The following is a 115,343-nucleotide window of genomic DNA, read 5'->3' as shown; positions in this document are numbered from 1 at the left end:
GGGATCGAACAGCCCGGCATCGGGGATGGTCGCGGCCACGGCCTGCGGCTGCTCGAATATTTCCTTCTGCATGAAGTGCCGGTAGGGTCCGAGCTCGACCGCACCCTGCGTGGACGACACGGTCTGGATCGCGCGTTCGATCGGCGCACCCGTGCGATCGAGCACCCGCACGCCGCCCGGCGTCAGCTCGACGATGTCGCCTTCCTCGAGAAAGATGAAGCGATCGGTGATGCCGGCGAGCGCGAGCGCGTCGGACGCGAGAAAGCATTCGCCGTCCTTCACGCCGACCACGAGCGGCGAGCCGGCCCGCGCGCCGATCAGCCGCTGCGGCTCGTGCTTGCTGAACACCGCGATCGCGTAGGCGCCGTGCAGTTGCGAGGTTGCATCGCGTACGGCGGCGAGGAGGTCGCCGCGATACTTGCTGTGGATCAGGTGCGCGACCACCTCGGTGTCGGTCTGTCCGTCGAACTCGTAGTGTGCGTCCGACAGTTGCTTGCGCAACGTTTCGTGGTTCTCGATGATGCCGTTGTGCACCAGCGCGATTTCGTCGCGCGAGAAGATCGGATGCGCGTTGCAGGTTGCCGGCGCGCCGTGGGTCGCCCAGCGTGTGTGCGCGATGCCGGTGCTGCCGGTCAGGCCGGCGCTGCGCACGTGGGCGTCGAGATCGGCGACGCGCGACATGCTGCGCTCGCGGCGTGCCTGGCCGTCGACGACGGTCGCCACGCCGCACGAATCGTAGCCGCGATATTCGAGGCGGCGCAAACCTTCGATCAGAATCGGGACGATGTCCCGTTGCGCGACCGCGCCGACGATGCCACACATGACACGTCTCCTTCCCTGTAGATGTCCCCGGACCGGGCGCACGCGTGGATCAGCGTGACGCGGTCTCCGTTGTCGCCGCCGTCGTGAAGCCGCATTGCGCGGGCGCGACCGGGTCGGCCATCCGGCTTTCGAATGCCAGATAAAGCGCTTCCTCCAGTACGTTCCAGTGTGCGCCGTGCCGGTACGGGCCCGATCGCGCATGCCAGCACGCAACCGTGCTCCAGTCGTTCATCTTGAATGCGACCAGTGCGATCAAGCCCCACGGATAGTCCGAGCCGGCGAGTTGCAGCCAGGTCTTGCCGTATTTCTGCATCCACTGCGCGTAGATCGTCTCGTTCGATTGTTGGGGAACCTGAATACCCGACAGAAGCGGAAAGATCTGCGCGACTTTCGCCGGATAGAACGTCGTATCGCTGATGCGCTGCGTGCTCGCGCGAAAGCCGGTCTGCGTGCCGCGCCAGAACACCTTCAGGATCGCGGACGCGAGCCGGTCGGCGCGCTGGCTCCACGGGCCGGCGCGCGCGTAGTCGGCGTGCCGGGCGTAATAGGCCGCGAGCGCCTGGAACGCGCTGTGTACCTCGACGTTGTCCATCAGCAGCGCGACGTGCAGCGTCGACGAGATCTGATAAACGCCCGCAGGCTTGCTGAGCAAGGTGTCGAGATGCGCACCCGCGCGATTGAGGCTGAGTTCCCATGCGGCGGGCAGGCCCTCGGGCGGTGCGAAGCGGGCGAGCAGTTCGATCCAGGTCGCCATCATCGCGTCGTCGGCGTCGGCTTCGGCGCAGGCGCTGTACTGGCCGCTCTTCACGCAGTAGCGATCGAAGCCGCCGTCCGGGCGCTGGCGGGGCAACAGCCACGCGATCCATGCGAGCGCGGCCTGATGGGCGTCGAGCCCGGCGTCTGCGGCGCCGAGCAGCGCCTTCGCCGCGAAATAAGGATCGATGCCGGCGCCGTTCAGGCGCACGGTGATCGCACCGTCGGGGCGTTGGTAGAGCCCATTGAGCTGAAGGTCGGCGGCGCACGCGGGCAGCGCCACGCCGCACCATGCGACACAGCAGGCGACGCACCACCGGCGGCATAGCCGGGCGGTGGCTGCCACGCGGGTGCGTGCAGCCGGGAAAAGCGCGGGCCGGTTCATGATCGGGGGCTCCTGCGCGGTGGTCCTGCGCAAATCCGCCGGGCGCGGCGTTGGCCGCGTCGCGCGCCGGCGGGTGTGTCGATGTCGCGGCTCAGTGCACCTTGGCGCTGGTGAACTTGAGACTGGTGCCGCTGTTCGCGGTCACGAGCCAGTATGTCGAGTCGGTGATGCCGACGCTGCCGAAGCCTTGCGTGATGATCGGCATGGCGAAGCCCTTCTTCGGCAGCAGCCACGTCATGTTCGCGAGGCTGGTCGGGTGGCTGGCGGCGAAAGCCCAGCCGCTGCCCGTATCGGTAGCCGACCACGTGACGTTCAGGCGTGCACGATCGAAGATCGTGATGTCGCTCATCGTGTACCACCTGAATTGACCTGTGAGTTTCAGCATATTGGCCTGCGAGAAGATCGCGGACAGTGTCGACGTATAGGACGACGCGCCGAGCGGGTGCGCGTAGATCAGCCGGCTCGTGCGGTTCGCGACGACGAAGTTCATCAGGGATGCGTACCAGTTGTTCACGTCGCTGGTCGGCACCGCGTACTGCTGGAACTCCTCGAACGTCGCGTACTTGCCGAACGGCATCACGGGGTAAGCCCACAGGCCCGGGTTCAGCAGCGCGCCGTTGCGGTACGCGCGAGTCGGTGGGGAGCCGGTGTGGCCGGTGAAGTAATAGCCGTTGAAGCCGTTGGCCTCGAGCCAGTTCACCGACCAGGTCGGCGTGTTGCCTTCCGGCGCCGCGTACTCGACGTCCGGCTGGCCTGTGGCGGCCTGGACGGCCTGGTGGTTCATCACCAGGTATTGCGTGAACGTGCTCGCGTTCGTTTCGCTCGCATTCGCGCCCCAGTAGTCGTGAATCCAGCCGCCGTGGCTGCCGACGTGCTGGCCCTTGGTCAGGAAATACTTGACGAGATTCTGCGCGGTCGGGTTGTTGGCGAGGTTGATGCCGTTGCCGTCGCCGAAGGTCGCTTCATCGGGGCCCGCGGTGATCACGAGCGAGAACGGCCCGTTGTTTCACACGCCGAGGCTCTTCAACTGAAGCGCCGGCTGGATCTGGTCGCCCGCGCAGAAGTGCCAGTTGAACACGAGCCCGGCCATCGCCTTCGGCAGCGGCGACAGCGACGGCAGGTTCAGCATCTGCGTGCCGAAATAATGCAGGTAGCCGTGAATCAGCATGCCGTCGGTCTGGCCGTCGAGGTAGGCGAGCGGCAGGTTGACGAACAGCACGCCGCCGTTGCCGTACGTGTTGTAGCCGGACACCAGCCCGAAGCTCGGCGAGGTCAGGATCGTCGTGCCGGTGTACGTGCCCTGCGTGACGAAGCTCGGATAGGTGAGGAAGCCGTACACGTAGCCTGAGATGCCTTCGAGCGTGTCGGTCGTGGTGGCCAGCGTCGACGCGAGCGTGCTGGCCGTCTTGCCGGTCGACGTGCTCAGGAGCGAATTGGCGGCGTACGTCGTGGTCTTCTTCAGCTTGCCGGTGACGGTGCCGGTCAGCTTCGGGGCCGCCTGGTTCAGCACGCCGCTGCCCGTGGGCGACGTCGTGTACTGGAACCATGCACCGTGGTTGTAATTGGCGAGGCCGCCCGGGTTCGACGGGCTGGCAGCCAGAAACTGCGCGGTGCCCGACGTCGAATTCGTCGACGTACTCGTGCTGTTCGTCGACGCGAGCGCAGTCGCGGTCGTGGTGCTCGACGACGTCGTGGTCCACGCCATCGACTTGCCGGGAGGCACCTGGAGCGTGCGCAGCCAGCTGCTCATGCCGGTCACGTTGCCGAGGCCGATCATGTTGCCGCCGTATTGGTCATACAGCACGTAGTCCACACCGACCATGCTGCTGAAGCGCGATTTCGGGCTGACGTAGAAGCCGGCGGAATTCAGCACGCCGAAATCGTAGACGAGCATCACCTTGCCGCCGTTCAGCGCATAGTTCTGGATCGCGGTGACCAACGTGTCGGCCGCCGTCGTATGCACCTGATCGGGCAGGATCAGGCCCGGATACTGCGACAGCGAAGCGCCGGCCGCCATGAACTGACTGTCGGTCATCACCGTGATCTGCAGCCCTTCCTCCTGCGCAGTGTCGAGCCATGCGGACACGCGCGGATCGGGCAGCGTCAGCGTGTCGGGCACCAGCAGAAGGAGCTGGTTGGTGGCCGCCTGAACACCGCCCGGACTGAATGCGAACGCGAGCGCGAACAGCGCGAACAGGGTCCGCAAGAACTTGCCTGACTTTGCCAACATGGTGTGCTCCTCGCTCAAGGAATGGGGGCGTGCGGCAGCCGTGATGCGCGTGCCGCCAGGTCGACCAATCCAGCCCCGCAGGTGTGTGCGGCTGCCCGGTTCGTCGGCGATCGAGCGGCGCGCGTCGACGGCGGCCGGACTGCGCAAATGCGCCGGGTGCCGCGCTGCCTTCGCCGATGAGAGGACTCGATGCGACACGTCGAAAGAAGCGAACAACGTGCCATTGGCGCAGGAGGCCCGGTCCTGCTGGCTTCCTGCTACGCGGGCCGGGCGGCAGGTCCGGAAACACGGCGGATTCGTTTCATCGCTGATACGGCGCGTCCGGACGCGCTATCAGCAGACGGAATCGCGATCGCGCGTCAGCGCGCCGGGCCAGCTTGCGCAGTAGGTGTAGAGCGTGACCAGCAGGCCGATCAGCAGCGGCCCGCCGAGCAGGAAATAGCAGAACGGCAGAAACAGCAACGAGCCGTGATGGACGATCGCCGCGTGCAGCAGCAGCACGAACGGCAGCGCGAACACGAAGTAGCCGAGCACCAGCAGCGACGCGGCGGCCTTTTGCAGCAGCGAGAAATCGAGCGGGTAGTACAGCGCGGCCATGACCAGCGGAATCAGCGCGATCGCCGCGCCGTGCAACACGAACATGTCGCGCAGATGCAGGTGCGGGACATACGGGAACGTGCCGGGCGCGAGCCAGAAGTACACGCAAATCAGCAGCTGGGTGAAGCTCGCGATACGTAACAGATATGCAACAGGCAGCCAGCTCGTCCGCCGGATGAAAGACGCGGCGAAGCCGATCGCACAGAGCGTGGCGGTGATGGCCAGCAGCACGTCGCCCGGCATGCGGGCCGCAACGTCGATCGACAGCAGCGGTACGCGCGGCGCGTCGGGCGGATAACCGATCACGATCACGTGAAGCGCCGGATCGATCTGGTGCGCGCCCCACGCCATGACCGCGCGCCAGTAGCGCCACGCCAGCGGCAGTCCGAACCATAGCGACGCGTAAAGCGCGGGCGTCAGCAGCGCAATCGACGACAGCCAGCGCTGCGGGTGCGCGTGCGTGCGCAGCGAACGGTCGACGGGAGGACCGACGGGATGCGTGTGCATGGCGTCCGCCCGGTTACCAGCGATAGAAGACGCTGAGCTCGCCGCCGATCCGTGAGTAATACGGGTTGTGGTAATAGCTGAATTCGAGTTGCGTGCCCCACTTGCGCGTGAACCAGTAGCGCCATTTCGCGGTGATCTCGTGGCTGCGGAAATCCGCGATCTGCGTGCCGGAGCCTGTCACTTGATAGGCCTCGCGGCCGACGCCGCCGCGCAGCACGATCACGCTCTTGCCGACTTCGCCGTAGGTGACGGCGCCGTAGTAGGCGGGCGCCTTCACCGCTCCGGGCGAATCGACCGTATAGTTCGCGCCCGCCTCGAAAATCCACTTCGGCAACGCATACCAGATCACGCCGGCGTGATACAGCTGATCGCGGTGGCCGCTGCGGTTCCATGCGTAGCCGGCGCCGAGCGACACGACGAGCGAACGATCGGACAATAGCTTGCGGTTGATCGACACGTCGACGCGTGCACTCGGCAGGATCGTGCCCGACGTGGTGCCGGAAAAGCCGATCCCGCCGAACCAGTCGGGGCCGAGGTTCTGTACGTAGGTCAGCGCGCCGAGCTGCGTGTTCTCGCCGAAGCGGTGCAGTTGCGCGAGTTCGCCGAGCACGGTACGACCGCCGTCCTGGTAGACGCCGCGCAGATGCACGCCGTACCAGTCGCCGTAGCCGTGCGTCAGGTGCGCGCTCGAATAGCCGAGCGACAGTTCGGTATGCGATTCCTGCGGCGCTTGCACATGTGTGACGATTGCATCGGGCAGCGGCGGCCGGTTCGTATCCTCCGGCGTGAACTCGGCGAGTGGCACGCCGTCCGGCAGGCCTTCGGCGTCGACGCGCACGAACATCGACTCGTCGCGCATCCGTGGCGTGATGACGGTCGCGGGGGCCGGGGGCTGCAGGGCCGGCGTGGCGTCGGCGTCGTCCGGCTGCTCCGCCAGCGCCGCGGGCGCGCCGAAGGCGATGCCGCACAGCATCGCGAGGGTGGCAACCGGCACGCGCGGGCCGCGATGGCTGGGGCGATCGGACATGACGCGCTCCTTAACGGGATGTGTGGAACCAGCCGCTGCGCCACGCGACGAGATCGCCATGCACGCAGGCGTGATTGACGATCGACACGTCTCGCGCGCATGCGCTGACCGGATGACCGGCGACTCCGATGCGCGCCCCCGTGAGCCGCAGCAGCCCGCCGGCCGACACGACGCCGTCGATGCAGCTGCCGCTCGCGAGCAACACGTCGTCGCGCGCGAACGCCGCGCCGTGCAGCAACGCGTGGCGTTCGAGTTCGACGCGATGCGCCTTGACGCTGCCGCGCAGCACGCAGCCTTCGCCGAGCACGAGCGTGCCTTCGACGATCAGGTTGCCTTGCACGACCGTGTGCGCGGGCAGGCGAACGTCGCACGACAACAGGTAGCGACCGTGCAGGAAGCGATGCGGCAGCGACGCGAAGTGGCGGGTCAGCGAGATCGCGCGGCGCGGGGCGGCCGGTGTGTCCGCCGGACGCGCGCCGGGCGCCGCGCCGAAGACGATCGGCTCGCCGTACAGGCACGCGAAGCCGCCGGCGCCGCGCATACGCACCGTGTCGCCCACCACGACACCGCGCAGCACCGCACCGTCGACGTCGATCAGCGGCGCATGCGCGAGCGTGCCGACCGTCGCGCCCGCGCGGATGTCGATGCGCTCGTCGGCGAACGCGTACGCTGCCCGCGCGCCGTCGTCGAGCGTGATCGTGCGATCGGCGTAGAGCACGTCGTCGCGATGCGTGTCGCGTGCGACGTGGATCGCGTCGGCGTGCTGCACGGCGAGACCGAGCGCTTGCCATGGCGGCGCGGCGGGCACATCCGCCGGCGGCGTGCCGGCCACATCCGCCGGCGGCGTGCCGGCCACGTGCGCGCGCAGCGCGTCGTGCCAGCGCGCGGCGAGCAACGCCTGATCGACGAACGGCCCGTCGCCGATCGGCAGCGCCGCGACGTCGCTGCGCCGGATCAGCTCATGCAGCATCGGCAGGAACGGCAGGGTGAGCACGCCGGCCACCGGCACCATCACGTCGAAGGTCGTCATCGCTCATCGCTCCGGTTTCAACTGCCGGCGAAAACGCTCGGTCTTGTCCCACTTCAGTTCGCGGCGCAACGCGGCGTCGAGCGCGAGGCCCCAGAGCGCGGAGACGACCGCCGCAATCGTCACGCAAAAGCCGACGACGTTGACCGGCACGAGCCGCAGGCGCGTCGCGCGGCCGTCGAGTCGCGCGGCGACGACGATCTCGAAGAACACGCCGAAGTTGCCGAAGGTGCTGAACGAGAACAGCGCGAACAGCGACAGGAGCAGGCCGAGCGCGGTCGAGTTGACGCCGTTGAACAGGTAGAGCGCGAGCGCGGCGCTCCACGCGATCGCGAGCAGCGCGGGCATCGCGAACACGCCGAGCAACAGTGCGCCGTCGAGCCGGCAGCGCCGCGAGATCAGCGGATTGCGCAGCACCGGCACCAGATGGCGCAGCATTGCCTGGTTGTGACCCTTCGCCCAGCGTGTCAGCTGCCGGGCGCGGACGGCCCAGCGCTCCGGCACTTCCTCATAACATTCGGCGTGGTTCAGATAGACCGTGCGCCAGTCGCTCAGCAGCAGGCGGTAGGTCATGTCGGTATCTTCGGCGAGCGTGTCGTCGCACCAGCCGCCCACGGCATCGAGCGCGCCCTTGCGGATGCCGCCGACCGTGCCGCCGTACTGCGGCACGAGATCGAGATTGTTGCGGGCTTGCTGATTGACCTGATAGCCGCCCGCGCGCTCGAGATCGAGCAGCCGCGCGAGCAGGTTGCTGTCGGCGTTCTGCGGCACGACGCGGCCCATCACCGCGCCGACTTCCGGATCGAAGAACGGCGCGACGAGTTCCTTCAGCAGCCCCGGACGCGGCAGGTAGTCGGCGTCGAACACCACCATGATGTCGCCGCGGATGAAGCGCAGCGCATCCTTCAGCGCGGCGGCCTTGCCCGGCTTGCCGGTCTCGCGGTGAAACGGCCGGATGAGTTCGGGCGCGAGTGCCCGGACTTCGTCGATCAGCGCGCGCGTGTTGTCGGTCGAGCGGTCGTTGACCGGGATGATCGTCAGCCGGTCGCGCGGGTAGGTCGTGGCCAGCAGCGCCATCAGGCAATCGACGATGACGGTTTCCTCGTTGTGAGCGGCGACGAACACCGTGAGCCGCGGCCAATCGCCGTGGGTCATCGTCCGGTAGGGCGCATGCTGCGGCTTGAACAGGCGGTCGAGGCTGAATACGTAATGCCGGGCGGCATACGCGCACGTCAGCAGCGTGAATAGCCACAGATACGCCACGCACGGCATCAGCAGCCACTCGGGATCGAACGCGATGCCCGGCGTGGTGGCGAGCGGCGGCTCGAGCGAGGCGTCCGCATCGGGCGAGGCCCGCGCGGCGATCGAGCGTGTCACGCCGTCGAGCGCGGTACGCTCCATCGCGATCGCGATGTCTGCAGCGTTCGTGGCGGTTACGGCAGCCACGCTGAACCGGGCCGGTTCGGCGTTTGCCTGCGAGGCGGTGTCGCGCACGATCAGCGCGCAGGCGAGCACGAGCAGCAGCAGGATGCCATGCTCGCAGAGTGACGCCGTCCGCGTGTGCTTCATGTCCTGGTCCCCGTGCCCGCGACGACGACCGACGCGCGCTGAAGGCGCTCCGTGGATCGCGCGGATGTCAAAGGGAAGCGGTAGCGCATTCGTCGTGGCGGGGCGATTGTCGGTTGCCCCGGACGGACGCGTCACGTCGCCTCCCGGCTTCGTTGCTTTGGCGTCCCTGTCCGTTTGCTGCCGTGCGTGTGCCGCGGGACGCACCTGTCCGACATCAAGCAAGGCCTGAGCCATCTGCCGGGATGCCCCGCGCAGCAAGGGGCCGAGCGCGGGAGGCCGATGCGGCACGCGCGCGGGCGGCGTGTTTTGATTCACTGACGAATCAGCGTGCGCGCATCGCATCGGACCCTGCCGCAGGCGGTTGCGCGCGACGAGCCGTTCGCACGGCGACGGGTCGTCGCGTCGATCGGTGGTGCGTTGACCGACGCCGCTGTGCGCGACTGGAGATCGTGCCGGGTTCGTCGTTCGCGCGTCGATTCGGCGGTCGAAACGAGCGCGGTTTTCATATGAGACAAATGGACCGGACTCCGATGTATTTGACGCGCCCGGATCGACGTTACACATCCGCAACATTTCCCGCGACCGGATTCGTGCGATGCAAGGACTGCCGGATGTCGAGGGAATCCAGTGCGCGCGACGGCGGCCGACGCTCGCGTGCGCGCCGCGCGCTGTGCAGACGAAAGCGGCGAATCGAGACGACGCAACGCGCATCGAAAGATGCGCGCGATTCACGGTGCCACGGGCGCCCGACATGCATGCACGATTCCTCGGACGACGTCGTCAGACGGATCGCATGAGCGTCCTGCTGTTTATCGTTGTCGTGTCGACCGGTCATGTGCATGCCCGTAGCAGTTGTGAAACATTCCGTCACGCACCGTCCGCACGCGGCGGCCAGGGCGTGACGCGGGCCGGGATGCGGGCCGGCTGGTTTGAATATTGCTGTAGTGGGAGGACGTGATGCTCGACACGGCGAGGAACGGCTCATGACTGATCGATCCAGCGCAACGGGACGCCGGTAGTACGACGATTCGCGCGGCCCGGACCGCGCGGACGAGGCGGCGCGCTCGCCCCGCAACACCGCCGCGTGTTGATCGTGCGAGTACGGGATGCGCCGCCCGAATGCATGCTTCGCGCCACGTGCAGGTTCGCCAGGCGCGAAGGGCTAAACGAGGACAACGATGAAGAAGATCTTGCTTGTGTTCGGGACTCGGCCGGAGGCCATCAAGATGGCGCCGCTGGTGCGCGCGCTGAAGGCGCAAGCGGATGTCGACGCCCGGGTATGCGTGACCGCGCAGCATCGGGAAATGCTCGACCAGGTGCTGACGCTGTTCGACATCAAGCCCGACTACGATCTCAACCTGATGCGGCAGGGCCAGACGCTGACCGACGTGACGACCGGCATTCTCCAGTCGATCGGCATGGTCTTCGACGATTTGCGGCCGGACGTCGTGCTCGTGCACGGCGATACGACGACCACGCTCGCGGTGAGCCTGGCGGCGTTCTATCGCTATCTGCCGGTCGGTCACGTGGAAGCCGGCTTGCGCAGCGGCGACATCTGGTCGCCCTGGCCGGAAGAGCTGAATCGCCGCGTGACCGATGCGGTGTCGTCGTGGCACTTCGCGCCGACCGGGCAGGCACGCGACAACCTGCTGAGCGAGGGCGTGCCGGGCGGGGCGGTTTCGCTGACCGGCAATACCGTGATCGATGCGTTGCACGAGGTCAAGCGCATGCTGGATCGCACGGCCGCGCTGTCGGAGAGGATCGCCGCCTGCTTCCCGTTTCTCGAGCCGTCGCGGCGCGTCGTGCTGATCACCGGCCATCGCCGCGAAAGTTTCGGCGAGCCGTTCCGGCATTTCTGCGATGCGCTGTGCACGCTGGCGAACCGCTATCGCGACGCGCAATTCGTCTATCCGCTGCACCTGAACCCGAACGTGCGGGAACCGGCGCGCGCGCGGCTCGGCGGCATCGAGAACATCTACCTGATCGAGCCTCAGGAATATCTGTCGTTCGTATTCCTGATGTCGCGCGCGCATTTCATCATCACGGATTCGGGCGGCATTCAGGAGGAGGGGCCCGCGCTCGGCAAGCCGGTGCTCGTCACGCGCGAGACGACCGAGCGGCCCGAGGCGATTCAGGCCGGCACCGCGCGGCTCGTCGGTACCGACCAGGACAGGATCGTGTGGGAGGCGTCGCGGCTCTTCGACAGCGAGAGCGCCTACGAGGAAATGTCGCGTGCGAGCAATCCGTACGGCGACGGTCATGCGAGCGAGCGGATCGTTCATGCGCTGATGCGCACGCCCGGCGTGCCCACGAAGACGACGAGTTTCTCGATGGGCGCCGTGGAAATGCCGTTCAACGCCCTCACGCTGGGGTTACAGACATTGCGGTCGCCGTGAGGAAGACCGAGCTGTAGCGCGTTTCGACGCGTTCGGCGCATCCATCGAGCATCCGGTTCGGCCGCGAGGCTGGCCGGATGCTTGCATGTGGGCGGCCCCGGAACGCATCGTCCCGATTCATTCGAAAGCCACGGCCCCGACGCGTCCCGTTCCCGGCCGCGCATTCTCCCCACTTGCCTAAAACTCCCGAATCGTCGCGATCCGACGTCAAATCGGAAATGGTTCGATAATGCGGGCGGCAATCCATGCGAACGAGCGGCCGGCCGCAACGAGGTTGAAAGGTTGCGCAGGCAACCGGCCGACAGCATCGTTCGCGGCCTCTGCCCGGCCGTGCGTGCACGCGACACGGTCGACGACACGGCGCCACGCCTGCCTGATCGTTCGGAATGTGCGCCGCGCCGTTCGAATCCCCACTCGATGCCTGCCCGGCGGGCGTCGCAACCAGGAGGTGAACGATGATCACGCTGACCGTCAACGGTAGCGAGCAGCACTTCGACGGCAATCCCGACATGCCGTTGCTCTGGTATCTGCGCGATGTTCTCGGCCACACCGGCACCAAGTTCGGCTGCGGCATGGCGCTGTGCGGTGCGTGCACCGTGCATCTCGACGGCGTGGCGATTCGGGCGTGCATCACGCCGGTCGCGTCGGCGTCCGGCAAACGCGTGACGACGATCGAGGGGCTGTCGACGGACCTCACGCATCCGCTGCAGCAGGCGTGGCAGGAACTGAACGTCGCGCAATGCGGCTACTGCCAGTCCGGGCAGATCATGCAGGCCGCGTCGCTGCTGAAGACGAACCCTCATCCGACCGACGCCGACATCGACGATGCGATGTCCGGCAACATCTGCCGCTGCGGCACCTATACGCGCATTCGCGCGGCGATCCGGCTGGCCGTGCGCCGTGGAGGTGCCGCATGAGCGCGCCCGCACTCGCTGTCCACAACGAAAGCCGTCGCGCGCTGCTGCTCGGCTTCGCGTCCGGCGGGTTGCTGCTCGCGTTCGGCGTGCCGTCGCTCGCGCACGCGGCCGTGCCGGTGCAGCCGCCCGTCAGCGCGAATCCGCAGTATGGCGGCGCGGGAATGCCGCACGGCTTGCGCGACGATCCGAACCTGTTCGTGGCGATCGCGCCGGACGGCACCGTCACGGTGACCTGCATCCGCTCCGAGATGGGGCAGGGCGTGCGCACGAGCGTCGCGCTCGTGGTGGCCGACGAACTCGGCGCGGACTGGGCGCGCGTGAAGGTCGCGCAAGCGGTCGGCGACGAGCCGCGTTACGGCAACCAGAACACCGATGGGTCGCGCAGCCTGCGCCAGAGCTTCGCCGCGCTGCGCCGCGCCGGGGCGGCCGCGCGTACGATGCTCGCGCAGGCGGCCGCTGCCGCGTGGGGCGTCGACGTGCGACAGGTGAAGGTGACGGTGCACGAAGTCGTCGACACGAAGAGCGGGCGCACGCTCGGCTTCGGCGAGCTGGCGGCGAAAGCGGCCGCGCTGCCGGTACCGGATACGAACACACTCGTGCTGAAGGCACCGGCCGAATTCCGCTATATCGGCAAGGGCAAAACGGCGTTGATCGACGGGCGCGACATCGTCGGCGGCCGTGCGCAGTACGGAATCGATACGCGGCTCGACGGCATGTTGTATGCGGTCGTCGCGCGACCGCCGGCGTACGGCGACACGGTGGCATCGTTCGATGCGTCGGCCGCCGAGAAGCTGCCGGGCGTCGTCAAGGTCGTGCAACTGGCGTCGACGCCGCTGCCGTCCGGCTTCCAGCCGCTCGGCGGCGTGGCCGTGATCGCGCGCGATACATGGACGGCCATCCAGGCACGCGCGCAGTTGAAGATCGACTGGAAGCACGGGCCGCACGCGGGCTACGACTCCGCCGCGTATCGCAAGACGCTCGAAGCAGCCGCCGCGCAACCGGGCGACGTGATCCGCAACGACGGCGACGCGGCAGCCGCGCTTGCCGGCGCCGCGAAGCGCGTGCGGGCGACGTACTACATCCCGCATCTCGCGCATGCGACGATGGAGCCGCCCGCGGCCGTCGCGCGGGTGGTCGACGGCCGCTGCGAAGTGTGGACCTGCACGCAGGCGCCGCAGACCACGCGCGACGAGGTCGCGAAGGCGCTCGGCTTGCCGACCGAGCACGTGACGGTCAACGTGACGCTGCTCGGCGGCGGTTTCGGCCGCAAGTCCAAGCCCGATTACGTGGTGGAAGCCGCACTGCTGTCGAAGGCGGTCGGCACGCCCGTGAAGCTGACCTTCACGCGCGAAGACGACATCGCGCACGACTACTTCCATGCGGTGTCGCTCGAAGCGTTCGAAGGCGGCATCGATGCGTCGGGCAAGGTGGTCGCGTGGCAGCATCGCACGGTCGCGCCGTCGATCCAGTCGACGTTCAGGGCCGGCGTCGTGCATGAGCAGCCGGGCGAGCTCGCGCAAGGCATCGCGGATCTGCCGTTCGCGATTCCGAACGTGCGGATCGAGAATCCGGCCGCCGAAGCGCACACGCGGATCGGCTGGTTCCGCTCGGTGTACAACATCCCGCATGCGTTCGGCATCCAGAGTTTCGTAGCGGAGCTCGCGCATGCGGCCGGCCGCGATCCGAAGGATTTCCTGCTCGACCTGATCGGGCCCGCGCGGCGTTTCGAGCCGCACATCACGGTGAAAAACACGAACTACGGCGAGGATCCCGCGCTGTATCCGGTCGACACCGGGCGGCTGCGGCGCGTGGTCGAGACGGTCGCGCGCGAAGCCGGCTGGGGGCGCAAGCTGCCGAAGGGGCACGGGCTCGGGATCGCCGCGCATCGCAGCTTCGTGTCGTACACCGCCGCGGTGTGCGAGGTGCAGGTGGGCGCGGACGGCAGGATCTCGGTGCCGCGCGTCGACATCGCGATCGACTGCGGGCCGCAGGTCAATCCCGAGCGGGTGCGCTCGCAGCTCGAGGGCGCGGTGGTGATGGGGCTCGGCATCGCGCTGCACGGCGAGATCACGTTCAAGGACGGCCGTCCGGAGCAAAGCAACTTCAACGGCTTCCAGGTGCTGAGGATGAACGAGGCGCCGCGTGAGATCCGCGTGCATCTGGTCGCCCCCGACGACTACGCGACGCCGCTCGGCGGTGTCGGCGAACCGGGCCTGCCGCCCGTTGCGCCGGCGCTGACCAACGCGATCTTCGCGGCGACCGGTACGCGCATCCGCAGCCTGCCCGTCGCGGATCAACTCGCGAAGCCGAACGCGGCGTAATGGCCGCCGGTGCGCCGGGCCGCCTGCATGGCCCGGCGCGCATCCGTCCGTTCCGCACCGTCGTCGCCCGTCCGAACATGACGGTTGCCTGCGAGCGCGGCGGATTTCACCCGGCGGCCCGATCGCGAGGACACGCGCTTGACAGAATCAACTGCGGGCATTCAATCGCGGCATTCAAGTCCGCCATTCTCAATAAAAAACAAGTAAAACCGATCGAAATACCGGGTTAGCCCGATGGTGCGGTATCGTACAAAGACAGCCGTGAAAGTGTCGGATGATTGGGCCGTCGAATTCAGGGCTGTAAGAATTTCAGAGGGGAGATTGGGTGCCGGTCAGTCCATTCAGCGGCGTTTAGCTGATTTGCCGGGCGACATTTGAAGTGAAATCGTTTTCGATCGATTCTAGGTCGGCTATTCGTTCTCGTTTTGATTTTCATGTTTCATGACGTGCGGATGTTGCGGCATCCATGCGCGGCGGCGCCTGCACGCCCATTGCCCGGCACGCTCGCGCCGCGGCGGCGGGCGCGGTGAGGAATATTCGCTGCCGCAAGCGAATTACTGTCAGGCCTGCCGATTATGGCGAAAGATCGATTAATTTTAATAGGCGGCATATTGCGCGGAATTCTAAATGGAATGGTTTCATTGTTTTAATTCAGTTCGGGCGATGTAATCGCGCCGTTCGAAAGTTTAAATGAATTTAACGTATTGACCTGCGTCGCAATTGCGGCGTTGTTCGATGCCCCGCTAGATGGGTTATCTAGCATTTTCAAACTGGAGAAATGCAATGCAAGAGCTGAATCAGCAGGAAATCGCCCAGGTTGCCGGTGGCTACTACAGCGGCCCGGGCATCCCGTCCGCGCTGGGCAACATCATCGAATGGGGCGGCAGCACCGCGGAGAGCATCGGCAATGCACTGACGTTCGGCATCTTCGCCGCACCGGTCAAGCAGGCATACAACATCGGCGAGACGATCACGACCGCCGCCGTGAACCTGCTCGACGGCCTGTTCGGCGGCCCGATCTACTGAGTTGCCGCACTCGAGGCGACGCGGTAGCCGCCGCGTTTCCCGATGATGGAACCGACGATCCGGTATGCACGGGTCTTCTTTGTATACCGGATCGCTTTGGCCGGCCGCGGCGCGCGGCGGGGCGGCAACCGATTCCGACATTTGGCGATACGTTGGTGAAAATGGAGTTCGGTCTCTTTCGTTCTGAAGCGGCACAGGCCCAACGGATGCGCGTGCAGGGCGACATCGTGCTCGTGCACCCGATGTCCATGACGCTGCTGACGGCCGTCGCGCTGGTCATGGCCACCAGCGTGGTGCTGTTTTTCGCGTTCGGCATCTATACGCGGCGCACGACGGTCGCCGGCGTGGTGATGCCGGATGCGGGGCTGGTCAAGGTCTACGCACTGCAGCCGGGCATCGTCGTCGGGCGTGACGTGAAGGAAGGGCAGCGCGTGACGCGCGGGCAGACGCTCTATACGGTGTCGACCGACCTGCAAAGCGCGGCGCAAGGTGCAACGCAAGCGGCGCTGATCGCGCAGGCGCGGCAGCGCAAGGCGTCGCTGCTTGCGGAAATCGACAAGACGCGCAGCCTGCAGCAGGACGAGCGCGACACGCTGCGCGCGAAGATCGCGAACCTGAAAGGCACGCTCGCGCAAATCGACGACCAGCTCGCAGCCCAGCGGTTGCGCACGTCGATCGCGGCCGACGGCGCGAAGCGCTATCGTGGCCTGCTCGCGCAGGATTACATCTCGAAGGACCAGGCGCAGCAGCGCGAGGCCGATCTGCTCGACCAGCAGTCGAAGCTGAACGGGCTGCTGCGCGACCGCGCCTCGACGCTGCAATCGCTCACCGAGGCGAGCAACGAACTGGCGGGGCTCGGCTTCAAGCAGCAGAACCAGCTCGCGCAGATCGACCGCAACGTGATCGACGTCGACCAGAACCTGATCGAAAGCGAGGCGAAGCGCCGGATCGTCGTCACCGCGCCGGAGACGGGCACCGTGACGGCCGCGATCGCCGATGTCGGCCAGTCGGTCGACCCGTCGCGGCCGCTTGCGAGCGTCGTGCCGGGCGGCGCGCGCTGGCAGGCGCACCTGTTCGTGCCGAGCACGGCGATCGGCTTCGTGCGGGTCGGCGAACCGGTGCTGATCCGCTATCAGGCATTTCCTTACCAGAAGTTCGGCCAGTACCGCGCGATGGTCGTGTCGATCGCGCGCACGGCGCTGTCGGCGGCCGAACTCGCGAACGACGGCGGGCCGGCGGCGACGCCGGGCGAAGGGCGCGACGCGACCTTCTACCGCGTGATCGTCGCACTCGATGCGCAGCACGTGACCGCGTATGGCGCTCGGCAACCGTTGCAGGCAGGCATGACGTTGCAGGCGGACATCCTGCAGGAACGCAGGCGTCTGTACGAGTGGGTGCTCGAGCCGCTCTACAGCCTGACCGGCAAACTCTGACGAGGCCGCGCATGGCATTGCTCGATCGACTTTCGTTCGGCCTCGGCCGCCGGCTGCCGATGATCCTGCAGACCGAAGCCGCGGAATGCGGGCTCGCGTGTGTCGCGATGGTGGCCGGCTATCACGGCCATCACATGGATCTCGCGACGCTGCGCGGACAATTCCCCGTCTCGCTGAAGGGGGCGGGCCTCGGTCGCGTGATCGAGGTCGCGCAGCGCCTCGCGCTCGGCACGCGTGCCGTGAAGCTCGACCTCGCGCAGCTCGGGCAGCTTCGGCTGCCGTGCCTGTTGCACTGGAATTTCAACCACTTCGTCGTGCTGAAGGAGGTGAACGGCAAGACGGCGACGATTCACGATCCGTCGCACGGCATCCGCAAGGTGCCGCTCGCCGACGTGTCGCGCGCATTTACCGGCGTCGCGCTCGAGTTGTGGCCGGCCGCCGGCTTCGCGCCGCGCGCGGCGCGCCCGGCCGTCAAGCTGCGCGAACTGCTGGGCCCGGTGTCGGGACTGTCGCGCTCGCTCGCGCAGATCCTCGGGCTGGCGATCGCGCTCGAAGTGTTCATGCTCGTGCAGCCGTTTTTCCTGCAGTGGGTGATCGACGAGGTGATCGTCAGCGCCGATCGCGACCTGCTGACGGTGCTGGCGCTCGGGTTCGGGCTGCTGCTGCTGATGCAGCAGGCGACTGGCGCGATGCGCGCGTGGGCGCTGATGTATGTCGGCGTCACGCTCAACATCCAGTGGCGCGCGAACGTGTTTACGCATCTGCTGAGCCTGCCGGTGCGCTATTACGAGCGACGCCATCTCGGCGACGTCGTGTCGCGCTTCGGTTCGATCGACACGATTCAGCAGACGCTGACCACGTCGTTTCTCGGCGCGGTGATCGACGGCCTGATGACGATCGTCACGCTCGCGATGATGTTCGTGTACAGCCGCGTGCTCGGCGTCGTCGCGCTGGCGACGATGACGCTGTACGCGCTCGTCCGATGGTTGTGGTACGCGCCGCTGCGGCGCGCGACCGAGGATCAGATCGTGCACGCGGCCAAGCAGCAGAGCCATTTCCTCGAGACGGTGCGCGGCGTGAAGACGATCAAGCTGTTCAACCGGCAGGCGGAGCGCCGTGCGAGCTGGATCACGCTGCTGGTCGAGCAGGTCAATGCGGGCCTGCACGTGCAGAAGCTGCAGATCTTCTACCAGCAGCTCAACGGCCTGCTGTTCGGCATCGAGAACGTGCTGATCATCTGGCTCGGCGCGCGGATGGTGATGGACGGTCAATTCACGGTCGGCGTGCTGATGGCGTTCAACGCGTACAAGAGCCAGTTCGACAGCCGGGTCGGCAGCCTGATCGACAAGTATTTCGAAGTCCGGATGCTGCAGTTGCAGGGCGAGCGGCTGGCCGACATCGTGTTCGCGCAGGCGGAGCCGGACGCGAGCCTGCGCAACGTGCCGGGCGAGGCCGAGGCGCTCGACGCGAGCATCGAGATCGACGCGCTGTCGTTCCGTTACGCGGACGGCGAGCCGCTGGTGCTGGACGGCGTCAGCACGACGATCGCAGCCGGCGAATCGGTCGCGATCGTCGGGCCGTCGGGTTGCGGCAAGACGACGCTGATCGGCGTGCTGCTCGGGATTCACGAACCGACGGGCGGCACCGTGCGGATCGGCGGCCTCGACGTCGCGCGGCTCGGCATCGACCGCTTGCGCGGGCTCGTCGGCACGGTGCTGCAGGACGACGTGCTGTTCGCGGGCTCGATCGCGGACAACATCAGCTTCTTCGACCCGGATGCGGACCCGCAGTGGGTGGCCGAATGCGCGCGCATCGCGGCCGTGCACGACGACATCGCCGCGATGCCGATGGGCTACAACACGCTCGTCGGCGACATGGGCACCGTGTTGTCCGGCGGCCAGAAGCAGCGCGTGCTGCTGGCGCGCGCGCTGTACAAGCGGCCGGCCATCCTGGTGCTCGACGAGGCGACGAGCCATCTCGACATTCAACGCGAGAAGCAGGTCAACGCGGCCGTCACGCAGCTCGCGATGACGCGGCTCATCGTCGCGCACAGGCCGGAGACGATCGCGTCGGCGCAGCGCGTCATCATGCTGCAGGGCGGCAAGATCGTGCTGGACCAGTCGACCGCGGCCATGCGCGCGGCCGCTGCGGCGAAGTCGTCCGGCGGCGCGCCGGCCGCGCCGCAGCATGCGACGCACGATGCGGGTTCGACCCAGCCGGTCGCGGGGCGCTAGACGATGGCACGTCCACTTGCCATCGTGCTGGCCGCCGTTGCATGCGCGGCGTCCGCGTCGCAGGCATGCGCGCAGATGCTCGACGTCTATCGCACCCGCGACGATGTCGCGGCGACGCAGGCCGGGTCGATGGCGTCGGCGACCGCGTGTGGCGCACAGCACGTCGACGGCCGCGCGCTCGCGCTTGAGGATGCGATTCTGCAGGCGATCTGTTCGCATCCGCAGTTGACCCGCACGTGGTCGGACGCGCGTGCGGCGGCGGCCGAGGTCGGCGTGTCGAAGGCTGCGTACTGGCCGACGCTGAACGCGACGGCCGGCATCCAGCGCGACAACCTGACGACGGACTACAGCGGCGGCTTCTCGCAGAACCAGCGCAGCAGCAGCCGCTACGGCATGCTCAACCTGAGCTGGGTGCTGTTCGATTTCGGCAAGCGCGGCGCGAATCTCGATCGTGCGCGCGCGCTGCTGCGCGCGGCCAACGCCACGCACGACGACACGTTGCAGAGCGTCTTCTACGACGCGGCGCAGGCGTTCTATGCGTTGCGCGACGCGCAGGCGGCGCTCGAGGCGGCGCAGGCCGTCGAGCGCGCGGCGCAGGAGAGTCTCGCCGAAGCGACCGCGCGTCACGACGGCGGCGCGGGCACGCTCGGCGACGCGTTGCAGGCCCAGACGACCTATCGCAAGGCGCTGCTCGATCGCGTGAGCGCGGAAGGCGACCTGCAGAACGCGATCGGCACGCTCGCGACGACGCTCGGCGTCGATGCCGACACGCCGTTGCGCATCGCCGACGCGGAGGCGTCGCCCGATCGCGAGGACTTCACGCGCGGCGTCGCCGACCTGATCGCCGAAGCGAAGCGCCATCACCCGAAGCTGATCGCCGCGCGCGAGAAGCTCGAGGCGGCACGCGACCAGATCCGCGCGGTGCGGGCGCAGACGCTGCCGACGATTTCACTGACCGGCAGCCTGACGCGCAACAACCCGTCGTACCAGCAGCAGCCGTCGCTGTTCCAGATCCAGAGCAGTCACGGCAATTCGATCGGCATTCAGGTCTCGATTCCGCTGTTCGAAGGGTTCGCGTCCGGTTATCGCGTCGCGGAGGCGAAGGCGCAGGCCGATGCGCAGGAAGCCGACGTGCGCAGTACCGAGCTCAAGGTGTCGCTCGACGTGTGGAAGAGCTATCAGAGCCTGCAGACCGACACGACGAACCTCGACAACTCGCAGCATCTGCTCGACACCGCGCTGCATTCGCTCGACATCGCACGCGGTCGCTACAAGGCCGGCGTGGGCACGTTCACGGAACTGTTGAATGCGCAGTCGGCGCTCGCGGATGCGCGCCGGCAGCGTGTGCTCGCGGTGTCGAAGTGGCGCACCGCGAGACTGAAGCTGGCCGAGAGCCTCGGGAGGTTGGGATTATGGAACGACGCGAGTTGATCGACGCAGGGGTGGGCGCGGGCGGTGCGCAAGCACGCGGCTGTGCGTTCCTGTTCCCCGGGCAGGGCGCGTTCTACGCGGGTGCGCTGCGGCAACTCGGCCGCGAGCACCGCAGCGTGCGGCACACGCTCGACACGATCGACGCGATCGCGAGCGAACGGCTCGGCCGGCCGCTGACCGGTGCGCTGTGGCGCGACGACGCGGGGCTCGACACGTGGCTGCGCGATGCGCCCGATTTGCTGCAGCTCGGGATCTTCGGTGCGTCTGTCGGGATGTTCGGCGTGCTGCATGCGCACGGCGTCGTGCCCGACGTGTTGATCGGACACAGCTTCGGCGAGATCGCGGCGCTCGTGTGCGGTGGCATGTATTCGATCGAGCAGGGCGCGCGGATCGTCTGCGACCGGATTGCGTCGTTGCAGGCGGCCGCGCCGGCAGACGGGATGATGGCCGCGATTTCCGCGGGCGCCGACGCGACGCGCGAGCTGATCGACGCGAGCGCCGTCACGCATGCGGTGCGCAACGTGTGCGTCGCGGTCGAAAACCATCCGTCGCAGACGGTCGTGTCGGGCCCGCGCGATGCACTGGAACGTTTCGTCGCGGCCTGCGCGGCGCGCGGTGTGAGCGCGCAGACGCTCAGGTCTCCCTATGGCTTTCATCATCCCGACCTCGCGGGCGCGCGCGAACAGTTTGCCGCGCGGCTGGCCGCCTATCCGCATCGCCCGCTCGCGATTCCAGTGTATTCGCCGATCCTCGGCCGCCGCTACAGCGTCGCCGACGATCCCGGCGCGCGGCTCGCGTCGCATTTCGTGTTGCCGGTTCGGTTCGCGAATGCGATTCGCGCCGCGCGCGCGGACGGCATCGTGCGCTATGTCGAATGCGGCGCGCTCAACGCGCTGGCGCGCATCGTCGTGCGCATCGCGGGGCCCGGCACGGTCAGGACGTTCGGCGGCCCGTCGAACGCGGCAGAGGAATCGAGCGTCGTCACGACGATCACCCGTTATTTTCAGGAGGACAGCTTCATGAAAGACGATATTCGCATCGGCAACGCCGGCTTCGGTTTCGACGCGTTCTGGCATGCGCGCGGGCCGCACATCGTCGACTGGCTCAAGGGCGAACTGCGTCACGCATTCGACGCCGCGAGCGCGGCATCGGCAGGCGCCGCACCGGGCGCGACGCCGTTCGCGCCGCAGCCGGAGCCGACCGTCACGGCCGCGCCGCGGTTGGCCGCCGTGAGCGGGCCGGCATTGGCGGCAGTACCCGCACCCTCGGTTGCCCATGAACCGTTCGCGACGGCCGGGGGGGTGGCCGCCGCGGCGGCACGGCCGGCGCATGTGCCGCGCGAGCGGCTGTTCGCGGAGCTCGTCGATATCTACGCGCAGGCGATGGAGTATCCGGCCGAGGTGTTCTCCGAATCGATCGAACTCGAGGCCGAGCTCGGCATCGATTCGGTCAAGCAGACCGAGATCATCCAGCGCATCACGGCACGCTACGCGTTGCCGCCGCTGCCCGCGAATTTCCGCAGCGGCGATTTCAAGGCGATGGGACAGATCGTCGATTTCGTCTACGAGAACCAGGGGAAGGCCGCCGCCTGACGGCGGCGCGACGAAATGGAGGTCGGCAGGGGGGGCCCTGCCCGTAATGACACGTTCTCGATAGGCAGGCGATCCATGTCGAATACCAGCATGCGCGGCAAGCTCGTTCTCGTGACGGGCGGTGCGAAAAACGTGGGCAAGGCGATCTGCAGGCGTTTCGCCGAGCAGGGCGCGCACGTGATCCTGAATTTCTTTCACTCGCTCGACGCGTCGAAGCAGACCGCCGACGAGTTGCGCGCACTCGGTGCGACCGTCGACGTGATCCGCGCGTCGGTCGCGCAGCAGGCGCAGGTCGACCGGATGTTCGACGAGATCGAACGGCGCTTCGGCCGCCTCGACGTGCTCGTCAACAACGCCGCGTCGGGTGCGTTGCTCGGCGTCGACGAGATCGGCGCCGAGCATTTCGATCGCGCGCTCGACACCAACCTGAAGGGTGCGTTCTGGTGCGCGCGCCGCGCCGCGGCGTTGATGGCGCGTTCGGGCGGTGGTGCGATCGTCAACGTGTCGTCGGTGGGCGCGACGCTCGTGCCGGCCAACTATCTGGTCGTCGGTACCGCGAAGGCGGCGCTCGAGTCGCTCACGCGCTATCTCGCCGTCGAGTACGCGGGCCGCGACATTCGCGTGAACGGCGCATCGTCGACGCTGATCGACGGCGACGTCGCCGCGCAGTTTCCGGACCCCGAGAACACCAAGCGCTCGAGTATCGCGGCGACGCCGTTGAAACGGCTCGCGCGCGCGGAAGACCTCGCGGATCTCGTCGTGTTCCTCGCGTCGGACGCCGCGCGCTGGATCACCGGGCAGGTGGTCGTCGCGGACGGCGGGCTGTCGCTGTGCAGCGAAGGATTGTCGCCGCGCGCCGAATGGGCGACGGAGAAGCCCGCCGCGAACGCGCCCGACACGGTGGCCGCCGCCGCGCCGCCGGGCGACGCATCGGCCGGCCGCACGGCGGCGCCGGCCGACGATGCACCCGACAGCGACGACATCGCCGTGGTCGGCATGGGGCTGGCGCTGCCCGGCGCGAGCGATCCGGATGCCTTCTGGCGGGCGCTGATGGACGGCCCCGAACTGTTCGGCGACGTGCCGCCGGACCGGTGGGACTACCGCTCGTTCTACTCGCCCGATACGTCGGCCGAGGACAAGAGCTATCAGTCGCGCTCGGTCTTCATCGAACGCTTCGAGCCATGCCCGACGGTGCGCGCGGAGCTCGATGCAGGCACCGCGCCGCGCGAGCTGACGACGTTGTGGCTGCGGCACGCGCTGTGCCAGTCGCTCGACGGCGTGACGCTGCGCGACGCCGATCGCGTCGCGTTCCTCGTCGGCTATACGGCGGACGGCAGCCAGCATCTCGAGGAGGGCATGGTGCTGGCCGCCGCCCGCGAGCGCCTGAACGCGGTGCTGGTCGACGCGGGCGTCGACGCGGCCGAGCGCGCGCGCCGCGTGGCCGCGATCGATGCGGTGCTGAGCGCGCGCTACGCGCGCGGCGCCGGCGATCTCGCGTCGTTCTTCCCGCACCGCGTCGGCCTGAACGCGATGAAGGGCGTGCTGCCGGACGACGCGCAAACCATGATGGTCGATACCGCGTGTTCGTCGTCGCTGTATTCGATCGACCTCGGGATCAAGGCGCTGCTGCTCGGCCAGCAGGACGTGGTCGCGTGCGGCGGGGCATTCGCGCTCGCGCCGCGCGGCTCGATCCTGTTCTCGAAACTGCACGGGCTGTCGCGCAGCGGGGAGGTGCGCCCGCTCGATCGCAACTGCGACGGCGTGCTGTTCGCGGACGGCGCGGGCGTCGTGATCCTGAAGCGTCTGCACCGCGCGCGCGCGGACGGCGACCGCATTCTCGGCGTGCTCAAATCGTTCGGCTCGTCGTCGGACGGCAAAGGCAAGGCGATCTATGCGCCGAATTCGGCCGGCCAGCGCATCGCGATCGACCGCGCGTACGCACGCACCGAGACGGTGCCCGGCGACGTCGACTGGGTCGTTGCGCACGCAACCGGTACGCCGGCTGGCGATCTCGCCGAATTCCAGAGCCTGCGCGATGCGATCCGGCGCGACCGGCCGGTGCAGGTGACGTCGAACAAGTCGCTGGTCGGCCATACCGGCTGGGCGGCGGGCGTCGTGTCGGTGATCCAGGTGCTGCTCGGCTTGCGGCATCAGGTGATTCCGCCGCAGCATCGCTTCGGCGAGCCGCCGCCCGAGTTCGACATCGGCGCCACCAGCCTGCGGATTCCGGTCGCGCCGGTACCGTGGCCGGCCCGGCGCGACGCGGCGCGCGTCGCGGCGGTGTCCGGGTTCGGCTTCGGCGGGACGAACGGGCACCTGATCGTGTCTGAATACCGCGACGATTTGCCCGCCGGCCCGACAAGCGGCCGCTTCAAGCGCGAGCCGCTCGCGATCGTCGGATGGTCGGCGAAATTCCCCGGCCTCGACGGCGACGCGCAGGTCGCGGCCTGGTTGCGCGGCGAAGGCCGCGCGCCGGACGCGAGCTTCGGAATCGGCTATCCGCTGCCGAGTTTCGCGCGCGTGAAGATGCCGCCGGCCGTGCTGCGCGCGCTCGACCGCTGCCAGCTGTTGGCGCTCGACGCCGCGCACGACCTGCGCGAACGCCTCGGCGCGTTCTGGGCCGCGCATGCGGATACGATCGGGCTCGTGATGGGACACATGGGGCCGACGCGCAATGCGGCGCTTTACGCGAGCCGTTGCTATCTCGACGACATCGCGGCCGCGGTGCTCGACGCGGCGCGGCCGGACGAGCGCGCGGCGACCGAACGCGTGCTGAATGGCCTGCGCGAGGCGACGAAACAGCTGGTCGCGCCCACGACCGAGAATTCGTTCCCGGGGATGATGCCGAACGTGATCCCGGCGCGCGTCGCGAACTATCACGACTTGCACGGGATGAACATGACGGTCGACGCGGGGCATGCGTCGACGCTGGCCGCGTTCGAGGCGGCCGAGCGCTTTCTGTGCAGCGGCGAGCTCGACATGGCGATCGTCGGCGGGATCAACGGCAACTCGGCGGAGGAAGTGCGCCCGGCATTCGATCTGCCGCTCGCGGAGGGCATCGTGCTGTTCGCGGTGACGACCGTACGGCGCGCGCAAGTCGAAGGGCTGCCGGTGCTGGCGGTGGTCGGCGGCGGCGACGCGCAGGCGGCCGTCCAACCGGCCGCGCCGCGCGATGCAACGGGCCGGGCGGTGACCTATGCCGGCGCCGATTCGGCGATCGACGTGCTGCGCGCGGTCGTCGCGCGTGAGGCCGGCACGACGCTTACGCGCGACAGCGGCGGAGATCGTGCGCGCTATGCGCTGCACGTCGCCTGCGAAGGCGTGGGCGCGCAAGCGGCTGCGTCGGGCGAACCGGACGGCGAGGCGACGTCGACGCCGATGCCCGAGCCGTCTGCCCGTCGAGCCGCGCCGGCCGCTGCTTCGGTGGCGCCGGCTACCCCGACTGCCGCATCGGCCGCACCCGTTTCCCCCGGCACCTTGCTGCCCGGCACGCTGCGCCGGACCGGCGTCGCGGCCGACGGCGAACCGCTCGGCGTCGCGCGTTACCGGATCGAATGGCGTGACGCGCCGTGGCGGCCTGCGGGGCAGTCAACGCCGTTCATCACGCCGCGCTGCGTGATCGTGACCGACATGCCGGAAGTCCTGGCCGCGCACGCCGAGCCGGGGCCCGGCTGCGTGGTGCTGTCGACCCGGCCGCTCGCCACCCGCAGGCCCGGCTGGCACTGGATCGAGCATATCGACGCAGCGGCGCTCGACATATTCCCCGACGACATCGGCCACGTGCGCGTGCTGACGTCGCTCGACGCCAGCGCGCTCGCACCGGGCGTCGCCGCGCCGGCCGCACCCGCGCGGCTCGCGTTGCACGACCTCGCGTTCCTCGCGATCAAGCGCTGCCACGACGCACTCGAGCGCGACGGCACGTTCGTCGCGCTGCTGCTCGACGCGCTCGCGGGCGACGTGCCGCATCCGGATGCCGGCCTGTTCACGGGCCTCGTGAAGGCGCTTGCGATCGAGATGCCGCAAGCGCATCCGGTCGCCGTGCTGACCGACGCCCGCGCGCTGCCCGATGCGCTGCGCGATGCCGAGCGCGAAAGCGGCGCACGCCACTGGCTGCCGGTCGTCGCATTGGGCGCAGGGCGGCGCCGCACGCCGCGCGTGATCGCGGAGGCGGGCGAACTGCGCGCGGACGAGCGGCTGTCGCTCGGCCAGGACTCGGTCGTCGTGGCGGTCGGCGGAGCGCGCGGGATCACCGGCGAGCTGATGAAGACACTCGCCGCGTACGTGCGGCCGACGCTGTACCTGATCGGCAGCAGCGCGCTCGACGCGGTCGATGCCGAGCTCCTGACGATGGACGACGAAACGTTCTCGAAGAGTCGTCCCGACTACATCCGCCAGCAAAAGGCGTTGCATCCGGCGCGACCGTTGCCGGAGATCATTCACGCGTTCGAGCGGCGTGCCGACGCGCGCACGGCGTGCCTGAACATCGAGGCAATGCGCGCATTCAGCGGCGCGCATCGCGTGACCTACGTGCGTGCCGACGTGCTCGACCCTGACAGCGTGAAGACGGCCATCGACGCGATCCTCGCGCGCGAGCCGCGCATCGACCTGCTGGTCAACGCGGCCGGACTGAATCGTTCGGCGTCGGTGCGCGTGAAGTCGCTCGACGATTTCGTCGCGGTGCGCGACATCAAGGTGCGCGGCTACTGGAACCTGCGGCGCGCGTTCGGTGCGCGGCAGCCGCGCCTGTGGTGCAACTTCGGATCGTTCATCGGCCTGACGGGGCAGGCGGGCGAAACCGACTACGCGTCGGGTAACGACTTCCTGAACACGCAGGCGTCGTATCACCGCGCGACGCTCGGCCACGACGAATTCACGATCGGCTGGACCCTGTGGCGCTCGGTCGGGCTCGGCGCGAATCCGGTCACACGCGCATTTCTCGAGAAAAGCGGGCTGTTTACGAGCATGCGCACCGCGGAAGGGCAGCATCACTTCATGCGCGAGCTCGGTCTCGCCGAGCGGGCGGCGATGTCCGTGCATCTCGGCGATGCCGAGCGGCGCGCGATCGAAACGCACCTGCCCGGGTATTTCGACCTCGACGAACCGGCGCCTGGCGCCGTGCGCGCGCCCGATTTCTATCTCGGCCGCGAACTCGCGCGCACCGACGACAGCGTGACGGTCGAGCGTGTGTTCGATCTCGAGCGTGACGCGTACCTGCAGCATCACGTCGTCAACGGCTTCCCGACGCTGCCCGGCACCTTCGTGCCCGAAGTGGCCGCCGAGGCCGCGCTGCGGCTCGTGCCGGGGCTCAAGGTGGTCGGGTTCGCGGACGCGACCTTCCTGCACTTCCTGCGCGTCTACGATGCGAAACGGCCGAGCATGAAGCGCATCCATGCGCGGATCGCATCGCGCGATGGCGACGCCGTACTCGTGCACGTGAGGATCGCCGGTGACGTGCTCGCGCCGGGCGGCCAGTTGCTCGTGCGCGACAAGCCGCACTTCGAGATCACCGTGCGTCTGGCCGAGACCTACGCGCCGGCGCCGGTGTGGAGCGAAGCGGCGGCCGGCACGTTCACGCCGGTCGCCGATCCGTATCACTTCGACGCGGCGCCGGTGCGGCTGACCGGCCCGTTCGTGTCGACGACCGACACCGGCATGAGCGACGCGGGCAAGCACGCACGGTTCCGGCTGAACGTGCCGGACGGCGATCCGGTGTTCTTGCGGTTCGTGGTGCCGAGCATCCTGCTCGACGGGCTCGCGCGCGTGGCGGCGCTCGATCATGTCGCCGGCGACTACATCCCGCTCGCGGCGCCGATGTCGATCGGGCGCATCGACCTGTACGAAACCGGCAACGACTGCGAGCTGTCGGCCCGTCACGCATCGATCGCGCTGCACGTGACGCCGCGCGCGTTCGCGCTCGAGGGGCCTGCGAGCAGCGGCAACCGGTTCGTCGCTGTGCGCCCGGACGGCAGGGTCCTGATGCAAATGCGCGACGTGACGGGCATCGTGATCGGCTACGTGCATCGCGTGACCGGCGCGTTCGCCGCACGTGGCGAGGTCGACGCGCAACGCGCGGCGCAGGCGGCTGCCGAACAGGTGTCCGCATGAGCACGAAGCGTCTCGCGCCGGGCCCGCGCGGCAGCGTCGTGATGGGCAACCTGGCGGAATACAAGCGCAACCCCGTCAGGATGCTGCTGAAGCTGCAGCAGCAGTACGGCGATATCGCCCGCAACCGCCTGGGGCCGTTCCTCACGCACGCGCTCGCGCATCCGGACGGCATCCAGCACGTGCTGCAGGACAATCACCGCAACTACGTGCGCGGCCGCTTCTACGACAACTTCAAGATGTTCTTCGGCGACGGGCTGCTGACGACCGACGGCGAATTCTGGCGGCGTCACCGGCGCGTCGTGCAGCCGCTCTTTCACCGCAAGCAGGTGGACGCGCACACGGCCGCGGTGGGCGACGCGGCGCTCGCGCTCGTCGAGCGCTGGTCGAAGCGGCCCGCGCACGCGCCGTTCGACGTCGTCGAGGAGATGATGCGCGTGAGTCTGCGCATGCTCGGGCTGATGCTGTTCAACGCGGACATCTCGCGGCACGCGGACGACGTCGGGCCGGCCGTGCGCTTCGGCATCGAGGCGATGATGCCGCAGGGCAACCTGAACGATTTCGTGCCGCGCTGGATGCCGACGCCGTTCAATCGCCGGATCGCGCACGCGCGCCGCGGCATCGACACGATCGTCGACGCGATCGTCGCGGAGCATCGCGCGGGACGCAGCGAGCCGAGCGACGTGATCTCGCTGCTGCTCGCCGCGCGCGACCCCGACACGGGCGCGCCGCTGACCGAGCGCGAGGTGCACGACGAGGTGATGACGGTGTTTCTCGCGGGCCACGAAACCACCGGCAGCGGCATGGCGTGGGGGCTCTATGCGCTCGCGCAGCATCCGCACGTGCTGCGCCGGCTGCGCGAGGAGCTCGACGCCGTGCTCGGCGGTCGGGCGCCCGACGCGCGCGACATCGAGCGCCTGCCGTATCTGGTGCAGACCGTCGACGAGATCCTGCGCGTGTATCCGCCGATCTGGGGCTTCACGCGCGATCTGGTCGACGACGACGAAATCGGCGGCTATCACGTGCCGGCCGGCACGTCGGTGTTCATGTCGCCGTACGTCACGCATCGTCATCCGGCGCTGTGGGCGAACCCCGACGCATTCGATCCGGAAAACTTCGGATCGCACGCGCCGGCGCGGCATAAGTATGCGTATTTCCCGTTCGGCGGCGGCATGCGCAAGTGCATCGGCTATCAGACCGCGCTGCTGCAGATGCGCGTGCTGATCGCGGTGGTCGCGCAGCACATCGACCTGAGCGCGGTGCCGGGGCATTCGCTCGAGACCGGTGCGACGATCTCGCTGCGTCCGCGCGACGGCATCCGGTTGATCGCGAAGCCGCGCTCGCGCGAACGGGGGCCGACGATGCAGGCGGCACGCGACACGAGCGCGCGGGCCGAGCGCGCAGCGGCGTGTCCGTTCACGGGCACGCAAGCGCGGCTGCCCCAGTCGTCGTCGCAGGGGCCCGAAGCGGCGCAGCCGGCGAGCGCGGCTGCACCCGCATCCACGCCCGCCGGCCCCACGCTGGCACCCGACGTGCTGGCCTTTCTCCGGCGCGACGTCACGACGAACGACACGCGGCTGCACACCGACGCCGCGCCGACACACCGCTTCACATGGCGGCCGGTCGAAATCGAACCGCTGCCCGACGCGCCCGCGGCTGAACTGAGCGGCAAGCGGATCGCGATCGTCAACGGGCGCGGCCGCACGGTCGAACGCGTGGTGGCGGCGCTGCTGCGCGCGTGCGCGAAGCCGAGCGTATTCGCGCCGGCCGACGGCGTCGATCCGGCGAGCGCCGCGAGCACCTTCGTCGTGCAGTCGGGGCCGTTCGACGGCATCGTCGATCTCGGCGTCGAAGCGCCGTTCTCGCTCGACGGACACGACCAGTGGGACGCGCCGCTGCGCCGCACGGTCGCGTTGCTGCAGGCGTGCTATGGCGACTGGGTGCAGGAGGAGTCGACGTCGCGGCTGTTTTATCTCGCGATCACGTGGCAGGACGGGCTGATGGGCTACGGCGACGACACGCTCGTGCAGCCGCTCGGCGGCTTGTGGGCGGGCCTCGCGAAGACGCTGCCCCAGGAATTGCCGAACTGCAACGTGCGCGTGCTCGACATCGCACCCGACGAGACGGGGCGCGTCGACGGATTGCTCGTGCGCGAACTGTATCGCTGGGGGCGCTTCGAGGTCGGCCATCGCGGCGGATGCCGCCATACGCTCGTCGCGCGTCGCGAGGACCTGCCGGCGCACGCGGCGCCCGACTGGGGGCCGGACGACGTCGTACTGTTTTCGGGCGGCGCGCGCGGAATCGGCTTCCTGGCCGCCTGCGAGATCGCGAAACGTCATCGCTGCGCGGTGATCGTCACAGGCCGCGACGCGTTGCCGGCCGGCGACGAGCCGTGGCTCGCCCTCGACGACGCGGGGTTCAAGCGCTACGGGCTCGACCTGCTGCGTCAGGCGACGCCGCAGCGGCCGCCGAAGGCGATCCGGCATACGCTGCGGCAGCTCGAACGGCGCCGTGAACTGAAGGCGTCGCTCGACGCGGTGGCCGCGCTCGGTCTGCCCGTGCACTACCGCGTGTGCGACGTGACCGATGCCACCGCGGTGCGCGCACTGTGCGACGAATTCGGCGAGCGTTTGCGCGGGGTCGTCCACAACGCCGGCATCGATCGGCCGGTGCGGCTGCCGCGCAAGACCGCCGACGAATTCGTCGACACCGTGCGCGTGAAGGTGCTCGGCTTCATGAATCTCTACGCGGCGGTGCGCGAGCGGCCGCGCGTCGACTGCTTCGTCAACGTCGGCTCGCTGACCGGCCGCTGGGGCGGCATGACGGGCGAGACCGACTATGCGGCCGCGAACGAGGCGCTCGCGCGGCTCGGCTGGTGGGCGCGACGCGACGCCGGCACGTGCCGCGTGAAGACGCTCGTGTGGCCGACGTGGAACGGTGTCGGGATGATCACGAACCTGGCCGTCACGCGGCGCTACGTGACGCCGATGCGCATCGACGACGGCGTGCGCCACTGGCTCGCCGAGCTCGCGGCTTCCGATAGCGGCGAACCGATGTACATGGGTGCTGTCGGCCGTGCACTGACGCCGATCCAGCTGCGCGGCTTCGATGCGGTCGACGGCCTGCCGAATCTCGGCGAACTCGCGACGCGCCGGCACCACGCGGGCGAGCCGACACGATTCCGGCCGTTCGCGTTCTTCTCGACGCGCTATCGCACGGCCGGCGCACCCTATACACGTGCATTTCGCTTTAGCGGTCGCGCGGCGATGCCTGCGTCGCTGCTGCTCGAGCATGCGCGCGTGGTGGCCGACTGGGTCGCGCCGCCCGACGGCGAGCCCGCTTACCTGCACGAAGCCGTCGACGTGACGATCGCGCTCGATGCGCTCGCCGACGCGCTCGACGCGCGCGGCGACGTCGCGCTCGACACCGACGTAGCGGGCCGCACGATGGACGACGGCTGGCGCGTGACGGTCCGCTGTGCAACGCTCGCCGGCCGCGCGCTGCTCGATGCGTCGTTCCTGTATCGCAGCCGTCCGCCCGCAGGCTCGACGGTATCGCTGCCGCGCGATGCGCACGACGATGCGCCGCGGCCGGTCGCGCGTGCGAGCTGGCGCGGCGACCTGCTGCCCGACGCGTGCTGGCGCGACGGCATCGCGCAGGCGCGGGCCGCCGACGCCGAGACGTTGTGGCGCGCGCCGACCGACGGAGGCGGCCCGGGCGACGGCGGCGACGCGCCGTGCCCGCAGCTGTGGCTGCCGGTCAACCATCTCGAAAACGTGTTGCGCGTGCTGCTCGGCGCGTGGCCCGAGGACGGCGAGCCGCCGAGCGCGTGGCGCATCGGGCGCATCGTGTTCGGCGCGGCGCAGGCCGGCGACGCCGAGATGCTGCTGCGCTATTCGCACGGCGGCTTCGCGATCGCGGATCGCGCGGGCGCATCGATCGCCGATCTGCACGACGCGCGGCTCGCGGGCGCGACCGAGATGCAGGCCGCGGCCGCGTCGGTTCTTTGAACGGAAAGAGGAGATCCACCATGACGGAGCGCAACGACGGCGCGCGGTACTGCATCATCGGTGCGGGCGCGGCGGGGATCGCCGCCGCGAAGAACCTGCTCGCGGCCGGCATCGGCTTCGACGTGATCGAGCGCGAGGACGATGTCGGCGGCAACTGGTACTACGGCCGGCCGAGCGGGGCCGTGTATCGGTCGATTCACATGATCAGCTCGAAGCGGTTTTCCGAGTACACCGACTTTCCGATTCCCGACGACTATCCGACCTACGCGCGCGGCGACCAGGCGCTCGCGTATCTGCGTGCGTACGCGCGGCGCTTCGGCGTGTACGACCGGATCGAGTTCGGCCGCTCGGTGCTCGAGATCGCGCCGGTTGCCGACGGCACGCAGTGGCGCGTCGAACTGGATCGCGGCGAAGTGCGCACCTATCGCGGCGTGATCGTCTGCAACGGCCATCTGTCGCATCCGCAACTGCCCGACTATCCGGGGCGCTTCGACGGGCTGCAACTGCATTCGTCCCAGTACCGCACGCCGGAGATCTTCAGCGGCAAGCGCGTGCTGGTGGTGGGCGCCGGCAACTCGGGCTGCGACATCGCCGTCGAGGCGTCCCATCATGCACGCGCGGTGTTCCACAGCACGCGGCGCGGCTACTACTACTGGCCGAAATTCCTGTTCGGGATGCCGGCCGACGAGTGGGCCGAGTGGCCGCTGCGGCTGCGCATGCCGCTGTGGGCGCGCCGCTTCTTCGGCGAGCGGCTGCTGCGCCTGACGACGGCCGGGCAACCGGAACACTACGGGCTGCGCAAGCCCGACCACAAGCTGTTCGAATCGCATTTCATCATCAACTCGACGCTGTTCTATCACCTCGGCCACGGCGACCTCGCCGCGCGGCCCGACGTGCGCGAACTGCGGGGCGATCGCGTCGTGTTCGTCGACGGCGGCGAGGAACCGGTCGACGTGATCGTGTACGCGACCGGCTACCGGCCGAGCTTTCCGTTCATCGACCAGGCGCATCTGCAATGGCCCAAGGCGCAGCCGGCGCTGTATCTCAACATGTTCGACGCGCAGCACCGCGACCTGTTCTTCATCGGGCTGTTCCAGACGTCGACCGGCAACTGGCCGCTGATGGACTATCAGGCGCAATTGCTCGCGCGCTATCTGCATGCACGCGACGCGGCGCCGCGCAAGGCCGCGCGCGTCGACCGGCTGATCCGGCGCGGCCGCTCGGACTGGCGCGGCGGCATCGCGTTCCATCGCACGCCGCGGCACGTGATCGAGGTCGAGCATTTCGCGTACCGGCTGCATTTGCGGCGGCTGATCCGCGGGTTGCCGGCCGTGCCCGGCGCCAATGCCAGCGTCAGCGCGAGCGCGTCGCAAGCGGCGGCGGTGCGGCGCGTGCGCGCGGGAGGTGCGTCGTGAGTCTCGTGAGCGTCGAACACCTGTCGAAGACTTACCTGCTCGACAGCGTGCGCGTGACCGGGCTCGCCGACGTGTCGGCGACGCTCGATGCGGGCCGCTTCACCGTGCTGAGCGGCCCGTCGGGCAGCGGCAAGACGACACTACTGAACATGATCGGCTGCATCGACCGCCCCGACAGCGGGCGTGTGACGATCGCGGGCCAGGACACTGCGTCGCTGTCCGACGATGCGTTGTCGGATTTTCGTGCGCGCCACGTCGGCCACGTGTTCCAGACCTTCAACCTGCTGCCGGTGCTGTCCGCATACGAGAACGTCGAGTACCCGCTGCTGATGGCGGGCTGGGCGGCCGCGCGGCGCGCGGCGCGGGTGCGCGATCTGCTCGACGCGGTTGGGCTCGCCGACAAGGCGGGGCACCGGCCGAGCCAGTTGTCCGGCGGCCAGCGCCAGCGGGTCGCGATTGCACGCGCGCTCGCGGCCGAACCGGCGATGGTCCTCGCGGACGAACCGACCGCGAACCTCGACAGCGCGACCGGGCACGCGATCATCGAGCTGATGCGCGCGATTCAGCGCGAGCGCGACGTGTCGATCGTCGTGTCGTCGCACGATCCGCAGGTCGTGCGCGTCGCCGACGAGGTGATCCGGATCCTCGACGGCCGCATCGTCGGCCGCGAACGCGGCGGCGCCGGCGCGGCGACGCAGGAGGGGGGCCGATGACCCATACGCTGATGCTCGCGCTGCGCAACCTGCAGCGCAACCGCCGGCGCTCGCTGACCACGCTGCTCGCGATGATCGTCGGCGTCAGCGCGATCCTGCTGTTCGGCGGCTTCAGCCGCGACATCACGCTCGGCCTGCAGACCGACTTCGTGCAGCGCAGCGGCCATCTGCAGATTCAGCGGCAGGGCTATTTCCTGTACGGCACCGGCGACCCGGCCGCGTACGGCATTCGCGACTACCCGGCGCTGATCGAGCGACTGCGGCGCGATCCGCAGCTCGCGCCGCTGCTGCAGGTCGTCACGCCGACGCTGCAGTTCGGCGGGATCGCCGGCAACTTCTCGGCCGGCGTGTCGCGCACGGTGATGGGCTTCGGCGCGGTGCCGGACGATCAGTACCGGATGCAGCAATGGAATGCGTACGGCTTTCCGCTGCGGCCGCGCGAATTCGCGTTGCGCGGCAGCGCCGACGACGCGGCGATCGTCGGCCTCGGCGTCGCGCGCGTACTGCATCTGTGCGGGCCGCTGCACGTGCCGGATTGCCAGGATGCGCCGGCCGGCCCGGCCGAACCGGCGGCCGACGGCCCGGCCGCGACCGCGCCGCCCGACGTGCTGGCGCTCGCGCAGGGCGAGGCCGGCGCGGGCCCGGCCGATGGCGGCGCGGCGCATATCGAAGTGCTGACCGCGAGCGCGGGCGGCGCGCCGAACGTCGGCCGCTTCTCGGTCGTGAAGGCCGAGCAGCAGGGCGTGAAGGAGCTCGACGACGTGTATCTCGCGGTGCGTTTGCCGCAGGCGCAGCGGCTCGTCTACGGCGGCGCCGAACCGCGCGCGACCGCGATCGAGATCCAGCTCGCGCGCACGGCCGATCTGCCGGCGGCGCGCGCGCGCATCGCGCAGTTGCTGCACGGCGGCTTCGACGGCCAGCCGCTCGACGTCGTCGACTTCGCGGCGCTGAACCCGTTCTACGACCAGACCAACCGGATGTTCTCGGTGATCTTCGGGTTCGTGTTCGTGCTGATCAGCGCGATCGTGCTGTTCGTGATCAGCAACACGATGAGCACCGCGATCATCGAGCGCACGGTCGAGATCGGCACGCTGCGCGCGATGGGGATGCGGCGCGGCGGCATCCAGGCGCTGTTCGTGTGCGAAGGCGCGCTGCTCGGCGTGGCCGGCGCGTCGCTCGGCGTGCTCGTTGCGCTCGCGATCGCCGCGGCCGTCAACCACAGCGGGCTCGCGTGGACGCCGCCCGCGCGGATCGACGCCGTCGCGCTGACGGTGCGCGTGTGGGGCGAGTGGCGCTCCATCGCCGTCACGTTCGTCGGGCTCGCGTGCGTGGCCGGGCTCTCCGCGTGGCTGCCGGCTCGGCATGCGGCGCGGCTGTCGATCGTCGATGCGCTGCGGCATGCGTGAGGCCGCTCGTGTGCCGCATTTTTCGTTCATTTCACTTTCGGGAGAGCGCACGTGCGTCGCCTGTTCGTTTCATGCTGTCTGAGTTTTTCGTTGCTGGCCGGCGTCGCGCATGCGCAGCCGGCGCCCGATCCGCAGAAGGTGCTTGCCGCGAGCGATGCGATCCGCACGCCGGAGAAGTCGTTCGTGCTGACCGCGACGCTCGTCGAGTACCGGTCCGGCAAGCAGGTCGACGGCAACACGCTGTCGATCTACTCGAAACCCGACGCACCCGGCGGCGCGTTCCGCACGCTGGTGCGCTTCGTCGCGCCGGCGCGCGACACGGGCAAGCTGATGCTGAAGAATGGCAACGACCTGTGGTTCTACGATCCGGCGAACCAGGCGAGCGTGCGGATCTCGCCGGACCAGCGGCTGCTCGGGCAGGCCGCGAACGGCGACGTCGTGACGGTCAATCTCGCGCACGACTACACGGCCGAGCTGAAGGGCATCGAGGACATCGCCGACGGCGACCGGCAGACGCGCCGCGCGTACCGGCTCGCGCTCACCGGCCACGGCGACGGGCTGACCTACCGCCGCATCGAGATCTGGATCGACGCGGCGAACAACCGGCCGCTGAAGGCGCGCTTCTATTCGGAAAGCGACCGGCTGCTGAAGACCGCGTTCTACCGGCGCTACACGATGCAGCTCGGCGTCGAGCGGCCGACCGAGACGGTCATCATCGACGGGCTCGACAGCAACTGGGTCACGGTCATGCGCTTTTCCGACTACGCATGGCGCGACATTCCCGATGGCTGGCTGCAGCGCGACTACCTGTCCCGCTTCCAGGCGCAATGACGGTGCGGCGTCGAGGCCGGATCGCGGCGATCGCGTGTTGTGTGCTGTTGCCGGCGCTCGCGCGAGCGGCCGAGGCGGGGGGCGTCGATGCGGCCGATGCGGCCGACGCCGCGGCGCTCACGCTGGCCGACCAGTCGCCCGCGCCGCCGGCCGATACCGCGAAGCCGTGGAAGCTGAACGTGCAGGACGCGCTGCGCGCGAGCCGCTATCGCGACGGCGGCGAGGCGGGCCGCAACCAGCTGTCGATCGAATTCGAATACGGGCAGTGGCTGACGCCGACCTTCGCTGCGCACTTCTCGATGCGCTTCGACCGCTTCGATCCGCTCGGGACGTCGCGCACGTCGTCGCGCGACGTGACGCTCGTGAAGGAAGCGTATGCGAGCTGGCGCGCGTCGCCGGCGTTCGTCGTCGACGCGGGGCGCGTGAACCAGCGGCTCGGCGCGGCGATCGGCTACAACCCGACCGACTTCTTTCGCGCGGGCGCGGTGAGCCTCGACGTACCGCCCGACCCCGACAGCCGCCACACGAACCGGCTCGGTACCGTCGCGCTGCGCGCGCAGCAGGTGTGGAACACGGGCTCCGTCGCGGCGCTGTTGTCGCCGCGGCTCGAACGCCGCAGCCTGCCGGGCGATCCGGCTGCATCGTCCGACCTGCAGCGCACCAACGGCGTCGATCGCTGGATGCTCGTCGCGAGCCAGCGGCTCACGGCGACGCTCCAGCCGCAATGGATCGTCTACGGCGAAAGCGGGCAGGCGCCGCAGTTCGGCCAGAATCTGAGCGTGCTGCTCGGCAACTCGGTGGTCGCGTACGTCGAATGGGCGGGCGGCTACCGGCGCTCGCTGATCGCGCGCGCAACCGGCGCGGGCAACGACAGCGCGTTTCGCGCCAGTTCGTCGGTGGGCGCGACGTGGACGCTGCCGGTCGACCTGTCGCTCACCGCCGAATTCCAGAGCAACGGCGGCGGCGCGGAGGCCGCGCAATGGCGCGCGCTGCAGCGCGCGAACCCCTATGCGTGGGGCAGCGCGGTGCGCACGTCGATTGCCGCGCAGGAACTGCAGACCCGTCACGGCGTGTTCCTGATGGCGGCGTGGCGCAATATCGGCGTGCGCCGGCTCGACCTGTCGGGTTTCATGCAGGCCGATCTCGGCGGCGGCCGGCAATACTGGGTCGAGCTGCGGCGCCGCTTCGACCGGTTCGACGTCGCGCTGCAGTGGCTGCATCAGCGCGGGCCGTCGTGGAGCCGCTTCGGTGCGATGCCGGAGTCGAGCAGCGTGCAGGTGCTGGGCATTTTCTATCGATGACGAGGCAAGGAGAGTTCGAATGAGCAAACGCGCGCTTCAGGCGGCGACCGCCGTGCTCGCGCTGGTTCCGACGGTGACCGGGGTGCTCGGCATGATGGGCATCCACGATCCGCTGTATGCGTCGCTCGGCATCGCGCTGCCCGCCGACGCGACGCTGGACGGCAACCTGCGCTTCTACGCGGGTGTCTGGTTCGGGCTCGGGCTCGCGGCGTTTTCCGTGATCCCGGGGATCGAGCGGCAGGGGCGATTGTTCGCGACGCTATGGGCGATGATCTTTCTCGGCGGCATCGGACGGCTGATTTCACTCGCGTCGCTCGGGTTGCCGTGGCCGCCGTTCGTCGGCTTCACGGCGCTCGAAGTCGTCGGCGCGCCGTTGTTCATCGCGTGGCAACGGCGCGTGGCTGCTCGCGCAACCTGGGAGCACACACATGCATGACATCGACAGCCTCATCGGCCGGCGCGCAGCGATCGCGCGACATCTTGTGCGACGCGTGGCGCGATCGTTCACGCGTTTCTTGTCCTGCACCGCGCTGCTCGCATGCGTCGCACTTGCCGCACCGTCAGCCGGCGCACAAACGGCGGCCGGCGCCGCGCTCGACGACTACGCGGCCACCCGCTATCCGATCATCCTCGTGCACGGCCTGACCGGCACCGACGATTATTTAGGCGTCGTGCCGTACTGGTACGGCATGCAGGCCGACCTGCAACGGCATGGCGCGACCGTCTATGTTGCCGACCTGTCCGGCTTCCAGAGCGATCTCGGCCCGAACGGGCGCGGCGAGCAGTTGCTCGCGTACGTGAAGCAGGTGCTCGCGGTCACGGGCGCGGCCAAGGTCAACCTGATCGGGCACAGCCAGGGCGGGCTGACGTCGCGCTACGTGGCGTCGGTCGCGCCCGCGCTGGTCGCATCGGTCACGACGATCGCGACGCCGCATCGCGGCTCGCAGTTCGCCGATTTCGTGCTCGGCGCGCTCAGGCTCGACCCGACGGGCCTGTCGACGCCGGTGTTCGGCGCGCTGCTGAACCTGTTCGGGATCCTGACCAGCGACAGACACAATACGAACCAGGATGCGATTGCCGCGCTCAACGCGCTCGGTACGACGTATGCCGCGCAGTTCAACCGGTTGTTCCCAAGCCCCGGCCTCGGCAGCGGGGCGTGCAGCACCGGCGCCCCGGCCGAGACGATCGGCGGCAACGTGCATCTGCTGTATTCGTGGAGCGGAGCCGCTTACCAGCCCGTGTCGCTGCTGGGCATCGTGACGGGAGCCGTCGACACCAGCGTGCTTCCCGTCATCGATCCGGCCAACGTGCTGGATCCGTCGACGCTCATGTTCTTGACGGCCGGGAACGTCATGGCGCTGGCCGGCGCGGGTTCGAACGACGGCTTCACGTCGACCTGCAGTTCGCTGTTCGGCACGGTGATCTCGACGCGTTATCGCTGGAATCACTTCGACGCGATCAACCAGTTGCTCGGCATTCGCGGCGCGTATGCGGAAGATCCGGTCGCGGCACTGCGCGTGCATGCGAACCGGCTGAAGCTGCAGGGCGTGTGAGCGATGAAGGGCGGGACGATGCTGTTGCGTGCTGCGCTTTATGGCGCGACCGGTACGCTCGCGGCGGCCGCGGTATGGCATGCGCTCGGCCCGCCGGACGTGCCGACGGCTATCGCGGGCGTTGCACCCGTCGTGGACGCCGCGGTACCCGGCGAGGCGACGGTGCGGCCACCCGCGGGTGCCGCGTCCGAGGTCGCGCTGCCGGCGGCGCTCGCGGGGTCGAGCGCGCCGCGCCTGCCGGTGGGGTCGGACGGGCATCTCGCGAAGCGGCACGCGGTGCGGGAATTCTTCGACTACTATCTGCTGGCGCAGCACGAGCTGGCGCCGGCCGCGCTCGATGCACTGGTTGCGCGCGCCCTGGCCGCGCAGCCGATCGGCGCGGCGGCGCAGCGCGACGCGCTCGACCTGTGGCCGCGCTATCGCGCGTGTGTCGCGGCGTTCGATGCGCGCCCCGGGGCCGCGCCGTCCGGTGCGGGCCTCGATCCGGATGCGATCGCGCTCGCGCTCGAGCAGCGCGTGTCGCTCGCGAGCCGTTGGCTCGGCGACTGGAGCGCGCCGTTCTTCGGCGACGAATTCCGGCAGCAGCGCGATGATCTCGAGCGGATCCGGATCGCGCGCGATCCGTCGCTCGGCGAGGCACGCAAGCGCGAACGTCTTGCCGCCCTCGACCAGTCGCTGCCGCCCGGCATGCGCGACGCACGCGAGCGGCTCGCGCGGCAGCGCGATGCGATCGCGGCGGTCGCACGACTCGACGCGCAGCGCGCGACGCCCGATGTGCTGCGTGTGCAGCTCGGTGCCGACGTCGCCGAGCGGGTCGTGCAGATGCAGCAGCGCGACGATGCGTGGCAGGCGCGTTATCGCGACTACACGGCCGAACGCGAGCGGCTCGACACGCAGCTGCTGGCGCCGGACGCGCACGATGCACAGCTCGCGCAACTGCGACAACGCATCTTTCCGGATCGCGCGGACGCGCTGCGCGCCGCGTCGCTCGATGCGGGCAGCACGTCCGGCCCCGCAGCCGCGCACTAGCGCGACCTCACCCCGTGCCGTCATCGCGGGCCGGCGCGATCCCGCCCGCTCCTCGCACGTTCGTCGTCCGGACAGTGTGGGCCATGCCACTCAACCCGCATTATTTCGCAAGATGAATTATTTTCATTGGCGGACTTAATCGAATTGGAACGGATTGAATTGCGTTGAGTATTATCAATGATTAATCGTGGAGTCGCATTTATTAAATCGATGTTTAAGTCTGCAATACATGATTGACAATGCAAGAAAACTTCATGGAATCGAATAAATTGTCAAATTACTTCATGTAACAAAGGCGGAGTGGCGCGAATGGTGGGCCTGCGTGATACCTTTTTGCTCAATGCAAGCGGGATGAGAACGTCAGAACTGGAAAGACAGAGAAAAGATCCCGTTTAAAAAGCATGAAGTTCGGTGGCCGGGCAGGGATACAACGTACGAGGTGCGCCGTGATACACGAGGCAAACAACGTCATCGAGTTGCCGCATGCGCTGGGGGCCAATCATTTCCTGTCTGCGCTCGACGGAATGGATCTCGCGGAATGGGCGCCTCATCTGCAGCTGGCGAATCTCAGGACCGGCGAGGTGCTGTGCGACGCGGGCGAGAACCTGGGCGCCGTCTATTTTCCCGTGACGGCGGGCATTTCGCTGCAGTACACGGCAGGCGGCAAGGCGACGCTCGGCGTCACGGAAATCGGCCGCGAGGGTGTCGTATGCGACGACATCATCGGCAGCGCGATGCAGCGGCGCGTCGTCGTCTATCGCGGCGGCTTTGCCTACCGGCTGCCTGCATACCGGTTCGCGCACGCGTGCGACGCATCGGCCGCGGTGCGGCGGCAGGTATTCGTGCGCATGCAGCTGGCGCTCTCCCAGGCGTCGCAGGTGATGTTCTGCGGCCGCCATCACGTGATGCGGCATCAGCTCGGCCGATGGCTGCTGGTTGCGTACGAGCGCTCGCGCAGCATCGAGATCCCGGTCACGCACGGCATGCTCGGCCAGTTGCTGGGGGTGCGGCGCGAGACGGTCTCCGACACCACGCGGCAACTCCACGAACTGGGCCTGATCCATCAGCACCGCGGCGCGATCGTGCTGACGGATCTCGCGAATCTCGAACGACAGGGCTGCGACTGCCATCGCATCATCCGGGACGAGACGCGCCGCATCCTGACGGTCGATGCGGTGGCGAATGCGGGTGACGTGTCGTCATGCCGCGTCAGGACGATCTAGCCGCCTCGGGGCGCGGCGAGCCAGACGGGACCGAAGCAGGGGGGGCATCGATGCCGGACGTCCGGCCGATGCCGGGCCGGTGGCGTCGAGAATAATCAGAAAAGCAGTCATTCAGTATGGAAAACATGTCGAAGCGCCAGAGTCAGCGCAGCTCGTTTTACGTGTGGCCGTGGAGTCCGGCGCTCGGCATCCTGCCGATCGTCGTCGTGATCGTCGCGCTGGCCGGATTCGTCGCCGTCAGCCTGATCGTGATCATGTCGCTGCGCGTGTACGTCGGCGGCGAAAGCAGCTGGTCGAAGGCACAGAAAGACGAGGTGATCCTGCTGACCCGCTATGGCCAGACGGGCGACGAGAAGCTGTTCGACGACTACCTGGCGGTCGACCGGACCCTCACGTTTCTCGGCGTCGCGCGTCGCGCGATGGTCGGCGTGCCCGCGGATTCCAGCATCGCGCGGGCCGCGATGATCGCGGCCGGCATCAATCCCGTCGATGCGGCGGCGGTGGTGTGGTTCTATCCGGTTCTGAGCAGCTTCGCGAGCCTGAACGTCGCGCTGCGGTACTGGGAGGATGCGGATCGGCAACTGGTCGGCCTGCGCCAGCTTGCCGATGCGCTGCGCGAGTCCGTGCGGGCGGGCGACGCGCATCGCACGCGTCGTCTGAACCGCGAGATCTGGGATCTGAATTCGCGCATCGAGCCATTGCCGAAGCGCTTTTCCGACGAACTGAGCGCCGAATTCCGCTCGGCCGTGATCCAGCTGTTCCTGTCGTACCTCGTCGCGTCGCTGCTAATCATGCTGCTGTCGGTGCGCTGGGCAAATCGCGCGCAACGCCAGCAACTGTCGATGCAGACCGAACTCGACCGGAGCCAGGCGTTCGCGGAAGCCGCGCTGCGCTCGGTGGCCGATGCGATTGTCACGATCGGTCTCACGCGCAGCATCGAGACGCTCAATCCGGCGGCCGAACAACTGCTTGGCGCGTCTTCGGACCGGTGCGTCGGCAAGCCGATCAACGATGTGCTGGACCTGATCGATACGTCGACCGGCATGTCGATCAAGCTGCTCGCATCGTTCAGCAACAGCGGCGATCACACCTTTACACGCGATCTCGACCTGATCCGCGGATGCCGTTCCGCGGTGGCCGTACGTGCGTCGCTGTCGAAGATGAACAACGCGGCGGGCCGTTGCGTCGGATACGTGCTGATCCTGCGCGACATGACGCGCGAATACCAACTGATCGAGAAGCTGACCTGGCAGGCATCGCACGATGCGTTGACCGGCCTCGTCAACCGGTCCGAGTTCGAGCGGCGTCTGGGCGAAGCGCTGGCGCGGCGCGCGGGAGGGATGCTGATGGTGCTCGACCTGGACGGCTTCAAGGAAATCAACGACGTATGCGGCCACGCGGCCGGCGACGCGCTGCTGCGCGACGCGACGGCGATATTCCGGCGCGGTCTCGACGACGCCGACGTGGTCGGCCGGCTCGGCGGCGACGAGTTCGGCATCCTGCTGCCTGCCGGCGGCGACGGTATGCCGGACGGCGGCAAGGCCGAGCGCATCCGCGCGTGCGTGGAGGATTTCACGTTCCGGTGGGAAGGCGAGCCGTTCAAGATCAGCGTCAGCATCGGCGTGCTGGATCTTGCATGCCGGCCCGCCAACGTCGAGGCGGCGATGCAGATGGCCGATATCGCCTGTTATGTCGCGAAGGACCGCGGCCGCAATCGCGTGCACGTCGCCGATTCGCGCGACATGAATTCGGGCCGCCAGGCGTACCACCTGCAATGGAGCCGGCGCGTGAAGACGGCGCTCGAGACGAATTCGTTCCAGTTGTATGCGCAACGCATCGTGCCGATCCAGTCGGGAAGCGGCGCGCAGGAGCGCGCGGAGATCCTGCTGCGCATCCCGGACGCCGACGGCAAGCTGATCTCGCCGGTGTTCCTGCCGGCCGCGGAGCGCTACGGCCACATGACGATGATCGACCGCTGGGTCGTGCGCACCGTGATCCAGCGCCTCGCGCGGCTCGAGCGGCGCCAGTACGTCGAATACAACGTGAACCTGTCGGCGATGTCGATCACCGACGAGCGCTTCGTCGAGTTCGTGATCGCCGAGCTGTCGGCGTCGGGGCTCGATCCGTCGTGGCTGTGCTTCGAGATTACGGAGACGAGCGCGGTGCGCAATCTCGAAGTCGCATCGCGCTTCATGTGCGAGCTGCGCGATCTCGGCTGCCGGTTCGCGCTCGACGATTTCGGTGCGGGCATGTCGTCGTTCTCGTATCTGCGCCAGTTGCCGATCGACTATCTGAAGATCGACGGCGGCCTCGTATCGGACATGACGTCCGACCGTGTCAAGCACGGCATCGCGTGCGCGATCAACGATATCGCGCACGTGATGCAGTACCGCACCGTCGCCGAGCACGTCGAGGATACGACGACGGCCGACATGCTGCGCGCGCTCGGTGTCGACTATTGCCAGGGGTATTACTTCGGCCGCCCCGCGCCCTGGCAGGAAGGGGGCTTCCATTGAACGAGCGAGGATCGAACGCATGAGTGTTCCATTTGAACTGACCGGCGACCTGACGGACCTGGCCAGCTATCCCGGCTGGCTGCGCGACGTGGTCGGCGCGACCAACGAGCTGAAGGCCCGTGTCCTGGCGCATCCGTTGTTCGCGGCAATGAGCGCGGGGACCTTGCGCGCGCCGCAGTTGCACGCGTTCTTCGTGACCGGCTGGGCGGTGGTCAGCCAGTTTCCCGAATACATGGCGATGAACCTGGTGAAGACCGCCGCGTACCGGTCGCGCGGCGACGAGAAGGCGCGGCGCTACCTGATCCGCAACATCCGCGTCGAGCAGAATCACGTCGATCACTGGGTCAACTGGGCCGTCGAGTCCGGCGTGACGCTCGACATGATGCTGCGCGGCGATGCGCCGCCGGAAGGATTCGCGCTGAGCCACTGGTGCTGGAAGAGCGGCAGCGCCGATGCGCTCGCGCCGAGCATCGCGGCGACCAACTATGCGATCGAAGGCGTGACGGGCGAGTGGAGCGCGCTGCTGTGCGCGTCGTCGTACGCGGTGCAGTTCGATCCGGCGGTGCGGCATCGCGCGATGCGATGGCTCAAGCTGCACGCCGATTACGACGACCGGCATCCGTGGGAAGCGCTCGACATCGTCGCGACGCTGCTCGGCCGGTCGCCGGCAGCGCGCGACGTGCGGGACGTCGAGACGTCGATTCGCAAGAGCCTCGGCTATTTCGCGACGAGTCTCGATTGCTGCATGCACGCGTAGGAGCCGGCACCGCGCGATCGCGAGCCGGCATGATCGGCAGGACGCCGGCGTGTGTCGTCCAGGTTGTCGTGTCGGGCAATTTTTCATGGCCACTCACGTTCTCGTCCTAGAACCGACGCCGTGCATGCGCGACATGATTCGCGCATTGCTGCGCAGTGCCCAGATCGATACGGCGGCGCTCGACGACGTGTCGATGCTGCCGACCTGCGTGGCGGCGGCGCCGCCGGCGCTGATCGTGCTGCGCGTCGAGCGGCCGGCGACACCCGCGTATACCGCGCTCGGCGCGTTGCGCCGCGCCGGCTGCGACATTCCGGTGATCGTGCTCAGCCGCAGCGCGCACGTGGTCGACAAGGTCGTCGCGCTCGAGATCGGTGCGGACGACTACGTCGTCGAGCCGTTCGAGCCGATGGAGTTCGTCGCGCGTGTGCGCAGCGCGATGCGCCGCCACGCGCCGGACCGGCGTCAACGGCCGCGCGCGTCCGGCATGGCGGAACCCTACGCCTTCGGCGACATCGAGGTGGACTTCGCGAACCGGCGCGCGACCCGCGCCGGGCACGATCTCGGGTTGCGCATGAGCGAGTTCGCGCTGCTCGAGCTGTTCATCTCGCAGCCGATGCGCGTGCTGTCGCGCACGGAGATCCTCGCGCTGCTCGGGCTGAACGCGGCCGGGCGTTCCGAGCGCGGGCTGGACGTGCTGATCTTTCGTCTGCGCAACCTGATCGAGCAAGCCGTCGGCGACTATCGCTACATCCGCACCGTGCGCGGCAAGGGCTACATGTTCGTTCCGCTCGGCACGCTCGGCGACGACGGTCCGGCACCGCCGGGCGCGTGAGCGCAGCGGCGGCTTTCACGGTCCTTCCATCCCCGTTGCCGGTCGGGCGCCGCACATTGTCGTTTTAGAACGACCGTGCTAAATTCCTGCGAGCACCCGCAGTCACCGACCCACAGATCCGGTGCCGGCCACCGGCGCCCACAGGCGCGCCCGAGCGCCGCCCGACAGGAGACAGACGTGATGGAGCTTGCATCGATCGACCACCGTGCGCGTGGCATGGCCGGCGCGCGGCGGACGCCGGATCCGCGGAGGGCGTCGCGATGAGCCTGTTGATGTCGCGACGCGATCTCGCGTTCCTGCTGTACGACTGGCTCGACGCCGAAGCGCTCGTCGCGCTGCCGCGTTACGCGGAGCACAGTCGCGAGACCTTCGACGCGGTGCTCGACACGAGCGAGCGGATCGCCGAAGACCTGTTCGCGCCGCACGCGGCGCGCGGCGATCGCGAGGAACCGCAGTTCGACGGCGAACGCGTGACGCTGATCCCGGAAGTCGGGCCGGCCGTGCGCGCGTTCGCGGACGCCGGGCTGATCGCCGCGGGTCACGACGAAGCGCTCGGCGGCATGCGTCTGCCGAAACTGGTCGAAGCCGCGTCGTTCCTGTTCTTCCAGGCCGCGAACATCGCGACCGCCGCGTATCCGTTCCTGACCGTCGCCAATGCGAACCTGCTCGTCGCGCACGGCAGCGCCGCGCAGATCGACGCATTCGCCCGCCCGCAGCTGGAAGGGCGTTTCCTCGGCACGATGTGCCTGTCCGAACCGCAGGCCGGCTCGTCGCTGTCCGACATCGCGACGCGCGCGGATTTCGACGGCGATTCGCCGCTCGGCCCGCGCTACCGGCTGACCGGCAACAAGATGTGGATTTCCGGCGGCGAGCACGAGCTGGCGGAGAACATCGTCCACCTCGTGCTCGCGAAGATCCCCGACGAACACGGCCGGCTGCAGCCCGGCACGCGCGGCATCTCGCTGTTCATCGTGCCGAAGTTCCTGACGGGCGCCGATGGCGGCGCGAGCGGCGAGCACAACGACGTCGTGCTCGCCGGACTGAACCACAAGATGGGCTATCGCGGCACGACCAACTGCCTGCTGAATTTCGGCGAAGGGACGCGTCATCGTCCGCACGGGCGGGCGGGCGCGATCGGTTACCGGGTCGGCCAGCCGAATCACGGCCTGGCCTACATGTTCCACATGATGAACGAAGCGCGCATCGGGGTCGGCGCCGGCGCGGTGGCGCTCGGCTACACCGGCTATCTGCATGCGCTCGACTACGCGCGCAACCGCCCGCAGGGGCGCCCGCTCGGGCCGGCCGGCAAGGATGCGGCCGCGCCGCAGGCGCCGATCGTCGAGCATCCGGACGTACGGCGCATGCTGCTCGCGCAGAAGGCCTATGTCGAAGGGGGCCTCGCGTTGATCCTGTACTGCGCGAAACGGGTCGACGAAGCGCGTGCGCACGACGATGCGGCGGTGCGCGCCGATGCCGCGCGCCTGCTCGACATCCTGACGCCGATCGCGAAAAGCTGGCCGTCACAGTGGTGTCTGGCCGCGAACGATCTCGCGATCCAGGTGCACGGCGGCTACGGCTACACGCGCGACTACGCGGTCGAGCGGCTCTATCGCGACAATCGCCTGAATCCGATTCACGAAGGCACGCACGGCATCCAGGCGCTCGACCTCTTGGGCCGCAAGGTCACGCAGGACGACGGCGCGTCGCTGCGCGCGCTCGATGCGCGAATCGGCGCGACCGTCGAGCGCGCACGGACGCTGGAGGGCGGCACGCGCGAGCAGGCCGACGCGCTGGCGCAGCGCTGGACGCGACTGTGCGACGTCACGCATCAGTTGAGCGCGATCGGCGATCCGCAGACGCGGCTCGCGAACGCGAGCGTGTATCTCGAAGCGTTCGGCCATCTCGTCGTTGCGTGGCTGTGGCTCGACGTGACGCTCGCCGCGCACGGGCACGACGGCGATTTCCACGACGGCAAGCGTGCGGCGGCCCGTTACTTTTTCCGCTGGGAACTGCCGAAGGTGGACGCGCAGCTCGATCTGCTGTCGAGCGTCGACACGACGACGCTCGACATGCGCGACGCGTGGTTCTGAGCGTGGCTTCAACGACATTCCGGAATACCGACGATCTCGCCGATGCCGACGGTCATCGCGCACACGTCGTGAACCGGCCGCGCGGGAGTATCCCGCACACCGTACCGATGCCCGGCCACGCCGCGCAAGGAGAGAGACGCACATGAAAGCCCTGTTGTGTACCGCATTCGGCCCGATCGACCGCTTGCGCATCGAGGACGTCGCGATCCCCGAGCCCGCTGCCGGGCAGGTCCGGGTCCAGGTGAAGGCCGCATCGCTCAATTTCCCCGACGCGCTGATCGTCCAGGGTCTGTATCAGGTGAAACCGGCGCTGCCGTTTTCGCCGGGCGCCGAATTTGCCGGCGTGATCGACGCGGTCGGCGAGGGCGTCACCGCGTGGCGCCCCGGCGATTCGGTGATGGCGTTTACCGGGCATGGCGGGTTCGCACAACAGTGCGTGGCCGATGCGCGCCAGCTCGCCGCGCTGCCGCCGGGCATGACGTTCGAGCAGGGCGCGGCGCTCGTGCTCGCCTACGGCACGTCGCTGCACGCGTTGCAGCAGCGTGCGCGCCTGCAGGCGGGCGAGACGCTGCTCGTGCTGGGCGCGGCCGGCGGCGTCGGGATCGCCGCGATCGAGATCGCGAAAGCGCTCGGTGCGCGCGTGATCGCGGCGGCCTCGAGCGCGGACAAGCTCGCGCTGTGCCGCGAAGCGGGCGCTGACGAGACGATCGACTATGCGACCGAAGACCTGCGCCGCCGCGTGGACGAACTGACCGGCGGGCGCGGCGCCGACGTCGTCTACGATCCGGTGGGCGGCGCCTACAGCGAAGCGGCGCTGCGCGCGACCGCGTGGCGCGGGCGGTTCCTCGTGGTCGGCTTCGCGGCCGGCGAGATCCCGAAGATCGCGCTGAATCTCGCGCTGCTGAAGGAGCGCGACATCCTCGGCGTGTTCTGGGGCGACGCGGTGCGGCGCGACCCGGCGCAGCATGCGGCGAACATGCGGCTGCTCGCCGAATGGTTCGCGGCCGGCAAGGTGCGGCCGGCGATCACCGAGCGCGTGCCGCTCGCCGGTGCGGCCGACGCGATCGCGCGGATGGCGGCCCGGCAGGTGAAGGGCAAGGTGGTGATCTTTCCGGATGCGTGATCCGGTTTCCCCGCGCGTCCTTCGTCAGCGGCTTCAGTCCTTCGGCAGGCGCAGCGTATCGAGCGCCTGCTGCGAAAACTCGACCCAGAACCGCTCGTTCGCGATGCCGGCCTGCAGCACCAGGTGCTGCAGGCGCTTCGTGCGCGAATCGCCGGCCGCCGGATCGCCGGCCGCCGAATCGCCGGCCGCCGGATCGCCGGCCGCCGGATCGCCGGCCGCCGCAAAGTCGCGCGCCTCGATCTGCAGATACAGGTCCAGCTTTTCCTGATGCAGCGCGATGCGACGCCGGATCTCGTCCTCGAGGCCGGCCGGCCCGAGCACGGCTTCCGCACGCAGGCGCACCATCAATGCTTCGCGCAGCGGCGTCGGGTCTTCCGGTTCGGCGATCCAGCGCCGCAATTCCTTCTTGCCGGCCGGCAGGATCCGGTACGCGCGCTTGCGGCCGCGACCGGATTCGGCGGGCAGCGATTCGATCCATCCCGCTTCCTCGAGACGCCCCAGTTCGCGATAGATCTGCTGGTGCGTCGCCTGCCAGAAGTAGCCGATCGAACGATCGAAACGGTCGGCGAGCTCGGACCCCGAACCGGGCCGTTCGGCGAGGGCGGTGAGAAGCGCGTGCGGCAGGGACATGTCGGATCGAAGAGGCTGCGGAACGAACCGCATCTTGCCATATCGGAGCCGCAGCACAAGCAGCGGGCGATGTTTATGCAACATGTTGCATAAACGGGAGTGGCGAGCTACCATCCATGCAACTTGTTGCATAAACATGGAGACACCCGATGGCTTCCCGTTATCCGCATTTGACGACGCCGCTCGAACTCGGCTTCACGTCGCTCCGGAACCGCGTGCTGATGGGGTCGATGCACGTCGGCCTGGAGGAAGCGCCGAACGGTTTCGAGCGGATGGCCGCGTTCTATGCGGAGCGCGCGCGAGGCGAGGCCGGCCTGATCGTCACGGGCGGCTACGCGCCGAACGAGCGCGGCCGTCCGGCGCCGGGCGGCGCGATGCTGACGACCGAGGCGCAAGCCGAACGTCACCGCGTCGTGACGCGCGCGGTGCATGTCGAGGGCGGCAGGATCGCGTTGCAGATCCTGCATTTCGGGCGCTACGCGTATCACCCGGCGCTCGTGGCGCCCAGTGCGCTGAAGGCGCCGATCAACCCGTTCACGCCGCATGCATTGACGAACGACGAGGTCGACGAGACGATCGCCGATTTCGTGCGGTGCGCGGCGCTCGCGCAGCATGCGGGCTACGACGGCGTCGAGATCATGGGGTCCGAGGGCTACCTGATCAACGAATTCATCGCCGCGCGCACGAACCATCGCGACGACGCGTGGGGTGGCGCGTACGACAACCGCATCCGCTTCGCGGTCGAGATCGTGCGGCGCGTGCGCGAGCGCGTCGGCGCGAACTTCATCGTCATCTACCGGCTGTCGATGCTCGATCTCGTCGAAGGCGGCTCGACGCTCGACGAAGTGATCCGGCTCGCGCGGGCGATCGAGGCAGCCGGCGCGACGATCCTCAATACCGGCATCGGCTGGCACGAGGCGCGCATTCCGACCATCGCGACCAGGGTGCCGCGCGCCGCGTATGCATGGGTGACGCGGCAACTGATGGGCAAGGTCGGCATTCCGCTCGTCGCGACGAACCGGATCAATACGCCGGAAGTCGCCGAGCGACTGCTCGCCGACGGCTATTGCGACATGGTGTCGATGGCGCGGCCGTTCCTCGCCGATGCGGAATTCGTCCGCAAGGCCCGGGAAGGGCGCGCGGACGAAATCAACACGTGCATCGGCTGCAACCAGGCGTGCCTCGATCATACGTTCGGCGGCCGGATCACGTCGTGCCTCGTGAATCCGCGTGCGTGCCATGAAACCGAGCTCGTGATCCGTCCCGCGCCGCGGCGCAAGCGGATCGCGGTGGTTGGCGCCGGGCCGGCGGGCCTCGGCTTCGCGGTCACGGCGGCCGAGCGCGGTCACGCGGTGACGCTGTACGAAGCGGGCGCCGAGATCGGCGGCCAGTTCAACCTCGCGAAAAAGGTGCCCGGCAAGGAAGAGTTCGACGAGACGCTGCGCTATTTCCGCCGGCAGATCGAACTGCGCGGCATCGCGCTGCACGTCAATACGCGTGCGACCGCCGAGATGCTGCTGCAGGGCGGATTCGACGAAGTGGTGATCGCGACGGGCATCGTGCCGCGCACGCCGCCGATCGACGGCATCGGGCATCCGAAGACGCTCGGCTATCTCGACGTGTTGCGCGACGACAAGGCCGTCGGCCGCAGCGTCGCGATCGTCGGCGCGGGCGGCATCGGCTTCGACGTCGCCGAGTATCTCGTTCATCGCGACGGCGGCGAACGTGTCGACGCCGACCGGTTTTTCCGCGAATGGGGCGTCGACCGGTCGTATGCGACTGCCGGCGGGCTGGGCGCCGCGCGGCCCGAACCGGCGGCGCGGCATGTGCATCTGCTGCAGCGCAAGGCGTCGAAGGTCGGCGACGGGCTCGGCAAGACCACCGGATGGATTCACCGCACGGCGCTGAAGGCGCGCGGCGTCGGGATGTCGTCCGCCGTCACGTACCGGCGCATCGACGACGGCGGTTTTCACGTGACGATCGACGGCGTCGAGCAGACCCTGCCGGTGGACAACGTGGTGATCTGCGCGGGGCAGGAGCCGTCGCGCGAGCTGGCGGAGCAACTGCAGGCCGCCGGATGCCGCGTGCATCTGATCGGCGGCGCAGACGAGGCCGCCGAACTCGATGCGAAGCGCGCGATTCACCAGGGCACGACGCTCGCCGCGGCCCTTTGACGCCGATTCGTTTCCTTTCCGTCCAACAACGATGCTGGAGAGCTCGATGACCCCATCCCCGCTGCATCTTCATCCCGCCGTCGCGAAATCGCTCGACGCATGGCACGCAATGGTCGAACGCAAGGACTTCGGCGCGCTGGAATCGATTGTCCATCCGGACGCCGTGTTCCGTTCGCCGATGGCGTTCAAGCCGTACGGACCGGCGCCCGCGCTGCTGATGGCGTTGCGCACGGTGATCACGATCCTCGAGAATTTCACGTATCACCGCCAGTTCGCGACCGACGACGGCAAGAGCGTCGTGCTGGAGTTCGACGCGACCGTCGGCGACAAGGCGCTGAAGGGAATCGACATGATCCGCTTCGACGACGACGGCCGGATCGTCGAATTCGAGGTGATGATCCGGCCGTTCAATGCACTGCAGGCGCTCGGCGCGGAAATGGGCGCGCGGCTCGGGCAGCAGTTGCCGGCGTTCAAGACCGGCGGTTGAGCGGCGCGGCGACGGCGCAGCCGGCGTGCGTGCTCGCCGCGTCCTGCGCGACGTCGAAGACGCTGTCCGGCAGCGCGCGCACGGGCAGCGTGATCACGAAGCGCGCGCCGCCGAGCGGCGAATCCTCGAGCCGCACGTCGCCGCCGTGCACGAGCGCGACGCGCCGCACGATCGCGAGCCCGAGCCCGAAGCCGCCGGTCTGCCGGTCGCGGCTCGAATCCAGCCGCTGGAACGGCTCGAACACGCGGGCGCGCTCGGTGGCCGGAATGCCGGGGCCGTCGTCGTCGACGCTCAGCACGAGCGCGCCGGAGCGGTCGCGGGTGGCGGCCAGCAACACCGTGCGCGACGCATAGCGGGCGCCGTTGCGGATCAGGTTCAGCAGCGCGCGGGCGACGAGTTTCGGATCGCAGACGTGGGTGGCCGGCGCGCCGGCCGTCGACACGTCGAGCGTGAGGCCGCGATCGGCGACGTCGTTCGCGACATTGCCGGCGACGCTGTCGATCAGCGCATCGACGACGACGTCCATCGGCGCGAGTTCGCTCGCGCCTTGTTCGAGCCGCCCGATCGTCAGCAGTTCGGTGACCAGCTCGTCGAGTTCGCGCACGTCGCGCCGCAGCTCGTCGCGGCGTTCGCGCATCCGGCCGCTGTCGTCGGCATCGGCGAGCAGCGCGAGCCCGAATTCGAGGCGCGCGAGCGGCGTCTTCAGCTCGTGTGAAATCCCGTGCATCATCTCGCGCTGCTGCTTGATCGACGCTTCGATTCGTGCGGCCATGTCGTTGAACTGCTGCGACAGCTCGTAGATGTTCGACCGGCCCGACAGCTTCACGCGCGTCGACAGGTTGCCCGCGCCGAACGCATGCGCGGCCGCCTGCAGCTTGCGCAGATCGCGCCAGTGATACGAGGTCCACAGCGCGACGGCGAACAGCGCCGCGAGCGCGATCATCCCGTATGCATAGATCTTGATGTCGAGGTCGGCCGGCTCGATCGGGCGCGCATGCAGCACCGATCCGTCGGCGAGCGGCATGTAGTAGTTCTTGCCGTTGTAGCTGATCGCGATCCTGCGGGCGTCGAGATCCCGCAGCGGCGCGCCGCTCAGCTGGGCGCGGGCCTCGGCCATCGTCACGAAACCGAAGCGTTCGTTGCCGTGCTGCGCGAGTGCGCGCAGCGCGAGCATGCGCTGCGCGCCCGGATGGCGTTCGAGGTAGTCGTTCAGTACGAACGCGTAGGTGGAGAGCGAATCGCGCTGCGCCTGCGCCATGCGCTCGTAGAAGATCCGGTCGAACGAGCATTGAATGAACACGATCGATGCGGCGCAGCACAGGATCACGATGAGATACAGCTTGATCAACGGGCGCAGCATTTACTCGTCCCACGCGGAAGGGCTGAACAGATAGCCGCGGCCCCAGATCGTCTTGATCCGGTGCGGCTCCGATGAGGCGTCCTCGAAGCGCCGGCGCAGCTTCGAGATGCCGGAATCGACCGAGCGGTCGATGCCGTCGAATTCGATCCCGCGCAACTGTTTCAGGATGTCGTCGCGACTCAGTACCGTGCCGGCCGCGCGAGCGAGGATCAGCAGCAGATTGAACTCGGTGGTCTTCAGGTCGACGAGTTCGCCGCGCCACGTGACCGTGCGGTTCGGCGGCGAGATCGTCAGTTCGCCGAACACGAGGGTATGCGGCTGCGTGTCGGCGGGCGGCTCCGGGGCGAGCGGCTGTGCGCGGCGCAGCAATGCGCGTGCGCGCGCGACCAGCACGCGCGGCTCGATCGGCTTGGTCACGTAATCGTCGGCACCGGTTTCGAGGCCCGCGACCTGGTCGTACACGTCGGCGCGCGCGGTGAGGATCAGCACGGGCACGTTGGTGAACGCGCGAATGCGCCGGCAGACTTCCATCCCGTCGAGATTCGGCAGCATCAGGTCGAGTATCACGAGGGCCGGCGCGTGCTCGCGCACCGCCGCGACGGCGAGGTCGCCGCGCCGCACGACCGTCACCGCGAATTCATAACCGTCGAGGTATTCGCGCACGAGCTGCGCGAGGCGGTCGTCGTCCTCGATCAGAAGGACACGGTATTTGAGCGGATTGTCGTTCATGGTCTCCTCGGATGCACGCGTTCAGCGTTTCCATGCTGATGAATGCGCGGTCCGCGAATTCTATCCGGCGTGGCCGCCGCCGGGGCGTCGATACGACAATCGGGAACAAACGATCACAATTGAGCACACATTTGCCGCAGATTCAGGACAGTGCGGCCGCGCCGCCGTATCTAGACTTCGGGCTCCGTCACTCTTGTATCGACATCGTGAGTCCATCCTTCCGCTCGCTGCGCTCGTTGCGCTATTGCATGCCGCTTGCCGGCCTGACCCTCGCCGCCGTTGCCCACGCCGAAAACCAGTACGCGATATCGCTCGGCGGCGGGTTTGCTCCGCGCTACCAGGGCAGCAACCAGTATCGCGCCGTCGTCGCGCCGTCGTTCTCCGCGATGTTCGGCAACGGGTTCTTCATCGACACCGCGGCGGGCGCCGGCTACCGGTTGAACCTGCCGAACGGGGTGTTCGTGTCGGCGGCGCTCGGCTATTCCGCCGGCCGTTCCGACGAAAACCGTTTCGACCTGGAGGGCTCGGATCACCTGAAGGGGATGGGCCGGATCCCGGGTTCGGTGCTCGTCGGCATGCGGGCGGGTGTGCAACTGCTCGATGGCGGCGAACTGAGCGTCACCATCGATGCGCCGGTCACGCATACGTCGCGCGGCTTGTCCGGCCATGTCGATCTCGCGGTGCCGGTGTTCAAGGCCGGGCGCCACGATATCGTCGTGACCGGCAGCGTGCATGCCGGCACCGGGCGCTACATGCAGACGTTCTATGGCGTGACCGACGCACAGTCGGCGGCGAGCGGCTTCAGGCCGTATTCGACGAGCGGCGGGGTCGACAGCGCAACGCTGTCGCTCGCATGGAACTGGAGCGTGTCGCGGCACTGGTCGGTGCATGCGACGAGCGGCTTCACGCGGTTGCTCGGACGCTACGGCGACAGCCCGATCGTGCAGACGCGCAGCAACTACTACGGGATGGCCGGCGTCACGTACAAGTTCTGACGCGGTCGGCATGATTCGCCTGCTCCCCGTAAGGGGAGCACGATTCCGCCGCGGATCGGTGCGGTAACATGACGGCGGCTTCGGCTTCGGCTTCGGCTTCGGCTTCGGCTTCGGCTTCGGCTTCGGCTTCGGCTTCGGCTTCGGCTTCGGCTTCGGCTTCGGCTTCGGGCCGTCGAGGCAGCTGCACGGGGCCGATTCGACTCGAACGGATCGCGCGATACGGTGCTTGGCCGGCCGACGGCGCGCAGAACCCATGATGGATCCAACGCCCGGTGCGTGTGCGCATGCCGCACCTGCCGCGCCGGGCCGCGACAGGGAGAAACCGATGAAGAACACGATCGCGATGCTCGTTGCACTCGTTGCGAGCGCAACCTTTTCAGGATGTGCGGACATGGACACGAAGCACCCCAACGCCACCGCCGGCGGCGCGGCCAGGGCCCCTTTGCAGCCGGGCGCCGCGCAGGTATGCAAGGCGGATGCCGCGCCCGACGATGCGCTGGTCGGCAAGACCGAGGCCGATGCGACCGCGCTGCTCGACGGCTGCCTGTGGCGCGTGCTCGAGCGCGACGGCAAGTCGTTGCCGGGCACGATGGATTACCGGGAGGAGCGTCGCAATCTCGGCATTCGCGACGGGAAAGTGATCTGGGTGCGGCGCGGGTGACGGATTCAGCCGCCGACGAAAATCGGTTGCGGCCGATGTCGCTTTTGCGAGCGCGGCTATCGCCGGCATGCACGTCGCGCGCGACCGATCGGTCGGCCGCAGTGTGTCGCGATTCATCGCCGCGGGTAGCGGCATGGGTGTCCGCGGCGGTCAGGCGCCTTGATACCGTCGTCGACCGGGGCTCGCACGACGCGTGACGCGCCGCGCTGACCGGCGCGTCATGTCACGCCGCGACCGTTCCGGATTGCGGCACCGATACCGTGGTGTCGACCGTCATCGCCGGCGTGACGAGCATCACGCCACGTGCGAGCGGGTCGCTGACCGATGCCGCCAATACCGCTTGCCCTTCCTCTGTCGCGTGATCGGCGGCGACGGCCAGTGCAGCGAGCGCGAGCGCCGCGCCGCTCGCCCCGTTGGCGAGCCCGAGGTGGCGGCTGCGCTCGGCGGCATCATCGCCCCAGATCTGCTCGCTGACCGTCACGACTTCGGTGCGGCGACTGCTGCGTTGATCGGCGTCGGTGACGAATCCGGGTGCCGACAGGTCGGGACGTAACGTCGACAAGCGCGTACGCGTCGCCGCCAGCAACTGTTCGAGTGTCGTCGCTTCGGCCTTGCCGTGATCGGCGGAAACCGCGCGGCGCGCGGCCGCGAGCCGCTGGATCGACGGGACGGACATCGCATGCGGTGTGTCGGGATGGCCGAGCAGCAATGCACATGCGCCTTCACCGGGCATCATGCCGTTCGGCCGATCGCGACCGTAGAGCCGGCCTGCGCGATCCAGCGCGTCGACTGCGTCCTGGCTCGCGGTGGAATCGAACGCGAGGACGACGTGCAGTTCGCCGGACGGTTGCAGGTGCAACGCCTGGATCAGTTCGTCGACGACCGCCCATGCTTGTACGGGATCGGCGACCGTGCGCAATTGCGCACGGACGATGCCCGGTGCGACGGCTTCCCGCGCCGCGTGCGCATCGAGCCATGCGGCGAGCGTGGCGGCGACCGGTCGCCAGCGCTCCGGCATCAGCAGATGGAGTCTGAGCGGCGGCGCGTCGGCGGCCGCGCCGGACAACACGGCATGACGCTCGCGCAATTCGTCGAGTGCATCGGCGGCCAGCAGCAGCCCGCGCCAATGCTCGTCCTGCAGCGCTTCCCGCGCGTCGGGCGCAAGCAGGCTGGTATCGAGCCGGTCGAGCGACACCGAGTCGACCGTGCTCGCGAATACGCCGGTTCCGTCCGGGCGTTGCAGTTCGGGATGAAGCGCGACGGAACGCTCTTCCCGCGCCGCCGCATCGATGTCTGCGGTCGTCGCCCCCGTCGGCAGCCTCACGCTGCTGTCGAGCAGCAGGGCCGACCACGTGTGCGACGTCGGATCTTGCGTGGCAGCGGCGTCCGTCGATGCGGACGAACTCGGCGGTGCGGCGGCCGCGAGCGCCGGATGCGGGCCGAGCGCCCGGCGCAGCCATGCCGCGCAGACGGCGAGGGCCGCCGGCAGCACGAGCCCGCACAGCAGCAACTCCCTGGCGGTGGGGGCATGCCGGGTCGTTTTCCACCAGACGAACACGGCGATCCACACCGCGACGAACAGCGCGGCGACGAATGCCGTCTTGCGCAATCGCGTGATCATTTCCGTCGATTCCCCCATGACTTGCGGCGTCGTGTATCAGTTGCCGTCGCTGCCCGCCGTCCGGCTCGCGACCAGTACGGCGCCGCAGGCCGTCTTGTAGCCGTCGCGCGCGACGCCTTCGCCCTGCACGATCATTGTGTCGTCGCCGTCGACGATGTAATTCGGGCCATGGATCGGACACGTCACCGTGTCGTTGCGGCGCGCGATGCCGCGGCCGTCGACCGACGATAGCGTGGACGCGCTTGTCACGGTGCCGCCATGGCTGTGCTTGTCCCCGAGGACGATGAAGGGTTTGGTCATCCGGATAGGCCTCCTGGCTGGAATCATCGACGATGCAGCGCGGCTTTGCCGCCCGGTGCGGGAGGGCGCGCGTGTCATCGGCAACGTTTTTCGAATCGATTCCGGCTGAATCGGGTATTTATTACCTTTCAGCAATAATTGCCTGTTTCGATTGAGCCGTAATGTAGCTTTCGAGCCGAAGGCCGTCATTATCGTGCGTGATGGCCGCACGTCAAGGCCGGCATTTTTAAATCCAGGTCTGTTTGCTTATGGCGAAGCCCCGCGACGTAATCTAAAATAGTAAGCTTCAATAGGGGTCGCATCACCTGATCCGATTGGCGTGCGTATAGCCAGACAGCGGGCGGTGTTGCGGGGGAGCCCGCGCATTTCCCGCCGGATCGGCATGTCGATCGCGCGATGCCGGCAATCGTGCATCATCCCGTGTTCGTCGCAGCAATATCTATTTAAAAACGTCAAATCCTGAGAGAGCGGGATCGCATGAGCGTCATCACGGAATTTGCGTCGCTTTTTGGCGCATTCAATCGCCTGTATTCGCTGGACGGATCGGGCGCGCTTGCAGCATTTCAAATCGAGCGCTGGACCGGCCGCGAATCGCTCTCCGATCTCTTTGAATGGAACGTCGATGCGCTGTCGACGGATCCTGCACTGGATCTCGACGCGATGCTCGGGCAGCGTGTCGCGATTCGCACCACGCTCGCGAACGGCACGACGACGCTGCGCAGCGGTCTCGTCGCCGAGGCCGAGTGCAGGGGCTACGACGCAGGCCTCGCTCGCTACCATCTCCGGATCGTGCCGTGGCTTGCCGCACTCGCGCATGCGCGCGACGAGCGAACCTTTGTGAACCAGACGCTTGCCGACGTGCTCGACACGGTGTTCGCGCCGTACGCCGGGATCGCGCGGTGGCGCCTCACGCCGGATGCTGGCCGGCGGCTCGATGCGCTGGGCCCCACTGCGTATCGCGTGCAGTACCGAACCCATACGCACTACGAATTCGTGCAGCATCTGCTGGCCGAGGCTGGCCTCGGGTTCTGCTTCGTCGAAGACGAGGACGCGCCTGCCGGGCATACGATGCTGGTCTTCGACGACAGCGCGCAACTGGCCGAGGACGATACGTCCGCGCGACGCGGCGGGGTGCCGCGCCGCTCGAGCGGGACGGCGACCGGCGCCGACGACGTGATCCTCGGGATCGGGCAGTCGCTGTCGCTGACGGCCGATCGCATCACACTGATCAGCAGCGATTATCGCGTGAACCGGGCGACTACCGCGAGTACGACGCTCGGCCGGCCGGCGGGCGCGCGCGAACTCTACGACGACGTCGGGCCGGAGGCGTTCGACAGCTTGCGCGAAGCGGAAGATACGGTAAGGCGCCAGGCCGATGCGATCGTGTCGCGCGCCAGTTTCTGGACCGGCTACGGCACGCTGCGCACGGCGCGCGCAGGACGCGCGCTGAAACTCGTCGATGCCGGCTGGCAGCCCGTGCGCGGCGCCGCGGCGCCCGAGGATTTTCTGCTGACGCGCGTCGAGCACGTCGGGATCAACAATCTGCCGGCGACCGTCATGGAGGCCATCGAACGGCAACTCGGGCCGTTGCCGGCGGCGGCGCTCGATCCGCGCGTGGTTCGGCAAGCGAAGGCCGGCGGTTATGCAAACCGGTTCGATGCGGTGCCGCGAACGCAGGTCTGGCGGCCCACGCTGGCCGACGGAACCGGGCAGCGACTCAATCCGGTTCCGACGGCGCTGGGTGCGCAGACGGCGATCGTCGTCGGGCCGGCCGGCGACGCACGGCCCGGTTCGACGGGGCCCGTGCACGCCGATGCGCAGGGGCGGTTGCGCGTTCGCTTCCACTGGCAGGCGCAAGACGATGCGGGTACGTATCCGACGCGCGCCATACAACGGCTCGCGAGCGACGGGCACGGCCTTCAGCAGGTGCCGCGCATCGGTCATGAAGTCCTCGTGCAGTTTCACCATGGGCTGATCCACCGGCCGATCGTGCTCGGCGGCCTGTTCAATGGCCGCGGCGAAGGCGGCGAGTCGCCTTCGCCGGGCGGGGCGGCCGGCAAGCCGCTCGACGCGTCGATCTACACGCAGGCGGGCGATCATGCGCCGAGCGCGCAGGGCAATCTGGCAAGCGGGCTGAGCCCCGCGTGGCATGGCGCCGGCGGCGGCACCGATCGTCACAATCACGCCGGCGCGCTGTCGGGCTTCAAGAGCCAGGGTTTCGACGGGCATGGCCACAACCAGCTCGTCGCCGATGATTCGGACGGCATGGGACGCCTGCAGATGGCGACCACGCACGCGGCCACGCAACTGAACCTCGGTCATCTGCGCCATCAGGCGGACAACTATCTCGGCAGTTTTCGTGGCCAGGGCGTCGAATTGCGCTCGGATGCGTACGGTGCAATGCGTGCGACGCGCGGCCTGCTGGTGTCGAGCTACGCGCCTGCCGGCGCCGCCCAGCCGGCGGGCGATGCGTCCGCGCTGCAGGCGCTGCTCGCGCGGCACACCGCATTGGTTCGGCGATTCGACCAGACGGCCGATACGCATGGGACGCTGCCGTTCGCCGCACAGCGCGGCGTGGAGCAGGCGGGCCAGTCGTCGTTGAACGGCAGCGCCGCGCCGCTGGATGCGCTTGCGCAGAGCTTCGCGACGACGGTCGGCGCGAACGGCTACACGCAGGCGTCGGCCGACGCCGCACAGCGGTCGACCGGCAACGCACTGCCGCACACGGGCGACGCCGTGCTCGGCATCGAGGCACGGGGCGGGCACGGGCTGGTTGCCGGCCAGGCCCTGCAATGGGCGGCCGGCGAAACGCTGTCGCTCGGCAGCGGTGGCGACTTCAATCTCGCCGCTGCGCAGCAGCTGCGCATTCACAGCGGGCAAGGCATCGGCTGGCTGGCCGGTGCGAGCCATGCGGAGCGTGTCGGCATCGGCATGATCGCCGGCAAGGACGGACTGACGCTGCAGGCGCAGCGCGATGTGCTGGGCCTGCACGCGCGCGACGATCTGACGCTCGCGTCCGCGAGCGCGGACGTCGAGATCGCCGCGAAGAAGACCGTGCATCTCGCGGTGAGCGGAGGGGCGCACGTGACGATCGAAGGTGGCGACGTCACGTTCGGTTGCCCGGGCAAATTCGTCGTGTATGCCGCGCAGCATGCATTCGTGGGGCCCGCTCAACTGAATACGCCGTTGCCGCAGTTTCCCGAAAAGGTCTGTGTCGAATGCCTGCTGCACGCGATGCAGTCGGGCAGCGCACTCGCGGGCAAGGCGATCTGAGCATGACGATCGAAACGACCGACTGGATCGACCGCTATCCCGACGACACGCCGGACCGGCTGAATGCGCTCTTCGAGCGCGTGCCGGCCGACGGCCGTTGGCACCTGCTGCTCGACATGAGTTTCGCGCCGGCGATGCGTGACCGAATGCCCGCGGTCGAGCGCAACGATGCCGTCGTGTTGTACGAAGGGGTGTACGACGGCGACGACTTGCTGGCGATTTCGCCGTGCCTCGTACCGCTGCCGGCGGACGCGGCGGCGCGCCGGGCGATGCTGGAGACCGTGCTGCGCGAGACGTCCGGACGACCGATGGTGAGCCTGCTGCGTGGCGCGCGCGATACGGCCGCGCTCGCCGCGCATCTGCGCGGACAGATGGAGGCGAGTGCGGCATCCGACGGCGAAGCATTTCTGGTGCGTCTCGCCGATACGCGTTGCCTGCCCGCGTGGCTCGTGGCGCTGACGCCCGCACAGCGCCGCCGCTTCACGAATGGCATCGACGCGTGGCATGTGTTCGATCGCACCGGCGCGCTCGTCCCGCTCGATTTCGACACCGTGGGCGAGGCGGCCGGCGGTGAAGCGGACACCGGGCGCAGCGGCGAGCCATACGTGCTCGGCGACGAACAGATCGAATGGCTTCGACAGGCTGCGAAGATCGACACGCTGATTTTTCATGTTCGCCAGCGTCCGGAGAGTTTCGGCCGCCTGGTGGCCACGCCGTCGCAAGCCCATGCGTGTGTGAGTGCGGCGTGGGCGCGGCACGACGGTCCCCCTGCGGCGGCGTCGCGAGCCGCGCTCGATGCCCTCGTGGCGGCCGGGTATCTGGTGACGGAGCTCGCGCCGGCGACGTCGTCCGCATAGAACGACACGGGTTTGCGTGCATGCGACAGCGCACGTGGTTGATAGCGATCCACGCCGCACGGCGTCGGACAAGAGGATGAAAAGATGAGTTTGAATGCCGGTTCCACGACGTTTGCCGCTCGGCTGCTGATGTTCATGGCCATCCTGCTCGGGACGGCCGGATGCTCGCGTGCGACCGACGTGTCGCCTGCCGCGTCGACTGCGGCCGGGGCGTCGGGCGGCGCGTCGAGCGTCGCAGGTGCGGCGGCCGCATCCGGCACGATGGGGCTGAAGCTGAATGCCCTCAACTACACCGACGTTCCGATCGGCGCGTTCTACGTCGACGGCACCTGGGGCGGGACGGTGCCGGCGCGCATCGGCAGCGGCGGCGGCGCGATCATCTGCTGCGTCGCGTTGCCGAAACAATGGCATCCGGGACTGACCGTCAACCTGCAGTGGCGGGACGACAACCTGTACAGGAAGGATCCGAAGGCGCTTGCGAGCCGGGTCGTACCGGTTGAGCGCTACGACACATTCTCGGATGGCTTCCTGTGGGTCCTGTTCTTTCCGCACGATCGAATCAAGGTCTATGCGTCTCAGTGGATGCCCGGCTACCGGGGCTTCCCCGAAAATCTCCAGGCGCCCGATGAAGCGTGCCCGGGGAACTTCACGTTGCGCAACAGCGACCCGCAGTGCCCGAATCCCGACAAGAGGATCATGCAATGAGTTTCCGCTTCGCGAGCGCCGACCGGCCTGACGTCGGCGTCGTCACCCGGGAGGAGCAGGACGCGATCATGCGTCGGCTGCACGACGACGACGGGATGAGTTGCTGCAAGACGCTGCATGTCGGCATCTTCTTCGACGGCACGCGCAACAACGCCGATCGCGATCGCACGGGCGGCAAGCACAGCAACGTCGCGCGGCTGTTCGACGTGTTTCCGCGCGACAAGTATCACAGTGCCATTTACGTGGCCGGCGTCGGCACGCCGTTCGTCGACGAGATCGGCGACCAGGGCGTCGGACTGCAGGCCGCGGCCGGCGCGGCGACGGGATGGGCCGGCGAGGGGCGCATCAACTGGGCGCTGCTGCAGATCCACAACGTCGTGCATGCGCACGCGTTCGGCAATTCGCTGTCCGCGGCGCTCGGCAAGAGCGACAAGGAACTCGCGAAGGCCGTCAGCGTCGACCTGAATTTCAAGGGCATCGATCTCGGCGGCACTCCGCCCAAGCCGGGCAGTCTCGGCGACATCAACGCGCGCGGCAGTTCGAGCGTCGGTGCGCTCAAGCTGATGGCCGCCGAGCAGAACGGGATCGAACTGACCTGGGATCGCGACACGATCTGGGCGCAGCTCAAGGGCGAAGTGGATACGGCGAACTGGACCGCGACGATGCGCGCATGGGACGAGAAACGCCGCGTCGCATTGCGGGCCCGGTGCGCGCAGCTGAAGGCGCGCGTCGGCGATCTGCTGGTGAAGGGCAAGCCGAAACTGCAGCGCATTCGGCTGTACGTGTTCGGTTTTTCGCGCGGGGCGGCCGAGGCCCGCACGTTCTCGAACTGGCTGGCCGATGCGCTGGACCCCGATTTCAGCCTGTGCGGCGTGCCCGTGTCTTACGACTTTCTCGGCATCTTCGATACGGTCGCGTCGGTCGGCATCGCGCAAAGCACGGCCGCGACGCTGTTCGACGGGCACGGCGGCTGGGGGCGCAAGGAATTGATGGGCGTGCCGCGCTACGTGCGCCGCTGCGTCCATATGGTCGCCGCCCACGAGCCGCGCGGATCGTTCCCGCTCGACCTGATCGATGCGTCGCGGGACGGGCATGAGGAAATCGTCTATCCGGGCGTGCATTCGGATGTCGGCGGCGGTTACGGGCCAGGCGAGCAGGGGCGCGGCACCGGCGACGCGGACAAGCTGTCGCAGGTGCCGCTGCTCGACATGTATCGCGAAGCGCGCAAGGCCGGTGTTCCACTCGATATCAAGGGGCCCGGTGTCGCTGCCGAAGCCGCGGCGGCATTCGCGATTTCTCCCGCGCTCAAGCGCGCCTTTTCCGCCTATGTGAGCACGAGCGCCGACTATTACTACGCGAAGGAGCACGGCACGCCGGGCCTGATGCGCGCGCACTACGGGCTTTACCTGCGCTGGCGCAAGATGCGGCTCGACAATTTGCGTTCGCAACCGTCGTTTCTCGCCGCCAAGGCTGCCTATCCGCAGGATGCCGTCGATCTCGACAGCGCGAACGAGGAACTGCGGCTCGAATGGCGCGACCTGCTCGAATGCGAGAAAGAAGGCGGACCGACCGTGAGCCGGTACGCGGGCAACACGGTCAGCCGGAAGATCACCCAGAACCCGAAGGCGGCGGCCGTCATTTCGCCGGCCGTCCTGCCGATCGCCGCGGGCCTGCAGTCCGCGATTCCGTTCGTGGGCCCGCTCGTGCGCGCGAGCGCCAAGCGCGCCGAGGATTTCTTCCAGCTGCAGCTCGAAGAGAAATGGAAGCAGTGGCTCGAGGTGCGCGGCGACTGGAACATGGGGCCGCCGGAAGCGCCGATCAGCGCGCTGTACGACAACTTCATGCATGACTCGCGCGCATGGTTCAAGCCGCTGGGCGACGACGACGACGTGTGGAACCACAACCAGATCAAAGCGCTGAAAACGCGCCAGGCCGAGTTCGAGCGCGAGCACGCAGAGTGGAAGAAGCGCCAGCAACTTGGCGTGCCGGGACCGTCGCAGATCATGCAGATGATGGGGGCGGGTGCGCTCGGGCTCGGGCCGGCCGCCAACGTCGCGCCGGAGCCCGAACCGCGTTCGCCGCTGACCGCGCAGCAGGCCGGCATCCTGAAACGTTACGACGCCGCGCAGCAGGCTGCACAGAAAGCCCGCGCGGCCCGGGATGCCACCGCGCCGACCGACAGCGCCGTGCTGACCGACCCGAAAGTCACCGGTGGTCTCGCGCTGCAGGATTCGGGGCGCGAGTTTTCGTTCGTCTGGGGCTACCTGCGCTGGCGCACCGTCTACGTGAACGGCGTGCGCTGGGACGCGCCCCACGTGCCGAGCGTGCAGGAAGACATGGAGGCGATGCGTCAGCAGATGCAGCGCAACGTCGACATGAGCAAGCTGTTCGGATGAACCGATTGGACACGAACCAGCCGGCGCGACACGCATTCGCGCGCGATTGCCGAGAAACGACATGGATCTAGTTGCCGCATTAACGGGGTACGGGCAAGCGACCCGTCATATCCAGATCGATACCGCGATGCCGGACGCATTCGTCGTAGAGCGCTTTCACGGTCGTGAAGGGATCAGCGAATCGTTCCGGTTCGAGATCGACGTGCTGTCGAGCGAGCCGTTTCTCGATCTCGCGCCGCTGATCGGCAGCGCCGTGCGGCTGCGTCTCGCGACGGCGGCGGGCGAACGATGCTGGAACGGCTACGTCACGCATGCCGCTTATGCGGAGAGCGACGGCGAGTTCACGCGCTATCGGCTCACGATGGAATCGTGGCTCGCGCTGCTGAAGCTGCGCCGCAATTGCCTCTATTTCGTCGACCTCGATGCCGAGGGGATCTGCGAGCGTGTGTTCGGCGACTATCCGGAAGCGCACTGGCGCTATGAACTCGTCGAGCCGCTGCGATCGTTTCGCTTGCGCGGCCAGTATCGCGAAACCGATCTCGATTTCGTGTCGCGGCAGTTGTCCGAGGCCGGCTTGTCGTTTCGCATCGAGCACGGGCAGGACGCGGGGAAGGCGCCGTCGGGCGACCATACCGTCGTTGTGTTCGACCGCCATGCGCGGCTGCCCGACGGCAGCGCCATCGCATTCAATGCGCAGGACGTCGGCGATCCGGACGGCGTGATGACGCAATTCTCCGATCGGCGTCAGCTGGTGCCGGATCGCGTGGTGGCGACGAGCTGGAAAGCCAGCGAACTTCATGCGCTTGCCGGCCATGCGCAGCAGCCTGCCGATGCCGACGCGCCGTTGCTGCCGGTGCGGGAGATCTACGACGGCCAGCGCGCAGGCCGCTTCGACACGAGCGGCGATGCGCAGCGTTACGCCGAACAGCGTCTCGACGCGCTGCAGCTCGCGAAACGGGTCTACCGTGGCGGCGGCTCGTCGCGCACGCTCGAGACCGGCAAGGTCCATACGCTGAACGACTATCTGGGCGGCACCGTGCGATTCATACCGCTGTCGATCGAGCACGAGGCCGTCAACAACCTCGGCGCGCAGATCGGCCAGCTGTTCGGACGCGGCGAGCTCGACAAGGGGCTGTATCGCAACCGCTTCGTCGCGGTGCCGGAGGGCACGCCGATCGTGCCGCCGTTCCGCGACCGGCCGACGGTGTACGGGGTGCAGACTGCGATCGTCGTCGGCGAGCCGGGTGGGCGCGTCAGCAGCACGCGCGATCACCAGGTCCGCATCCAGTTTCCGTGGATGCGCGGTGTCGCGCCGCTGCCGGGCGGGTTGACGGATACGGCAAGCCGGTCCAATCCGACCGGCCACGCGCCGGGCGATCACCGTTCGGGCATTCTGGTTCGCGTCGCCGAACAGGCGGCCGGGCCGAATTTCGGTCATGCGTTTGTACCTCGCGTGGGGGCGGAAGTGGTGGTCGGCTTCGAGTCGGGCAACATCGATGCGCCGGTCGTGCTCGGCCAGGTGTACGGCGGGCGTGTGCGTCCGCCGTTCTCCGCGGGCGAAGGCAGCGACGCGAATCATTCAGGAACACTGACGGGCCTGCAGACGCAGACCCTCGATGGGCTACCCGGCAGTCGCTGGGTGATGGACGATGCGGCCGGACAACTGCGTCACGAGCTGAGCAATTCGACTGCCGACACGCGCCTCGCGCAGGGCTATCTGATCGACCAGCAGGGGACGATGCGCGGCGCCTATCGCGGTGAAGGCTTCGAACTGGCGACGCAGGGATGGGGTGTCGTGCGGGCCGGCGCGGGCGTGCTGATGTCGAGTACCGCGCGCCGGCTCGGCGCGTCGACGCAGATGGATGTCGCCGAGCGCGTGGAGCAATTGAAGGACGCGGCGAAAACGGCGCAGGAACTCGACACGGCGGCGACCGGTGCGCAGGCGGCCGGCCTGAGCGCGAACAAGGCGCAGACTGATTTCCTCAAGGCGATCGATCCTGCGCAGGACGGCAAGTATGCGGGCAGCGTGGGTGGTCAGAGCGCGACCAAGCCGACCGGGACGCAGCGCGACGGCGGCGATCCCGTCGAGCGATTCGCGACGCCCGTGGTGCTGATGGAGTCGCCGGAGAACATCGTGGTGACGACGCCGGAGAGTGCGGTGTCGTATGCGGCGCAGCACGTTCATCTGACGTCGCAAGGCGATGCGCATGTGGGCGCCGGTGCCACCGTGGCCGCGGCGACGGGCGATGCGATGAGCTTGTACAGCGTGGCGGGCGGGCTCAAGGCAATCGCGGGCGAAGGGCCGGTGAGCGTCGAGGCGCATGCGTCGACGATGGAGATTCTCGCGGACCAGACCGTGCGCGTGACGTCGACCGACGAGCGCGTCGACGTGCTTGCGCAGGACGCGATCGTGCTGCAGCAGGGGCCGAACCGGATCACGTTGAAGGGTGGCGATATCGTCGTCGAGACGCCGGGGCAATTCGCGGTGAAGGCGGGCGGGCATCCGTTCCCGGGGCCGCGGGCGACGAGCGTGAAGCTGCCGGCGCTGCCGGTGTTGCCGCAAGGCGATCCGTGCGACTTTCTCGTGCAGGCGCTGGCGGCGAGTCCGGCGGGGAGAGGGGCGGTGGCGGGGGGCGGAAGTTTGGTGGGTGCGGCGAGTTCGATCGTCGGTGCGACGGCATCGGGAGCGGGTGGCGCCGCGCTCGCGGCGCAGACGTTCGAGAGTGCATCGAGCCAGCCGATCTCGACCCGGACACTCCCCGCTCAGCCCGCTGTGTCAGTTGGTCCTGGCTCAGCAGGCTCCACGTTGTCGCGGGAGCCGCAACTCGGACATTCGGCTCCCGTGCCGGTGTCGGACGAACTCGAGGGACTACCGAAGAGCGGCCCCGCCGCGTCGATCGCCCCATGCAATCTTCATGTGCCGCCGCTCAAGCAGCTTGAATATCGGCCGGATATGGGACTTGTCGACTACTATCAGACTGACGCGAACGGCCGTGCAGTGCTCGAAGATCAGCATCCGATTCTGCTTCGCTTTTCCGGGTCGACCGGCATGTACGACATCGAATACACGCCGGCAACGGCCACGTTGACCGCAACGGTTCGCCTTCGGGTCGTGCTCGTGGATCAGCATGAGTATACGAACGGCCGGTTGCTGGTGGACAGGAAAACCGGTAAGCCGGTTTCGATACCGTACGACGGCGATGGGCCGGGGGATGACGAGGTCGTCTGGCAGAAGGTCGAGCGGCCCGCGAGTTCGGCCGATCTCGCGGGTTTCAAGCGGCGGATCGAAAACGGCCTGAACCGAAACCACTACTACATGCAGCCGAAGAAATGCCCACTCGGCAAGAACTGCACCTGCAAGGTGAAGTTGAAGCAGGAGATCGAATTCGTCACGACGACCGGACGGTTTCACAGCACCATCAGTCTGTACCCGATGGAGGCGCGGGCAAATTCGGAGAACTGGGGCGAGGTGCAGGTCACGTGGGATCCCGTGAAGAAGAAGGCAACGCGTGAGGCTACGCAAAACGCCATTATTCACGAGGCAGGACACCACTATGGGTGGCCGGACGAGTACTTCGAGAATCAAGGGGCCGTCTACGGCGCCTATATCAATGCACAGAAACTCGTCGACGTCGCGATGCCGCAGCTCCAGGATAATTGGCAGCGTACGTCTTCGACGAATCTGATGGGCGAGGGGATGTTTCTGCCGAATCCCGAGATTCCGAAGTACTACATGTACGGATTTCGCGATTGGTTCCAGAAGAAAACCAACATCGAGTGGGAAGTCCTGAAATGATGCGCTTTACACGGGTCCTGATGGCGATGACATTGATTCTTGGAGTGACGGACATGGCGTCTGCGAAAAACGAGCGCGGCTATTTCGAAATCCGCAGCGGGTCCGGACAGACCAATCCCGCGCCGACGATGGTGATCAAGGATGACGGCAAGACGCTTTCCTACTATTCGCGCGGAAGGGATCTCGATCACAGTTCGCAGGGCCGCTATCTGGGCATCGGGAAATATACGGTCGAATCGAGCGACGCCTATGCCGGGCAGCTCGCGGAAATCCGGCGCGTGCTGAGCCAACGCGATGCGGCGGTCCGGGACGCGGTCAATGCGGGACCGGTTTTGTCCTATTCGTTCGACATGGATGGACACCACTACGAAGGTGCGTTCAACTACCAGGCGGAAAAGCCGGTACGGGACAAAATCATCGCATTGTATTCGCTCGCGAAGGAACTGCTGAGCCATGGAAAGCCCGAGATCAATCTTCATCCGGCGTTGTCGATTCGTTCCGACTCGAATCGTTTGCTGGTCGAAGTCGAATTCCGGAACGAGGGCCGGCACGAGGTCATCATCGATGGTCCGGATACCTGGACGGACAATCTTGCGATCCCGACTCGGCAATACGTCGAAGTCAGGGGAAGCAACAGCGCAGGTACCGACTTCAAGGTCCGCCTGGGGAGCAAGTATCTAATCGACGCGTCGCGCCGCTATGCCAGGGAGATCACCGTCAGGCCGGGTGACGTGACCCGGCTCGGGTTCGCGGTTCCCTACGATGCTTTGTCGTTCGACAGCGACTCTCCCATTCAGCGCATGGAAACAGGCACCTACGATTTTGTCGGGCGCATGCAGGGCAATGTCGACAAACCGGACGAGATGTCCGGCAGGTTCTTGACGTGGACGGACCCGGTGCCGTCGATCGGTTTGACGCGGGAGTGACATGATCCGGACTGAACGCACGCTACGCGCGATACCGATGATCGGGAAGCGAAAAGTTGTTCGTCGAGCGGGAAGCCGTACGGGCGGAATCGGGCGACGTGCGCCATATTTTCTGGCGGCGGTGTTTCTGTTCGGCGTGACGGAAGCCGCCTTGGCAGAAGCGGGCCGAGGCTACTTCGAAATACGGAGCAGCCCCGGCCAGATCGCACCATCGCCTCCACTGGCTTTCGCGTTCGACGGCGATCGCGTTGCCTACTATTCGCGCGGACGAGAGCTGGACATCATGCCGCCGGCGAAGTATATGGGCGTCGGAAAATACTCGGCGAAGCTCAGCGGGCGCTATCGAACGGAGATCGATCAGGTGAAGCGGATGCTGGCCAATCACGAGATCACCTCGGTGCCGGGCCGCAATATTGGATCGGTCCTCGCGTATTCGTTCGATCTGAATGGAAGGCGTTATCAGGGCGACCTTCAGTATCGATCCAGCGACGAAATCAGCGGCAAGCTGGCGTTTCTTTATGACCTTGCGCAGGATCTGCTTGACCACGGCACGCCGGAAATCAATCTGCATCCGGTGTTTGCCGTGCATTCCGAGTCGGGAAATCTGGTGGTTGACCTCGTGTTCGAGAATGATGGCATACAGGACGTTGTCATTGACGGTGTCGAGAATTGGTCGCCGCTACTTGCCCTCCCGACCGTGCAATACGTCCAGATCGGCGGGCTTAGCGACTCCGGCGTCGGCTTCGAGGTCCGGCTGGATGAGAAGTATCTGAGCGCCGCTTCCCGACCTTATGCGTCGACGATTGCAGTCAAACCAGGAGTGCCGGTAAAGGTCACATTCCTCGTGCCCTACACGGCGCTCACATTCGATCCGGGTTCGTCCGCGCAACGGATTCATTCGGGCACGTACCGGTTCGTAGGCACAGCCAACTTCAACATTGAGTCGCCCGACGAAATGAAGGGCAAGGTGTTTACGCAGATGGACCTGCTGCCGGCCGTCGAACTGACCGAGCGTTAATGCGGGCTTCGGGCATCCCGAAAGCCTTGATCAGAAACACCGTTCCCAGCGAACCCCGAGCCAAACATCATGTCGACCCAATCCGATCTCATCCAGGCATTCTTCCGCGGCTGGTCGCAGCACGACCGGTTTCTGTGGCTGACCACGCCGCTCGGCGCGGACAAGCTTGTCGCCGAGAGCCTGCAAGGATGGGAGTCGCTCGATCGCGGCGGCTTCCGGTTTCAGCTCACCGCGCTGACCGAGCGGCCCGACCTGCCGCTCGACAAACTGATCGGCGCGTCGGTCCTCATCGAATGGCAGGTCGCGGACGGGCAGGACGCACGACGCCCGTTCCACGGCCATGTGACGGCCGCGGAACTCGTCGGCTACAACGGCGGGCTCGCGCGTGTGCGGCTCGTCGTCGAACCGTGGCTCGCGCTGCTGCATCAGCGCGTCGACAGCTACAACTTCGTGAACGCGAGCGTGGTCGAGATCAGCGAGCAGATCTTTGCGCACTATGCGCGTGGCGCGATCGCGCCGGCATGGCGCTGGGCGCTGGCCGACCCGGCGAAATATGCGAACCGCAGCCTGACCGCACAGGCCGGCGAATCGGATTTCGCGTTTCTCGAACGGCTGTGGGCGGAAGAGGGCATCTTCTACTGGTTCGAACACCAGGGCGACGCGCACTCGACTGACCTGGGCAAACACACGCTCGTGCTGGCCGATACGAACCAGCGTTTCGCCCCGGCTGAACCCGAAGTCATCGGTTTCCATCAGACGAGCGACGGCGACCCGCGCGGCGGCATCCGGCAATTCATGAATGCGCGCCGCTGGCGCATCGGCAGCGTCGCACGCGCAAGCTGGGATCACCGAAGCCTGTCGACCCGTCCGTCCAGCGTGCGCGCGAGCGGTGCGGTCGCGCCGGGCGAGGATCGCGATGTCGCAGGCCCGTACGCGTTCCAGACCGCCGCGATCGGCGACCAGCGCGCGCAGCAGCAACTCGACGCGCAGCGCGTGGCGGCGCTGCAAACCGAAGGCAGCGGCACGCGTCGCGATTTGCGGCCCGGGCTGCGTTTCGCGATGTCGCGGCATCCGTCGCTCGATCCATCGCGCGCGTTCGTGTGCCTGCGCGTCGAGCACGACGCGCGTGCGAACGTGAGCGCCGACGTGCACGGCGCGATCGCGCAACGGCTCGGCGCGATTCCGCCGGGACTCGATATCGCGCCCGGCGAGCCGGGCGACGCGCAGGCGCTGCACGCGGCATTCGACGCCACGACGCACGCCGGCGGCGCGCTGGTAGATGGCGACGAGGTGTACCGGAACCGCTTCGCCGCGCTGCCGTTCGACCAGGCTTACCGGCCGTTGGCGCCGAGCGGGCATGGCGCACGCGTGCATCCGGTCGCGGTGATGCCGGGCGCTCAGACGAGCATCGTGGTCGGCGCGGGCGATCCGGTTCATACCGAACGCGATCACCGGATCCGGATCCAGCATCATGCGCAGCGCGGGCAGAATTCCGCGAGTCGCGACGAACATCCGCGCGCGGCGAACGCGCCGGCCGATCGTGGCGCGGGCACCTGGACGCGCATGGTGACATCGATCGGCGGCGACAACTGGGGCGGCGTGAGCGTGCCGCGCGTCGGTCAGGAAGTCTGGACCGAATGGCTGGAAGGCCAGCCCGACCGGCCGGTCGCGGTCGCCGCGCTGTACAACGGGCAAGGCAACGCGGACGCGCAGCACAATGCGCTGGCGGGCGGCCCGAGCGGCAGCACGGCCAATGCGGCGGCCTGGTTTGCCGGCAACGACCACGCAGCCGTGCTGACCGGGTTCAAGACGCAGGATCTGAGTGCGAGTCAGACCGGCGCGGGTGGCTCGCGACAATTCATGCTTGACGATACGGCTGGGCAGTCGAGTGCGCGCCTTTATACGACCGATCACGGCAGCGGCCTGACGCTCGGGCACATCAAGCAGGTGCAGGACAACCGGCGTCTGGCCGATCGCGGCTACGGCGCCGAACTGTCGACGCAGGCAGCCGCCGCGCTGCGCGCCGGCGCCGGCTTGTTGATCAGCACGGCGCCCGGCGTGAACCAGATGGACGCGAGTGCAGCGAGCCAGGTGCTCGCGCAGCAACGCGAGATGCTGCAGGGGCTCGCGAAATTCGCGCGCCAGCAGGGTGCGGAGCCGGGCGCGAGCATGGCGCAGCCCGATGGTGTCGCGTCTGTCGGCGACACGACATCGCCGCTCGTGGCGATCGAGGGCCTGCAGCAAAGCCAGGTGTCGCTCGGCGCAACGCGCGAAGGCAGTGGCGCGGGCGGTGCCGGCGGCGGCGCGGTTGCGTGGCAGCATCCGCATCTCGTCGCGCACGGCGCGGCCGGCGTCGCCGCGCTGACGGCGCAAAGCCACGTGTGGACGTCGGGCACGCAAACCGTACTGAGCGCCGGACGCGACGTGCAGGTCACGGTCCAGGGCAAGTCGAGCATCGTCGCGAAGGAAGGCATTGCGCTGTACACGCACGGCACCCCGGGCGGCAGCCGTCCCGTGCCGGCCGCCGGGATCGCGCTTCATGCTGCGACGGGCACCGTCACCGTGCAGGCGCAGAACGGCGGCACGCTCGACGCCAGTGCGCAGCGTGCGGTGACTGTATCGAGCGCGAAGGCAAGTGTCGCGCTGCAGTCGCCGAAGCGGCTGCTGCTGACGGCGGCCAACGCGTTCCTGAAGATGGAAGGCAACGACATCGTGATCGGCGCGCCGGGCAAAGCGACGTTCCATGCGGCCCAGCACACGCTGACTGGCCCGCGATCCGCGAACGTCCAGTTGCCGTCGATGAACAAGCCGGCATGTGTCGAATGCATGCGGGATCTCGCGCATCGCCACGAAGCGATCGCCACGCGCGGGTGACGACGATGACTGCGCTGCTCCAGACATGGGAAACGACGGCGGCCGCCGAGCATGCAGCGTTTCCGGATGCCCATCGCTACCTGTTGGCCGATGCGTCGCAGTTGCCGATCAACGCGGCGCCCTGGCGCGAGTTGATTGCGGCAGGACAGGTTCGCAACGTGCTCGCTGGCCAGCCCGAGGCGAGCAATCCGGAGGTCTGTGCGCTGGTGTGCGACTATCGTGCATCGCACGTGCCGGCGTTGCTCGAACGGCAGCTCGCGCGGCGGCCGTTCGCGTTTCTGTCGCTGGTCAGCGTCTATCCGCTCGATGAACTCGTGCCGAAACTCGGCGTCAGGACGCGCGTGACGCTGCCCGACGATCGCGACGGACTGCTGCGGTTCTACGACGCGGCGGTGTTTCAGGCACTGGCGGGCGCGCTGTCCGAGTCGCGTTATCAGGCGCTGTTGTCGCCGTGCGTGTCATGGACCTGGGTGCGTCGCGATGGCACCGTCGGTACGGTGCGACATCCGCGCCGGCACGAACGAATCTTCTACGCATGCGTGGATGCGCGCGAGCTCGACGCTTTGCGGCGCGGCAGCCGGCCGGACGCCGTGCTCGCCGAATTGCGACGCAACGGCCGGATCCCCGTCGACGCGGATCCGTTCGATACTTACGCGCGCATGCGTCGTCTGATCGGCGTGCTGGATGCGCAGGGATCGGGTGACGACCGCCTTGCCTACCGGATCGGTGCGACACTGGCGATGGTCGGCCACGTGGAGCTCGACGACGAGCGCGTCGTTGCCGAGTGCATTGCTGCGTATCGGCATGATCACGACGCGTTGTGCGACGCATTGCTCGATCGCCTGATCGAGATCGATGCCGCGAATGCCGAGACGAAACAGGAGGCGCGGCAATGAACGCGGTCGCCCTGTTTTCATTCCGCGGCCGGGCCGGGCGCATCGAGTGGTGGGGCGTGACCGTGCCGTGGCTGATTGCGGGCTCCGTGCTCGACGTGCTCGCCGGCCTGCCGGCAGCGCAACGTATCGCGACGTTCGTCGATGTCGTCGGCTGGGCATTCGCGATCGTGATGATCTGGATGCTCGTCGCGGTGTCGGTGCGGCGCTGGCACGACATCGGCAAGTCCGGATGGTGGGCGCTTCTTCATGCGATCCCGGTCGGAGGCGCGTTCATCACCATTGCGATGAACGGGTTCTATCGCGGGGACGACGCGCGCAACCGGTTCGGTCCGCCATCGCCGGATGCAGGCAACAACGACGCAAGTTTGTGAGGGTATCGATGAAATTCAGAGCAGGGATGCACGTTGTGGCGCTGGTCGGGCTTGGCGTGCTTGCCGCATGCAGCAAGCACGGTGTCGACGTATCGGCGGAGCCGCATAACGTGTGCGTCACCGGATACAACGAGTACGGGCGCAAGCTTCACGAATTCTGGCTCGACAACGAGCACAAGTCGGGATGCTTCGGCAATCCGTCGGCGCGCGAGGACGGCGAGGCATTCGGCGGCGGCGGTGGCTTTGCCTGCGGTTGCAAGGTAACGCCGGGACAGAAGGTGAAGCTGTTCTGGGAATTTGCGCAGCCGCTGGACGACATTCAGCGCGGCATCCAGCCCGAGCGCAAGACGATCGACGTGACCATTCCACAGCCGGAATCGCCGACGTCGCGCTATCTGCGTGTGTATTTCCGCAAGAACGGCACGGCCGAGCTGCAGTGGGTCGACGACATGAACGCGCCGGAACTCAAGCCGACGCAGGAGAAGTAAGTGCCATGGCCGAAATCAATCTGAAGAAGGACGCCGTCTCCGCAGAGACGGACCGCGTCAAGGCGGAGGCCGAGCAAATGTGTCCCGCATGCGAACACATGCTGTGGGTCAGCTTCTATTTCGACGGATTCGGCTTCGGCGAGAAGGACGGTCCGCGAACCAATATCCTGAAGCTGTTCAACGCCGCGTACGACAAGAAGAACAAGAACATGCGGCGCTTCTACTATCCGGGACTCGGCGCGGATTTCGACCCCGAGGCCGGTGTGCTGCGCGAGGTCCTGAAGGACAAGGCGACGGATACGGTCAGCGAGAAAGCCCGCGACAAGCTCAAGGAGCAGACGGTCGACAAGGTCAAGGAAAAGGCGCAGAAGGCCGCCGAGGACGCGTGGAAGCAGAGTGGAAAGATCAGTGATCCTACGTTCGGAAATCGCGTGAGCGACACGTTCGACACGCTGGTCGGCAAGACGAAAGACGGCTTGGACGACGCGCGCAAGCGGATCGAGCGCGCGATCGAGCGGCCCGGGTCGGAAAAGAATCGTGCGCTGCGCTATCTGCGGCACGAATGGAAGGGCTTCTGGCGCGACGTCGTCAAGTATCCGTACCGGATTCCGAAAACCGTGCTGAAGGAGGTCGGCAAGGAATCGCTGGGCGCGGCGGCCGAGTCGTTCCAGCTCACGCGCGATACGAAGCTGGGCGCCGCGCTATTCAATACGGGCGTGGATACGCGCCTGAAGGCGGCGGTAGAGGATTTCAAGGCGGCGGTGGCCGGCGCGAAGCAGGCCGGCACGGTGAACAAGATCCATGTCGCGATCTTCGGCTACGACATGGGCGGCGGCCTTGCGCTCGCCTTTGCCAGGCAATTGCTCGACGAGGTGGCCAAGGGGGGAAAATACGATGGCGTTTCGGTCAAGATCAAGTTCATGGGGCTGTTCGATTGCGTGACGAACCGCTTCGACGACAACCTGCTGACGGGCTACATCCCGCTGAGCAACGCGGTGTCGTCGGATCTGATCCTGTCGCCGGACATCGAGAAATGCGTGCACTACGCGGCCGCCCACGAACTGCGCGTGTACAAGCCGCTGACGATGCTCGGCGTCGACCCGTCCGACATGCGCGGTCGGCGGCAGGAGCGCCTGTTTCCCGGCGCGCAGGTGGACGTGGGCGGCGGCGCGATCGAAGGCGAGGACGGCATTTCCGACAAGCTGGCGCGCGTGCCGCTCGAGATGATGTATCACCGCGCGTACGGCGCCGGCATTCCGATGCCCAGCCTGACCGCGCTGGCCAACGAGGACGGTGCGCTGTATCAGCAGATCGTCGCGCCGCCCGAGATCCAGAATTTCCAGCTCGACTACCGGCTGGCAGTCAAGAAGCTCGTGGCGACGACACGCGAGATTCCGCCGCTCACGCCGCTGGGCACAGGTATCGGCTATCCGTCGGCGACGCTCAAGCAGTCGATCGGGCCGCTCGATTTCCTCAATCCGAAGCCCGTGCCTGACATGACGGACGGTTGCCGCGTGCCCGATCCGGCACCGCCGCGCCCGATCGTCGTGACCGATCTGCCGAAGGACATCCAGGGCGAACTCAAGGGCCACATGGTCGTGTATATCCAGTGGCTGCGCATGTGGTACGACCAGGCCGAGAATCGCGCGGCCGCGGCGCAGCGCAAGCCGGGCTGGCTCGGCGGCGCGGCCAATCCGCTAGCGTACGGACGTTACGAGAAGCTGGTGCGCGAGATCGATTTCCAGAAGCAGCACGGTACGCGCCCGGGATATGGGTTCGATGGCAAGCAGGCAATGAAGCAGCTCGGCGGCGAGTTGCCACCATCGATATTCAACACCGATCCGCAGGCGCAGGCGCTGTTCTGGCTCTGGAACAATCCGGGCGAGCGCCTGCCCCAGGTGGAGGCGATGTATCCGCTGTTCGTGAAGCACGTGCACGACAGCATGGCCGAGAGCGATGTCGAGGCGGTGTGGAGCCACCTCGTGTCGATCAAGAACTACCTGAACACGAGGGCGATGCAGAAAATCGCGACCGCACCCGACAAGTCGTTCCTGGACCGCGTCGCAGACATGTATCAGTCGCTGGTATCGACCGTATCGGCACCGTCCGGCACGACGGCCGTTCGATAGGCCCGATCGTCGGCAGTCTGCCGCTCGCCGACGCCGGCTGCCTACAGGCAGCCGGGCCCGCGCGTTACTTCGAGATGTACCACAGCGCATCCGCGCTGACACGCGACGGCTGCGCGGCCGCGGCCGGTGCTTGGGCCGGCGCGGGCGGCGGCGTGTTCGACGTGATGGCCGTCGGCAGCGTGGCCGGAACATTCGCGGTCGATGGCGACGCCGTCGCGGTGCCCGACGTCGACGGCGTATTCACGTACCACAGCGCATCGGCCGAGGCCGTGCGTTTCGCGGCCGTATTGGCTGCCGCGTTTGTCGTCGTATTCGCCGCCGTACCGGCCGACTTCTTCGATGCCGATGCCGATGCGCCGGCTGTCGCCGCACCCGCCGTTCCGGCCTGCGCGGTCATGCCCGCGGCTGCCGCGCCGCGCTGCGCGCGCGCTTCGAACGGCCCGAGCTGGAAGATTAACGTTTGCGCGGGACGCGTCACGACGGCATACGGAAACTGCAGCTCCCACGACATCAGCACGCGCCCGGCCGACGTCTCGGTGAAGATCGCCGGCACGTGCTTCATGTCGCTGAACTGCACGTAGATTCGCGCGCCGTCGTCGAACACCTGGGTCGGCTTGGCCTGGTCGGCGCCGGTGACCGTCCAGCCGAAGTTGTACGTGCCGGCCGGACCGGCGGGGCCGCCCTGCGGCGAGGGCGGCGGGGCCGGCGATACGGTGCGCGCACGCGTGACGGGCGGCGCCGACACGCTCAGGCTCGCGAACGGGTTGTATGTCTGCGCCTGTTGCGGCGGCGTAAAGGACGGTGGCAGGATGGGCATGGGAGTATCCGGCGAATCCGGCATGGTCCGGATTGCATCATAGACCTTGCGCGCATACGCGAGGCGCTTGTCGGGCGACGCGGAGTTGTACGCGCCGATCGCGTTCCAGTTGGGGCCGAGCTGGCGGATGTTCTGCGACAGGATCCACGCGCCGACGTACGCGTTCGTGCACGCATCGAACAGGCTTTCCCGCGTGATGCCTTCGCGCGCGAGCGTCGGCAGCCACGTGCTGTTGATCTGCATCAGCCCGATGTCGACCGTGCCGTTGGTATTCGTGTTCACCGCGTTCGGATTCATCCCCGATTCGACTTGCGCGATGCCGCGCATCAGGCTGACGCTCACGTGCTGGAACGCGGCCGCGTCGTCGAGGCAATCGGCCCGCGCGACGCCGCAGAGCGCGCACGACAGCGCGATCGTCGAGGCGAGGTTCAGCGTGTAGCGGCTGAGCGGGCGAGTAGTATGACGCGGCATGGCAGGTTGGGGCGGAATCCGGCCGCCCGGTGCAAGGAAATTACGCAGACGCGAAGTGTGCCATAGCGGGCGGGCAAATGGCTCGCGTCAAACTTTCCTTTGCATTTGCCGGCGCGTTCGCCGCGCATTTTTATCGCGCCGGATCACGGCCCGCGGCGATGCGTGATCGGTAAAAACGGCCGGCATTTGCGCAAATGCCGTTGCAATGGTGGCGTCCCAAACCTGACGTATTGCGTCACTCGCGCGATGAAACCGGAGATCAAGCGAGCGGAAGGGAAAATCGCTTGTCGGCCGTTAACCGAGGCGAAAGAAAGCGACAAAAAATTGGCGGCCGAAGCCGCCGTCTGCGAAATCCGAAGTCGACCGGCCGCGCGGCGCGCGGTCAGCCATTTCCCGGTATCGCGATGCGCGATCAGAAGCGGTGACGCAGGCCGAGGTTGACCATCGTCTGCGAACTCGTGCCCGCATAGCCGTACGAACCGATCGACGCCTGCGCGGCCATCGAGCCGCCCTTGCCGTCGCCGGTCTGGCCGCTGGCGTGCTGGTACGCGGCGCTCAGGTAGACGTCGGTGCGCTTCGACAGGCTGTAGTCGGCGCCGGCCGAGACCTGGTGATAGGTTGCCGACGTGTCGCCGCCCGAGCGCGTGTAGCTGTAGCCGACGCCGACGAGCAGCGCATTCGTCGCCTGGTAGTTCACGAAGCCTTGCCCCGTGTTGTAGTGCTCGTTCGAGCCGAACACCGAGCTGGCGTCGCGGCGGTACTGCGCGTTGCTGTAGCCGAGGCCGAACGTGAACGGGCCGGCGACGTACTGGCCCGCGATGCGGCCGATGCCGATCGAGTGCGCGCTCGCGTAGCCGTTGTTGATCGGGCCGTCGAACGTGCCGTCCGACGAACTCGTCCAGCCGGTGCGCAGGCCGTTCGACGCGGGGCTGTTGGTCGCGTGGAAGTAGCCGCCCGCGACGCTGAATGGCCCGTTGTTGTACGACACGGCGGCCGAGTACGACTGCGCGGCGCCGGTGCTGCCGGCGATGCCGCCGAACGAATACATCGCCGCGAACTGCAGGCCCGAGTACACGGCCGACGTGTACTTCACCGCGTTGTCGACGCGGAAGCTGTTGTCGTAGTTGTCGACGTCGCCCGGCGTCGCGAATGCGCTGCCCAGATAGTTGTCGGCGGTAATGCCCTGCACGAGATCGACGAGCGGATCGTACTGGCGGCCGAACGTGAGCGTGCCGTAGCGGTCGCTCGTCAGGCCGACGAAGGCCTGACGGCCGAACAGGCGGTTGCCCTGGCCGAGCCGGCCGTTGCTCGGGTCGAAGCCGTTCTCCAACTGGAACAGCGCCTTCAGCCCGCCGCCCAGATCCTCGGTGCCTTTCACGCCCCACCGGCTGCCGGCGAGGTTGCCCGCGCTGCTGTTGCCGAGCATCCACGCGTTGTCCTTGCCTTGTGCGTGGTTCACGTAGGTGATCGACGTGTCGATCACGCCGTACAGCGTGACGCTCGACTGCGCATGCGCGACGGGTGTTGCCGCGAACGACGCGAGCGAAATCAGCGAGAGGGTCGTGCGTTTCATTTCATCTCCTGGCGCATGGGTGTGGGTTCGTGATCCGGAATGGCAGGAGACTACCGAGCCGCACTAAAACGGCAAAAATGAAATTCTTCGTCGTGGCCTGATGCAGACAGGGATGTTCCTGGAAATACACCATTGAGGGATTTGCATTATTGAAGGCTGCGTATCAATGGATCGTCATTCCGCCGGTTTTTCATTGCGTTTTGCGTGTGACGCGATAATTCGCCGCGATTGCCGGGTGAATTACCGCAATCCCGATATTGTTATCGATCCGTCAAATCATTATTTAACGAATTGAATTGGCCACCCTGAAACGACTGTGATAGCCGTGCGTCGCAGGTGATCGGAGGGGGCTCGAAACGTCGCGCGCCGCCGTTGCGTCGTAGCCGCCGCGCACCGAAAGCCGGGTCGCAAGCTTACTTTTGTATATAATAATCATTCTCATTTACAGAATTGTTGACGCTCGCGCACCCCGGAACCCGGCCATGTCCGCTGACAAGCTGTCCCTCCATCGAGAAATCGACGCCCTCTATGCCGACCACCACGCGTGGCTGCGCGGCTGGCTGAGCCGGAAGCTCGGTTGCGCGCACCGCGCGGCCGACCTGGCGCACGACACGTTCGTACGCCTGCTCGCCCGCGACGAGCCGATCGGCGCCCACGAGCCGCGCGCGTTCCTGACGACGGTCGCGCAGCGGGTGCTGAGCAACCACTGGCGGCGCGAGCAGATCGAGCGCGCGTATCTCGACGTGCTCGCGCAGCGCCCGGAAGCAGTGGCGCCGTCGCCGGAAGAGCGGGCCGTCGTCGTCGAGACTTTGCTCGAGATCGACCGGCTGCTCGACGGCCTGCCGCTCGCGGCGAAGCGCGCGTTCCTGCTCGCGCAGCTCGACGGGCTCACGCAGGCCGAAATCGCGCGCGAACTCGGCGTATCGCTCGCGACGGTGAAGCGCTATCTCGTGAAGGCCGGCACGCAGTGCTTTTTCGCGATGGCGGCCTGACCGATGGCCGCCCCGGGAGCGCCGGCGGTGCCGCCGCACGTTGCACGTCGCGCGGTCGAATGGTGGGTCGACCGGCAATCCGGCCGTACCGACGACGCATTCGTCGCCGCGCTCGCGCGCTGGCGCGCGGAAGATCCGGCGCACGACGCGGCGTGGCGTCACATCGAAGCGATGCAGGGCCGGTTCGGCCGGCTGGCGGCCGGGCTCGATGCGCAGGCCGCGCACGCGGCGCTGTTGCCGAAGCGGGCAGGCCGCCGCGCGGCCGCGAAGGCGCTGGCCGTGCTGCTGTTCGCGGGCGGCGCCGCATGGATGGCCGAACCCGCGCGGCGCGCGGCGATCTGGCCGGCCGACCTGCGCACGGCGGTCGGCGAGCGGCGCACGGTGACGCTCGCGGATCGCACGGTCGTCGTGCTCGATACCGACACGGCGCTCGACGTGCGCTTCGACGATGCGGCGCGCCGCCTGCGCCTGCTGCGCGGCACGATCATGGTGACCAGCGGCCACGACGATCGTCTGCCCGCGCGGCCGCTCGTCGTCGTGACCGCGCAAGGCGAGCTGCGGCCGCTCGGCACGCGCTTCGCGGTGCGGCAGCGCGACGGCGCGACGCGCGTCGAGGTGTTCGCCGGCGCCGTCCAGGTGCAGCCGGTCGATGCGTCGGCCGGCATGCGCGTGATCGCGGCCGGGGAGGGCGCGGATTTCACGCGCGATGCGATCGACGCGCCGGCGCCGCTCGATCCGTATGCCGCCGCATGGACGAACGGCATGCTCGTCGCGTCGCGCATGCGGCTGGCCGATCTCGTCGCCGAGCTCGACCGCCATCGCCGCGGTAGCCTGCGCTGCGATCCGGCCGTGGCCGACCTGCGCGTGTCGGGCACCTATCCGCTCGACGAGCCGCAGCGCGTGCTCGATACGCTGGCGGCGACGCTGCCGATCGACGTCCACTACCTGACGCGTTACTGGGCGACCGTCGTGCCGGCCTATTCGGGCCATTCGTGAGCGCCCCGACAATTTTTTCGCCGACCTGAGCTGTTTCCCGATGTTCGCGTGACATGGGTAATGAAACTGGCCCATCGTCCACCGACTCTCCGATCATGGCTTCCATCCGTCTCACGTATCGGCGCCGTCCGGCGCCCACCCGTCATCTGCCGCACGCGCCGCGCCCGGCCGCGCCGGGCCGTCTTGCCCGCCGGCTGGCCGGCGCCGTCCTGCTGTCGGCACTGCTGCCGCTGCCCGCGCTGGCCGACACCGACGCCGATGCGGCGCCCGCCGCGCAGCGCGCGTCGCGTCGTGCGTTCGATATTCCGGCCGGCCCGCTCGAAGCGGCGCTGAACCGGTTCGGCCGCGACGCGGGCATCCTGCTCGCGTTCCCGGCCGAGCTGACGGCCGGCCGGACGAGCGGCGGCCTGCACGGCCGGTTCGACGTCGACGGCGCGTTCGACCGCCTGTTGGCCGGCACGGGCCTCGTCGCGCTGCGCCAGCCCAATGGCGGCTACACGCTGATGCGCGCCGACGGTTCGGCGGTCGCACCCGTGGCGGCCGGCGGCGCGCCGGCCGCCGAGTTGCCGACGATCGACGTGCGGTCCAGCACATTGCGCGCCGAAAGCTATCGCGCGCCGAAGGAAGCGGGCGTGCTGCGCTCGGACATCCCGCTGCTCGACACCGCGCAGGCCGTCAACATCGTGCCCGCGCAGGTGCTGCGCGACCAGCGGCCGCGCAATCTCGACGATGCGCTCGGCAACGTGAGCGGCATCACGCAGGGCAACACGCTCGCGGGCACGCAGGACACGATCATGAAACGCGGCTTCGGCGGCAACCGCGACGGCTCGATCATGCAGAACGGCATGCCGCTCGTGCAGGGCCGCGCGTTCAACGCGGCGACCGACAGCGTCGAGGTGCTGAAGGGACCGACGTCGCTGCTGTACGGGCTGATGGACCCGGGCGGCGTCGTCAACGTCGTCAGCAAGCAGCCGCAGCTCGTGCGCTACCACGCGATCTCGCTCGGCGCATCGACGTTCGGGCACGGCAAGAACGGCGGCAGTGCGACGTTCGATTCGACCGGGCCGGTCGGCGATTCGCGGCTCGCGTACCGGCTGATCGTCGACCAGTCGAACGAGCAGTACTGGCGCAACTTCGGCGAGTACCGGCAGACCTTCGTCGCGCCGTCGCTCGCGTGGTACGGCCGCGATACGCAGGTCGCGGTGTCGTACCAGTACCGCAAGTTCCATTCGCCGTTCGATCGCGGCACCGCGCTCGACCCGCGCACCAATGCGCCGCTCGACATTCCCGCGCGGCGGCGCATCGACGAGCCGTTCAACAACATGGACGGCGAATCGCAGCTCGCGCAACTGAGCGTCGATCACCAGTTCAACGCGGACTGGAGCGCGCACGTCGGCTACAGCTACAACCGCGAGACGTACGACGCGAACCAGTTGCGCACGACCGGCGTCGATCCGGTGAAGGGCACGATGACGCGCAGCAACGATGCGACGCACGGCTCGCTCAGCACCGATAGTTACGGGATCGGCTACGTGACCGGCAAGCTGGCGCTCGCGGGGATGCGGCACGACGTGCAGGTCGGCTTCGACACCGAATACCGCCGCATCTATCGCAAGGACATGCTGCGCCAGGCCGTGAAGACGCCGTTCAGCTATATCGATCCCGTGTACGGGCTGCTGCCGCCGTCGAGCACGGTGTCCGCGAGCGACAGCGACCAGACCGACACGCTGCACGATGCGTCCGCGTTCTTCCAGGATACGGTACACCTGACCGACAAGTGGATCGTGTCGGGCGGCATCCGCTACATCACGTACAACCAGGTCGCCGGGCGCGGCCGGCCGTTCACGGCGAACACCGATCTCAGCGGCTCGAAGTGGCTGCCGCGTGCGGGCGTCGTCTACAAGTGGACCGATGCGTTCTCGCTGTACGGCAGCTATTCGCAGTCGCTGAAGCCGTCGTCGTCGATCGCGCCGATGACGGGCTACATCATCGACGGCGCGACGCCGCCCGAGGAAGCGACCGCGTGGGAAGTGGGCGGCAAGCTCGACTTGGCCGGCGGGATGACCGGCACGCTCGCGTTGTTCAACATCGACAAGAAGAACGTGCTGGTGTCGCAGTACAACGACGCGACGAAGCTGACCGACTGGCGCACGTCGGGCAAGGCGCGCTCGCGCGGCGTCGAGCTCGACGTATCGGGCAAGCTCGGCGAACGCGTGAACGTGATCGCGAGCTACGCGTACATCGACGCGAAGACGACCGAGGATCCGCTGTACGCGGGCAATCAGCTGTGGAACGTCGCGCGTCACACCGCGTCGTTCGCGGCCGTCTACGACGTCGGCACGGTGGCGGGCGGCGACGATCTGCGCATCGGCGCGGACGTGCGCTACGTGGGCGCGCGCCCCGGCGATTCGGCGAACAGCTTCACGCTGCCGTCGTACGTGCTCGCCGACGCGTTCGCGACCTACGACACGCGGATCGGCAAGCAGAAGCTGTCGTTCCAGCTCAACGTGAAGAACCTGTTCAACCGCACGTACTACCCGTCGAGCGCGAACCGCTACTTCGTCGCGGTCGGCGACGCGCGCCAGGTGTCGCTGCTGACCACGTTGCAGTTCTGACGATGCAATCGCCGCGCGGCCGCCACGCCGGCGCGCGGCTTCGGAGAGGAATCCAGATGAAGCTGAAGATGAAGACCGGCGCGCGACGCCGCCTGTTGCGCGCGATCGCCGGTTCCGTGCTCGCGCTGTCCGCCGGCTTCGGCGCCGGCGCATCGGCGCCCGCAGTCGCCGCCGATGTGCCGCCGGCCGTCACGCGCGTCGCGATGCTCGTGCAACTGCATGGCCCGAACCTGAAGGTCGACGAACGCATCGGCCAGCATCTCGGCGAACGCGGCTACGCGGTGCGCCTGATCGACGAGGCGGCCACGCCCGATGCGGCGCGCGACGCCGATCTGGTGCTGATCTCGTCGACGGTATCGTCGAAGAACGTGCGGCCCGGCTGGCGCACGCTCGACAAGCCGCTCGTGACGTGGGAAAACGACCTGCTCGACGATCTCGCGATGACGGGCAAGCGGCACGACGTCGACTTCGGCGAAACGGGCAAGGAGCGCTACCTGTGGCTCGTCAATGCGCCGCATCCGATCGCGGCCGGGCTGCCGGCCGGCGCGACGAACGCGTACGGCAAGCAGGCGCCGATGAGCTGGGGCAAGCCGGGGCTCGGCGCGATCACGATCGCGACCGTGTACGGGCAACCCGACAAGGCCGCGATCTTTGCGTACGAGAAGGGCGCGACGATGGACTACGAAACGCTCGCGCCGGCGCGCCGCGTGATGTTCTTCCTCGACAACGACACGTTCGCGAACCTGTCGCCGGCCGGTGTCGCATTGTTCGACGCGGCGGTGGACTGGGCGGCCGGCCGGCGCTGAGCCGGCACGCGTCGGATCATGCGGGCTGCGCCGGCGCGCGCCGCCGCGACGCGGCCCCGATCAGCTGCGCCAGCGCTTGCGCGGGTTCCGACATCGTGCGTCGCGCACGATGCACGAGGCCGATGTCGCGGTGAAACGTGTGATGCCCGAGGTCGATCGCGCGCACGCCGGCCGGCCAGCGGTGATACACGGCGGTCTGCGGCACGATCGCGACGCCGACGCCGTTCTCGACCAGCTTGACGATCGCGTCGAGCTCGTCGAGTTCGCAGGTGTCGCGCACCGCGATGTGCATCTTGCGCAGGAAGCGGTCGACCTGGCGGCCGCCGAACGACGCGCGATCGTAGCGCACGAACGGCTCGCTCGCGAGCAGGGCGGCCCAGTCCTTGCCCTTCACGCCGCGCGGCACGATCAGCCGGAACGGTTCCCGCGCGAGCGTCGTCCAGTGCAGGTCGCTCTGCAACGCGAACGGCGGCCGGATGATCGCGGCCATGTCGATCTCGCCCGCGTCGACCCGGTTGACCAGCTCGATCGACAGCCCGGGTATCACGCGCGTGCGGCACGCGGGGTGCCGGCGATGGAAATCGGCCAGCGTGGCCGGCAGCAGCGCGCTCTGCACCGACGCGATCGCGCCGATCGTCACGCGCACGGCGGCCGGCGAGCCGGGCGCGGTCGAACTCAGGTTCTCGTACAGGCCGATCAGCGCCTGCGCCTGGTCGAGCACGTGATGGCCCCGCTCGTTGAGCCGCGCCGATCGGCCCTGCCGGTCGAACAGCGCGAAGCCGAGCTCGGCCTCGAGGCGCTGCATCTGCGCGCTCACGGCCGCCTGCGTGAGCCCGATACGGTTGCCGGCGGCGGCAAAGGTGCCTTCCCGGGCGACGGCGACGAGGGTTTTCAGTTCGCGAATCATTGATCGATTCCGTTTGTGAATCGCAAAACTATATATTGATTTAATTTTTGCTCGGCGTTGTCTACCATGATGCCGTCCTCGCGCCACGCGAGCGTCCCTTCACGAGGCCATCATGCGTCTTTCCCCGTTTCACCTGGCGATTCCCGTCTACGACCTGCCGGCCGCGCGCGATTTCTACGGCCGCGTGTTCGGACTGGAAGAGGGACGTTCGAGCGCGCAGTGGGTCGACTTCAACTTTTACGGGCATCAGCTCGTGATCCACGAGCATCCGAAAACCGCGTCGCAGGCGAGCGCGCATACGAATGCGGTCGACGGCCACGACGTGCCGGTACCGCATTTCGGGATCGTGCTCGACTGGGCGAGCTGGGAAGCGCTGGCCGAGCGGCTGCGCGCATTCGGCGTGACGTTCGTGATCGAGCCGTATGTGCGGTTCCAGGGGCAGGTCGGCGAGCAGGCGACGATGTTCCTGTTCGATCCGTGCGGCAATGCGCTCGAATTCAAGGCGTTTCGCGACATCGGCCAACTGTTCGCGAAGTGACCGGCCGCGGCGCCGGCGCCGATTGACATTGGGTGCGAGAATGCGGGCTGCAGCCCGGCCGCGCGCAGGTGCGACGGCCGGCGCCGCGCCGCACGGCATTCGTCCGTGCGCGCCGTTCTCCAAGGAACCCGTATGGACAGTCACATCGCTCCGGTGGCGCTGAACAAAGCCTACCGTCTCCTCAATCACGGCCCGACGGTGCTCGTGTCGGCGCGCCACGACGGCGTCGACAACGTGATGGCCGCCGCCTGGGCGTGCGCGCTGGATTTCCTGCCGCCGAAGCTGACGGTCGTGCTCGACAAATCCGCGAAGACGCGCGAGCTCGTCGAGCGCAGCGGCACGTTCGTGATCCAGGTGCCGACGGCCGCGCAATTGCAGCTCACGCATGCGGTCGGCAGCCACAGTCTCGCCGAGCGGCCCGACAAGCTGCGTGACGCGGGCGTCACGCTGTTCGACGTCGACGGCCACGACTTGCCGTTCGTCGCCGGCTGCTCGGGCTGGCTCGCGTGCCGGCTGATTCCCGAGCCGCACAACCAGCAGACCTACGACCTGTTCATCGGCGAGGTGGTCGCCGCGTGGTCCGACACGCGCGTGTTCCGCGACGGCCACTGGTATTTCGAATCGGCCGATCCCGCGCTGCGCAGCCTGCACTACATCGCGGGCGGCAATTTCTATGCGATCGGCGAATCGCTGCACGTCGATCCGGACGCGCAGTAAGCGCCGGCCGACCGTTCCCGAATCGGGCGCGCGTCATGCGCGCTTGTTCAATTCCGCCAGCATGAGGTCGGCGAACGCCTGCGCGACGCGCGGCAGCGTGCGCCCGCGCTTCGCGACGAGCGCGATCGGCCGCACGAACGCGGGGTCGTCGATCGGCTTCGCGACCAGTTCGGGTTCGGTGCGTACCTCGCGGGCGGTCGCGGGCAGGATCGTCACGCCGAGGCCGCCGCGCACCATCGCGACCGCCGTCATCATGTAGGTCGGCTCGCACGCGATGTCGGGCGTGCAGCCGGCCGCCTCCAGCGCGGCGTCGACGACGCTGCGCACGCTCGTGCCCTGCGCGGTGAGCACGAGCGGCACGCCGGCGACGTCGGCGGTGGTGATGCGGCGCTTGCGCGCGAGCGGATGACCGTTCGGGCACACGGCGACGAGCCGGTCGGCGCCCGCGTACAACACTTCCAGCGACGCATCGAACGTATCGCCGCCGGTCAACCCGAGATCGGCCTCCTCGTTGCGCACGAGCGCGGTGACGAGGCTCGCGACGCCGTCGCGGATCTCGAAGCCCGCGCGCGGCACGTCGCGCCGGAACGACTGGATCAGCTCCGGCAGCACGCTGGACGCGAAGGTCGGCAGGCACGCGAGCCGCACCGTGCCGCTCGCGCCTTCGCCGAGCGCGCGCGCATCGCGCAGCACGCGCTCCATGTCGTCGAGCGAGCGCTGCAACAGCGGCAGCAACTCGCGCCCGGTCTGCGTGAGCGCCACGCTGCGGCTGTTGCGGTCGAACAGGCGCGCGCCGACGATCTCCTCGAGCCGGCGGATCTGCACGGTCAGCGCCGGCTGCGACAGGTGCAGCCGCGCGGCCGCGCGCGTGAAGTTGCCGGCGTGCGCGACGGTGACGAACGCGCGAATGTCGCGAAGATTCAGATCCATAACGGTTCGTGATTGCTGCGATCAAATCATTTCAATTGTGCTATCGCTGCGCCGACCTTACGCTCGTCTCCAATAAAAGACAAGGTAGGAGACACCGATGCTGCCGTTACTTGGGCTGGGCACGATCGTCGTGCTGCTGGCCGCGATTCTGTCGAAGCGGATGTCGCCGCTCGTCGCGCTGATCGTCGTGCCGATCGCCGCGTCGCTGATCGGCGGCTTCGGGCTGCACACCAGCAAGTTCGTCATCGACGGGCTGAAGGGGCTCGCGCCCGTCGTCGGGATGTTCGTGTTCGCGATCCTCTATTTCGGGACGATCACCGACGCCGGCACGCTCGACCCGATCATCGACCGGATCCTGCGCGCGGTCGGCACGCGGCCGACGCGCATCGTGATGGGCACGACGCTGCTCGCGCTGCTGATCCACCTCGACGGCTCGGGCGCCGTCTGCTTTCTCGTGACGATTCCGGCCGTGCTGCCGCTGTACGACCGGCTGAAGATGGACCGGCGCGTGCTGGCCGCCGCCGTGTCGATGGCCGCCGGCATCAACTTCCTGCCGTGGACGGGGCCGATGATCCGTGCGTCCGCGTCGCTGCACCAGCCGGTGTCGGCGCTGTTCAATCCGCTGATTCCGGTGCAGGCGATCGGGCTCGTGTTCGTGTTCGGCGTTGCCTACTGGCTCGGGCGGCGCGAGGAGAAGCGGCTCGGCCTGTCGCGCGACGATGCGTCGATTGCGCCGCCCAGGCGCGAGCTGACGCCCGACGAGCAGGCACTGCGCCGGCCGCACCTGTTCTGGTTCAACCTCGTGCTGACGCTCGTCGTGCTTGGCACGATGGTCGTGATGGGCGAGAAGATCCCGCCCGCGATCATGTTCATGGTCGGGCTGTGCATCGCGCTGACGGTGAACTACCCCGACGTCGACATGCAGCGAAAGCGCATCGACGCGCATGCGCGTGCCGCGCTGATGATGGCCGGCATCCTGCTCGCGGCCGGCGTGTTCACCGGGATCATGCAGGGCAGCGGGATGCTGAAGGCGATGGCGCAGGCGGCGGTCGGCTTCGTGCCGCCGTCGATGGCCGGCCACATTCCGGTCGCGCTCGGCCTCGCGTCGATGCCGCTCAGCATGCTGTTCGATCCCGATTCGTTCTACTTCGGCGTGCTGCCCGTGATCGCCGAAGTGGCCGGCCAGCTCGGCGTGCCGGCCGTGCAGGTCGGGCAGGCGGCGCTGCTCGGCCAGATGACGACGGGTTTCCCGGTCAGCCCGCTCACCCCGGCGACGTTCCTCGTCGTCGGCCTGTGCGGAATCGAGCTGGCCGAGCATCAGAAATTCACGTTTCCGCTGCTGTTCGGCGCGTCGATCGTGATGACGATCGCCTGCGTCGTGCTCGGCGTCTTTTGATTCTTCCCGGCGGCGCACGCCGCCGGACGACGGTACGGACATGACAGCAAAGCAACCTGAACGGCGCGTGCGCATCGGCGCGGGCGCCGGCTACTCGGGCGACCGGATCGAGCCCGCGGTCGAACTGGCCGAACACGGGCAGCTCGACTACCTCGTGTTCGAATGCCTGGCCGAGCGCACGATCGCCATCGCGCAGCAGGCGCGTCGCAACGATCCGGCGCGCGGCTACGATCCGCTGCTCGATGCACGGATGCACGCGGTGCTGCCGGTCGCGGCGGCTCGGCGCGTGCGCATCGTGTCGAACATGGGCGCGGCGAACCCGCGCGCGGCCGCCCGGCGTACCGCGCGGATCGCGCAGTCGCTCGGCATCGCGGGGCTGAAAGTCGCGGCGGTCGAAGGCGACGACGTGCGCGACGTCGTGTTGCGCGGGGCCTTCCGCTTCGAGGAATCGGGCGACGACGTCGCCGCGTATCGCGACCGCATCGTGTCCGCGAACGCGTATCTCGGCGCCGCGCCGATCGTCGATGCGCTCGCGGCCGGCGCGGACGTGGTGCTGACCGGGCGCGTCGCCGACCCGTCGCTGTTCGTCGCGCCGCTGATCCACGCGTTCGGCTGGCGGATGGACGACTGGGACACGCTTGGGGCTGCGACCGTCGTCGGCCACTTGCTCGAATGCGCGGGGCAGGTGACGGGCGGTTATTTCGCCGATCCCGGCTACAAGGACGTGCCGAATCTGGCGCGGCTCGGATTCCCGATCGGCGAGGTCGCGGCCGACGGCTCGGTCGTGATCACCAAGGTGCCGCATGCGGGCGGCCGCGTGAGCGCGGCGACCTGCAAGGAACAATTGCTGTACGAGATTCACGACCCGGCACGGTATCTGCAACCCGACGTCGTGGCCGATTTCACGCGCGTGACGGTCGCCGAGGAGGAGGCCGATCGCGTGCGCGTGACGGGCGGGCGCGGCACCGCGCGGCCCGATACGCTGAAGGTGTCGGTCGCGTATGTCGACGGCTGGATCGGCGAAGGTCAGATCTCGTACGGCGGCCCGGGCGCGCTCGCGCGTGCGCGTCTTGCGCTCGACATCGTTCGCGAGCGGCTCGCGCTGACCGGCGTCGCGGCGAGCGAGCTGCGCTTCGACCTGATCGGCGTCGATGCGCTGTATGGCGATGCGACGCCGGCCGCGCGCGGCGAGCCGGCGGAGGTGCGCGTGCGGGTGGCCGGTCGCGCGGCGAACGCGGCCGAAGCCGCGCGGATCGGCAACGAAGTCGAGACGCTCTATACGAACGGGCCGGCCGGCGGCGGCGGCGCGTTCAAGTCGACGCGCGAGGTGATCGCCGTGCAGTCGGTGCTGCTGCCGCGCGCGGCCGTGACGCCGTCGTTTTCATTCGTGGAGGCCTGATGCAACTGCGTGAACTCGCGCATGCGCGCACTGGCGACAAGGGCAATACGCTGAACGTGTCGGTGATCTGCCGCGATCCGCGTCATTACGACCATCTGCGCGCACATCTGGATGCGCAAACGGTGAAGGCATGGCTCGCGGGCATCGTGCACGGCGACGTCGTGTGCTACGAATTGCCGGCGCTCGGTGCGTTCAACTTCGTGCTGCACGATGCGCTCGGCGGCGGGGTGACGCGCTCGCTCGCGCTCGACGCGCACGGCAAGTCGGTCAGTTCGGCGCTGCTGGCGATCGAGGTGCCCGACCCGGCGTGACGGACGCGTCGCGGCCGGGGCGAAGCTGGGCGCTCAAGGAATCAGCGGTTCGCGACGTCCGTTCGCATGTTCGATGCGCTTGCCGGCGAGATGCAGGCGCTGATCGCGTCGATAGTCTCGTGCGCCGCGCGCGACGCGGCGAGCTGGTTGAAATCGAGTTGATCGAGTCCGATCGCGTGACGCGAAGCCGCCCGACCGAGCGGTGCCAGGCGATGTCCTGCAAGGTCGGGTTCGTGCGTGTATCGATGTCGAGCCGGCCGCTCGACGCTTGCGGCGCCGCGCCGTACGTGTACGCTACGGCCTCGCGGGTCGATTGCCGCACGCATCGAACGGAGCCTGGAGTGAAGAACGAGATCGTAACGCCGGCCGGCACGAATGGCGCGGACGGGCGTCGGAGCCGGTACGTGGACCTCGCCATGCGCGTCGCGCTGGCGTGCGCCGGCGCGCTGGTCGTGCAGATGGCGGCCGCCGCGCCGCCGCCGCCGTGCGACGAACAATTGACGAAACTGATCGTACCGGCGCTGCGGCAGACCGCGATGGATCGGCGCGACATCCATGCCGCGATGGACGAGCGTAACGACGGCGTCTACCAGATCCGCCTGTTCACGACGCCCGATCGTCCGGGCACACCGAATCGTGAAGCGACGGTCGGCTGGGTGACGCTCGATACGCGTGCGATGCGCGCGCTCGACGTCACGCGCGATCCCGATCGGCCGGACGTGCTGAAGCTCGACCGGCGTGCGCTGTCGCGTTTCGTGTCGACGTGCGCGGTAGCGGACACGCCGGTACACGGTGCCGTCGACTGCGATGCGCTGAACCGCCGTGCGCAGGCGCAAGGCGATGACGTAATGGGCAGCGACGCGGGGCGCGTCGTCACCGGCAACGGGCGGCTGCCGTTCCTTTCCGCACCGGACGACGCATGCAGGATCGACGGGCTGTTCGTCGTCGAGCACGACCACGTCGACGCGCGGACCGAGTATGGCCGTTTCACGTCGGTCGTCTACCTGAATCCGCGCACGCGCGGTATCGCCGAAGGATGGGTGCGCACCGCGCGACTGAAGCCCGACGGCACCGGCATCGCGCGACGACAACCTTGATCGGTTGTGTATGCAACAATCGTTCAAATATCATTCCAACCCGATCTCACCATGACTGTCCCGAACCGGAACAGACGTCTCAAGCCGCTCGCGGCTTCGCTCGCCGCGCTTGGCGCGCTCGCCGCATTGTCGCTCGCTCATGCCGCCGAGCCGGTCCAGCCCGACCGTCGACTGAAAACCTTTGTCCATGACACGTATGGCAACTGGCGCGCGGACCGCAAGGGCTGGCAGGCGGACGGCGACGATTTCATCTATTCGCCGTGTAGCGTGCTGCACGTGGCGACCGCGGACGGCCCGCGCACGCTGCTCGCGATGTGCGGCGAGACCGAGGCGGCGGTGCAGAACGGGATGCCGGGCATGGATTCGGACGCGACGCCGGGCACGATCGACCTGTACGTGCTGAAACCGACGCCGGACGGCAGGGCGCTCGAGCCGGTCGTGAAGAAAACGGAGATTGCGTCGGGCCAGCGCGGCGCGCCTGGCACCGTGCGCATCGAGCGGCTCGGGCCGCACCTGTTCGGGTTCGTCATCGGCGAAAGCGACATGCGGCAAGGCTATACGCAACGCTTCCGCTCGATCTGGCTGCCGTACGGCAACGCGCTGGTGCATGCGGCGGCGCGCATCGACGAGGCGCTCGACAATGCGGAGTCGACGGCATGCGCGAACGCCCGCGCGCACTGCGAGGAACGCCGCTTCGAGATCGCGCCGGACACGACCGGCACCGGCGACGTCTATCCGCTGGCGGTCACGGAAACGGGCACGCGCGGCGACAAGGCCATCCGCGCACGCTACACGGTGAAGTTCGACGCCGCGCACGGCCGCTACGTCGTGCCGAAGGCGTTGCGCGACGGGTACTGATCCTTCGCGCTCGTGAATGGGCGGCGCAGCACCGCCCGCGCATCACACGTACAGATAGCGCACGAGGTGAAAGAACACCGGCGCGGCGAAGCAGATCGAATCGACGCGATCGAGCATCCCGCCGTGGCCGGCGATCATCGAGCCCCAGTCCTTCGTGCCGAGCGAGCGCTTGACGGCCGACAGCACGAGCCCGCCGACGAAGCCCGCGATCACGATCGCGAGCGAGATCCCGAACGCCGCGCCGAAGCCGAACGGCGTCACGCGATACAGCGACGCGCCGCACAGCGTGGCGAGCAGGCCGCCGCCGATGAAGCCCTCGACCGTCTTGGACGGCGACAGCTGCGGCGCGATCTTGCGGCGTCCGAACAGCTTGCCGACCACGTATTGCAGCACGTCGCTGATCTGCACGACGAACAGGAAGTAGAACAGCAGCAACGCGTTCTGCCCGGCGTAGTGCGGAATGTCGAGGATCAGCACGGCCGGCGCGTGGCTCAGCCCGTACACGCACACCATCAGCGCCCAGTTGATCTTCGCGTTGCGGCTCAGGAAGTCGCGCGTGTCCTGCGTGAGCGCCGACACGAGCGACATCGCGAAGAACAGGTGCACGGGCACGAAGATCGAATACATCCCGTACCAGTTGATGCCGAGCAGCAGGTACTGCACGGGGATCGCGATGAAGAATGCGATGAAGAGCGTCGTATGGTCGCTCGCGGTGGTCGGCGTGAGCGTGATGAATTCGCGCAGCGTCAGGTACGACAGCAGCGCGAACACCAGGTACGTGACGTTGTTGCCGAGGCCGATCGCGACGGCCATGATCGCGATCATCGCCCACCATGCGCGGATGCGCTGGTTCAGGTTCACGATGGTCGCGCTCGTGCCGCCGCTGCGCGCACCGAGGATCGCGCCGATCACGGTCGCGACGACGAGCACGCCCGTGACGCCCGCGACCAGTTCCCAGAAGAGGGTTCGCATGGTTGGTATCCGGAAAAGGGAGAAGGGGGCGCCGCGTTCAGCCGGCCGGCCGCTGCGGCGGCGCGAGCGCGATGACCGCGTCGCGCATGCGGGCGAGGAACGTCGGCTTGTCTTCGTCGGCGTCGCGCGCCTCGTTCGCACCGAAATGCACCTTGCAGATCAGCGGCACGGGCCAGATCGCGCCCTTCGGCATGATGCGCTGCAGGTTCTCGAGGTAGACGGGCGCGAGCGCGACGTCCGGGAACTCGGTCGCGAGATGGAACAGCCCGCTCTTGAACGGTTGCGGCAAGACGTCGGCGCCGCGCGTGCCTTCCGGGAAGATGATGATCGAGTGACCCTGCCGCAGCGCGTCGCGCACCGGCTCCAACGGGTCGCCGCCGTTTTCGCGATGGCGGTCGATCAGCACGACGTTCAGCAGCTTCTGCGCGATGTGGCGCTTCAGGTTGCTGCTGTCCCAGTAGTCGCGCGCGGCGACCGGCCGCACGACCGCGCGCACGTTGCGCGGCAGCGCGGCGAGGATCGCGAGCGTGTCGATGTGGCTCGTATGGTTCGAGAAATAGATCTTCTGCGTCGGGGACGGCGGCGCCTGATGCCAGACGGGATACGCGCCGGCGACGAGCCGTACGATGGACAGCAGGAAGTCGCGCTGCCAGACGTTGAGGATGTTCATCGGCGCGTGGCCTCCTGCATGCATGCCCGGCCCGCTGCGCACGCGCGGCGGGCGGAACCCCGGAATGCCGGCGCGGCAGGATGCGCGCCGGACGGCTCTTGTTTAAATTTTTTCAAATTCGTGGCTGCCTGTCGCAGGTCCGCGATAATCGGACGATTCGCCGTCGCACGCTGGTGCGCCGCGGCGAATGCGCCGGTCGGCGGCGTGATGATCGGCTGTTGCACGAGTGCCCGTCTGCAGTTCGAAGGGTCTTGCTGCGATCGGGCCAGCGGATTATCGCGAGTTTCGCCGAAAAACGCCAGATTGCCGCCACACGGGCGGGCCGGGCCGGGCCGCCTGCTTGACGCATCGAGGCCGCTCGGCGACGATGAGGGCCGTTCAATCCAGGGCGACGAACGGCCGTTTCGCCGCCCGGGGCACGGTGGCGGGAAACGCATCCGACCGTGCCGCGCCGAATAAAACGAATACGAAACGATGAGCCTCTACGCACTCAAACCCAAATTCCAGAACCGTCTGCGCCCGTTCGCGAATTCGCTCGCCGAACGCGGCGTCACGGCCAACCAGGTCACGCTGTTCGCGGCCGGCGGCTCGATCGTCGTCGGCGCGCTCGCCGGGCTCGGCGTGTTCGCCCGCGTGCTGTTCCTGCTGATTCCGCTGTGGCTGTTCGTGCGCATGGCGCTCAACGCGATCGACGGGATGCTCGCGCGCGAGCACGGGCAGAAGAGCACGCTCGGCGCGTACCTGAACGAGCTGGGCGACATCGTGTCCGACGTCGCGCTCGTGCTGCCGTTTCTCGCCGTTCCCGCGTTCGCGCCGGCGGACGTCTGGCTGTTCGCGCTGACGGCGGTGATCGTCGAATGCGCGGGGCTGATCGGTCCGCTCGTCGGCGCGACGCGCCGCTACGACGGCCCGTTCGGCAAGAGCGACCGGGCGCTGGCCCTCGGCGCGTTCGCGCTGTGGATCGGCCTCGGCTTGCCCGTCGGCGGCGTCGCCGCGTGGCTGTGGCGGCTGTTGATCGTGCTGTCGATCGTGACGGCGGTGCGGCGCGTGCGGGCCGGTATCGCCGAAGCGGGCGGCTGACGGCCGCCGACACGAGAGCAGGATCGGCGCCGGAGGGCGGCGCCGCATGATTCGAATAACGAAACGAGAGAGATCGCATGAGCGCACGCACGGCCCGTGAGGCCGACTTCATCACGCACGACGGCGAAACGCTGTTCTATCGTCACTGGCCCGCGATGGGCGCACGCTGCCGCGGCGCCATCGTGCTGCTGCATCGCGGGCACGAACATTCGGCGCGCGTCGCGCACCTGGTCGACGAGCTCGACCTGCCGGATTTCGCGTTTTTTGCGTGGGACGCACGCGGCCACGGCCGCTCGCCGGGCGCGCGCGGCTACAGCCCGAGCGCGGCCGCATCGGTGCGCGACCTGCAGAGCTTCGTCGAGCATATCCGCGACACGCACGGCATCGCGATCGAGGAGATGGCCGTGGTCGGCCAGAGCGTCGGCGCGGTGCTCGCGGCGACCTGGGTGCACGACTACGCGCCGCCGATCCGCGCGCTCGTCGTCGCGTCGCCGGCATTCCACATCAAGCTCTACGTGCCGTTCGCGCGACCGGGGCTGCGACTGATACACAAGCTGCGCGGGCTGTTCTACGTGAACAGCTACGTGAAACCGAAATTCCTCACGCACGATCCCGAACGGATCGCGAGCTACGCGTCCGATCCGCTGATCACGCGGCCGATCGCGGTCAACATGCTGCTCGACCTGCACGATACCGCGCAGCGGATCGTCGCCGATGCGGCGGCGATCACCGTGCCGACGCAGTTGCTGATCTCGGGCGCCGACTGGGTCGTGCATCGCGGCCCGCAGGACCGCTTCTTCGAACGGCTCGGCTCGGCGCGCAAGGAGCGCATCGTGCTGCCGGGCTTCTACCACGACACGCTGGGCGAGCGCGACCGCGCGCAGGCGCTCGCGCCGCTGCGCGCGTTCGTGCTGCGCGAGTTCGATGCGCCGAGCCCGCGCGTGTCGCTCGTCGATGCCGATCGGCGCGGTGCGTTCCACGACGAATACGCGGCGCTCGGCCGGCCGCCGGCCAACGTGTTCGCACGGGCGTACTGGGCGCTCACGCGCGCCGGCCTGAAAGCCGGCGGCGCGCTGTCGGACGGCATCGCGCTCGGGCTGCGGCTCGGCTTCGATTCGGGCTCGACGCTCGACTACGTGTACCGCAATCGCGCGCAGGGGCGGCTCGGCATCGGCGCGCTGATCGACCGCACGTATCTCGATTCGCCGGGCTGGGTCGGCATTCGTCAGCGCAAGGTGCATCTGCAGGAGCTGATCGGCACGGCGATCGGCCGGTTGCGCGGGCTCGGCACGCCGGTGCGGATCGTCGACATCGCGGCCGGCCACGGGCGCTACGTGCTCGACGCGATCGCGATGGCCGCCGAGCGCGACGGCGCGGCGCCCGACGACATCACGCTGCGCGACTACAGCCCGCCGAACGTCGAGGCCGGGCGCGTGCTGATCGCGCAGCGCGGCCTCGAGCCGATCGCGCGCTTCGAGCGCGGCGATGCGTTCGACGAGGCGTCGCTCGCGGCGCTCGAGCCGCGGCCGACGCTGGCGATCGTGTCGGGCCTGTACGAGCTGTTCGGCGAGAACGCGCTGATCGAGCGCTCGCTGCGCGGGCTCGCGCAGGCCGTGCCGCCGGGCGGCTATCTCGTCTATACGGGGCAGCCGTGGCATCCGCAGCTCGAATTCATCGCGCGCGCGCTGAACAACCACCGCGGCGAGTCGACGTGGGTGATGCGCCGCCGTTCGCAGGCCGAAATGGACGAGCTCGTCGCACGGGCGGGCTTCCGCAAGCTCGACCAGCGGATCGACGAGAGGGGGATCTTCACGGTCAGCCTCGCGCAGCGGGTCGACGCGTCATGAGCGCGCTCGGCGGCGGCGCGGGAGCGGGCGCGAGCGGCGGGCTGGCCGAGCCGGCGGCCGGCGCGCGCGACGCGTCGTTCGCGCGGCGCTTGTGCTGGCTCGCGGCGATGGGCGCCGTGTTCTTCTCGACCTACGGCTTCGCGAACTGGCTCGCCGCGCGCCGCGCCGCGGTGCCCACGTTCGCGTTCGGCTGGGAGCATGCGATCCCGTTCGTGCCGTGGACGATCGTGCCGTACTGGTCGATCGACCTGCTGTATGCGCTGTCGTTCTTCTTCTGGACGCGCCGCGACGATCTGCTCGATCACGTGAAGCGGCTGCTGACCGTGCAGCTCGTGTCGGTCGCGTGCTTCATCGCGTGGCCGCTGCGCTTCGGCTTCGAGCGGCCCGACGCGGGCGGCGTGGCCGGCGCGCTGTTCACGCTGCTGATGGGTTTCGACAAGCCGTTCAACCAGGCGCCGTCGCTGCATATCGGCTTGCTCGTCGTGCTGTGGGCCGTCTATGCGAAGCACCTGCGCGGCACGTTCGCGCGCGCCGTGCTGCATCTGTGGTTCGCGGCGATCGGCGTGTCGGTGCTGACGACTTACCAGCATCACGCGATCGACGTGCCGACCGGCGCGGCGGTCGGCTGTCTTGCGCTGTTCCTGTTTCCGCTGCGCGATGCCGCGGGCCGATTGCCGGGCGCCGATGCGTCGCCGTCCGCGGCCGGTCGCGCGCTCGCGCGTCGCTATGCGTTCGGCGCCGCGCTGGTCGCAGTCGTGGCGCTGGCGCTGGCGTGCGTGCCGCGCGCGCCGGGCTGGGCACTGGCAGCGGGGTGGGTCGCACTGGCGCTCGCGTGCGTGGCGTGGGCCTACCGGCGCGGCGCGCCCGGCGCGTTCCAGAAGGATGCGCACGGACGGTTTCCGGTCTTCATCGGCTGGCTGCTCGCGCCGACGATCGCCGGCGCGTTCGTCAATTCGCGGCTGTGGACGTTCCGGCAACCGGCGCCGGTGCGGATCGACGCGCGCGTATCGATCGGCCGGACGCCGACGACGCGCGACATCCGGCGCCACGGCTTCACCGCGCTGGTCGACCTGACCGCCGAGATGCCGCGCTGGGCCGCGGCCGATGCATCGCTCGCGTATGCGTCGGTGCCGCAGCTCGATCTGGTCGCGCCGACGGCCGCGCAGCTCGCGCAGGCCGTCGCGGCGCTCGAACGCCTGCACGACGAAGGGCGCGACGTGCTGGTCTGCTGCGCGCTCGGCTACGGGCGCAGCGTGCTGTGCGCGGCCGCGTGGCTCGCCTTGCGGCGCGGGCTGACGGATGCGCGCGACGCGCTGGCCGCGGTGCGGGCGGTCCGGCCGCACGCGGTGTGGTCCGATGACGGCGTGGCCGTGCTGCAGCAGTGGATCGATCGGCGGCGCGACGCGGAGCGGGTGTGATGCGCGATCCGTCCGCATCGTTCCGGATTGCCGCCGCGCGCGGCGCGCTCGACGCGGGTGCGTGGGCAATCGCGGCCGCGCTGGCCGCGGCCGGCGCGGGCGGGTGGATCGCGGCAGGCTGGGCGCCGGCGACGCTCCCCCGCGTGCTGCTGGCCGTCGTCAGCACGGGGTCGGCGGTCGCGGCGCTGTGGTACGCGGTGCGCATCGCGATCGATCGGCGGCTCTTTGCGGCGCTCGCGCGGGTGGCGGACGGCGACGAGGCGGTCGACGGCGGGCTCGCGGCGCTCGACCGCGCACTCGCCGATCTGGGCTGGATCGATGCGGCGAAGGCCGGGCGCACGCTCGACGCGCGCGTGCGCGGCGCGGTCGGGCTGTGCCGGGCCGCCGTGCTCGTGGCGATCGTGCAGGGGCTCGTCGTCGGGATCGCGATCGCGGTGTCGCCGATCGGCTAGCGAGGTGCGTGTCGGGGCACGCGCGTGATCGACGGAAACCGGCTCCGCGTCATCGTGTTCCCAAGGGCTGGACCCAGGTCTTCGCGATCCCGACCTGCGTGGCGCTGCTGCACGCCCCGCGGGGCGGCCGACAGTGCGACGATTTGACCCAGGTCAGTTTTCCATGAAGAAAATCCGTCGCGAGACGCGCGCTTGCGGTAGCATACGCGCCGCTCGCGGCAGCGCGTTTCCGGGCGGCCTGCAACGGGCCGCCACCGGTGCCCGGCCAACTGAATCGCGTCGGCACGACGCCTTTCCGTTCGTCCGGCAGCAACGGCGCAATTCGTGCCATTCACTCTTCCTGCGCAGCCTTTCCAGGCGAACTGAGAAGTTTTTTCTTCTCATTCGCGAATCACGGTAAGTTTTATTCTGTTTTTGAGATAGTGTGACGAATGGGCAGGCGCCGGTGCCAGGCGCGCCGCAGCGCGACGAACGGATCATTGAAGAATCCACCGCGTCGTACCGATAAATGCAATCAGGCCATATATGAGGGGAAGCAGTGGGGATGTGCACGCACGGGCATAGCTGCTTTGCGCGCGTCGGTTTCGACGCGCAGGAGGACCGGACGGTCACGATGACGCGGGGCGGCGCATGAAGCCGGCCGTGTCGCTGTTCGTCCTGGCGGCCGCGATGACCGGCGCTTTCCACGCGGCCGCGCTGTCGGCCGCACCGATGCCGGCGGTGCCGGCCGCTGCCTCGACGGCCGCCGCCGGCCACGCGGCGGCACCGGATACCGCGCCGGCCGCGGCGCTTGCCCCTGCGCCGACAGCGGCCAGCGCCGCGGCCGCCGGCCTGCCGGCGACGACCGTGCACGTGCCGTTCGCGTCGCTCGGCGCGTTCGATCCGCTGCGCCTGCGCGGCGCGGACGATGCCCGCACGATCAACGCCGGCGTGCGGCTCGACCGCGTGGTCACGGGCGCGCGCTTGCGCCTGACCTACGCGTATTCGCCGTCGCTGGTCTTTCCGCTGTCGCACCTGAAGGTGTCGGTGAACGGCGAAGTGGTCGCGACCGTCCCGTTCGATGCGGCGCGCGCCGGGCGCACGGTGACGCAGGAGATCCCGATCGATCCGCGCTACTTTTCCGATTTCAACCAGATCGGCCTGCGCCTGATCGCCCACTACACGCTCGACCATTGCGAGGACCCGGCGAACTCGGCGCTGTGGGCCGACGTGAGCCCGACGAGCGAGCTGATCCTCGACGAATCGCCGGTGCGCCTGCCGAACGATCTCGCGCTGCTGCCCGCGCCGTTCTTCGACCGGCGCGACAACGGCCGCGTGCGGCTGCCGTTCGTGCTGCCGGCCACGCCCGATTCGGCGACGCTGCGCAGCGCGGGCGTGCTCGCGTCGTGGTTCGGCGCGCTGGCCGACTACCGGCATGCGCGCTTCCCGGTGTCGGCGGCGCTGCCGGCCGCCGACCAGGCCGTCGTGGTCGGCACGGCCGCGACGCTGCCGGCCGGTCTCGCGCTGCCGCAAGTCAACGGCCCGCTGCTCGCGGTCGCCGACAACCCGGCCGCGCCGGGACGCAAGCTGCTGGTCGTCACGGGCCGCACGGCGGCCGAGGTCGACGACGCGGTCGCGACGCTCGTGCTTGGCCGAGCGGCGCTGTCGGGGCCGGCGGCGACCGTCGCGCACGTCGATCTCGGCGCGCCGCGCAAGCCGTACGACGCGCCGCGCTGGCTGCCGGTGAACCGGCCGATCGCGTTCCGCGAGCTCGTGAACGACCCGCGCCAGCTCGAAGTGCGCGGCACGACGCCCGACGCGATCCGGCTGAACCTGCGCGTGCCGGCCGATCTGCATTCGTGGAACGGCGCGGGCGTGCCGATCACGCTGCGCTACCGCTATACGGCGCCGACCGTGCAGGACGATTCGACGCTCGCGGTCGAGATCAACGACCAGCTCGTGAAGTCGTACCGGCTCGGGCCGGCCCACGCGGAGGACGCGCACGGCCGCATGCAGCTGCCGCTGCTGTCGGTGCCGGAAGGGCGCGTGACGAGCGACGTCGACATTCCCGCGTTCCGCGTCGGCAGCGGCAACCAGCTGCAGTTCCGCTTCACGCTCGATTCGCAGAAGACGGGCCTGTGCTCGAGCACGGCCACCGAGCCGCAGCGCGCGGCGATCGATCCCGATTCGACGATCGACTTCTCGCATTTCGTCCATTACGCGCAATTGCCGAACCTCGCGTTCTTCGCGAACAGCGGCTTCCCGTTCACGCGCTTCGCCGACCTGTCGCAGACGGCCGTCGTGCTGCCCGAGCGGCCATCGCCGCAGGAGCTCGAGGCTTACCTGACGATGCTCGGCCACATGGGCGAATGGACCGGCTTCCCGGCGCTGCGCGTGCAGGTCGCGCGGCCCGGCGACGTCGCCGCGCTGTCGGGGCACAAGGATCTGCTCGTGATCGACGGCTCGCCGGCGTCGCCGCTGCTCGCGCACTGGCGTTCGGCGCTGCCGCTCGCGATCGGCGAGCAGGGCGGCGCAGGCGGTGGCGCGACGCGCGTCGCGTTCACGGTGAAGGAGCGCTGGCGCAACGGCGTGGGCGTCGCCGACGGCGGCGCGCACATCGAACAGACGGGCCCGCTCGCGGCGCTCGCCGGTTTCGAGCTGCCGGGCAGCCGCGGCCGCAGCGTCGTCGCGCTGACGGCGACCGACCCGCCGCGCCTCGGCGATCTGCTCGACGTGTTCGAGAACGCCGGGCTCGTGTCGCAGTTGCAAGGCGACCTCGCGCTGGTGCGGCCGGGGCAGGTCGACAGCCTGCGCGTCGGCGAGCCTTATGTGGTCGGCTTCGTGCCGTGGTACGCGCGCGTGTGGACGCAGGCGGCGCGGCATCCGGTCGTGCTCGGCGCGGTCGGCGTCGTCGCGGGGCTGCTGCTCGCGCTCGGCGTGTTCAGCGTGCTGCAGCGAATCGCCGCGCGTCGACGGGGGATGTAACGGATGGCGCGGGCAATGACGAAGCGACGGCCGACGCAGCCGGCGCGGCGCGTCGGCGCGACGCTCGCGCTGGCGGTCGCGGTGACGTGCGCGGCGGCCGGCCTGGCCACGCGCGCGCACGCCGCGGCGGCCGGTGCAGCCGATGCGGCGGGCGCCGGATGCAGCGCGGCGTGGCCGCGCTGGGACGCGTTCAAGCGCGATTTCGTCTCGGCCGACGGCCGCGTGATCGACGTCGGCTCGGCCGATTCGCGCACGGTATCGGAGGGGCAGGCGTATGGACTGTTCTTCGCGCTGGTCGCGAACGACCGGCGCATGTTCGACACGATCCTCGCCTGGACCGAGAACAACCTCGCGCAGGGCGACCTGAGCGCGCACCTGCCGGCGTGGCTGTGGGGCCGCGCACCCGACGGCGCGTGGCGCGTGCTCGACGCGAACGCGGCGTCGGACGCCGACCTGTGGATCGCGTATGCGCTCGTCGAGGCCGGGCGGTTGTGGCGCGAGCGCAGCTATACGGCGCGCGGCGCGTTGCTCGCGAAGCGCGTGCTCGACGCCGAGACGGCGACCGTGCCGGGCCTCGGCCTCACGCTGCTGCCGGGGCCGACCGGGTTCAAGCTGGCCAACGGCCAATGGCGCGTGAATCCGAGCTATTCGCCGCCGCAGGTGATTCGCGCGCTCGGCGCGCGGCTGCCCGACGACCGCCGCTGGGCCGCGCTGGCGGCCAGCACCGCTCGCGTGCTGCTCGACACCGCGCCGAAGGGTTTTTCGCCGGACTGGGCGCTGTATCGCGCGGGCAAGGGCTTCGCGCCCGACCCGGACACGCAGGCGGAGAGCGCGTACAACGCGATCCGCGTGTACCTGTGGGCCGGGATGCTCGACCGCGCCGATCCGCTCGCCGCGCCGCTGCTCGCGAAGTTCGCGCCGTTTGCCGACCATATCGCCGCGCATGGCGCGCCGCCGGAGAAGGTCGATACGACGACGGGCGCGGCGGGCCCGAACGACGGCAACGGCGGCTTCTCCGCGGCGGCCGTGCCGTTTCTCGACGCGCGCGGTCAGCACACGCTCGCGGATGCGCAGGCGGCCCGCGTCGATACGCTCGCGCGCCAGTCGGCGCCCGGCTATTACACGAGCGTGCTGACGCTGTTCGGCCTCGGTTGGCGCGACGGCCGCTACCGGTTCGAGGCGGACGGCACGCTCGACACGCGCTGGGGAGGCCGTTCGTGCGCCGCCCGCTGAAGCGCGCCGCGCCGCACGTCGCGGGACTCGCGTGGCTCGCATCGTCGGTGTGCGCCGCGGCGCCGGGCGCTGTCCCGGGCACGGCGGCGGCGACCCCCGCGACGCCGGCGACCTCGGCCGCCGTCGATGCGCGGCGCGAGCTCGACACCGCGCGGATGTGGGGCATCAAGCATCGCGACGATCTCGCACGCGATGCGTTGCGCAAGGGCCTGTTGATCGCACCGGGCGATCCCGATCTGCTGGCCGAACAGGTGCGTGTGCTGCTGCGGCTCGGCGATGCCAAAGGCGCGCAGGCGTCGCTGGCGCGGCTGCAGGCGCAGTCGCCGGATGCGCCTCGCACGCGGCGGGCGGCCGACGAATACCGCGTCGCGACGAGCGGGCGCGGCGAGATGGCGCAGATCCGGCTGCTCGCGCGCAGCGGCCGCGCCGACGAGGCGGCTCGAAGAATCGTCGCGCTGTTTCCGAACGGCGCGCCGTCGGGTGCGCTCGGCGCCGAGTATTACCAGATCGTGTCGAATGCGCCGGGCGGCCGCGAGCCGGCGATCGCCGCGCTGCGCCGCGCGATCGCCGCCGATCCGCGGGACACGAGTGCATCGGTCGCGCTCGCGCGGCTGTTGAACCAGCGCGACGACACGCGCGCGGAAGCGAACCGGATCGCGTCGTCGCTCGCGAAGCGCACCGACGCGGACCACACCGAAGCGATGGCGCTGTGGCGGCGCGTGCTGCAGTCGGCCGGCAGCGATCCCGCGTATCTCGATGCGCTGCACGCGTATCTCGCGCTCGCGCCGGACGACACCGAATTCCGCGATCGCGCCGCCGACCTCGACCGGCAGCGCGACGCGCAGCGCCGGCTCGAACGCGATCCCGACTACATCGCGCAGCAGCGCGGGTTGCAGGCACTGGCGCGCGGCGACCTGGCCGCCGCCGACCCGCTGCTCGCGCGTGCCGCGCGGGCGCGGGCGGACGACGCCGATGCGCTGGGCGGGCTCGGCCTGCTGCGGCTGCGCGAAGGGCGGCACGACGAAGCGCGTGCGCTGTTCGCGCGGGCCGCGACGCGTGCGACCGACCAGCGCGGCAAGTGGCAAAGCCTCGCGCGTACCGCGCAGTTCTGGGGGCTGCTCGCCCAGGGCCGCGAGGCGGCCGGCGCGGGCCGCCCGCGCGATGCCGAGCGCGCCGCGCGTGCGGCGCTCGCGATGCAGCCGGACAACCCGGACGCGAAGCTTCAGCTCGCCGATGCGCTGCTCGCGCAGCGCGACTGGGCGCACGCGGAGCCATTGCTGCGCGGCTTGCTGGCCGCACGCTCGCCGAGCCTGTCGGCCGTGCGCGACACGGCCACGCTGTACGAAAACACCGGCCGCGCGGACCGGATCGGCCCGCTGCTCGATGCGTTGCAAGGGCGCGTGACGGGGGCCGACGATCGCCGCGCGCTCGACGGCCTGCGCGGCGACGTGCTCGCGAACGAGGCACGGGCGCTGGCCGACAAGGGCGCGCGCGGCCCCGCCGCGCAACGTTACGAGGCGGCCGTGCGCGCGGCGCCCGACGCGCCGTGGACGCGCTTCGCGCTCGCGCGCCTCTATCGCGACATGGGGTTGCCGCAGCTCGGCCGCACGGTGATGGACGACGGGCTCGCGCTCAGCGATACGCCCGAGATGCGCTACGCGAACGCGCTGTACCGCAATTCGCTCGACGATGTCGCGGGCGCGCAGGCCGCGCTGGCGCCGGTCGACGATGCGCACCGTTCGGACGGGATGCGCGTGCTGGCGCGCAAGCTCGATGCGGAAAGCGCGCTGGCCGACGCGCGCGGCGCGCATGCCCGCGGCGACCGCACGGCCTTCGCCGCCACGCTCGCGCACGCGCAGGCAAGCGCGCCGGACGATCCCGACATGCTGGCCGCGATCGGCGCGCAGTGGATCGACGCGGGCGACGCCGAGCGCGGCCTCGCGCCGCTGCGCGACTGGATCGCCGCGCATCCGCGCGAAGCCGATGCCGACCTGCGGTTGCGCTACGGCGACCTGCTCGGCGGCGCGGGTCGCGACGATGCGCTCGCCGCATGGCTCGACACGCTGCGTCGCGACCCGGCGCTGACGTCCGCGCAGACGGCACGGCTCGAGGACCAGTCGCTGCGGCTCGCGCTGCGGCAGACCGACGACGCGATCGCGCGACAGGATTACGCACAGGCGCGCACGCTGCTCGATCGCGCGAGCCCGGCCGGCCGCGCGGACAAGCGCTATGCGCTCGAACTTGCCGACCTCGAACGCGCACAGGGCCATTACGACGCGGCTCGCGATGCGCTCGCGCCGGTCGTGGCGCGCGCGCCGGACGACGCCGATACGCAGCTCGCGCTGGCCCGGATCGACGAGGACAGCGGCAACCGCGTCGCCGCCCGCGCGCGCGTGCAGGCCGTGCTGGCGCGCACGCCGGACGACGACGTCGACACGCAACTGTCGGCCGTGCGCCGCCTGAACGCGCTGCGCCGCCCGGACGAAGCCGCGCAGGTGACCGAGCGGCTGCAGGCCGCGTATCCGGCGCGCGCCGACGTGACGGTCGCGGCCGGGCGCGTGGCCGAGGCGCAGGGCCGCTATGACGATGCGGCGTCGCTGTACCGGCTGTCGCTGTCGCAGGAACGCGCGACAGGCGCGAGCCCGGGGCGCGACGGTCTCACGCCCGCGCAGGCCGCGTTCGCGGATCTGCGGCAGCGGCGCAATCCCGAGATCGAGACCGGCTGGATACCCGCGTACAAATCGGGCGACGAAGGCATCTCGTCGTATCGCGCACAGCAGGTGCCGATCTACATGCAGATGCCGGTCCGCTACGACGGGCATGTGTTCGCGCAGCTCGATACCGTGCATCTCGATCCGGGCACGCTCGACACGAGCGTGCCGGACGCGTATTCGCTCAAGACATTTGGCACGTACGCGGCGCTCAGGGCACAGACGAATCCGCAGGCCGCCGCGCTGATCGCGAACCCGCCGGGCTCGCTGCACCAGTCGACGACGGGCGTGGCACTCGGCGCCGGCTATCTGTCCGACGCGTGGCGCGTCGATCTCGGCACGTCGCCGCTCGGCTTCCCGGTGCATTACCTCGTCGGCGGCGTGCGCTATCGCTTCGACGCGGGCCCCGCGAGCTTCTCCGTGAATGCGTCGCGGCGGCCGGAAACGAGCAGCGTGCTGTCGTACGCGGGGATGCGCGACCCGTGGACGGGTGCGGTGTGGGGCGGCGTGCGCCGCGACGGCGTGAACCTGCGCGCGTCGGTCGACGTCGGCCGCACGAACCTGTTCGCGGAACTCGGCGCGGGCGTGCTGTCCGGCCGCAACGTCGAACGCAATGCGGAAGTCACGCTGCGCACCGGCTTCACGGTGCCCGTGTACGAACGCGCGACGACGAAGGTCAGCACCGGGCTCGTCGGCAATGCGTGGCACTACGCGCAGAACCTGCGCTACTACACGTACGGGCAGGGCGGTTACTACAGCCCGCAGCGCTACCTGTCGCTCGGCGTGCCGATCGAATGGGCGGGGCGGCACGATGCGCTGTCGTGGGATCTGACCGTCACGGGCGGGATCTCGAACAGCGACGAGAAGGATTCGCTGTATTACCCGACGTTCTCGGACCAGCGGGCCGCGCAAGTGGCGGCCGGGTTCGTCTATGCGGGCAGCTCGACGCGCGGCGTGTCGTTCTCGTACGGCGTGAACGGCATCGCCGAGTATCGCGTGAATCCGTACCTGAGCATCGGCGCGCAGTTGCACATCGACCGGTCGCACGACTATGCGCCGAGCTCGGCACTCGTCTACCTGCGCTATGCATTCGACGCGCGCGCGCAGCGCAGCTGGCTCGTCACGCCGACGCCCGTGCGGCTTTATTCGGATTACTAGGGTCTGTTTACATATGGAACGTACATGCGAATGCCCGAAATCGCGCGTAGGGCGAAAAGTGAGGGACGCCGTTTGGCCGTGCCAGACGCCCCGCGGGAAGTCCCCTTGGGGGACAAGCGACGCGCGTCGCCGCCATACGGGCGATTTCGGGCATTCGCCTGATATGAATTCATTAATTTGGGGTTGCCACGAGAGCGGCCGCTCGCGAGGCGCGCGACGCCCCGAATACTTGACGTATTCGCAAGGAGCGCAACGCGGCGAGTGGCCGTTCTCGTGGCAGCGCATGCACGTTCCGGATGTAAACAGACCCTAGGGGAACGCCGTGACTACGGAATTCGATGCCACCCGCTCCGCGCCCGGCGCCACCGGCCTGGCCGACCGCCTGCGCGCGCTGCTGCGCGTCGGGCCGGCGGGCGGCCGCGCCGGTGCACCGGGCCGGCTCGCGATCGACGGTCTGCCCGACACCTGGACGCAACTGGAAGCCGGCGGCCTTTACGCGATCTACGCGGCCGGCGGCACGCCGGGCTGCGATGCGCTCGTCTGGGAAAGCGCGCGCCAGGCGCGCACGCGCGACGTGACCGTCGTGCTGGCGCGCGATCCGGCGCAGGTCGCCGCGCAGATGGCGTCGCTCGGCTTCGCGGGCGGTGCGCAGCCGGCCGGCTGGCCGCGCCACCTGAACGTGCTGGCGATGCCGCCGGCGGCCGAGCCGGCCGACGACGGCGCCGCTGCCGACGCGGCCGGCAGCGCGCCGCATCGCGCGGCGCCGGGCCCGTTCGCGCGGTTGACCGGCGGCTTGCGCGCGATGAAGCGCTACGGATTTCACGCGCGTTCGCTGTATTTCGTCGAAAGCGCCCAGCGGTGGTTCAGCTGGGACGATCCGGCCGTGCTCGCGGATGAAGCAGCCGCGCTGGCCGACTGGTGCCGCACGCACCGGATCGCGCTCGTGCTGCTGCTCGACGCCGAAACGACCCGTGCGGGCGACGACCCGCGCACCGACGATGCGCCGCTCGTGCGCGATGCCGATCGTACGTCGCGCAGCGGCTTTCACGGGATCTGCTCGGGCGTCGCGCAATTGCAGCGCACGCATGGCGAGCTGCTGTGGGTCGTCGATTTCTGGCGCGCGGGCGACACGCTCGCGGCCGGCGAGGTGCGAGCGCTGCGCTTCGCGCCGGACGGCCGGCTGTCGGCGAGCGTCGATGGCGGCGCGATCGAGCCGGCGCACCGGATGAAGCTCGCGCACGACGAGGATCGCGTGGTGGTCAGCCGCGCGGTGCTCGACGGCGCGAGCCGCGTGCCGGACGGCTGGGAGCTCGTCGACGACAACGCGGCTGTCGTCGCCGCGTGCGCGAGCGCGCAGGCCGCGACCGCGGTGCTCGTGTTCCGCTCGCATGCGCAGCTCGAAGCGTTGTGCGCGGACGTGCACGCGCTGCGCCGGGAGTGCGGCGGCGCGCTGAAGATCGCCGTCGTCGAGCGCGGCGAGGTGCTGCGCCAGCAGTTCGAGATGCTCGTGCTGAGCGTCGGCGCGAACCGGGTCGTCGCGCGCGACCTGCCCGTGTCGCGGATGCAGGCGGCCGTGCACGCGCTGCGCGGCCAGCTCTATGCGCGCCCCGTCGCGGCCGACTATCGCGCGGCGCTCGCGGCGGCGCTCGGCGATTCGGTGCTCGGCTATCTGCCGGTCGGCGCGTTCTGCCAGCGGATTCGCGCGGTGCTCGACCGCGGCGCGGTGCTCGCGCTGCCGCACACGCTCGCGAAGCTCACGCTGCTGCCGGGCGTGTCGCACGTCGACGCGTTGCGGCACTGCCGGCCGCGCCGTACGGGCGACATCGTGACGGCCGACGCCGCACACCTGTTCGTGTTCCTGTTCTCCTGCGGGCCGATCGACGCCGACGACGCGCTCGCGCGGATCTTCGACGTGCCGGTCGATACGCTGTCCGACCGCGTCGTGTGCCTCGGGCAGGGCAGCATCGATACCGAGCTCGATGCGCTGGAGGCCGAGAACCGGCGCACACCGATCGCCGACTACAGCGACCTGTTCGCGGCGAAGCAGCCGGCGCGCGCCGCGGCCGCGCCCGTCGGTCCCGATGCGGCCTTGCCCGACGCAAGCGCGGTGAGCGACGCGATCGATGCGATCGACACCGTCGTCGCGCTCGACGCGATCGGCGTGCGGCAGGCGTCCGCATTCGCCGCCGTCGACGCCGCGGCGCCGGCCCCCGTCATTCCCGCCGCGCGTGCACGCGGCGCCGTCCGCAGCGCGATGCCGCTGCGCAAGCAGGAGGATGCATGATCGCCGAACTCGTCATCGGTTTCATCGTCGGTATCGTGATCGCGGTGCCGGTGTGGATCGTCGCGCAGCACCTCGGCATCGGCCGCGGCTTTCGCGCGCCGCGCGGCCTCGACCGGCGCGACGCGGTGCCGTGCGAACTCGTGCCGGTCGCGCTGCGCGGCCGCCTGCTTCCGGGCGCCGGCGGTGACCCAGCCGATGAACGCGCCAAACCCGACCAATCCGACGACAAGGCGGCCCGATGAAGACGATCGCCATCACGTCGACCACGGGCGGCGCGGGCCGCACGACGCTTGCCGCCGCGCTCGCGGTGCTGCTCGCGCGCCGCGGCCGGCCGGTCGTCGCCGTCGAATTCGATGCACAGAACCTGATGGGCGCGGCGCTCGGCCTCGACACGCTCGCCGAACACGGTCTCGCGCACAGCCTGCTGGGCGGCGCCGAACCGTGGCACGCGCACACGTGGCGCAACGCCGACGGCGTGTTGTTCGTGCCGTACGGGCAGGTCGACGCGGCCGGCGCCGCCGCGTGCGATGCGCGGCTCGCGGCCGATCCGGCCTGGCTGTCGCGCGCGCTCGACGAGATCGCGCTGCCGGTCGACGGCGTCGTGCTGGTCGACACCGCCCGCTATCCGTCGCCGCAGGCCGGGCAGGCGATCCTTTGCGCGGACCTGACGCTCGTCGTCGTGCCGCCGGAGCCGGCCGCCTGCGCGACGACGGCCGCGCGGCTCGGTGCGCTGCGGGCCGGCGGCGGCGAGCTGCAGATCGTCGTGAACCGGCTGAACCCGGCGCGCGACATGCAGCGCGACGCGCTGGCGATGCTGCGCGCGGTCGCGGGGCCGGCGTCGGTGCTCGAACAGCGCATCCATGTCGATGCGGCCGTGCCCGAAGCGCTCGCGCGCGGCAGCTGGATCTTCGACGACGCGCCGTATTCGCAGGCGTCGCACGACCTGAACGGCGTCGCCAACTGGGTCGATGCGTGGTTGACGGCGGCCGTCGCGGGCCGAACCGGAGCGGCGCGATGAACGCCGCGTTCGCGTCGCGACTGCGCGCGTTCGGCCGTCGCGCGGCGGACTGGTGCGCACGCGGCATCGGGCTGCCGGCGCAACGCACGCGGGTGGATTGGTTCGTGCGGCTGTTCTTCCACGCACCGCCGCCCGGCCGCCCCGATCCCGTGCGCCGCTGGGTGCGCGTCGCGTTCCTGCGGCTCGCACACGACTGGGGCGTGCTGCAGCCGCTCAGCGTGCGCGAATGGCTGTGGCGCGCGATCGTGCGTGCACCGCGCGCGGCCGACGGCCGGCCCGCGCGCGATCCGCTCGCATGGTTCGATACGTTCGTGGTGCCCGTCTACGTGGCCGGGCGCGCGGTCGGCCGGCGCGTCAACGCGATGCTCGAGCGTCTGCCGTGGGCGCGCTGGGGCGGCTGGCTCGATGCGCGCGCGAACGGCGTCGGCCGGCGCCGCTGGCTCGCGCCGCTGCTGCTCGTGGCCGGCGCGGTGCTGTGGGCCGCGGCCGGGATGTCGCCGCTGATGCCGGGCGCGCAGTTCGCGTTCTTCGCGATCGTCGCGGTGCTGGCGCTCGCGCTGCGCCGCCTGCCGGGCCACCTGCCGACCCTCGCGCTCGCGTCGCTCGCGCTGCTCGCGACGGTGCGCTACGTGTGGTGGCGCACGACGCAGACGCTCGACTTCCGCGGCCCGGTCGAAGCCGTCGCCGGCTACCTGCTGTACGGCGCCGAAGCGTATACGTGGATGATCCTGCTGCTCGGCTTCGTGCAGACCGCGTGGCCGCTCGACCGGCCGATCGTGCCGCTGCCCGACGATCCGGACACCTGGCCGACCGTCGACATCTACATTCCGACCTACAACGAACCGCTGTCGGTCGTGAAGCCGACGGTGTTCGCCGCGCAGAGCATCGACTGGCCGAGCGCGAAGCTGCGCGTGTACCTGCTCGACGACGGCCGGCGCCCGGCGTTCGCGGCGTTCGCGGCCGAGGCCGGCATCGGCTACCTGACGCGCGACGACAACCGGCACGCGAAGGCCGGCAACATCAACCGCGCGCTGCCGCGGACGCACGGCGAGTACATCGCGATCTTCGACTGCGATCACGTGCCGACGCGCTCGTTCCTGCAGACGACGATGGGCGTGTTCCTGCGCGACCCGAAGTGCGCGCTCGTACAGACGCCGCACCATTTCTTCTCGCCCGATCCGTTCGAGCGCAACCTCGGCACGTTCCGCGAGGTGCCGAACGAGGGCAACCTGTTCTACGGCCTCGTGCAGTCCGGCAACGACCTGTGGAACGCGTCGTTCTTCTGCGGATCGTGCGCGGTGCTCAAGCGCAGTGCGCTGGAGGCGGTCGGCGGCGTCGCGGTCGAGACCGTGACCGAGGATGCACATACCGCGCTCAAGCTGCATCGGCGCGGCTATACGTCGGCGTACCTGCCGACCGTGCAGGCGGCCGGCCTCGCGACGGAAAGCCTCGCCGGGCACGTGAAGCAGCGCACGCGCTGGGCGCGCGGGATGGCGCAGATCTTCCGCATCGACAACCCGTTCCTCGGGCGCGGGCTCGGCCTGATCCAGCGGATCTGCTACGGCAACGCGATGCTGCACTTCTTCTACGGGATTCCGCGGCTGGTGTTCCTGACGATCCCGCTCGCGTACCTGTTCTTCCATCTGTACTTCATCAACGCGTCGTCGCTCGCGCTCGCGAGCTACGTGATCCCGTATCTCGTGCTCGCGAACATCGCGAATTCGCGCATGCAGGGCCGCTACCGGCATTCGTTCTGGGCCGAGGTCTACGAATCGGTGCTCGCGTGGTACATCGCGCTGCCGACCACCGTCGCGTTCTTCAGCCCGAAGCACGGCAAGTTCAACGTGACCGACAAGGGCGGCAAGATCGACGAAGGCTACGTCGACTGGTCGACGTCGAAGCCGTATCTGGTGCTGTTCGCGCTGAACGTGCTCGCGATCGTCGCCGGCCTGTGGCGGCTCGTGACCGAGCAGGGCGACGAGGCGTCGACGATCCTGATCACGCTCGGCTGGACCGCGTACAACCTCGCGATGCTCGGCGCGGCGCTGGCCGTCGCGCGCGAGACCAAGCAGGTGCGCGTCACGCACCGGATCGCGATGCGCGTGCCGGCGATGCTGCTGCTCGCCGACGGCTCGACCGCCGCGTGCTTCACGAGCGACTACTCGACCGGCGGCCTCGGGCTCGAAGCGGTGCCGGGGCTGCCGCTCGCGGTCGGCGACACGCTGGCGGTGTGCGTGACGCGCGGCGACCGCGCGTTCCCGTTCCCGGTGCGCGTGACCCGCGTGACGCCGACCCATGTCGGCGTGAGCTTCGAGGCGCTGACGCTCGAACAGGAGCGTCAGCTCGTGCAATGCACGTTCGGCCGCGCGGATGCGTGGCTCGACTGGCACGAAGGCGCGCGGCCCGACACGCCGCTCGGCGGGCTCAAGGAAGTGCTGCGGATCGGGCTGGACGGTTACGTACGGATGTGGAAGGGGGCGGCGCGCGGCCTGCAGGCCATGCTCGCGCCGAAACTCGATGGCGCGCGCGACTGACGCGGCGCGTATCACGGAGTGGGTTAGATGACGTTCTGGAATCTGTATTTCATCCTGAAGTTCGCGCTGTTCGCGACCGGGCACCTGCAGCCGTTCTGGCTCGCGAACCTCGCGTTCGCGGTGGCGCTCGCGGCGAGCGCGCCGATCCGGTCGCGCGCGTGGCGCCTCGTGCGGCAGGTCGTGGCGATCGCGATCGCGGTGCCGCTGCTCGCGCGCGAGCTGCATGCGCCGCCGCTCGCCCGGCTCGCGGAGGCCGCGCGCGAAGTGAGCACGTTCCGCCTCGACTACTGGATGGAGCTGCTGCCGCGCCTGCTGCCGCCCGTGCTGGTGTTGACGGTGGCCGGCGTGCTGATCGTCTATTTCATCGTCAATCGCTGGCTGCGCGTCGCGACGTTCGTGGTCGCCGCGCTGGTCGTGATGCCGCTGTGGCAGGCCGGCAGCGGGCTGATGGCGCGCGTCGTCGCGCCGGCCCAGCCGCAGGCGAACGTGGCGGGCGCGTCGCGCGTCGACCAGCCCGAGGACCACAACGCGGCGCTCGCGACGTTCCGCGCGCAGGAGTCGCAGCGGCAGGTCGCGTTCGGCCATCTCGGCAGCGATCCGGCCGCGCAGTTCGACGTGATCGTGCTGCACATCTGCTCGCTGTCGTGGGACGATCTCGATGCGGCGAAGGTGCGCAACCACCCGATGCTGAGCCACTTCGACTACCTGTTCACGAACTTCAGCAC

81 protein-coding genes and 1 pseudogene (2 of these 82 only partly in view) are annotated in these 115,343 nt (G+C 68.7%); 64 read left to right on the top strand and 18 right to left on the bottom strand.

Translation table 11 applies throughout. The features are described from left to right. From glmS to HWX62_RS08325, 7 genes and pseudogenes are all read right to left on the bottom strand, one after another. Positions 1-822 carry the 5' end (the start) of a glutamine--fructose-6-phosphate transaminase (isomerizing) gene (gene glmS / locus HWX62_RS08355; RefSeq protein WP_175929454.1) on the bottom strand. Its footprint begins 996 nt before the window's first position, so the window shows 822 of its 1,818 coding nt (coding positions 1-822); the start codon lies at positions 820-822; its stop codon lies off the left edge, out of view. 49 nt (positions 823-871) lie between these two features. Beyond that, positions 872-1,960, bottom strand: coding sequence for a hypothetical protein (locus tag HWX62_RS08350; RefSeq protein ID WP_175929453.1), 1,089 nt, complete (start codon positions 1,958-1,960; stop codon positions 872-874). A gap of 91 nt (positions 1,961-2,051) precedes the next feature. Continuing rightward, a pseudogene (locus HWX62_RS08345) lies at positions 2,052-4,190 on the bottom strand (hypothetical protein). 333 nt (positions 4,191-4,523) lie between these two features. Further along, positions 4,524-5,294 (bottom strand): hypothetical protein, encoded by a 771-nt coding sequence (locus tag HWX62_RS08340; RefSeq protein ID WP_175929451.1) that lies wholly within the window; start codon positions 5,292-5,294, stop codon positions 4,524-4,526. 13 nt (positions 5,295-5,307) lie between these two features. Then, the gene (locus HWX62_RS08335; RefSeq protein ID WP_244135998.1) at positions 5,308-6,381 is read right to left on the bottom strand and encodes a YaiO family outer membrane beta-barrel protein; all 1,074 of its coding nucleotides are present in this window, start codon (positions 6,379-6,381) and stop codon (positions 5,308-5,310) included. Further along, positions 6,332-7,351, bottom strand: coding sequence for a polymer-forming cytoskeletal protein (locus HWX62_RS08330; RefSeq protein ID WP_175929449.1), 1,020 nt, complete (start codon positions 7,349-7,351; stop codon positions 6,332-6,334). The genes HWX62_RS08335 and HWX62_RS08330 overlap by 50 nt, the downstream gene beginning before the upstream one ends. Before the next feature lie 3 nt (positions 7,352-7,354). Continuing rightward, positions 7,355-8,917, bottom strand: a complete 1,563-nt coding sequence (locus HWX62_RS08325) for a glycosyltransferase (protein WP_175929448.1) — start codon at positions 8,915-8,917, stop codon at positions 7,355-7,357. 1,178 nt (positions 8,918-10,095) lie between these two features. Here HWX62_RS08325 and wecB point away from each other — a divergent pair. The 25 genes from wecB (at position 10,096) to HWX62_RS08200 (ending at position 49,168) form a co-directional block, all read left to right on the top strand. After that, complete coding sequence (wecB, locus tag HWX62_RS08320) at positions 10,096-11,313, top strand: UDP-N-acetylglucosamine 2-epimerase (non-hydrolyzing) (RefSeq protein WP_175929447.1); 1,218 nt, start codon at positions 10,096-10,098, stop codon at positions 11,311-11,313. Positions 11,314-11,768: 455 nt separating this feature from the next. Then, positions 11,769-12,230 (top strand): (2Fe-2S)-binding protein, encoded by a 462-nt coding sequence (locus HWX62_RS08315; protein WP_175929446.1) that lies wholly within the window; start codon positions 11,769-11,771, stop codon positions 12,228-12,230. After that, complete coding sequence (locus tag HWX62_RS08310) at positions 12,227-14,551, top strand: molybdopterin cofactor-binding domain-containing protein (RefSeq protein WP_175929445.1); 2,325 nt, start codon at positions 12,227-12,229, stop codon at positions 14,549-14,551. The genes HWX62_RS08315 and HWX62_RS08310 overlap by 4 nt, the downstream gene beginning before the upstream one ends. Continuing rightward, positions 14,551-14,781: a hypothetical protein gene (locus HWX62_RS08305; protein WP_175929444.1), complete on the top strand. Its 231-nt coding sequence runs from the start codon at positions 14,551-14,553 to the stop codon at positions 14,779-14,781. The genes HWX62_RS08310 and HWX62_RS08305 overlap by 1 nt, the downstream gene beginning before the upstream one ends. Before the next feature lie 553 nt (positions 14,782-15,334). Next, positions 15,335-15,577, top strand: coding sequence for a hypothetical protein (locus HWX62_RS08300; RefSeq protein ID WP_175881758.1), 243 nt, complete (start codon positions 15,335-15,337; stop codon positions 15,575-15,577). A 161-nt stretch (positions 15,578-15,738) separates the two neighbouring features. After that, positions 15,739-17,010, top strand: a complete 1,272-nt coding sequence (locus tag HWX62_RS08295) for an HlyD family efflux transporter periplasmic adaptor subunit (RefSeq protein WP_175929443.1) — start codon at positions 15,739-15,741, stop codon at positions 17,008-17,010. 11 nt (positions 17,011-17,021) lie between these two features. After that, positions 17,022-19,244: a peptidase domain-containing ABC transporter gene (locus HWX62_RS08290; protein WP_175929442.1), complete on the top strand. Its 2,223-nt coding sequence runs from the start codon at positions 17,022-17,024 to the stop codon at positions 19,242-19,244. A gap of 3 nt (positions 19,245-19,247) precedes the next feature. Next, positions 19,248-20,675, top strand: a complete 1,428-nt coding sequence (locus tag HWX62_RS08285; RefSeq protein WP_175929441.1) for a TolC family protein — start codon at positions 19,248-19,250, stop codon at positions 20,673-20,675. Continuing rightward, on the top strand, positions 20,657-22,267 hold the full coding sequence (locus HWX62_RS08280) for an acyltransferase domain-containing protein (protein ID WP_175929440.1): 1,611 nt from the start codon (positions 20,657-20,659) through the stop codon (positions 22,265-22,267). Before HWX62_RS08285 ends, HWX62_RS08280 begins: the two co-directional genes overlap by 19 nt. 75 nt (positions 22,268-22,342) lie before the next feature. Then, entirely contained in the window at positions 22,343-28,372 is a 6,030-nt protein-coding gene (locus HWX62_RS08275) for an SDR family oxidoreductase (RefSeq protein ID WP_175929439.1), read from the top strand. After that, complete coding sequence (locus HWX62_RS08270) at positions 28,369-32,379, top strand: cytochrome P450 (protein WP_175929438.1); 4,011 nt, start codon at positions 28,369-28,371, stop codon at positions 32,377-32,379. The genes HWX62_RS08275 and HWX62_RS08270 overlap by 4 nt, the downstream gene beginning before the upstream one ends. A 20-nt stretch (positions 32,380-32,399) precedes the next feature. Continuing rightward, complete coding sequence (locus HWX62_RS08265) at positions 32,400-33,794, top strand: NAD(P)-binding domain-containing protein (RefSeq protein WP_175929437.1); 1,395 nt, start codon at positions 32,400-32,402, stop codon at positions 33,792-33,794. Continuing rightward, entirely contained in the window at positions 33,791-34,507 is a 717-nt protein-coding gene (locus HWX62_RS08260; RefSeq protein WP_175929436.1) for an ABC transporter ATP-binding protein, read from the top strand. The genes HWX62_RS08265 and HWX62_RS08260 overlap by 4 nt, the downstream gene beginning before the upstream one ends. Continuing rightward, the gene (locus HWX62_RS08255; protein WP_175929435.1) at positions 34,504-35,913 is read left to right on the top strand and encodes an FtsX-like permease family protein; all 1,410 of its coding nucleotides are present in this window, start codon (positions 34,504-34,506) and stop codon (positions 35,911-35,913) included. The genes HWX62_RS08260 and HWX62_RS08255 overlap by 4 nt, the downstream gene beginning before the upstream one ends. Before the next feature lie 51 nt (positions 35,914-35,964). Beyond that, the gene (locus HWX62_RS08250; protein WP_175929434.1) at positions 35,965-36,744 is read left to right on the top strand and encodes an outer membrane lipoprotein-sorting protein; all 780 of its coding nucleotides are present in this window, start codon (positions 35,965-35,967) and stop codon (positions 36,742-36,744) included. Then, positions 36,741-38,045 carry a hypothetical protein gene (locus HWX62_RS08245; RefSeq protein ID WP_244135997.1) on the top strand — a complete coding sequence of 435 codons (1,305 nt, stop codon included), beginning with the start codon at positions 36,741-36,743 and terminating at the stop codon, positions 38,043-38,045. The genes HWX62_RS08250 and HWX62_RS08245 overlap by 4 nt, the downstream gene beginning before the upstream one ends. A 19-nt stretch (positions 38,046-38,064) precedes the next feature. After that, the gene (locus HWX62_RS08240; RefSeq protein ID WP_175929433.1) at positions 38,065-38,481 is read left to right on the top strand and encodes a DUF4345 domain-containing protein; all 417 of its coding nucleotides are present in this window, start codon (positions 38,065-38,067) and stop codon (positions 38,479-38,481) included. Next, complete coding sequence (locus HWX62_RS08235) at positions 38,474-39,598, top strand: triacylglycerol lipase (RefSeq protein ID WP_175929432.1); 1,125 nt, start codon at positions 38,474-38,476, stop codon at positions 39,596-39,598. Before HWX62_RS08240 ends, HWX62_RS08235 begins: the two co-directional genes overlap by 8 nt. A 3-nt stretch (positions 39,599-39,601) precedes the next feature. Beyond that, on the top strand, positions 39,602-40,627 hold the full coding sequence (locus HWX62_RS08230; RefSeq protein WP_175929431.1) for a lipase secretion chaperone: 1,026 nt from the start codon (positions 39,602-39,604) through the stop codon (positions 40,625-40,627). A 446-nt stretch (positions 40,628-41,073) separates the two neighbouring features. After that, positions 41,074-41,850 carry a Crp/Fnr family transcriptional regulator gene (locus HWX62_RS08225; protein ID WP_175929430.1) on the top strand — a complete coding sequence of 259 codons (777 nt, stop codon included), beginning with the start codon at positions 41,074-41,076 and terminating at the stop codon, positions 41,848-41,850. Positions 41,851-41,966: 116 nt separating this feature from the next. Then, positions 41,967-44,366 (top strand): EAL domain-containing protein, encoded by a 2,400-nt coding sequence (locus tag HWX62_RS08220; RefSeq protein WP_175929429.1) that lies wholly within the window; start codon positions 41,967-41,969, stop codon positions 44,364-44,366. A 19-nt stretch (positions 44,367-44,385) separates the two neighbouring features. Beyond that, on the top strand, positions 44,386-45,123 hold the full coding sequence (locus HWX62_RS08215) for an iron-containing redox enzyme family protein (protein ID WP_175929428.1): 738 nt from the start codon (positions 44,386-44,388) through the stop codon (positions 45,121-45,123). Between the two features lie 85 nt (positions 45,124-45,208). After that, positions 45,209-45,955, top strand: a complete 747-nt coding sequence (locus HWX62_RS08210) for a response regulator transcription factor (RefSeq protein ID WP_175929427.1) — start codon at positions 45,209-45,211, stop codon at positions 45,953-45,955. A gap of 260 nt (positions 45,956-46,215) precedes the next feature. After that, positions 46,216-48,045 carry an acyl-CoA dehydrogenase gene (locus tag HWX62_RS08205; RefSeq protein ID WP_175929426.1) on the top strand — a complete coding sequence of 610 codons (1,830 nt, stop codon included), beginning with the start codon at positions 46,216-46,218 and terminating at the stop codon, positions 48,043-48,045. A gap of 142 nt (positions 48,046-48,187) precedes the next feature. Then, entirely contained in the window at positions 48,188-49,168 is a 981-nt protein-coding gene (locus HWX62_RS08200; protein WP_175929425.1) for an NADPH:quinone oxidoreductase family protein, read from the top strand. Positions 49,169-49,201: 33 nt separating this feature from the next. On the opposite strand, the gene HWX62_RS08195 is transcribed toward HWX62_RS08200, so the two are convergent. Continuing rightward, on the bottom strand, positions 49,202-49,798 hold the full coding sequence (locus HWX62_RS08195; RefSeq protein ID WP_175929424.1) for a PadR family transcriptional regulator: 597 nt from the start codon (positions 49,796-49,798) through the stop codon (positions 49,202-49,204). Positions 49,799-49,947: 149 nt separating this feature from the next. Between HWX62_RS08195 and HWX62_RS08190 the strand changes: the two genes are divergently transcribed. Together HWX62_RS08190 and HWX62_RS08185 are read left to right on the top strand one after the other, a co-directional pair. Beyond that, entirely contained in the window at positions 49,948-51,972 is a 2,025-nt protein-coding gene (locus HWX62_RS08190; protein ID WP_175929423.1) for an NADPH-dependent 2,4-dienoyl-CoA reductase, read from the top strand. A gap of 46 nt (positions 51,973-52,018) precedes the next feature. Beyond that, complete coding sequence (locus tag HWX62_RS08185) at positions 52,019-52,459, top strand: nuclear transport factor 2 family protein (protein ID WP_175929422.1); 441 nt, start codon at positions 52,019-52,021, stop codon at positions 52,457-52,459. On the opposite strand, the gene HWX62_RS08180 is transcribed toward HWX62_RS08185, so the two are convergent. Then, positions 52,443-53,819: an ATP-binding protein gene (locus HWX62_RS08180; protein WP_175929421.1), complete on the bottom strand. Its 1,377-nt coding sequence runs from the start codon at positions 53,817-53,819 to the stop codon at positions 52,443-52,445. The two genes, HWX62_RS08185 and HWX62_RS08180, sit on opposite strands and share 17 nt — an antisense overlap. Next, positions 53,820-54,548: a response regulator gene (locus HWX62_RS08175; RefSeq protein WP_175929420.1), complete on the bottom strand. Its 729-nt coding sequence runs from the start codon at positions 54,546-54,548 to the stop codon at positions 53,820-53,822. 248 nt (positions 54,549-54,796) lie between these two features. Between HWX62_RS08175 and HWX62_RS08170 the strand changes: the two genes are divergently transcribed. Continuing rightward, positions 54,797-55,543 carry a MipA/OmpV family protein gene (locus HWX62_RS08170; protein ID WP_175929730.1) on the top strand — a complete coding sequence of 249 codons (747 nt, stop codon included), beginning with the start codon at positions 54,797-54,799 and terminating at the stop codon, positions 55,541-55,543. 325 nt (positions 55,544-55,868) lie between these two features. After that, a complete protein-coding gene (locus tag HWX62_RS08165) occupies positions 55,869-56,204 on the top strand; it encodes a hypothetical protein (protein WP_175929418.1) in 336 nt (111 codons plus the stop codon). A 223-nt stretch (positions 56,205-56,427) separates the two neighbouring features. Here HWX62_RS08165 and HWX62_RS08160 read toward each other — a convergent pair whose 3' ends face one another. Continuing rightward, positions 56,428-57,825 (bottom strand): hypothetical protein, encoded by a 1,398-nt coding sequence (locus tag HWX62_RS08160; RefSeq protein WP_175985118.1) that lies wholly within the window; start codon positions 57,823-57,825, stop codon positions 56,428-56,430. Positions 57,826-57,861: 36 nt separating this feature from the next. Continuing rightward, positions 57,862-58,125 (bottom strand): PAAR domain-containing protein, encoded by a 264-nt coding sequence (locus tag HWX62_RS08155; protein WP_006490523.1) that lies wholly within the window; start codon positions 58,123-58,125, stop codon positions 57,862-57,864. Positions 58,126-58,602: 477 nt separating this feature from the next. On the opposite strand from HWX62_RS08155, the gene HWX62_RS08150 reads away from it, so the two are divergent. From HWX62_RS08150 to HWX62_RS08095, 12 genes are all read left to right on the top strand, one after another. Next, positions 58,603-61,398, top strand: a complete 2,796-nt coding sequence (locus HWX62_RS08150) for a type VI secretion system Vgr family protein (RefSeq protein WP_175929416.1) — start codon at positions 58,603-58,605, stop codon at positions 61,396-61,398. A 2-nt stretch (positions 61,399-61,400) separates the two neighbouring features. Continuing rightward, the gene (locus HWX62_RS08145) at positions 61,401-62,255 is read left to right on the top strand and encodes a DUF4123 domain-containing protein (protein ID WP_175929415.1); all 855 of its coding nucleotides are present in this window, start codon (positions 61,401-61,403) and stop codon (positions 62,253-62,255) included. 84 nt (positions 62,256-62,339) lie between these two features. Continuing rightward, positions 62,340-62,960, top strand: a complete 621-nt coding sequence (locus HWX62_RS08140; RefSeq protein ID WP_175929414.1) for a DUF3304 domain-containing protein — start codon at positions 62,340-62,342, stop codon at positions 62,958-62,960. Continuing rightward, on the top strand, positions 62,957-65,356 hold the full coding sequence (locus HWX62_RS08135; RefSeq protein ID WP_175929413.1) for a DUF2235 domain-containing protein: 2,400 nt from the start codon (positions 62,957-62,959) through the stop codon (positions 65,354-65,356). Before HWX62_RS08140 ends, HWX62_RS08135 begins: the two co-directional genes overlap by 4 nt. A 61-nt stretch (positions 65,357-65,417) precedes the next feature. Further along, the gene (gene tssI, locus HWX62_RS08130; protein WP_175929412.1) at positions 65,418-69,152 is read left to right on the top strand and encodes a type VI secretion system tip protein TssI/VgrG; all 3,735 of its coding nucleotides are present in this window, start codon (positions 65,418-65,420) and stop codon (positions 69,150-69,152) included. Further along, positions 69,149-70,078: a hypothetical protein gene (locus tag HWX62_RS08125; RefSeq protein WP_175929411.1), complete on the top strand. Its 930-nt coding sequence runs from the start codon at positions 69,149-69,151 to the stop codon at positions 70,076-70,078. The genes tssI and HWX62_RS08125 overlap by 4 nt, the downstream gene beginning before the upstream one ends. 1 nt (position 70,079) lies before the next feature. Beyond that, entirely contained in the window at positions 70,080-71,096 is a 1,017-nt protein-coding gene (locus HWX62_RS08120) for a hypothetical protein (protein WP_244135995.1), read from the top strand. A 69-nt stretch (positions 71,097-71,165) separates the two neighbouring features. Next, positions 71,166-73,970, top strand: a complete 2,805-nt coding sequence (gene vgrG / locus HWX62_RS08115; RefSeq protein ID WP_175929410.1) for a type VI secretion system tip protein VgrG — start codon at positions 71,166-71,168, stop codon at positions 73,968-73,970. 5 nt (positions 73,971-73,975) lie between these two features. Next, on the top strand, positions 73,976-74,866 hold the full coding sequence (locus HWX62_RS08110) for a DUF4123 domain-containing protein (RefSeq protein WP_244135994.1): 891 nt from the start codon (positions 73,976-73,978) through the stop codon (positions 74,864-74,866). Next, positions 74,863-75,237 carry a DUF805 domain-containing protein gene (locus tag HWX62_RS08105; RefSeq protein WP_175929408.1) on the top strand — a complete coding sequence of 125 codons (375 nt, stop codon included), beginning with the start codon at positions 74,863-74,865 and terminating at the stop codon, positions 75,235-75,237. The genes HWX62_RS08110 and HWX62_RS08105 overlap by 4 nt, the downstream gene beginning before the upstream one ends. A gap of 8 nt (positions 75,238-75,245) precedes the next feature. Next, complete coding sequence (locus tag HWX62_RS08100; protein ID WP_048989006.1) at positions 75,246-75,725, top strand: DUF3304 domain-containing protein; 480 nt, start codon at positions 75,246-75,248, stop codon at positions 75,723-75,725. A 5-nt stretch (positions 75,726-75,730) separates the two neighbouring features. Beyond that, a complete protein-coding gene (locus tag HWX62_RS08095; RefSeq protein WP_175929407.1) occupies positions 75,731-77,854 on the top strand; it encodes a DUF2235 domain-containing protein in 2,124 nt (707 codons plus the stop codon). Between the two features lie 64 nt (positions 77,855-77,918). On the opposite strand, the gene HWX62_RS08090 is transcribed toward HWX62_RS08095, so the two are convergent. Beyond that, complete coding sequence (locus HWX62_RS08090; RefSeq protein ID WP_175929406.1) at positions 77,919-79,142, bottom strand: transglycosylase SLT domain-containing protein; 1,224 nt, start codon at positions 79,140-79,142, stop codon at positions 77,919-77,921. Positions 79,143-79,554: 412 nt separating this feature from the next. Next, positions 79,555-80,715: a porin gene (locus HWX62_RS08085; RefSeq protein ID WP_175929405.1), complete on the bottom strand. Its 1,161-nt coding sequence runs from the start codon at positions 80,713-80,715 to the stop codon at positions 79,555-79,557. A gap of 482 nt (positions 80,716-81,197) precedes the next feature. On the opposite strand from HWX62_RS08085, the gene HWX62_RS08080 reads away from it, so the two are divergent. The 4 genes from HWX62_RS08080 to HWX62_RS08065 are packed head-to-tail and all read left to right on the top strand — an operon-like array spanning position 81,198 to position 86,124. Next, the gene (locus HWX62_RS08080; protein ID WP_175929404.1) at positions 81,198-81,707 is read left to right on the top strand and encodes a sigma-70 family RNA polymerase sigma factor; all 510 of its coding nucleotides are present in this window, start codon (positions 81,198-81,200) and stop codon (positions 81,705-81,707) included. 3 nt (positions 81,708-81,710) lie between these two features. Continuing rightward, the gene (locus HWX62_RS08075; protein WP_175929403.1) at positions 81,711-82,703 is read left to right on the top strand and encodes a FecR domain-containing protein; all 993 of its coding nucleotides are present in this window, start codon (positions 81,711-81,713) and stop codon (positions 82,701-82,703) included. Between the two features lie 53 nt (positions 82,704-82,756). Next, positions 82,757-85,318 (top strand): TonB-dependent receptor, encoded by a 2,562-nt coding sequence (locus tag HWX62_RS08070; protein WP_175929402.1) that lies wholly within the window; start codon positions 82,757-82,759, stop codon positions 85,316-85,318. A gap of 56 nt (positions 85,319-85,374) precedes the next feature. Further along, a complete protein-coding gene (locus tag HWX62_RS08065; RefSeq protein ID WP_175929401.1) occupies positions 85,375-86,124 on the top strand; it encodes a hypothetical protein in 750 nt (249 codons plus the stop codon). Between the two features lie 16 nt (positions 86,125-86,140). Here the strand turns inward: HWX62_RS08065 and HWX62_RS08060 are convergent, their stop codons facing one another. Next, positions 86,141-87,031: a LysR family transcriptional regulator gene (locus HWX62_RS08060; protein ID WP_175929400.1), complete on the bottom strand. Its 891-nt coding sequence runs from the start codon at positions 87,029-87,031 to the stop codon at positions 86,141-86,143. A 112-nt stretch (positions 87,032-87,143) separates the two neighbouring features. On the opposite strand from HWX62_RS08060, the gene HWX62_RS08055 reads away from it, so the two are divergent. Together HWX62_RS08055 and HWX62_RS08050 are read left to right on the top strand one after the other, a co-directional pair. Continuing rightward, complete coding sequence (locus HWX62_RS08055) at positions 87,144-87,569, top strand: VOC family protein (RefSeq protein ID WP_175929399.1); 426 nt, start codon at positions 87,144-87,146, stop codon at positions 87,567-87,569. A 132-nt stretch (positions 87,570-87,701) separates the two neighbouring features. Further along, on the top strand, positions 87,702-88,286 hold the full coding sequence (locus HWX62_RS08050) for a flavin reductase family protein (RefSeq protein ID WP_175929398.1): 585 nt from the start codon (positions 87,702-87,704) through the stop codon (positions 88,284-88,286). Between the two features lie 33 nt (positions 88,287-88,319). Here HWX62_RS08050 and HWX62_RS08045 read toward each other — a convergent pair whose 3' ends face one another. Next, positions 88,320-89,216 carry a LysR family transcriptional regulator gene (locus HWX62_RS08045; RefSeq protein ID WP_175929397.1) on the bottom strand — a complete coding sequence of 299 codons (897 nt, stop codon included), beginning with the start codon at positions 89,214-89,216 and terminating at the stop codon, positions 88,320-88,322. A 97-nt stretch (positions 89,217-89,313) separates the two neighbouring features. On the opposite strand from HWX62_RS08045, the gene HWX62_RS08040 reads away from it, so the two are divergent. From HWX62_RS08040 to HWX62_RS08020, 5 genes are all read left to right on the top strand, one after another. Further along, positions 89,314-90,612 carry a citrate:proton symporter gene (locus tag HWX62_RS08040; RefSeq protein ID WP_175929396.1) on the top strand — a complete coding sequence of 433 codons (1,299 nt, stop codon included), beginning with the start codon at positions 89,314-89,316 and terminating at the stop codon, positions 90,610-90,612. A 40-nt stretch (positions 90,613-90,652) separates the two neighbouring features. Beyond that, positions 90,653-92,011 carry an acyclic terpene utilization AtuA family protein gene (locus HWX62_RS08035; RefSeq protein WP_175929395.1) on the top strand — a complete coding sequence of 453 codons (1,359 nt, stop codon included), beginning with the start codon at positions 90,653-90,655 and terminating at the stop codon, positions 92,009-92,011. Beyond that, entirely contained in the window at positions 92,011-92,322 is a 312-nt protein-coding gene (locus tag HWX62_RS08030; protein WP_175929394.1) for a hypothetical protein, read from the top strand. Before HWX62_RS08035 ends, HWX62_RS08030 begins: the two co-directional genes overlap by 1 nt. A 341-nt stretch (positions 92,323-92,663) precedes the next feature. Further along, positions 92,664-93,419 (top strand): hypothetical protein, encoded by a 756-nt coding sequence (locus HWX62_RS08025; RefSeq protein ID WP_244135993.1) that lies wholly within the window; start codon positions 92,664-92,666, stop codon positions 93,417-93,419. A gap of 51 nt (positions 93,420-93,470) precedes the next feature. Continuing rightward, a complete protein-coding gene (locus HWX62_RS08020; protein ID WP_175929393.1) occupies positions 93,471-94,277 on the top strand; it encodes a topoisomerase IV in 807 nt (268 codons plus the stop codon). Positions 94,278-94,319: 42 nt separating this feature from the next. Here HWX62_RS08020 and HWX62_RS08015 read toward each other — a convergent pair whose 3' ends face one another. Next, the gene (locus HWX62_RS08015) at positions 94,320-95,249 is read right to left on the bottom strand and encodes a phosphatidate cytidylyltransferase (protein ID WP_175929392.1); all 930 of its coding nucleotides are present in this window, start codon (positions 95,247-95,249) and stop codon (positions 94,320-94,322) included. A gap of 37 nt (positions 95,250-95,286) precedes the next feature. Then, positions 95,287-95,919: a lysophospholipid acyltransferase family protein gene (locus HWX62_RS08010; RefSeq protein ID WP_175929391.1), complete on the bottom strand. Its 633-nt coding sequence runs from the start codon at positions 95,917-95,919 to the stop codon at positions 95,287-95,289. 474 nt (positions 95,920-96,393) lie between these two features. On the opposite strand from HWX62_RS08010, the gene HWX62_RS08005 reads away from it, so the two are divergent. The 12 genes from HWX62_RS08005 to bcsG all read left to right on the top strand — a co-directional run. Further along, positions 96,394-96,999, top strand: a complete 606-nt coding sequence (locus HWX62_RS08005; protein WP_175929390.1) for a CDP-alcohol phosphatidyltransferase family protein — start codon at positions 96,394-96,396, stop codon at positions 96,997-96,999. Between the two features lie 77 nt (positions 97,000-97,076). After that, positions 97,077-98,846, top strand: a complete 1,770-nt coding sequence (locus HWX62_RS08000) for a bifunctional alpha/beta hydrolase/class I SAM-dependent methyltransferase (protein WP_175929389.1) — start codon at positions 97,077-97,079, stop codon at positions 98,844-98,846. After that, positions 98,843-100,264, top strand: a complete 1,422-nt coding sequence (locus HWX62_RS07995; protein ID WP_175929388.1) for a phosphatase PAP2/dual specificity phosphatase family protein — start codon at positions 98,843-98,845, stop codon at positions 100,262-100,264. The genes HWX62_RS08000 and HWX62_RS07995 overlap by 4 nt, the downstream gene beginning before the upstream one ends. Further along, on the top strand, positions 100,264-100,716 hold the full coding sequence (locus HWX62_RS07990) for a hypothetical protein (protein ID WP_175929387.1): 453 nt from the start codon (positions 100,264-100,266) through the stop codon (positions 100,714-100,716). The genes HWX62_RS07995 and HWX62_RS07990 overlap by 1 nt, the downstream gene beginning before the upstream one ends. A gap of 630 nt (positions 100,717-101,346) precedes the next feature. Further along, a complete protein-coding gene (gene bcsB / locus HWX62_RS07985; protein ID WP_175929386.1) occupies positions 101,347-103,680 on the top strand; it encodes a cellulose biosynthesis cyclic di-GMP-binding regulatory protein BcsB in 2,334 nt (777 codons plus the stop codon). Between the two features lie 3 nt (positions 103,681-103,683). Further along, positions 103,684-104,913, top strand: a complete 1,230-nt coding sequence (gene bcsZ, locus HWX62_RS07980; RefSeq protein WP_175929385.1) for a cellulose synthase complex periplasmic endoglucanase BcsZ — start codon at positions 103,684-103,686, stop codon at positions 104,911-104,913. Beyond that, a complete protein-coding gene (locus tag HWX62_RS07975; protein ID WP_175929384.1) occupies positions 104,898-108,782 on the top strand; it encodes a cellulose synthase subunit BcsC-related outer membrane protein in 3,885 nt (1,294 codons plus the stop codon). The genes bcsZ and HWX62_RS07975 overlap by 16 nt, the downstream gene beginning before the upstream one ends. A gap of 322 nt (positions 108,783-109,104) precedes the next feature. Next, the gene (bcsE, locus tag HWX62_RS07970; RefSeq protein ID WP_175929383.1) at positions 109,105-111,066 is read left to right on the top strand and encodes a cellulose biosynthesis protein BcsE; all 1,962 of its coding nucleotides are present in this window, start codon (positions 109,105-109,107) and stop codon (positions 111,064-111,066) included. Continuing rightward, positions 111,063-111,308: a hypothetical protein gene (locus HWX62_RS07965; RefSeq protein WP_175929382.1), complete on the top strand. Its 246-nt coding sequence runs from the start codon at positions 111,063-111,065 to the stop codon at positions 111,306-111,308. The genes bcsE and HWX62_RS07965 overlap by 4 nt, the downstream gene beginning before the upstream one ends. Beyond that, entirely contained in the window at positions 111,305-112,084 is a 780-nt protein-coding gene (bcsQ, locus tag HWX62_RS07960; RefSeq protein WP_175929381.1) for a cellulose biosynthesis protein BcsQ, read from the top strand. Before HWX62_RS07965 ends, bcsQ begins: the two co-directional genes overlap by 4 nt. Continuing rightward, a complete protein-coding gene (bcsA, locus tag HWX62_RS07955) occupies positions 112,081-114,618 on the top strand; it encodes a UDP-forming cellulose synthase catalytic subunit (protein WP_175929380.1) in 2,538 nt (845 codons plus the stop codon). Before bcsQ ends, bcsA begins: the two co-directional genes overlap by 4 nt. Before the next feature lie 27 nt (positions 114,619-114,645). After that, on the top strand, positions 114,646-115,343 hold the 5' end (the start) of the coding sequence (gene bcsG, locus HWX62_RS07950) for a cellulose biosynthesis protein BcsG (protein ID WP_175929379.1). Its footprint extends 859 nt past the window's final position; only the first 698 of its 1,557 coding nucleotides appear in the window; it begins with the start codon at positions 114,646-114,648; the stop codon falls past the right edge of the window.

This window comes from Burkholderia sp. BCC0506 (assembly GCF_902833145.1).
In the GTDB taxonomy this organism is placed as follows: Bacteria; Pseudomonadota; Gammaproteobacteria; order Burkholderiales; family Burkholderiaceae; genus Burkholderia.
The sequence above is the reverse complement of the archived record's forward strand: the minus strand, read 5'-3'. Positions and strand labels throughout refer to the sequence as shown.

Bases quoted from the DNA above. Each gene is read 5' to 3' on its own strand.
- HWX62_RS08350 (WP_175929453.1), bottom strand. From the start codon at position 1,960: ATGAACCGGCCCGCGCTTTTCCCGGCTGCACGCACCCGCGTGGCAGCC.
- HWX62_RS08340 (WP_175929451.1), bottom strand. From the start codon at position 5,294: ATGCACACGCATCCCGTCGGTCCTCCCGTCGACCGTTCGCTGCGCACG.
- HWX62_RS08335 (WP_244135998.1), bottom strand. From the start codon at position 6,381: ATGGCGATCTCGTCGCGTGGCGCAGCGGCTGGTTCCACACATCCCGTT.
- HWX62_RS08330 (WP_175929449.1), bottom strand. From the start codon at position 7,351: ATGACGACCTTCGACGTGATGGTGCCGGTGGCCGGCGTGCTCACCCTG.
- HWX62_RS08325 (WP_175929448.1), bottom strand. From the start codon at position 8,917: ATGAAGCACACGCGGACGGCGTCACTCTGCGAGCATGGCATCCTGCTG.
- wecB (WP_175929447.1), top strand. From the start codon at position 10,096: ATGAAGAAGATCTTGCTTGTGTTCGGGACTCGGCCGGAGGCCATCAAG.
- HWX62_RS08315 (WP_175929446.1), top strand. From the start codon at position 11,769: ATGATCACGCTGACCGTCAACGGTAGCGAGCAGCACTTCGACGGCAAT.
- HWX62_RS08310 (WP_175929445.1), top strand. From the start codon at position 12,227: ATGAGCGCGCCCGCACTCGCTGTCCACAACGAAAGCCGTCGCGCGCTG.
- HWX62_RS08305 (WP_175929444.1), top strand. From the start codon at position 14,551: ATGGCCGCCGGTGCGCCGGGCCGCCTGCATGGCCCGGCGCGCATCCGT.
- HWX62_RS08300 (WP_175881758.1), top strand. From the start codon at position 15,335: ATGCAAGAGCTGAATCAGCAGGAAATCGCCCAGGTTGCCGGTGGCTAC.
- HWX62_RS08295 (WP_175929443.1), top strand. From the start codon at position 15,739: ATGGAGTTCGGTCTCTTTCGTTCTGAAGCGGCACAGGCCCAACGGATG.
- HWX62_RS08290 (WP_175929442.1), top strand. From the start codon at position 17,022: ATGGCATTGCTCGATCGACTTTCGTTCGGCCTCGGCCGCCGGCTGCCG.
- HWX62_RS08285 (WP_175929441.1), top strand. From the start codon at position 19,248: ATGGCACGTCCACTTGCCATCGTGCTGGCCGCCGTTGCATGCGCGGCG.
- HWX62_RS08280 (WP_175929440.1), top strand. From the start codon at position 20,657: ATGGAACGACGCGAGTTGATCGACGCAGGGGTGGGCGCGGGCGGTGCG.
- HWX62_RS08275 (WP_175929439.1), top strand. From the start codon at position 22,343: ATGTCGAATACCAGCATGCGCGGCAAGCTCGTTCTCGTGACGGGCGGT.
- HWX62_RS08270 (WP_175929438.1), top strand. From the start codon at position 28,369: ATGAGCACGAAGCGTCTCGCGCCGGGCCCGCGCGGCAGCGTCGTGATG.
- HWX62_RS08265 (WP_175929437.1), top strand. From the start codon at position 32,400: ATGACGGAGCGCAACGACGGCGCGCGGTACTGCATCATCGGTGCGGGC.
- HWX62_RS08255 (WP_175929435.1), top strand. From the start codon at position 34,504: ATGACCCATACGCTGATGCTCGCGCTGCGCAACCTGCAGCGCAACCGC.
- HWX62_RS08245 (WP_244135997.1), top strand. From the start codon at position 36,741: ATGACGGTGCGGCGTCGAGGCCGGATCGCGGCGATCGCGTGTTGTGTG.
- HWX62_RS08240 (WP_175929433.1), top strand. From the start codon at position 38,065: ATGAGCAAACGCGCGCTTCAGGCGGCGACCGCCGTGCTCGCGCTGGTT.
- HWX62_RS08235 (WP_175929432.1), top strand. From the start codon at position 38,474: ATGCATGACATCGACAGCCTCATCGGCCGGCGCGCAGCGATCGCGCGA.
- HWX62_RS08230 (WP_175929431.1), top strand. From the start codon at position 39,602: ATGAAGGGCGGGACGATGCTGTTGCGTGCTGCGCTTTATGGCGCGACC.
- HWX62_RS08220 (WP_175929429.1), top strand. From the start codon at position 41,967: ATGGAAAACATGTCGAAGCGCCAGAGTCAGCGCAGCTCGTTTTACGTG.
- HWX62_RS08215 (WP_175929428.1), top strand. From the start codon at position 44,386: ATGAGTGTTCCATTTGAACTGACCGGCGACCTGACGGACCTGGCCAGC.
- HWX62_RS08210 (WP_175929427.1), top strand. From the start codon at position 45,209: ATGGCCACTCACGTTCTCGTCCTAGAACCGACGCCGTGCATGCGCGAC.
- HWX62_RS08205 (WP_175929426.1), top strand. From the start codon at position 46,216: ATGAGCCTGTTGATGTCGCGACGCGATCTCGCGTTCCTGCTGTACGAC.
- HWX62_RS08200 (WP_175929425.1), top strand. From the start codon at position 48,188: ATGAAAGCCCTGTTGTGTACCGCATTCGGCCCGATCGACCGCTTGCGC.
- HWX62_RS08195 (WP_175929424.1), bottom strand. From the start codon at position 49,798: ATGTCCCTGCCGCACGCGCTTCTCACCGCCCTCGCCGAACGGCCCGGT.
- HWX62_RS08190 (WP_175929423.1), top strand. From the start codon at position 49,948: ATGGCTTCCCGTTATCCGCATTTGACGACGCCGCTCGAACTCGGCTTC.
- HWX62_RS08185 (WP_175929422.1), top strand. From the start codon at position 52,019: ATGACCCCATCCCCGCTGCATCTTCATCCCGCCGTCGCGAAATCGCTC.
- HWX62_RS08180 (WP_175929421.1), bottom strand. From the start codon at position 53,819: ATGCTGCGCCCGTTGATCAAGCTGTATCTCATCGTGATCCTGTGCTGC.
- HWX62_RS08175 (WP_175929420.1), bottom strand. From the start codon at position 54,548: ATGAACGACAATCCGCTCAAATACCGTGTCCTTCTGATCGAGGACGAC.
- HWX62_RS08170 (WP_175929730.1), top strand. From the start codon at position 54,797: ATGCCGCTTGCCGGCCTGACCCTCGCCGCCGTTGCCCACGCCGAAAAC.
- HWX62_RS08165 (WP_175929418.1), top strand. From the start codon at position 55,869: ATGAAGAACACGATCGCGATGCTCGTTGCACTCGTTGCGAGCGCAACC.
- HWX62_RS08160 (WP_175985118.1), bottom strand. From the start codon at position 57,825: ATGATCACGCGATTGCGCAAGACGGCATTCGTCGCCGCGCTGTTCGTC.
- HWX62_RS08155 (WP_006490523.1), bottom strand. From the start codon at position 58,125: ATGACCAAACCCTTCATCGTCCTCGGGGACAAGCACAGCCATGGCGGC.
- HWX62_RS08150 (WP_175929416.1), top strand. From the start codon at position 58,603: ATGAGCGTCATCACGGAATTTGCGTCGCTTTTTGGCGCATTCAATCGC.
- HWX62_RS08145 (WP_175929415.1), top strand. From the start codon at position 61,401: ATGACGATCGAAACGACCGACTGGATCGACCGCTATCCCGACGACACG.
- HWX62_RS08140 (WP_175929414.1), top strand. From the start codon at position 62,340: ATGAGTTTGAATGCCGGTTCCACGACGTTTGCCGCTCGGCTGCTGATG.
- HWX62_RS08135 (WP_175929413.1), top strand. From the start codon at position 62,957: ATGAGTTTCCGCTTCGCGAGCGCCGACCGGCCTGACGTCGGCGTCGTC.
- tssI (WP_175929412.1), top strand. From the start codon at position 65,418: ATGGATCTAGTTGCCGCATTAACGGGGTACGGGCAAGCGACCCGTCAT.
- HWX62_RS08125 (WP_175929411.1), top strand. From the start codon at position 69,149: ATGATGCGCTTTACACGGGTCCTGATGGCGATGACATTGATTCTTGGA.
- HWX62_RS08120 (WP_244135995.1), top strand. From the start codon at position 70,080: ATGATCCGGACTGAACGCACGCTACGCGCGATACCGATGATCGGGAAG.
- vgrG (WP_175929410.1), top strand. From the start codon at position 71,166: ATGTCGACCCAATCCGATCTCATCCAGGCATTCTTCCGCGGCTGGTCG.
- HWX62_RS08110 (WP_244135994.1), top strand. From the start codon at position 73,976: ATGACTGCGCTGCTCCAGACATGGGAAACGACGGCGGCCGCCGAGCAT.
- HWX62_RS08105 (WP_175929408.1), top strand. From the start codon at position 74,863: ATGAACGCGGTCGCCCTGTTTTCATTCCGCGGCCGGGCCGGGCGCATC.
- HWX62_RS08100 (WP_048989006.1), top strand. From the start codon at position 75,246: ATGAAATTCAGAGCAGGGATGCACGTTGTGGCGCTGGTCGGGCTTGGC.
- HWX62_RS08095 (WP_175929407.1), top strand. From the start codon at position 75,731: ATGGCCGAAATCAATCTGAAGAAGGACGCCGTCTCCGCAGAGACGGAC.
- HWX62_RS08090 (WP_175929406.1), bottom strand. From the start codon at position 79,142: ATGCCGCGTCATACTACTCGCCCGCTCAGCCGCTACACGCTGAACCTC.
- HWX62_RS08085 (WP_175929405.1), bottom strand. From the start codon at position 80,715: ATGAAACGCACGACCCTCTCGCTGATTTCGCTCGCGTCGTTCGCGGCA.
- HWX62_RS08080 (WP_175929404.1), top strand. From the start codon at position 81,198: ATGTCCGCTGACAAGCTGTCCCTCCATCGAGAAATCGACGCCCTCTAT.
- HWX62_RS08075 (WP_175929403.1), top strand. From the start codon at position 81,711: ATGGCCGCCCCGGGAGCGCCGGCGGTGCCGCCGCACGTTGCACGTCGC.
- HWX62_RS08070 (WP_175929402.1), top strand. From the start codon at position 82,757: ATGGGTAATGAAACTGGCCCATCGTCCACCGACTCTCCGATCATGGCT.
- HWX62_RS08065 (WP_175929401.1), top strand. From the start codon at position 85,375: ATGAAGCTGAAGATGAAGACCGGCGCGCGACGCCGCCTGTTGCGCGCG.
- HWX62_RS08060 (WP_175929400.1), bottom strand. From the start codon at position 87,031: ATGATTCGCGAACTGAAAACCCTCGTCGCCGTCGCCCGGGAAGGCACC.
- HWX62_RS08055 (WP_175929399.1), top strand. From the start codon at position 87,144: ATGCGTCTTTCCCCGTTTCACCTGGCGATTCCCGTCTACGACCTGCCG.
- HWX62_RS08050 (WP_175929398.1), top strand. From the start codon at position 87,702: ATGGACAGTCACATCGCTCCGGTGGCGCTGAACAAAGCCTACCGTCTC.
- HWX62_RS08045 (WP_175929397.1), bottom strand. From the start codon at position 89,216: ATGGATCTGAATCTTCGCGACATTCGCGCGTTCGTCACCGTCGCGCAC.
- HWX62_RS08040 (WP_175929396.1), top strand. From the start codon at position 89,314: ATGCTGCCGTTACTTGGGCTGGGCACGATCGTCGTGCTGCTGGCCGCG.
- HWX62_RS08035 (WP_175929395.1), top strand. From the start codon at position 90,653: ATGACAGCAAAGCAACCTGAACGGCGCGTGCGCATCGGCGCGGGCGCC.
- HWX62_RS08030 (WP_175929394.1), top strand. From the start codon at position 92,011: ATGCAACTGCGTGAACTCGCGCATGCGCGCACTGGCGACAAGGGCAAT.
- HWX62_RS08020 (WP_175929393.1), top strand. From the start codon at position 93,471: ATGACTGTCCCGAACCGGAACAGACGTCTCAAGCCGCTCGCGGCTTCG.
- HWX62_RS08015 (WP_175929392.1), bottom strand. From the start codon at position 95,249: ATGCGAACCCTCTTCTGGGAACTGGTCGCGGGCGTCACGGGCGTGCTC.
- HWX62_RS08010 (WP_175929391.1), bottom strand. From the start codon at position 95,919: ATGAACATCCTCAACGTCTGGCAGCGCGACTTCCTGCTGTCCATCGTA.
- HWX62_RS08005 (WP_175929390.1), top strand. From the start codon at position 96,394: ATGAGCCTCTACGCACTCAAACCCAAATTCCAGAACCGTCTGCGCCCG.
- HWX62_RS08000 (WP_175929389.1), top strand. From the start codon at position 97,077: ATGAGCGCACGCACGGCCCGTGAGGCCGACTTCATCACGCACGACGGC.
- HWX62_RS07995 (WP_175929388.1), top strand. From the start codon at position 98,843: ATGAGCGCGCTCGGCGGCGGCGCGGGAGCGGGCGCGAGCGGCGGGCTG.
- HWX62_RS07990 (WP_175929387.1), top strand. From the start codon at position 100,264: ATGCGCGATCCGTCCGCATCGTTCCGGATTGCCGCCGCGCGCGGCGCG.
- bcsB (WP_175929386.1), top strand. From the start codon at position 101,347: ATGAAGCCGGCCGTGTCGCTGTTCGTCCTGGCGGCCGCGATGACCGGC.
- bcsZ (WP_175929385.1), top strand. From the start codon at position 103,684: ATGGCGCGGGCAATGACGAAGCGACGGCCGACGCAGCCGGCGCGGCGC.
- HWX62_RS07965 (WP_175929382.1), top strand. From the start codon at position 111,063: ATGATCGCCGAACTCGTCATCGGTTTCATCGTCGGTATCGTGATCGCG.
- bcsQ (WP_175929381.1), top strand. From the start codon at position 111,305: ATGAAGACGATCGCCATCACGTCGACCACGGGCGGCGCGGGCCGCACG.
- bcsA (WP_175929380.1), top strand. From the start codon at position 112,081: ATGAACGCCGCGTTCGCGTCGCGACTGCGCGCGTTCGGCCGTCGCGCG.